101 protein-coding genes and 2 riboswitches are annotated in these 102,106 nt (G+C 45.5%); of the genes, 35 read left to right on the top strand and 66 right to left on the bottom strand.

What is annotated here, in order from left to right:
• Positions 1-129 precede the first annotated feature (129 nt).
• Positions 130-1,308 carry an MFS transporter gene (locus tag FHQ23_RS02290; protein ID WP_139612871.1) on the bottom strand — a complete coding sequence of 393 codons (1,179 nt, stop codon included), beginning with the start codon at positions 1,306-1,308 and terminating at the stop codon, positions 130-132.
• Positions 1,309-1,471: 163 nt separating this feature from the next.
• On the opposite strand from FHQ23_RS02290, the gene FHQ23_RS02285 reads away from it, so the two are divergent.
• Entirely contained in the window at positions 1,472-2,134 is a 663-nt protein-coding gene (locus FHQ23_RS02285; protein ID WP_139612870.1) for a trimeric intracellular cation channel family protein, read from the top strand.
• Positions 2,135-2,171: 37 nt separating this feature from the next.
• Here the strand turns inward: FHQ23_RS02285 and mtnN are convergent, their stop codons facing one another.
• From mtnN to lptD, 5 genes are all read right to left on the bottom strand, one after another.
• Entirely contained in the window at positions 2,172-2,861 is a 690-nt protein-coding gene (gene mtnN, locus FHQ23_RS02280) for a 5'-methylthioadenosine/S-adenosylhomocysteine nucleosidase (protein ID WP_139612869.1), read from the bottom strand.
• 63 nt (positions 2,862-2,924) lie between these two features.
• Positions 2,925-3,734 (bottom strand): thioredoxin domain-containing protein, encoded by an 810-nt coding sequence (locus FHQ23_RS02275; RefSeq protein ID WP_139612868.1) that lies wholly within the window; start codon positions 3,732-3,734, stop codon positions 2,925-2,927.
• Positions 3,735-3,785: 51 nt separating this feature from the next.
• Positions 3,786-5,498: a single-stranded-DNA-specific exonuclease RecJ gene (recJ, locus tag FHQ23_RS02270; RefSeq protein WP_139612867.1), complete on the bottom strand. Its 1,713-nt coding sequence runs from the start codon at positions 5,496-5,498 to the stop codon at positions 3,786-3,788.
• Positions 5,499-5,765: 267 nt separating this feature from the next.
• Positions 5,766-6,452, bottom strand: a complete 687-nt coding sequence (gene dsbC, locus FHQ23_RS02265; RefSeq protein WP_139612866.1) for a bifunctional protein-disulfide isomerase/oxidoreductase DsbC — start codon at positions 6,450-6,452, stop codon at positions 5,766-5,768.
• A 51-nt stretch (positions 6,453-6,503) separates the two neighbouring features.
• Positions 6,504-8,864, bottom strand: a complete 2,361-nt coding sequence (lptD, locus tag FHQ23_RS02260) for an LPS assembly protein LptD (RefSeq protein WP_139612865.1) — start codon at positions 8,862-8,864, stop codon at positions 6,504-6,506.
• Positions 8,865-9,084: 220 nt separating this feature from the next.
• On the opposite strand from lptD, the gene tal reads away from it, so the two are divergent.
• On the top strand, positions 9,085-10,035 hold the full coding sequence (gene tal / locus FHQ23_RS02255; protein WP_139612864.1) for a transaldolase: 951 nt from the start codon (positions 9,085-9,087) through the stop codon (positions 10,033-10,035).
• A 71-nt stretch (positions 10,036-10,106) separates the two neighbouring features.
• On the opposite strand, the gene FHQ23_RS02250 is transcribed toward tal, so the two are convergent.
• The 3 genes from FHQ23_RS02250 to FHQ23_RS02240 form a co-directional block, all read right to left on the bottom strand.
• Entirely contained in the window at positions 10,107-12,149 is a 2,043-nt protein-coding gene (locus FHQ23_RS02250) for a TonB-dependent siderophore receptor (RefSeq protein ID WP_139612863.1), read from the bottom strand.
• 257 nt (positions 12,150-12,406) lie between these two features.
• Positions 12,407-13,696, bottom strand: a complete 1,290-nt coding sequence (locus tag FHQ23_RS02245; RefSeq protein WP_139612862.1) for an HlyC/CorC family transporter — start codon at positions 13,694-13,696, stop codon at positions 12,407-12,409.
• An 87-nt stretch (positions 13,697-13,783) separates the two neighbouring features.
• Positions 13,784-14,593 (bottom strand): cytochrome C assembly family protein, encoded by an 810-nt coding sequence (locus FHQ23_RS02240; RefSeq protein WP_139612861.1) that lies wholly within the window; start codon positions 14,591-14,593, stop codon positions 13,784-13,786.
• A 242-nt stretch (positions 14,594-14,835) separates the two neighbouring features.
• On the opposite strand from FHQ23_RS02240, the gene ffh reads away from it, so the two are divergent.
• Complete coding sequence (gene ffh, locus FHQ23_RS02235) at positions 14,836-16,215, top strand: signal recognition particle protein (protein WP_139612860.1); 1,380 nt, start codon at positions 14,836-14,838, stop codon at positions 16,213-16,215.
• A gap of 139 nt (positions 16,216-16,354) precedes the next feature.
• On the opposite strand, the gene phoR is transcribed toward ffh, so the two are convergent.
• From phoR to FHQ23_RS02215, 4 genes are all read right to left on the bottom strand, one after another.
• Positions 16,355-17,656: a phosphate regulon sensor histidine kinase PhoR gene (gene phoR, locus FHQ23_RS02230; RefSeq protein ID WP_139612859.1), complete on the bottom strand. Its 1,302-nt coding sequence runs from the start codon at positions 17,654-17,656 to the stop codon at positions 16,355-16,357.
• A gap of 11 nt (positions 17,657-17,667) precedes the next feature.
• Positions 17,668-18,360 carry a phosphate regulon transcriptional regulator PhoB gene (gene phoB / locus FHQ23_RS02225; RefSeq protein WP_139612858.1) on the bottom strand — a complete coding sequence of 231 codons (693 nt, stop codon included), beginning with the start codon at positions 18,358-18,360 and terminating at the stop codon, positions 17,668-17,670.
• Positions 18,361-18,526: 166 nt separating this feature from the next.
• On the bottom strand, positions 18,527-18,880 hold the full coding sequence (locus FHQ23_RS02220; protein WP_139612857.1) for a GIY-YIG nuclease family protein: 354 nt from the start codon (positions 18,878-18,880) through the stop codon (positions 18,527-18,529).
• Positions 18,877-19,785, bottom strand: coding sequence for a LysR family transcriptional regulator (locus tag FHQ23_RS02215; protein ID WP_139612856.1), 909 nt, complete (start codon positions 19,783-19,785; stop codon positions 18,877-18,879). Before FHQ23_RS02215 ends, FHQ23_RS02220 begins: the two co-directional genes overlap by 4 nt.
• A 160-nt stretch (positions 19,786-19,945) precedes the next feature.
• On the opposite strand from FHQ23_RS02215, the gene FHQ23_RS02210 reads away from it, so the two are divergent.
• On the top strand, positions 19,946-20,605 hold the full coding sequence (locus tag FHQ23_RS02210) for an NAD(P)-dependent oxidoreductase (RefSeq protein WP_139612855.1): 660 nt from the start codon (positions 19,946-19,948) through the stop codon (positions 20,603-20,605).
• A gap of 76 nt (positions 20,606-20,681) precedes the next feature.
• Here FHQ23_RS02210 and gorA read toward each other — a convergent pair whose 3' ends face one another.
• Positions 20,682-22,037, bottom strand: a complete 1,356-nt coding sequence (gene gorA, locus FHQ23_RS02205; RefSeq protein ID WP_139612854.1) for a glutathione-disulfide reductase — start codon at positions 22,035-22,037, stop codon at positions 20,682-20,684.
• A gap of 152 nt (positions 22,038-22,189) precedes the next feature.
• Positions 22,190-23,032, bottom strand: coding sequence for a 23S rRNA (adenine(2030)-N(6))-methyltransferase RlmJ (locus FHQ23_RS02200; protein WP_139612853.1), 843 nt, complete (start codon positions 23,030-23,032; stop codon positions 22,190-22,192).
• 135 nt (positions 23,033-23,167) lie between these two features.
• Between FHQ23_RS02200 and prlC the strand changes: the two genes are divergently transcribed.
• Positions 23,168-25,207, top strand: coding sequence for an oligopeptidase A (gene prlC, locus FHQ23_RS02195; protein ID WP_139612872.1), 2,040 nt, complete (start codon positions 23,168-23,170; stop codon positions 25,205-25,207).
• 184 nt (positions 25,208-25,391) lie between these two features.
• Here prlC and FHQ23_RS02190 read toward each other — a convergent pair whose 3' ends face one another.
• Positions 25,392-26,087 (bottom strand): 7-cyano-7-deazaguanine/7-aminomethyl-7-deazaguanine transporter, encoded by a 696-nt coding sequence (locus tag FHQ23_RS02190; RefSeq protein WP_139612852.1) that lies wholly within the window; start codon positions 26,085-26,087, stop codon positions 25,392-25,394.
• A gap of 440 nt (positions 26,088-26,527) precedes the next feature.
• Here FHQ23_RS02190 and FHQ23_RS02185 point away from each other — a divergent pair, with 440 nt between their 5' ends.
• The 6 genes from FHQ23_RS02185 to FHQ23_RS02160 all read left to right on the top strand — a co-directional run bounded on the left by FHQ23_RS02185 (position 26,528) and on the right by FHQ23_RS02160 (position 41,493).
• Positions 26,528-34,975 (top strand): Ig-like domain-containing protein, encoded by an 8,448-nt coding sequence (locus FHQ23_RS02185; protein WP_139612851.1) that lies wholly within the window; start codon positions 26,528-26,530, stop codon positions 34,973-34,975.
• A 178-nt stretch (positions 34,976-35,153) separates the two neighbouring features.
• Positions 35,154-36,785: a CTP synthase gene (gene pyrG / locus FHQ23_RS02180; protein WP_139612850.1), complete on the top strand. Its 1,632-nt coding sequence runs from the start codon at positions 35,154-35,156 to the stop codon at positions 36,783-36,785.
• A gap of 141 nt (positions 36,786-36,926) precedes the next feature.
• Positions 36,927-38,228, top strand: coding sequence for a phosphopyruvate hydratase (gene eno, locus FHQ23_RS02175; protein WP_139612849.1), 1,302 nt, complete (start codon positions 36,927-36,929; stop codon positions 38,226-38,228).
• A 90-nt stretch (positions 38,229-38,318) separates the two neighbouring features.
• Entirely contained in the window at positions 38,319-38,726 is a 408-nt protein-coding gene (locus tag FHQ23_RS02170) for a DUF2251 domain-containing protein (protein WP_139612848.1), read from the top strand.
• Between the two features lie 260 nt (positions 38,727-38,986).
• Complete coding sequence (locus FHQ23_RS02165) at positions 38,987-40,450, top strand: catalase (RefSeq protein WP_139612847.1); 1,464 nt, start codon at positions 38,987-38,989, stop codon at positions 40,448-40,450.
• 338 nt (positions 40,451-40,788) lie between these two features.
• Complete coding sequence (locus FHQ23_RS02160; protein WP_139612846.1) at positions 40,789-41,493, top strand: GNAT family N-acetyltransferase; 705 nt, start codon at positions 40,789-40,791, stop codon at positions 41,491-41,493.
• Between the two features lie 163 nt (positions 41,494-41,656).
• Here FHQ23_RS02160 and hemG read toward each other — a convergent pair whose 3' ends face one another.
• From hemG to pepQ, 4 genes are read right to left on the bottom strand one after another with little or no spacing between them, the layout of a single operon-like run.
• Complete coding sequence (hemG, locus tag FHQ23_RS02155; protein WP_139612845.1) at positions 41,657-42,184, bottom strand: menaquinone-dependent protoporphyrinogen IX dehydrogenase; 528 nt, start codon at positions 42,182-42,184, stop codon at positions 41,657-41,659.
• 28 nt (positions 42,185-42,212) lie between these two features.
• The gene (locus FHQ23_RS02150) at positions 42,213-43,676 is read right to left on the bottom strand and encodes a TrkH family potassium uptake protein (protein WP_139612844.1); all 1,464 of its coding nucleotides are present in this window, start codon (positions 43,674-43,676) and stop codon (positions 42,213-42,215) included.
• Positions 43,677-43,694: 18 nt separating this feature from the next.
• Complete coding sequence (locus FHQ23_RS02145) at positions 43,695-44,309, bottom strand: IMPACT family protein (protein ID WP_139612843.1); 615 nt, start codon at positions 44,307-44,309, stop codon at positions 43,695-43,697.
• 30 nt (positions 44,310-44,339) lie between these two features.
• Complete coding sequence (gene pepQ, locus FHQ23_RS02140) at positions 44,340-45,671, bottom strand: Xaa-Pro dipeptidase (RefSeq protein WP_139612842.1); 1,332 nt, start codon at positions 45,669-45,671, stop codon at positions 44,340-44,342.
• Positions 45,672-45,739: 68 nt separating this feature from the next.
• On the opposite strand from pepQ, the gene tusA reads away from it, so the two are divergent.
• Positions 45,740-45,982, top strand: coding sequence for a sulfurtransferase TusA (tusA, locus tag FHQ23_RS02135; RefSeq protein WP_139612841.1), 243 nt, complete (start codon positions 45,740-45,742; stop codon positions 45,980-45,982).
• Here the strand turns inward: tusA and FHQ23_RS02130 are convergent.
• The 7 genes from FHQ23_RS02130 to ribB all read right to left on the bottom strand — a co-directional run bounded on the left by FHQ23_RS02130 (position 45,979) and on the right by ribB (position 50,433).
• Positions 45,979-46,266 carry a helix-turn-helix domain-containing protein gene (locus tag FHQ23_RS02130; RefSeq protein WP_139612840.1) on the bottom strand — a complete coding sequence of 96 codons (288 nt, stop codon included), beginning with the start codon at positions 46,264-46,266 and terminating at the stop codon, positions 45,979-45,981. The two genes, tusA and FHQ23_RS02130, sit on opposite strands and share 4 nt — an antisense overlap.
• Complete coding sequence (locus tag FHQ23_RS02125) at positions 46,256-46,576, bottom strand: type II toxin-antitoxin system RelE/ParE family toxin (protein ID WP_139612839.1); 321 nt, start codon at positions 46,574-46,576, stop codon at positions 46,256-46,258. The genes FHQ23_RS02130 and FHQ23_RS02125 overlap by 11 nt, the downstream gene beginning before the upstream one ends.
• Before the next feature lie 85 nt (positions 46,577-46,661).
• Positions 46,662-47,099: a GNAT family N-acetyltransferase gene (locus FHQ23_RS02120; protein ID WP_139612838.1), complete on the bottom strand. Its 438-nt coding sequence runs from the start codon at positions 47,097-47,099 to the stop codon at positions 46,662-46,664.
• A gap of 62 nt (positions 47,100-47,161) precedes the next feature.
• Positions 47,162-47,800 (bottom strand): glutathione S-transferase family protein, encoded by a 639-nt coding sequence (locus tag FHQ23_RS02115; protein ID WP_139612837.1) that lies wholly within the window; start codon positions 47,798-47,800, stop codon positions 47,162-47,164.
• Positions 47,801-47,883: 83 nt separating this feature from the next.
• On the bottom strand, positions 47,884-48,579 hold the full coding sequence (locus FHQ23_RS02110; RefSeq protein ID WP_139612836.1) for a helix-turn-helix transcriptional regulator: 696 nt from the start codon (positions 48,577-48,579) through the stop codon (positions 47,884-47,886).
• A gap of 78 nt (positions 48,580-48,657) precedes the next feature.
• The gene (locus FHQ23_RS02105) at positions 48,658-49,671 is read right to left on the bottom strand and encodes an extracellular solute-binding protein (protein WP_442805414.1); all 1,014 of its coding nucleotides are present in this window, start codon (positions 49,669-49,671) and stop codon (positions 48,658-48,660) included.
• A 105-nt stretch (positions 49,672-49,776) separates the two neighbouring features.
• Positions 49,777-50,433, bottom strand: coding sequence for a 3,4-dihydroxy-2-butanone-4-phosphate synthase (gene ribB, locus FHQ23_RS02100; RefSeq protein ID WP_139612834.1), 657 nt, complete (start codon positions 50,431-50,433; stop codon positions 49,777-49,779).
• Positions 50,434-50,562: 129 nt separating this feature from the next.
• Positions 50,563-50,725: riboswitch (FMN riboswitch) on the bottom strand.
• A gap of 127 nt (positions 50,726-50,852) precedes the next feature.
• Here ribB and ubiK point away from each other — a divergent pair.
• Genes ubiK through FHQ23_RS02085 form a run of 3 tightly spaced genes read left to right on the top strand, consistent with a single transcriptional unit; the run spans position 50,853 to position 53,126 of the window.
• Positions 50,853-51,143, top strand: coding sequence for a ubiquinone biosynthesis accessory factor UbiK (gene ubiK, locus FHQ23_RS02095; protein WP_139612833.1), 291 nt, complete (start codon positions 50,853-50,855; stop codon positions 51,141-51,143).
• A gap of 25 nt (positions 51,144-51,168) precedes the next feature.
• Positions 51,169-52,437: a multifunctional transcriptional regulator/nicotinamide-nucleotide adenylyltransferase/ribosylnicotinamide kinase NadR gene (gene nadR, locus FHQ23_RS02090; protein WP_132964863.1), complete on the top strand. Its 1,269-nt coding sequence runs from the start codon at positions 51,169-51,171 to the stop codon at positions 52,435-52,437.
• A 2-nt stretch (positions 52,438-52,439) separates the two neighbouring features.
• Positions 52,440-53,126 carry a metallophosphoesterase family protein gene (locus FHQ23_RS02085; protein WP_139612832.1) on the top strand — a complete coding sequence of 229 codons (687 nt, stop codon included), beginning with the start codon at positions 52,440-52,442 and terminating at the stop codon, positions 53,124-53,126.
• A gap of 78 nt (positions 53,127-53,204) precedes the next feature.
• Here the strand turns inward: FHQ23_RS02085 and rplQ are convergent, their stop codons facing one another.
• The 28 genes from rplQ to rpsJ all read right to left on the bottom strand — a co-directional run bounded on the left by rplQ (position 53,205) and on the right by rpsJ (position 66,901).
• Positions 53,205-53,594, bottom strand: a complete 390-nt coding sequence (rplQ, locus tag FHQ23_RS02080; protein WP_139612831.1) for a 50S ribosomal protein L17 — start codon at positions 53,592-53,594, stop codon at positions 53,205-53,207.
• Between the two features lie 40 nt (positions 53,595-53,634).
• On the bottom strand, positions 53,635-54,624 hold the full coding sequence (locus FHQ23_RS02075; protein WP_139612830.1) for a DNA-directed RNA polymerase subunit alpha: 990 nt from the start codon (positions 54,622-54,624) through the stop codon (positions 53,635-53,637).
• Between the two features lie 28 nt (positions 54,625-54,652).
• Entirely contained in the window at positions 54,653-55,273 is a 621-nt protein-coding gene (gene rpsD / locus FHQ23_RS02070) for a 30S ribosomal protein S4 (protein WP_132964871.1), read from the bottom strand.
• A 29-nt stretch (positions 55,274-55,302) separates the two neighbouring features.
• The gene (gene rpsK / locus FHQ23_RS02065; protein WP_005701868.1) at positions 55,303-55,692 is read right to left on the bottom strand and encodes a 30S ribosomal protein S11; all 390 of its coding nucleotides are present in this window, start codon (positions 55,690-55,692) and stop codon (positions 55,303-55,305) included.
• Between the two features lie 15 nt (positions 55,693-55,707).
• Positions 55,708-56,064, bottom strand: a complete 357-nt coding sequence (gene rpsM / locus FHQ23_RS02060) for a 30S ribosomal protein S13 (RefSeq protein WP_132964873.1) — start codon at positions 56,062-56,064, stop codon at positions 55,708-55,710.
• 139 nt (positions 56,065-56,203) lie between these two features.
• Complete coding sequence (gene rpmJ / locus FHQ23_RS02055; RefSeq protein ID WP_132964874.1) at positions 56,204-56,317, bottom strand: 50S ribosomal protein L36; 114 nt, start codon at positions 56,315-56,317, stop codon at positions 56,204-56,206.
• A 29-nt stretch (positions 56,318-56,346) separates the two neighbouring features.
• On the bottom strand, positions 56,347-57,672 hold the full coding sequence (secY, locus tag FHQ23_RS02050; RefSeq protein WP_132964876.1) for a preprotein translocase subunit SecY: 1,326 nt from the start codon (positions 57,670-57,672) through the stop codon (positions 56,347-56,349).
• Positions 57,673-57,679: 7 nt separating this feature from the next.
• On the bottom strand, positions 57,680-58,114 hold the full coding sequence (rplO, locus tag FHQ23_RS02045; RefSeq protein WP_139612829.1) for a 50S ribosomal protein L15: 435 nt from the start codon (positions 58,112-58,114) through the stop codon (positions 57,680-57,682).
• 4 nt (positions 58,115-58,118) lie between these two features.
• Positions 58,119-58,298, bottom strand: coding sequence for a 50S ribosomal protein L30 (gene rpmD, locus FHQ23_RS02040; RefSeq protein ID WP_084257858.1), 180 nt, complete (start codon positions 58,296-58,298; stop codon positions 58,119-58,121).
• Positions 58,299-58,304: 6 nt separating this feature from the next.
• Complete coding sequence (rpsE, locus tag FHQ23_RS02035) at positions 58,305-58,805, bottom strand: 30S ribosomal protein S5 (RefSeq protein ID WP_084257857.1); 501 nt, start codon at positions 58,803-58,805, stop codon at positions 58,305-58,307.
• Positions 58,806-58,820: 15 nt separating this feature from the next.
• Positions 58,821-59,174 carry a 50S ribosomal protein L18 gene (rplR, locus tag FHQ23_RS02030; protein ID WP_034615117.1) on the bottom strand — a complete coding sequence of 118 codons (354 nt, stop codon included), beginning with the start codon at positions 59,172-59,174 and terminating at the stop codon, positions 58,821-58,823.
• A gap of 12 nt (positions 59,175-59,186) precedes the next feature.
• Positions 59,187-59,720, bottom strand: coding sequence for a 50S ribosomal protein L6 (rplF, locus tag FHQ23_RS02025; RefSeq protein ID WP_132964881.1), 534 nt, complete (start codon positions 59,718-59,720; stop codon positions 59,187-59,189).
• 15 nt (positions 59,721-59,735) lie between these two features.
• A complete protein-coding gene (gene rpsH / locus FHQ23_RS02020) occupies positions 59,736-60,128 on the bottom strand; it encodes a 30S ribosomal protein S8 (protein WP_132964883.1) in 393 nt (130 codons plus the stop codon).
• A gap of 38 nt (positions 60,129-60,166) precedes the next feature.
• Positions 60,167-60,472, bottom strand: coding sequence for a 30S ribosomal protein S14 (gene rpsN / locus FHQ23_RS02015; protein WP_132964884.1), 306 nt, complete (start codon positions 60,470-60,472; stop codon positions 60,167-60,169).
• A gap of 12 nt (positions 60,473-60,484) precedes the next feature.
• On the bottom strand, positions 60,485-61,024 hold the full coding sequence (rplE, locus tag FHQ23_RS02010) for a 50S ribosomal protein L5 (protein WP_132964886.1): 540 nt from the start codon (positions 61,022-61,024) through the stop codon (positions 60,485-60,487).
• A 15-nt stretch (positions 61,025-61,039) separates the two neighbouring features.
• Positions 61,040-61,363 carry a 50S ribosomal protein L24 gene (rplX, locus tag FHQ23_RS02005; protein WP_132964888.1) on the bottom strand — a complete coding sequence of 108 codons (324 nt, stop codon included), beginning with the start codon at positions 61,361-61,363 and terminating at the stop codon, positions 61,040-61,042.
• 10 nt (positions 61,364-61,373) lie between these two features.
• Entirely contained in the window at positions 61,374-61,745 is a 372-nt protein-coding gene (gene rplN, locus FHQ23_RS02000) for a 50S ribosomal protein L14 (RefSeq protein ID WP_132964890.1), read from the bottom strand.
• Positions 61,746-61,943: 198 nt separating this feature from the next.
• On the bottom strand, positions 61,944-62,198 hold the full coding sequence (rpsQ, locus tag FHQ23_RS01995) for a 30S ribosomal protein S17 (protein ID WP_132964892.1): 255 nt from the start codon (positions 62,196-62,198) through the stop codon (positions 61,944-61,946).
• On the bottom strand, positions 62,198-62,389 hold the full coding sequence (rpmC, locus tag FHQ23_RS01990; RefSeq protein ID WP_132964894.1) for a 50S ribosomal protein L29: 192 nt from the start codon (positions 62,387-62,389) through the stop codon (positions 62,198-62,200). Before rpmC ends, rpsQ begins: the two co-directional genes overlap by 1 nt.
• Positions 62,389-62,799 carry a 50S ribosomal protein L16 gene (gene rplP / locus FHQ23_RS01985; protein WP_034615144.1) on the bottom strand — a complete coding sequence of 137 codons (411 nt, stop codon included), beginning with the start codon at positions 62,797-62,799 and terminating at the stop codon, positions 62,389-62,391. Before rplP ends, rpmC begins: the two co-directional genes overlap by 1 nt.
• Positions 62,800-62,812: 13 nt before the next feature.
• A complete protein-coding gene (rpsC, locus tag FHQ23_RS01980) occupies positions 62,813-63,514 on the bottom strand; it encodes a 30S ribosomal protein S3 (RefSeq protein WP_034615147.1) in 702 nt (233 codons plus the stop codon).
• A 10-nt stretch (positions 63,515-63,524) separates the two neighbouring features.
• Complete coding sequence (gene rplV / locus FHQ23_RS01975) at positions 63,525-63,857, bottom strand: 50S ribosomal protein L22 (protein ID WP_034615150.1); 333 nt, start codon at positions 63,855-63,857, stop codon at positions 63,525-63,527.
• A 14-nt stretch (positions 63,858-63,871) separates the two neighbouring features.
• Positions 63,872-64,144, bottom strand: coding sequence for a 30S ribosomal protein S19 (gene rpsS / locus FHQ23_RS01970; RefSeq protein WP_132964897.1), 273 nt, complete (start codon positions 64,142-64,144; stop codon positions 63,872-63,874).
• Between the two features lie 25 nt (positions 64,145-64,169).
• A complete protein-coding gene (rplB, locus tag FHQ23_RS01965; protein ID WP_132964900.1) occupies positions 64,170-64,991 on the bottom strand; it encodes a 50S ribosomal protein L2 in 822 nt (273 codons plus the stop codon).
• 18 nt (positions 64,992-65,009) lie between these two features.
• Positions 65,010-65,312, bottom strand: coding sequence for a 50S ribosomal protein L23 (gene rplW, locus FHQ23_RS01960; protein WP_139612828.1), 303 nt, complete (start codon positions 65,310-65,312; stop codon positions 65,010-65,012).
• Positions 65,309-65,914 carry a 50S ribosomal protein L4 gene (rplD, locus tag FHQ23_RS01955; RefSeq protein WP_139612827.1) on the bottom strand — a complete coding sequence of 202 codons (606 nt, stop codon included), beginning with the start codon at positions 65,912-65,914 and terminating at the stop codon, positions 65,309-65,311. Before rplD ends, rplW begins: the two co-directional genes overlap by 4 nt.
• A gap of 15 nt (positions 65,915-65,929) precedes the next feature.
• Positions 65,930-66,562 (bottom strand): 50S ribosomal protein L3, encoded by a 633-nt coding sequence (rplC, locus tag FHQ23_RS01950; protein ID WP_132964906.1) that lies wholly within the window; start codon positions 66,560-66,562, stop codon positions 65,930-65,932.
• 27 nt (positions 66,563-66,589) lie between these two features.
• Positions 66,590-66,901 carry a 30S ribosomal protein S10 gene (gene rpsJ / locus FHQ23_RS01945; protein WP_001181005.1) on the bottom strand — a complete coding sequence of 104 codons (312 nt, stop codon included), beginning with the start codon at positions 66,899-66,901 and terminating at the stop codon, positions 66,590-66,592.
• 455 nt (positions 66,902-67,356) lie between these two features.
• Between rpsJ and speC the strand changes: the two genes are divergently transcribed.
• Positions 67,357-69,504, top strand: a complete 2,148-nt coding sequence (gene speC, locus FHQ23_RS01940; RefSeq protein WP_139612826.1) for an ornithine decarboxylase — start codon at positions 67,357-67,359, stop codon at positions 69,502-69,504.
• A gap of 68 nt (positions 69,505-69,572) precedes the next feature.
• Here speC and FHQ23_RS01935 read toward each other — a convergent pair whose 3' ends face one another.
• On the bottom strand, positions 69,573-71,771 hold the full coding sequence (locus FHQ23_RS01935) for a TonB-dependent siderophore receptor (protein ID WP_139612825.1): 2,199 nt from the start codon (positions 71,769-71,771) through the stop codon (positions 69,573-69,575).
• A 141-nt stretch (positions 71,772-71,912) separates the two neighbouring features.
• Between FHQ23_RS01935 and FHQ23_RS01930 the strand changes: the two genes are divergently transcribed.
• The 3 genes from FHQ23_RS01930 to FHQ23_RS01920 are packed head-to-tail and all read left to right on the top strand — an operon-like array spanning position 71,913 to position 74,972.
• Complete coding sequence (locus FHQ23_RS01930) at positions 71,913-72,788, top strand: helix-turn-helix transcriptional regulator (protein WP_139612824.1); 876 nt, start codon at positions 71,913-71,915, stop codon at positions 72,786-72,788.
• 1 nt (position 72,789) lies between these two features.
• Positions 72,790-73,980, top strand: a complete 1,191-nt coding sequence (locus tag FHQ23_RS01925; protein ID WP_139612823.1) for an MFS transporter — start codon at positions 72,790-72,792, stop codon at positions 73,978-73,980.
• Positions 73,977-74,972 carry a siderophore-interacting protein gene (locus FHQ23_RS01920; RefSeq protein ID WP_139612822.1) on the top strand — a complete coding sequence of 332 codons (996 nt, stop codon included), beginning with the start codon at positions 73,977-73,979 and terminating at the stop codon, positions 74,970-74,972. Before FHQ23_RS01925 ends, FHQ23_RS01920 begins: the two co-directional genes overlap by 4 nt.
• Before the next feature lie 41 nt (positions 74,973-75,013).
• Here FHQ23_RS01920 and grxB read toward each other — a convergent pair whose 3' ends face one another.
• Positions 75,014-75,661, bottom strand: a complete 648-nt coding sequence (grxB, locus tag FHQ23_RS01915; protein WP_139612821.1) for a glutaredoxin 2 — start codon at positions 75,659-75,661, stop codon at positions 75,014-75,016.
• 158 nt (positions 75,662-75,819) lie between these two features.
• On the opposite strand from grxB, the gene lepA reads away from it, so the two are divergent.
• The 16 genes from lepA to FHQ23_RS01835 all read left to right on the top strand — a co-directional run bounded on the left by lepA (position 75,820) and on the right by FHQ23_RS01835 (position 91,731).
• Positions 75,820-77,616, top strand: coding sequence for a translation elongation factor 4 (gene lepA / locus FHQ23_RS01910; protein ID WP_139612820.1), 1,797 nt, complete (start codon positions 75,820-75,822; stop codon positions 77,614-77,616).
• Between the two features lie 9 nt (positions 77,617-77,625).
• Positions 77,626-78,600, top strand: coding sequence for a signal peptidase I (lepB, locus tag FHQ23_RS01905; protein ID WP_139612819.1), 975 nt, complete (start codon positions 77,626-77,628; stop codon positions 78,598-78,600).
• Between the two features lie 8 nt (positions 78,601-78,608).
• Complete coding sequence (gene rnc, locus FHQ23_RS01900; RefSeq protein ID WP_139612818.1) at positions 78,609-79,286, top strand: ribonuclease III; 678 nt, start codon at positions 78,609-78,611, stop codon at positions 79,284-79,286.
• Between the two features lie 8 nt (positions 79,287-79,294).
• The gene (gene era, locus FHQ23_RS01895) at positions 79,295-80,236 is read left to right on the top strand and encodes a GTPase Era (RefSeq protein ID WP_139612817.1); all 942 of its coding nucleotides are present in this window, start codon (positions 79,295-79,297) and stop codon (positions 80,234-80,236) included.
• A 517-nt stretch (positions 80,237-80,753) separates the two neighbouring features.
• Entirely contained in the window at positions 80,754-82,049 is a 1,296-nt protein-coding gene (locus FHQ23_RS01890; protein WP_139612816.1) for a uracil-xanthine permease family protein, read from the top strand.
• A gap of 579 nt (positions 82,050-82,628) precedes the next feature.
• Positions 82,629-82,673: riboswitch (PreQ1 riboswitch) on the top strand.
• 2 nt (positions 82,674-82,675) lie between these two features.
• Complete coding sequence (gene queC / locus FHQ23_RS01885; protein ID WP_139612815.1) at positions 82,676-83,344, top strand: 7-cyano-7-deazaguanine synthase QueC; 669 nt, start codon at positions 82,676-82,678, stop codon at positions 83,342-83,344.
• A complete protein-coding gene (gene queD / locus FHQ23_RS01880; protein ID WP_139610763.1) occupies positions 83,337-83,765 on the top strand; it encodes a 6-carboxytetrahydropterin synthase QueD in 429 nt (142 codons plus the stop codon). The genes queC and queD overlap by 8 nt, the downstream gene beginning before the upstream one ends.
• Positions 83,766-83,775: 10 nt before the next feature.
• A complete protein-coding gene (locus tag FHQ23_RS01875; protein ID WP_139612814.1) occupies positions 83,776-84,408 on the top strand; it encodes a 7-carboxy-7-deazaguanine synthase QueE in 633 nt (210 codons plus the stop codon).
• 101 nt (positions 84,409-84,509) lie between these two features.
• The gene (locus tag FHQ23_RS01870; RefSeq protein WP_139612813.1) at positions 84,510-85,508 is read left to right on the top strand and encodes a Fic family protein; all 999 of its coding nucleotides are present in this window, start codon (positions 84,510-84,512) and stop codon (positions 85,506-85,508) included.
• A gap of 2 nt (positions 85,509-85,510) precedes the next feature.
• Complete coding sequence (locus FHQ23_RS01865) at positions 85,511-86,068, top strand: anthranilate synthase component II (protein WP_139612812.1); 558 nt, start codon at positions 85,511-85,513, stop codon at positions 86,066-86,068.
• 15 nt (positions 86,069-86,083) lie between these two features.
• Positions 86,084-87,052, top strand: coding sequence for a virulence factor BrkB family protein (locus FHQ23_RS01860; RefSeq protein WP_139612811.1), 969 nt, complete (start codon positions 86,084-86,086; stop codon positions 87,050-87,052).
• Positions 87,027-87,461: a D-aminoacyl-tRNA deacylase gene (dtd, locus tag FHQ23_RS01855; RefSeq protein ID WP_139612810.1), complete on the top strand. Its 435-nt coding sequence runs from the start codon at positions 87,027-87,029 to the stop codon at positions 87,459-87,461. The genes FHQ23_RS01860 and dtd overlap by 26 nt, the downstream gene beginning before the upstream one ends.
• 30 nt (positions 87,462-87,491) lie before the next feature.
• Positions 87,492-88,202, top strand: a complete 711-nt coding sequence (locus FHQ23_RS01850; protein WP_139612809.1) for an SIMPL domain-containing protein — start codon at positions 87,492-87,494, stop codon at positions 88,200-88,202.
• Positions 88,203-88,264: 62 nt separating this feature from the next.
• A complete protein-coding gene (gene slyD / locus FHQ23_RS01845; protein ID WP_139612808.1) occupies positions 88,265-88,873 on the top strand; it encodes a peptidylprolyl isomerase in 609 nt (202 codons plus the stop codon).
• A 177-nt stretch (positions 88,874-89,050) separates the two neighbouring features.
• Positions 89,051-90,040 carry an alpha/beta hydrolase gene (locus FHQ23_RS01840; protein ID WP_139612807.1) on the top strand — a complete coding sequence of 330 codons (990 nt, stop codon included), beginning with the start codon at positions 89,051-89,053 and terminating at the stop codon, positions 90,038-90,040.
• Between the two features lie 23 nt (positions 90,041-90,063).
• Positions 90,064-91,731 (top strand): mucoidy inhibitor MuiA family protein, encoded by a 1,668-nt coding sequence (locus tag FHQ23_RS01835; RefSeq protein WP_139612806.1) that lies wholly within the window; start codon positions 90,064-90,066, stop codon positions 91,729-91,731.
• Positions 91,732-91,819: 88 nt separating this feature from the next.
• Here the strand turns inward: FHQ23_RS01835 and FHQ23_RS01830 are convergent, their stop codons facing one another.
• The 9 genes from FHQ23_RS01830 to ltnD all read right to left on the bottom strand — a co-directional run bounded on the left by FHQ23_RS01830 (position 91,820) and on the right by ltnD (position 101,922).
• Positions 91,820-93,631, bottom strand: coding sequence for an alpha/beta hydrolase (locus FHQ23_RS01830; RefSeq protein WP_139612805.1), 1,812 nt, complete (start codon positions 93,629-93,631; stop codon positions 91,820-91,822).
• 30 nt (positions 93,632-93,661) lie between these two features.
• Complete coding sequence (locus tag FHQ23_RS01825) at positions 93,662-94,339, bottom strand: cyclase family protein (RefSeq protein ID WP_139612804.1); 678 nt, start codon at positions 94,337-94,339, stop codon at positions 93,662-93,664.
• Positions 94,340-94,342: 3 nt separating this feature from the next.
• Positions 94,343-95,752 (bottom strand): alpha/beta hydrolase-fold protein, encoded by a 1,410-nt coding sequence (locus FHQ23_RS01820; protein ID WP_139612803.1) that lies wholly within the window; start codon positions 95,750-95,752, stop codon positions 94,343-94,345.
• 83 nt (positions 95,753-95,835) lie between these two features.
• On the bottom strand, positions 95,836-97,308 hold the full coding sequence (locus FHQ23_RS01815) for a GntT/GntP/DsdX family permease (protein ID WP_139612802.1): 1,473 nt from the start codon (positions 97,306-97,308) through the stop codon (positions 95,836-95,838).
• An 11-nt stretch (positions 97,309-97,319) separates the two neighbouring features.
• Positions 97,320-98,267 (bottom strand): D-erythronate dehydrogenase, encoded by a 948-nt coding sequence (gene denD, locus FHQ23_RS01810; RefSeq protein ID WP_139612801.1) that lies wholly within the window; start codon positions 98,265-98,267, stop codon positions 97,320-97,322.
• A gap of 20 nt (positions 98,268-98,287) precedes the next feature.
• Positions 98,288-99,064 (bottom strand): 2-oxo-tetronate isomerase, encoded by a 777-nt coding sequence (otnI, locus tag FHQ23_RS01805; protein WP_139612800.1) that lies wholly within the window; start codon positions 99,062-99,064, stop codon positions 98,288-98,290.
• Between the two features lies 1 nt (position 99,065).
• Positions 99,066-99,698 (bottom strand): 3-oxo-tetronate 4-phosphate decarboxylase, encoded by a 633-nt coding sequence (gene otnC, locus FHQ23_RS01800; RefSeq protein ID WP_139612799.1) that lies wholly within the window; start codon positions 99,696-99,698, stop codon positions 99,066-99,068.
• Positions 99,695-101,020 carry a 3-oxo-tetronate kinase gene (gene otnK, locus FHQ23_RS01795; RefSeq protein WP_139612798.1) on the bottom strand — a complete coding sequence of 442 codons (1,326 nt, stop codon included), beginning with the start codon at positions 101,018-101,020 and terminating at the stop codon, positions 99,695-99,697. The genes otnC and otnK overlap by 4 nt, the downstream gene beginning before the upstream one ends.
• 2 nt (positions 101,021-101,022) lie before the next feature.
• Entirely contained in the window at positions 101,023-101,922 is a 900-nt protein-coding gene (gene ltnD, locus FHQ23_RS01790) for an L-threonate dehydrogenase (RefSeq protein WP_139612797.1), read from the bottom strand.
• Positions 101,923-102,106: the final 184 nt, after the last annotated feature.

Raw genomic sequence — 102,106 nt, 5'->3', positions numbered from 1 at the left:
CTAACATTGAACTATTTTTCAAAAAGATAACTGAGTTTACTGATTATTTAAGGGATTAGCAATCTACTTTAACGATTTCAAAAATCGTTGTCACAAAATAATGACAGTAGAATATGCTTTTATCGAACACTAACGTCGTAGTTGTTTGAAAATGCCGAACAGCAGCCACAATACCAGTAGCAACAGTAACATTGCGGCAAGTGGCACCCAGGTCCACGTGAAATGTTGCCAAACGGTCAACAAATATTCACCGCCAACGCTGGCACCGAGGTAATAACTGGAGAGGTAAAGTGCGGATGCCAACGCACGGGCGTGAGTAGCATTTTTGCCGACCCAAGCGCTGGCAAGGGCATGAGTGAAGAAAAAACCGATGCTGCATAGCAACAATCCTGCTATCAGAATCAGCACAGCATCACTCACCAACAACAACATGCCGAACATGAGGATTAGCCAACCAATCAACATGCCGCGCGGCGCATTAAAACGGCGACTGAAACGTCCTGCCATCGAGGCTGCAAACGTGCCGCTTAAATAGCAGAGAAATAATAGCGAGACCTGAATCGTGCTGAACAGCCAAGGCGCTTGTTGCAAACGTAAGCCGACCACTGAAAACATATTGATAAACATACCGAAACAAATACCGCTGATTAAAAATGTACGCCACAGCAGCGGGTTCTTGATATGCCCGCACAAATTGGTAAGAATGGTGCGAAATGCCAATAGCTGCGGTTTAAAATAGCGTTCACGCGGCAGATAAAAATAGGTCAGTAACGCACCCGCAAACGTCAAAAGTGCGGTAAACAGCATCGGCGCATTCAGCCCGAACCAATCTGCCAATGCGCCACCGAGAATCCGCCCTGAAATACCGCCAATTGAATTTGCCGCAATATAAATCCCCACTGCCGGAATCACGGCGTCGGCTTCAAATTCTTCACTGATATAGGCAATTGCCACCGCTGGCAAGCCTGCCAACGCCATTCCCTGCAAAAAACGCAATCCGATCCAAACCGCAACCGAATCACTGAACACCAAACTGAAAGAAAGCAGTGCCGACAAGCCTAAACTCAACAACATCATCAGGCGGCGACCATAGCGATCGGCAAGCAACGCCCAAGGGATCAAAAATAGACTCATACCTAGCGAGGCGGCAGCAAAAATCCAGTTTGCTGCATTCAGAGAGACGGCATAACGCTCGGCAAACAGTGATAACAGTGGTTGCACGACGTATAAATTACTAAAAACCAAAAAAGACGACAGTGACAGCACCAGAGTCGCCAACAAATAGTCGCGGGTTTTAATTTTTATCATCGTATTTTCATTTTTATAACGGATTGTTTACATTCTAATCTAACCTGTAGCCAGCACAAGATATTGATCACAAAAATGCTGTCTGGCGCAAATTTTTCTTTATCAAAATCCCAAATCCTCTTACTCTATTCCATCTGCTAATTTCTATTCAAACTATTCAACTATGTTACTGACAACACTTTATATTATCGGTATTACCGCCGAAGCGATCACCGGTGCTTTGGCCGCCGGAAGAGAAAAAATGGATCTATTCGGGGTGATTATTATTGGTGCGGTCACTGCCATCGGTGGTGGTTCTATCCGTGATATGCTGCTCGGACACTATCCGCTTGGTTGGGTGGCACATCCCGAATATATTATGATTGTTGCCGGAGCGGCGGTTTCAACGGTGTTTGTCGCACCGCTGATGCGCTATTTTCGCACCGTATTTTTAGTGTTGGATGCCTTGGGGCTGATTGTATTTTCGATTATCGGCGCTCAAGTGGCACTGGATATGGGGCACGGCTTGATCATCGCCTCCGTTGCTGCAGTTGTGACCGGTGCCTTTGGTGGGGTGCTGCGTGATCTGTTGTGCAATCGTATTCCGTTGGTGTTTCAGAAAGAGCTGTATGCCAGTGTCGCCTTGCTGACCACCGCAATTTATCTCGGCTTGCCCCATCTCGGCATTTCGCACAATCTAGTGGTGATTTTAACGCTGATCAGCGGCTTCGGAATCCGCTTGCTGGCGATTTATTTCCATCTCTCGCTGCCGGTATTCGACTATCAGGAGCAGGCGGAACCGCCTAAACCGTTGTTGGCAAAATGGCGTGAGAACCGCAAGAAATAAACCTACAAATTGCAATCGGATAAAACGTGAGGCTCTATTACAACTCTGCCAACATTGCGATAACCATTTCGGAAGATTGTTGTGCCGCTAGCGGTAGAAATTCGTCAAACGAGATATGCGAAACTTGATCCGCAACATCTGACACTGCACGCACCACCACAAACGGCAGATCGAATGAGAAGCAGACCTGCGCAATCGCAGCCGCTTCCATTTCCACCGCAACCGCTTGTGGAAAATCAGCTTTAATCCGTGCGATCTGCTGCTCATCGTTACAGAACATATCGCCGCTGCATACCAAGCCTTTGACCGCACTTTTGCCTTGTCGTTGAATCACTTTTTGCGCCAATTCGATTAGCGCCTGATTCGAAGCAAAGGTGGCCGGACAGCCCGGTAATTGCCCTTTGGCATAACCAAACGCAGTGACATCGGCATCATGATAGGCGGTATTGCTGGAGATAATCACATCACCGATAGCCAAACCGGCAGCAATTCCGCCGGCAGATCCGGTGTTGATGACACAATCCGGCTTAGTCAACAAAATCAGCGCAGTTGTTGCCATGGCTGCCGCCGTTTTGCCGATACCGGACTGAACTAGCGCCACATCAGCGCCATGCAAGCTGCCTTGATACAGGGTGCAGCCGGCGATCTGGTGTGTGGTCACATCACGCATTTTATTGCGTAAAATCTCGACTTCTTGCAGCATAGCGCCAACAATTCCGATTTTCATTTTGCTTCCTTGATTAGGGTCTGTTGATGTTTGTTTATTATTCTTGATAACAACCGCACTTTATTACTGTATTTTATTCGAGTTATTTGATGCATTGGCAAAGGCAGGTGACTGTTGTTGTAAGATCCGCGAAATCAAAAAATCCATCACGGCAAAAGTATAATCGTCGTTATACAACGTGCTGCTGGTTAACACATATTGTCCGTCAACCACCACAAACGGGCTGGTAAATACGCCATATTTCTCGGTGGCTTTCACTGCTTCTTGGGCTTTTTCAGCGACCGCCTGCGATTTGATCTGCATTAAAAACTGATCCAGCACCACATGGTGTTTTATCAGCCAGTGGTAGAGGTTTTCACCCTCAACCAAAGAAGCCTTTCCCTGATGTTCGGTGGCGGTATCAAACAACAGTAGTTCAGCCAGATCTTGTCGATCCAGATTGTTTAAACTGTAATACACATTCGGTCCGAACAACGCATCTTCGGTGGCGATAGGTTGTAAAATCAAGCGGATTTGCTCATCATGCAGCCGTTGATACAAACTTAAATTATCAAACGCCGTCAGACAATAGGCACATTCATAACTAAAAAATAGCCTAACCTCGATTCGCCCATCAATCGGAGTAGATTTGATCGGAATCGTATAAGAAAAATAGTCTTTGCCGTCTTGAAAAACAGATTCGTCAACGCTGGCATTAGTATCAGAAGAAATACCAGACTCTGTTGGCTCGGTAACCGCACTTTCTGCTGCGTCGGCAGCCGATGTAAGATTTTTAGCTGACGTTGTACCATCTAGCGCCTGTGCCCAAGCTGACGGAAAGTATAATGCCAGCACTATCCCACGCCACCACAACCGACTTATTCTGTTTTTCATGACCCTATCTCTTTGGAGCTTATCCCACTTAACCCGTATCCTACGCTGTTTTTAGCCAGGCTGCATATATTCTACCATTAACTGCAACTGTCGGTTACCACGAAACTCATTAATATCCAATTTATAAACAATTTTCATGGTTTTTATCGATAAATCAGGATAGCGTTGTGGATCAATATTAAAGGCAATCGCATCAAACAACTGGGTGCTATTCGGTGGTTGCAGCAACATTTTTAAATGCCGTCCGCCCACCAAACGCTGTTGTAACACACTAAACTCACCATCAAATAGCGGCTCCGGGAAAGCTTGCCCCCAAGGTCCGTTTGCAGCAATCAGCTCTGCGGTTTGTAAATTCATCTCGCTTGGCGACAATTCACCATCGGTCCAGATAGTGCCGGTCAACTGCTCTTGCGCCACACAGTCACACACAATCTCAAGAAAGTGTTGCTGAAACTCTGCAAAACGACTCTCATCAATACTCAAGCCTGCCGCCATTGCATGTCCGCCAAATTTCAAAATCATGCCCGGACAACGCTGATCGATGCGCTCCAACACATCTCGGATGTGCAGCCCTTCAATCGAACGTGCCGAACCTTTTAGCACTCCCGCTTGATCTTGGGTAAACGCCACCACCGGACGATGAAAGCGGTCTTTAATCCGCGATGCCAAAATGCCCAGCACGCCCTGATGCCAATCTGCACGATACAGCGCAATTGCATGAGGCAAACTCTGTTCCAGCTCGTGTAATTGGCTGCAAATCTGCAAAGCTTCGAGCTTCATACCTTGTTCAATTTCTTTACGAGTTTGGTTCAGCGCATCCAAATCATGTGCCAGTTGGCGGGCAAGCTGCATATCATCTGCCAACAACAGCTCAACCCCAACGCTCATATTATCCAAACGCCCAGCGGCATTTAATCTTGGTCCTATAGAGAAGCCCAAATCAGCAGCCACAAAACGACTGAGATCGCGATTGGCAATTTCTGCTAACGCCTGAATGCCGTAGCGACAGCGTTGTGCACGGATTCGCTCTAACCCTTGATGTGCCAAAATACGGTTATTTTGATCTAACGGCACCACATCAGCGATCGTGCCCAATGCCACCAAATCCAAAAGTTCAGCAAAATTTGGCAGTTCCGACGCTGCAATTTCACCTTGATCACGCAGTGCTGCACGCACTGCCAGCATCAAATAAAAAGTGACGCCGACTCCGGCAAGCGATTTAGACGGGAAGTTACAGTCTGCCAGATTAGGATTGATAATCGCATCAGCATTCGGCAATTGCTCCGGTGGCAAATGGTGATCGGTGATGATCACCTTCACACCGCACTTTTTGATGAACTCCACGCCTTCATATGAGGAAACACCGTTATCCACCGTGATCAATAATGCCACGTGCTTTTCCAACGCCATTTTTGCCACATCGACACTTAAACCGTAGCCTTGTTCAAAACGGTTCGGCACCAAGTAATCGACCTGTTGAAAACCGAGCTTACCTAATGCCAATACTGCAAGTGCGGTGCTGGTAGCGCCATCGGCATCAAAATCACCGACAATCACAATTTTTTGCTGTTCACGCCGCGCCGCCAACAGTAATGCCACAGCCGCATCAATACCACTGAGTTGTGGTGGCAACAGAGATTTCAAAGTGCGGTCTAGCTGCTGTTGATCGGCAATGCCCCGTACTGAAAAAATACGGTTAAGTAACGGGCTGTCTCCCAAAGGAAAAATAGTGTCCAGTTGGCGACGGCAGATAATTTTATTCACGCTGAAGATTGAACCTGTAGTTTAAAACTAAAAAGATAAAAATAAACTAAACCCTGATAAATCAGGGCATTAGACTGCTGACAAAGATGAAAACGCACAATATTTATTGTAAAAATAGAGGCGGATTAACTATCCGCCCGAACTGAATATTGATTTTTTCCTTTTCAGATTAAATACTTATTTCGCACTTCGAAAGCGGGCGGATAGTTAATCCGCCCCTACTTTGCCTTATTAAATATCTTTGTCAATAATACGTTCAACAAAAACTTATTGCGCTTCCTGCAAGGCAGCTAATAGTTCTTTTGGCGGCAGATACCCACCGATCATTTCGCCACTGTCAGTGACAATGCTCGGTGTGCCACGCACACCATATTGACGTCCCAAGGCGTAGTGTTGCGCCACCATATCCGGTGTCATCAGGTTTTTTGGCAAATCACCGTTTTCAGCAGCGTCTAATGCTTGATTGCGATCTTTTGCCTGCCAGATTGCTTCCATTTGGCGTGCGGTTTGGTTGTCTAAGCCAGCGCGTGGAAATGCTAAAAAGCGTAGCGTAATTCCCAAATTATTGTACTCGTCTTTTTTGCTGTAGAGTAAATGGCAATAATGGCAGGTGATATCCATAAACACTGTCACTATATATTTTTCATTTTTTGCCGGATAGACAATCATTTGATCGCTCAACGCATTCAACTTACCGAACAATATTTTTTCGCTCAAATTGACCAGCTCACCATTTTTAAATTCAAATAAATCGCCACGTAAAATATAGTTTCCGTCTTCAGAGACATAGAAGATGCCCTGATCTGAAACCACTGATTTGATGCCTTTTATCGGTGCAGGTTGCACTTCAACATTGGTCATGCCCAATGCAGAAAGGTGCTGGTTGATCTCTGCATCGGAACCGAATGCCAGACTACTGAATAACGTTGTGACAAGCAAAATAGATTTTTTCATGGTTTTCCTTGATTAGGGTCTGTTGATGTTTGTTTATATTTTAATAATGCATTATTCCAAGCTGAACGGCTTGACATAAGGCAGCATGCCTTTTTGCAGCATACTGCGCAACCCGCTGGAGTAGTTGCTGCCTAATCCCCTGATTTCAAAATTGATAGCGATTGAATTATCATAAAACACCTGATCGGCGGTATCACTGCGGTTACTGGAGGTGAGGTAGCGGCGAGCGCCGATGCCAACGCTCCAGCAACAGCTATTATATTGAATGCCGCCATATTGTTCGACCGGCTTATTTAAAGCGACATCATGATAATAGCGACCAATAATCGCCCAGTTGTCATCTATATCCCAAGCCACCGTCGCACCAATCTGTTTGATATCTTGATTATAACGGTTAGCGCCACTTTGCAAATTTTGATTGATATAATCCTGGCTGGCATAACGATAGTTCAATTGCACCAAATTATGACCGCTAGGGTTAAATTCGAGCGCCATATTGGCAAGTGCGGTTTTATTCAAGACCGTATCATATTGATAACTGCCACGCCAACTCCAGTCGGAATTGATCTTCCAGTTAGACTGCATCGACCAAGAAGAAGAGTGACGACTGGTGCTGTTGTCTTCTGATTCATCGATACGCGAAGCGGTCAAATAATAAATTTGTCCCAAAGAAAAGTTAAACCGCTCTTCCGAGTGTTGGTCAAAAAAGCGGGTTGTGCCACCAACAGTTACTTGATTGGCTGATGCGATACGATCTAAGCCGCTGTAGCGGCGATCGCGAAACAGCGAGAAATAATCTTGTTGCAACAGGGCGCTGTCATAGCCCAAACCAAGGTAATTCGAATCCACATCTTGTGCGCCGATATTACTTTGGTTTTTATATGGTCGATACAAATACTGTACATGCGGCTCGAGGGTTTGGGTGTATCCCTCAAACACCGATTTGGAATTTAATAAAATAGTCTGTAAATCGGCTTTAAACTGTGGCAGCACCCGATTGACGCTGCTCTGCACCGCTTCTGCATTTTCGCCTTTGCCCGAAGTTTGGCGATAGTGAGTTGCATATAATTTGGTTTGTAAATTCAAGCTACCGTAGTCATTACTCAGGGGTAAATTCAACTCCGGCTGCACATGAAAACGCCAGGCTTTGGGCATATACGAACTGTCGTTATCAAAATGCACAGCTTGCGAAAACAGCGCAAAATCCAACCAGCCATTGGCTAAACCATTTTTATAGTAGTTAAAATCAATCTGTGGCAGCGCACGATACGGTCCGATTTCGGCCTCATCAAAAATCTGGAATTGTCGACCGGAAATCACCAAATTATAGTTCGGCTGGTAATAGCCCAAACTGAATTTCTGAGTGGCATATCCGTCGGTGCTGTTACCGTATTCCGAGCTAAAGTCATTAAAATAACGCTTATCGCTCACTTTGGTATAATCCACATTCAAACGCCAATCACCAAATGTTGCGGCATGTTGCCAGAAAAACAGATGACGTGATTTATTGCTGCCCAGATAGGTTTTTAAACGATCACGATGCAAATATTCCGTCGCCACCGTACCCAAACCAAACTGAGTCAAATAACGAAATTCGGTCAACAACTGCAATCCACGATCCGTCATCATTTTCGGGGTAAAGGTCGCATCATAATTCGGTGCAATGTTCCAATAAATCGGTTGTGCATAACTGAAGCCGTCACGGCTTGACATACTAAATTGTGGCATTAACAACCCGCTGCGGCGACGGTCACCCAACGGCAACTGCCAATAGGGGGAATACAAAATCGGTACGCCCAGCACTTTAAAACGTGCCCCCCACATTTCGGCGACTTCTTCTTGTAAATCTTGGCGAATTTCATTGGCCTCGATCGACCAGGCATTATCATTCGGCAAGCAAGAAGTAAAAGTCGCATTGTGCAAAGTGCGGTAGCGCTCACGCATCTCCGCCTGTTGGGCGGTACCACGTCCTTGGCGACCGACAAATTGGTAATCGGCATTTTGCAAATCACTGTCTTTGCTGTTCAGATTAATTTTGGCATTACGACCTTTCAAATCGATCTGCTCGTCACGGTATTGCAAATCGCCGTCAATATAGGCAAAACGGGTCAACTGCCCGGCATTATCTTGTGTGGTAATTTTCGCATATTGCGACTGCAAACGACGGTTTCCCTGTTGAATATCCACATCGCCCTGATAAGTTGCTTCCGTAGCGTGCGACATCTCACCGCGATTGGCCTCGATGTACACCGGCAAATCATTCGGGTTGCCAGCAACCGGTGTACCGCTAAAGTGCGGTACGCCCAACAGACACTGCTGACGCAGATCTGCTTGCGCCGTACTGCTGTGCACAGTGCCATATAATGCACTCAGAATCAGGGTCGCCAGTAGGCTATAAGTATTTTTTTTCATTCTGTAACCCAAGCTAATAAAAATGGTAATAAAACAGCGAAACTGGGGTGATTGTACTCGAAATTCGCTTATTGATCATGCGAATATTTTACCCTGCTGCACTATCCGACAAAAATTTTCATTGGTCTCAATATTCGCCTCAGAAATGATTGGCACATTTGACCTTAATAAGGGTAGAATGAAGTGATTTTTTATTCAGTTCATTTAATGAGGAAAAACTATGTCGCAATTACAAGAGTTACGTAAAATCACTGTGGTGGTTGCTGATACCGGTGATATCGAAGCCATTAAAACCTATCAGCCGCAAGATGCAACAACCAATCCGTCCCTGATTTTAAGCGCCTCGTCCCTGCCGCAATATGCGCCGTTGATTGATGATGCTATCGCTTATGCTAAACAGCAAAGCAGCGATAAAAAACAGCAATTGATTGATGCCGAAGATAAATTGGCGGTGAATATCGGGTTAGAAATTCTGAAAATCGTACCGGGACGCATCTCGACCGAAGTCGATGCGCGCATGTCTTACGACACCGCAGCCACGATTGAAAAAGCACGTAAATTGATCAAGTTGTATAACCAAGCCGGCATCAGTAATGAACGCATTCTGATCAAAATCGCCTCCACTTGGCAAGGTATCCGTGCCGCAGAAGTGTTGGAAAAAGAAGGCATCAACTGCAACCTGACTCTGCTGTTTTCACAAGCTCAAGCCCGTGCCTGTGCCGAAGCCGGTGTTTATCTGATCTCCCCGTTTGTTGGTCGTATTCTGGATTGGTACAAAGCCAACAGCGATAAAAAAGAGTATGCGCCGCACGAGGATCCGGGTGTGGTGTCAGTGACCGAAATTTATAACTACTACAAAACCTACGACTATAAAACCGTGGTAATGGGTGCCAGCTTCCGTAATATCGGCGAAATCACCGAGTTGGCGGGCTGTGATCGCCTGACCATCGCCCCAGGTTTGTTGAAAGAGTTGCAAGAGAGCAATCAACCACTAGAGCGTAAGTTAGACTTCAAAGGCAACGTAAAAGAGCGCCCAGCGCCGCTGAGCGAAGCACAATTCTATTGGCAGCACAACAGCGATCCGATGGCAGTGGAAAAACTGACCGACGGTATCCGAAAATTTGCCGCCGACCAAGAAAAATTGGAAGCAATGCTGATCACCAAACTGTAAGTTTGCCTGCTGCTTAAAACAAAAACCGCACTTTAACGTGCGGTTTTTTTAGGCTGAGATGCAAGATTTAATTAAAACTGATAGTTAATCCCAACACGAATATCACGCCCTGCACCGGCTAATGTTTCGCCACGTTGGGTATGCGGATAATAAAACTTATTGAACGCATTGTTCACTGCAAAGTTAACATTCATCTTGTCATTGCTGAACGGTTTCCAGTTGATATAGAAATCATGTACGGTATAGCCTTCACGTTTTACCGGCGTGCTGCTTTCACGCACCAAGACTGAACCTTTAGCATCTTCAACCGTACGATTACGCCAGCCCAGCTCAAGATCCGGCTGCATAAAGCGGTAGGCTAAAGAAGCTGTCCAAGTGCGCCCCACTTGCACCGCAAATTCCGGATTGGAACTGAGCAAGTTGTCTTTGTGGGTATCATAGATTCTTGGTTTGCTTTCTGCCACACCAACACGTGCGGTAAAGCCTTCCAACCGATACGCTGCGCTCAGTTCATAGCCGTGATTTTTAATATAACCGGCATTTACCGTCTCTCTGATCGAATTTTCACCCGAACCGTGTCTGTTTTGTGGATTGGCAATCGCATTGCTGATTTTCTGCCAGAAATAGCTACCTGCCAATGAGAAATTGCCGTTATCATAGTTAAAGCCGATTTCAGTATTGCGGGCGCGTTCAGCAACCGTACCGTCAGCAATGCTGATCACACCACGTTTACCGTGCGTCAGCAACGCATCGTATAAACGCGGGCTACGGGAAGCATAGTTATGATCAACACTGAAGCTTAAGCTGTCCAGCGGCTGCCAGATCAAACCAAGGCTTGGATTGAGACGTCCATCAGAGGCTGATTTACCATCGGTGGTTTTCACTTTGAAATAGTCGTAACGCAGACCGGTGGTCAAGGTGAAATCACCTAAGGTGCTGATTGCTTCTAAATAGGTGCCGACATCGGTTTTTTTCGGTTCACCTAATGTGTAGAATCGGTTCAAGAAAGCGTGCGGAGTAATTTTCTGATCACGATAGTTAACACCGTATTTCAACAGCACATTTTCACCAATCGGCGAGTCAAAATTCACGTTGGCACCACGGGTTTCAATTTTGGTTTTGGTCGACCCTGCAATATTGCCACAATAGCCACAACCGGTATCATCGGCTGAATAACGATGGTTTTGCATAACGTAAATATTAGATGTTAATTGGCTGATAAAGCCCAGATTTTTCGCTGTCCACTCAAGGTTAGTATTTTTCAGCGTAGTTTCACGATAAGCCGGCGCTTGACCTACTAAATTCAACCGACCACCCGTAACAGTAAACTCTTCTCGCACGGTACGCACACCACGATGTTGATCTTGCATATGGCTTAACACCAAGCGATGATCACCCAAAGTAGCACCCAGTTTAATCATATAGTTACGTTTATCCAAGCCGCTGTAAGGCACGGTTTCTCCACCGTCAATATTCTTATAGCCTCGACCCGGTTTGTAATTTTCCTCATCAGTGCGGTTAAATGAGAACAATGCATCAAAATTGCCGGATTTACCGAATAGCGCCCCGCCATAAGAGTGCCCCTCATTGCTAGAATAACCGCCGTTCAGTTTGAAACCGTAATCACGATCGCTATTTTTTAACAGATCCAGCGCATCAACTGTTTTGGTGATAATTGCGCCGTTGGTTGCGCCGATCCCGGCACTGGCTGAACCCGCACCTTTTTGTACCGACACACTTTTCAGTAACGACGGATCAACGATAAAGCGGCCTTGATGGTATAACACTTGACTGTCGGAGTAGGCATTGTCAATTTTGATATCGACTGAGTTTTGCCCCATGCCACGAATTGTCAGAAATTGTGATGTGCCGTTGCCGCCACCGAACGCAATCGACGGCTCTTCAGTCAATAGTCCGCGTAAATCAGTTTCAGTGTGCTCATTTTTTTCCTGTTCGGTGACCACATTAGTTTCAATTTTGGTTCCTTGACGGTCTGTGACCACAATCTCGTCTAATACTTGGTTCGATGTGTTGGTATTTGCCAAACTGGATGTTGCTGCCAGTGCGCCTAATACTGCCAGACTGACATAGGTTAGATTAAACTTGTTAGACATGTTGATATTTCCTTAGCGTTATTCATTTTAATCAAGTGTAGAAAATTGCTATTCTGCTAGCAATACTGCTGAAAGAATGCCGAATCTACAAACTTACTGCAAAAATGCCGAAAAATTATAACACCTAGTTTATGAGAAAGTAAATGATATCTGTTCTCAAAATTAACTTATATCTCAACTTTAAAAAATAAAACCGCACTTTAGCGGTTGAATGCAAAGTGCGGTTAGAAATAAAATTATAGATGTAAAACAATCGCTTAAGTTTTAATTTTTTCTGCGCCAGTACCTTTACGTACCACTTTGGCTTGTTTCACCATATTATCGGACACTTCAAGAATCGTAATCAACAAGCCCTCTATTTCACACACCGTTCCTGCTACCGGAATCTCTTCCAGATGCTCTAAAATCAGACCGTTAAAGGTGCGAGGTCCCTCGGTGCTGAGCTCCCAGCCGAACAATTTGTTCAGATCGCGGATATTCGCCTGCCCATCAATCAGCACCGAACCATCAGACTGCTCTCGAACCTCTTCTTCAATCGATGGCGTCATGGAGGTGGTAAATTCACCAACAATCTCTTCTAAAATATCCTCTAGTGTGATCAAGCCTTTCAGATCACCGTATTCATCCACCACCAACCCGATTCGCTCTTTATTGGTTTTAAAATTCAGCAACTGCGTATTCAGTGGTGTGCCTTCCGGAATAAAATAGATTTCATCAACCGCCCGCACTAAAGTCTCTTTGTTGAATTCATTTTTATCCAACATTAAACGATAGGCTTCCCTCACCCGCAACATACCCAGCACATTTTGGTCCATATTACCTTTATACAACACCACTCGGCTGTGTGCGGCATGGTTGAGCTGGCGCATAATCGCTTTCCAATCGTCGTCAAGGTCAATACCGCCGATATCATTACGCGGTACCATGATGTCATCAACCGTCACTTGCTCCAAATCCAGAATCGAAAGCAGCATGTCTTGGTGCGCCGACGGAATAAATTTACCCGATTCATGCACAATGCTGCGCAGCTCTTCCTGGCTGATGCTGTGGTGTGCCTTGTGGTCGGTTTTGATCCCCAACAGTTTAATCAACAGCTTGGTAAAAAAGTTAATGAAATAGACCAGCGGCAGCGAGATTTTCAATAACACTGTCAGCAAGTGACTACTGGTGAAACCCACTTTTTCCGGGTACATCGCCGCCAAGGTTTTTGGCAGAATTTCAGAGAATACCAACATCACAAAGGTCAACGCACCGGTCGCAATCGCCACCCCGGCATCACCGAACAACCGCATTCCGATAATCGTCGAAATAGCAGAGGCGGCAATATTCACCATGTTGTTGAAAATGAGGACTAAACCCAGCAGGGTATCAGTGCGTTTAAGCAAGTTTTCCGCTTTTCTAGCACCAGAGTGCCCTTGGCCGGCAAGGTAACGCATACGATAGCGGTTGAGTGAAAGCAAACCGGTTTCCGAACCGGAGAAGTAGGCAGAACAAATAAGCAGTACGATTAAAGCGATAAACAGCGTACTAAGGGGGATACTGTCCAAAGAGATCATCCTTCCGTTAACAAATCATCCCGAAAAGTGCGGTTCTGACGGTGTCCATTTTGAGTTCAACCGCACTTTCGGACTTTGCTATAGCACCGTCAAAAAAGTCCGGCTGCCAAAATAAGCAATAGTGAGTAGGATCATACCTGAAATTGTATAAATTAGCACCCTCTTTCCACGCCAATGCAGTTTGCGATGTCCAATCAGCAGCAATCCGAACACAATCCAAGCCAAAAACGAAAAAATCGCTTTTTGAATCTGTTCTGGTGCAAAGAAATTATGCAGCGACAATGCACCGCTCAGCAACGCCAAGGTCAGCAACAGCTCACCAATACACAAAATCTTGAAAAACTGGCGTTCGACGCTCATTAATGACGGAATCATCGGTGAAAACACCACTTTCTTGCTTTTCAATTTTTTATCCAGCCAACTCAACTGGAACACATACAATAGCGCAATAAAACAGACCGCATAAGAGAGCAGCGCCAAGGTAATATGGATCAAAAGTGCGGTATTATCCTGCAAATAGGCCACCACATGCCCCGGAATCAACACGCCGACCAGAATACCGATGATCGCAAAGCTGTACACCATCGGCAGCAAAAACCACAGCGTATTCAAATGCGACAGCGCCAGCGTCACCAACAGCACAATCAGCAGCGTCATCAAATTCAGAATATTCAACAGAGTAAAATTCAGCCCCTGGCCGCCAGCCGCAAACAATTGTTGAATAAAAACCCCATGCAGCAGCAGCGCCACCGCCGAGCTGATGATAAAACGGCTGCGTTTGGGAATTGTTGCCTTCTCGGTGCCGCTTTGCGCCTGCAACAACTGCGGCAAGAGAGTGAAAGTACAGATTAAATAAGCGATAATCGCTAATCCGGCAGATAAATACATGGCTGATGTCTCTTTTTGGTAATACTCAGACCGCACTTATTCAAAAATAAGTACGGAAACAACGCTACAACTCACTTTTATTGATAACTATTCCGCTTGAAAGTATCAGTTTTGTCCTCATTTTTCTACTACAAAATGGTTTAAGCGTGAAAATAAAACGAAATCTTGTATAATCGCTACTATCTTTGCGCTATTCACACAGCAATCCAGTCTAAAGTGCGGTATTTACCACAGGAATTATTATGTTTGAAAATTTATCTGATCGTCTTTCCCATACCCTACGCAGTATCCGCGGACGTGCGCGTTTGACCGAAGACAATATCAAAGACACCTTGCGCGAAGTGCGCATGGCATTGCTGGAGGCCGATGTTGCCTTGCCTGTGGTGCGCGAATTTATCAATAAAGTCAAAGAACGTGCCGTCGGGGTTGAAGTCAATAAAAGTCTGACACCGGGGCAAGAGTTCGTCAAAATCGTCCAAAGCGAGCTGGAAGCGGCAATGGGCGAAGCCAACGAAACCTTAAATCTTGCTACCCAACCGCCGGCGGTAATTTTGATGGCAGGTTTGCAAGGAGCGGGGAAAACCACCAGCGTCGGCAAACTGGCAAAATTTTTGCGCGAACGCCACAAGAAAAAGGTGTTGGTGGTATCCGCCGACGTCTACCGCCCGGCGGCGATTAAGCAGTTGGAAACCTTAGCCGAAACAGTAAAAGTGGATTTCTTTCCGTCTGACACCAGCCAAAGTGCGGTACACATTGCCAAAACCGCACTTGCACACGCCAAACTGAAATTCTATGACGTGTTGATCGTCGATACTGCCGGTCGCTTGCACGTTGACAGCGAAATGATGGACGAAATCAAACAAGTCCACGCTGTTTTGAATCCGATCGAAACCTTATTCACTGTGGATGCGATGACCGGGCAAGACGCCGCCAACACCGCCAAAGCCTTTAACGAAGCCTTGCCGCTGACCGGGGTGATCTTAACCAAAGTCGATGGCGACGCACGTGGTGGTGCGGCATTATCGATTCGCCAAATCACCGGCAAGCCGATTAAATTCCTCGGTATGGGCGAAAAAACCGATGCGCTGGAGCCATTCCATCCGGATCGGGTTGCTTCACGTATTCTCGGCATGGGCGATGTGCTGTCGCTGATCGAAGATTTGGAACGCTCGGTGGATAAAGAAAAAGCCGAAAAAATGGCGCAGAAATTCAAAAAAGGCGACGATTTCACCTTAGAAGATTTTCGTGAGCAACTGATCGAGATGAAAAAAATGGGCGGTATGATGACGATGTTAGAAAAACTGCCCGGTGCCAAAAACCTACCGGATCACGTCAAAGGACAGGTGGACGATAAAATGTTCAACAAAATGGAGGCGATGATCAACTCAATGACTTTCAAAGAGCGGCAAAATCCCGACCTTATCAAAGGCTCACGCAAACGCCGGATTGCACTCGGCTCCGGCACACAGGTGCAAGACCTGAATAAAATGTTGAAGCAATTCACCGAAATGCAACGCATGATGAAAAAAATGCGCAAAGGCGGCATGGCAAAAATGATGAAGGGCATGAAAGGCATGATGGGCGGCGGCATGGGCGGCATCGGCAATATGTTCAGACGTTAAATCGGACAAGTGCGGTTGCAAATTTTCCGTGCACGATTTCAGCCTACACGGTTAAGCATAATTGAGGGGCTTTGCCCCTCGTAGACCAATTTGCAACGTACGCTAGATTTTTATACCCCAATCTTAGGCATGCTGGAAATCAGTCGTTATTCCCCATCGTGTATTCCACTACCACAAATTCTTCCGGCACAGTAAACGAAAAAATACTACCCTTGCCCGGCTCGCTGCTGATTTGCAATTGGGTATTCAAATGCGCCAGTGCATATTTGACAATCGCCAAGCCGATTCCACTGCCGCCGCTGTCACGGCTGCGTGAATCTTCAACCCGATAAAAACGCTCAGTCAAGTGCGGTATATGCTCCGGCGCAATACCTTTGCCATTATCTTCCACTGCAAAATGAGCACCCTGTTCCACCCGTTTCCAGCTCACCTTGATCTTATCGCCCTCGGAATGCTTAAGTGCATTATACAGCAGATTAGAAAAGATACTGTTCAGCTCCGATGGATTGCCTTTCAGCCTCAAGTGCGGTTCAAATTCCAGTGCGACTTGATGGTTAATATCAGACAATATTTCGGAATCATTTAATAGTAAAGTTAAAATCGCTGGCACATCAACCACTTCCGATTTCTCATTCGCTGACGACGTTTCGATTTTAATCAACAACGTCAATTGTTGCAGCAAGTTGCTCATGCGCTGCACCTGCTCCTGCATAATCGCCACCGCGCGAGTATGCAACGTTTTCGAGGCTTTGCGATCTTCCAGCATTTCCAGATAGCCTTGCAGCACAGTCAACGGCGTTCTGAGTTCATGATTCAAATTCGACAGAAACACCTGCCGACTTTGCAGCAACTTAATGATTTGGGTGATGTCACGGGCGATCAACATATAATTTTCGTCGTCATAACGGTTGATATTCACTTCGATATATTGATCGTTATTTGGCATCAGCACCAGCGGCGAATTGTGCGGTTGGTTGTCAAAATAGGTTTTAAATTCCGGATAGAAAATCACATTAAACAGATTTTTCTGACTTTTCTTATTCCAAAAAAACGAAAACAGCTCTTGAGCGGCATTGTTGCACCAATAAATCTGCCCGTCTTGTCCGCAGATAATCACCGCATCGGGAAGAAATTGAATATTTTTATTCAGGCGTGACAAGATACGTAACGTCTTAAACCGCTCTTTGTGTGAACGTCGTTTTTGATAAGCCAGCGTTTGCGAAATGCTTTCCCAGATACCGATTTGGTATTTATCGCTGACCCGATTGCGATCCAGCATTTTTAAAAAATGGGTTTCATTGTAGTGGTGCCAAATCAGCAGCAACAGCAGCACAAACACAAACCACAGCAAAAAAGTGCCGCTGAAATAGCTGAAAAAAGCGGCAATGACGGAGGCAACCAACAGTTCGATAATCAAATTAAAACAGGGCATTTTAAACATGCTGAGCGTTCCTATTTTGCTTTTTGTGAAAAACGATAGCCGGCGCCGCGCACGGTTTGAATGTAGTGATCATAGCCGTATTTCTGTAAATTTTTGCGTAAACGGCGGATATACACATCGACAGTACGGTCTTCCACATAGATATCATCGCCCCAGACACGATCCAGCAGTTTTTCTCTGGTATAGACTTTCTCCGGGTGTTTCATAAAGAAATGCAGCAGCTTAAATTCGGTCGAACTCAACGCAATCTCTTTGCCTTTGCAAGTGACTCGATGGCTATTGTTGTCCAACATCAAGCCGTCGATCTCCAACACCGTTTCGCTCTGTTCAAAGCCACTGCGACGCAACACTGCTTTCAAGCGTGCCACCAACTCTTTCGGCGAAAACGGTTTGGTGACATAATCATCAGCACCGGCATTCAGGCAAGCGATACAGTCCGCTTCTTCGCTTTTGGCGGTCAACATCACCACCGGCACCTTGCAACATTCGTCATGCTGTTTCAAATATTGCAAAAACTGCAAACCGGACTTGCCCGGCAACATCCAGTCCAATACCACCAAGTGCGGTATCTGCTGCCCGACTTGGCGAATCGCACTGCGGTAGTCGCCCGCCTCCATCACGTCATAGCCTTGTTGCACCAATACCAATGCCACCATCTCGCGAATGGCGGCTTCATCTTCCACCAATAGAATTTTCGTTGACACTCCGTTTCTCCTTTTCACAACTTTTATCTAGCCACTTCAATTCAGCAGACGGTTATTTTTTAATAATAGTAATACCGCACTTGCCGCAACGCACCCACACTATAGCAAAAAAACCATATTATGCTCAATTCTGCCGCAGCGATGGATTTCAGTGACAAAGTGCGGTTTAGCACGACAGATATTCAGCCAAATGACACCACAAGCTGCGTTTTTGTGCGGCAGTTAATCCTTTAATTTTCGCTTCTAATCGGCTGGCTTCAGCACGGGACAAAGCTTGATAAACCAAACGCATTTCCAGCGGCGGATACATTCGGGTAAATTTAGCGCCTTTGCCTGCCAGATGCGCCTTAAACCGCTCTTCGGGCTGGTTGCTGATGCCACAATAAAATGCCTGATTGCTACAATGCAGCAAATACACACTCCATGGTTTTGTCGGTGCCAAGCCTGTGTTGCTGGGTTCAATATGTTGGGCAACGTGCGGTTCGATAAGCGGCAAACCCAGTTCGGTTAAATGCTTCATACCGCACTTTCACCACGCGGCAAACCATCTGCAAAATAGTGTTGCAGAATCTTTAAGGCCACTTCGGTTTTTGCTGACTGCACGCGATAAGACGTCACCGCATAAATCGTCAACGCCGGCAACTGCCATTGCGGCAACACCACTTGCAACTGCCCTTGTGCCAGTGGTGTCGCCACCTCACCGTTCAGCTGCATCGACAAACCCACGCCCGCTAATGTCAACTGATAAACTGCGGATATTTGATTACAATGCAGACTATCTGCAATCTCCAACACATAGCTTTCACGCTCAAAGCGCATTGGGATCCGCTTGATCGGCAAATAGTGCAACCAATGTTGTGCCAATAGCTGCTCAGGCCGCTGAATCGGCTCCCGTGCCGCCAGATAATCCGGCGCCGCACAAATCAGCCAACGCCATTCCGCCAATGGGCGCGCAATCAGATCCGGTGCTTGCAGCGCATGTTCACCGCCACGCAGCGCAATATCAATATTGCCCTGTTTCAAATCAGCCAAACTGTCGGAAAAATGTAAAACCGGTTGAATTTCAGGGTAATCCTGATGGAGTTTTTTTAATGCCTGTTGAAAAGCCGGTGCCGATGCCATGCCGGACGGCAAAGCGATGTTCAGCTCACCAGCCGCTTCCACTTTCAAATTATCCAACGCTTGCAAGGTATCGCCCAGCGCATATTGCAAACGCAAACAATATTGCTGCAGTTCACGTCCCGCATCAGTCGGGGTCAAACGACGTGTGCTACGATGCAGCAATTTTACTTTATGCCGTTGTTCTAACTTGGCAATATGCTGACTAACCGCCGACGGGGTCATATTCAGCACCTTGGCAGCCTCATTCATGCTGCCATATTGCAGCACAGCAGCCAGCACCAACAGCGGTTTAATCTCTTGCATCGCACATCCTTTATTAAGTTTTACTTAATAATATAAACAGTAAAACTGGGATTATCAAGCCTTCAATATCGATCTACACTAACCGCCATCAATACAAACCAACATACCGAATCAATTTGGTATGGATTAACATTTCACTTACAAACAAAAGGAAAACAGGATGAAAATTGCTGTGATTGGTGCAACCGGCTTAGTCGGTAATGCAACCGTTTTAGAATTAGCCGCCCGTGGACATCAAGTTAGCGCTTTCGCACGCCATAGCGATAAAGTAGCAAAAGCGGATAATATTCAAGCGATTGCCACCGACGTGAATGCTGATGATTTTGCTGAAAAATTGATCGGATTTGATGCCGTGGTCAGTGCATTTAACCCAGGTTGGGACAATCCGAATCTGGCCGCCGATTTCAAAAAAGGCGCTAACAGCATTGTTGAAGCCGCTAAAACTGCAAAAGTGCGGTATTTGTTGGTTATCGGTGGTGCAGGCAGCCTAAATATCGCACCGAATCTGCAATTGGTTGACAGTTCGGACTTTCCAGCAGAGGTCTATCCGGGCGCAAATGCCGCACGTGAATTGCTCAACAATTTAAAAGCACGACGCGATCTTAACTGGGCGTTTCTCTCGCCGGCGGCTATGTTTGCGGTAAATCCGGTTCGCTTTGAACGCACAGGAAAATATCGCGTTGGTAAAGATGATGTGCTGCTTGATGCTCAAGGCGCCCCAGCAGATATCAGCGTGGCAGATCTAGCCTGCGCCATCGCCGATGATGTGGAGCAGCAACGCCATTTACAGCAACGTTTTACCGTGGCGGAGCTGTCATAATAGCAAGTCATCACTAAAAAGGGCAGAATATGATCTGCCCTTTTCGTTCTGCGTTTAATGCTTAATATCTTAAGTCTTAACGCATGGTCACAAACTCTTCCGAGCCGGTCGGATGAATCGCGACGGTGTTATCGAAGTCGGCTTTGGTCGCACCCATTTTTATCGCTACGGCGAAGCCTTGGATCATTTCGTCCACACCAAAACCGATGCCGTGCAAGCCGACGATTTTTTCATCCGGTCCGGCGCAGACCAATTTCATACGGCATGGTTGACGGTGCTGAGTCACGGCGGTATACATCGCAGTAAACGAGGATTTATACACTTTCACGTTGGCTTCACCATATTGTTCGATCGCTTGCGGTTCGGTCAAACCGATTGTGCCGATTGGCGGGTGGCTGAACACCACCGTCGGAATCAAATTATAATTCAAATGTTCATTCGGTTTATGGTTAAACAGACGTTCCGACAAACGACGTCCTGCCGCCACCGCAACCGGTGTCAGTTCCACTGCACCGGTGTTGTCACCAACCGCATAAATACCTTTGACATTGGTATTTTGGAACTTATCCACCGGAATATAGCCTTTGGCATTAGTCTCAACGCCTGCTGCTGCTAAATTCAGGTTGTCAGTTGCCGGTTCGCGACCGATTGCCCACACCAGCGTATCCACGGTTTGTTCACGTCCATCTTCCAGTTTCACCGTTAAACTGCCATCGGCATTTTTCACAATCGCCTGTGGAATCGCATGAGTATGCAAGGTTGGACCTTCGCTGCTTAAGACTTCCAACAAGGTTTCCACAATCAGCGGATCAAAATTACGCAACGGGGCGTGTTGGCGCACAAACAGGTGGGTTTCCACCCCCAAGCTGTGCAACACGCCAGCCAATTCAATCGCAATATAACCGGCACCGACCACGGCGACCCGTTTTGGTAAGGCATTTAAGGCAAATACGCCGTCGGAATTAATGCCGTATTCCGCACCTTTGATGTTCGGCATCGACGGACGCCCGCCGGTGGCGATCACGATATGATCGGCGCTAATCTGCTCGCCGTTCACTTCAACCGTATTGTGATTGACGAATTTGGCAAAACCATGAATGACATCAACTTTATTGTTATTCAATCCCCGCTCATACGACTGGTGAATGCGCTCGATATACGCTTGGCGGTTTGCCACCAAGGTGGAAAAATTAAAGCTGTTCAGCTTCACATCAAAACCGTAATCCGCCGCATACAAATTGATCGCTTCTGCGATCTGAGCACCGTACCACATCACTTTTTTTGGTACACAGCCGACGTTGACGCAGGTTCCACCCAAATATTTTGCTTCGATCAGCGCACACTTTTTGCCATAACTGGCGGCACGATTAATCGAGGCAATGCCGCCGCTGCCACCGCCGATAGCGATATAATCATAATGTTTGCTTGTCATACTCTTGTCCTTAGCTGATTTATTTATAAAATTGTGCTGATTCTGCCGAAAAAAGGAGCAAAAAGCCATTCAATAAAACTGATTATTTTAATTGCTGCCAGCAATCTCCCAGTCGCAACCGCACTTTGGCTCAATATTTGCACATTTACTGCTTATTCTGGCGTGATCCATTCCACTTTCCATGAACCGGTATTTTCCGGTACTAACGTTTTGCTTAAATACGGCAAAATTGCTTTCATTTCGCCTTCCAACGTCCACGGCGGATTAATCACAATCATGCCGCTGGCAGTCATACCACGCTGATCCGAATCGGGACGCAGCGCCAATTCGATCTGTAAGATTTTGCGAATGCCGCTCTGTTCCAAACCACGCACAATCCGTTTAACATGCTGACGCAACACTACCGGATACCAAATCGCATAAGTGCCGGTAGCAAATCGTTTATAACCTTCCTCAATCGCCTGCACCACTAAATCGTAATCCTCTTTTAACTCATAAGGCGGATCGATCAGCACCAAGCCACGTCGCTCTTTTGGTGGTAGCACCGCTTTCAGTTGTTGGTAGCCGTTATCCCTTTTACAAGTGACATTCTCAACGGTCTTAAAATTATTACGCAACAGCGGAAAATCACTCGGATGCAGTTCGGTAAACAGCGCCCGATCTTGCGCTCGCAGCAAGTTAGCAGCGATTAACGGCGAACCGGGATAGTGCTTCAACAGTACACCATAATTCAGTTTTTTCACCTGTGCCAAATAATCGGCAACCTCTGGCGGCAGATCATCACGCTGCCATAAACGGGCAACTCCGTCCTGATATTCCGCCGTTTTTTCTGCTTCGTAAGTGTTCAAGCTATAACGCCCGACCCCGGCGTGGGTATCGAGATAGAAAAAGCCTTTCTCTTTTTGTTGCAATGCACGGATAATCCTCAGTAATACAATGTGTTTCAATACGTCGGCATGATTGCCGGCATGAAAGCTGTGGCGATAGCTCAGCATAGTCCGTCCTTGTTGATCATAAATTGGCAACAGTTTACCGCACTTTGCGCGCTTTTTCTTTATTCTTCGCTTGAATTCAGGTAAAACATACCGCACTTTAGTTTAATGATTATACAAACAACAAAGAGAACAATGATGACCAATCCTTTATTAAACCAAAGCGGTTTACCGCACTTTTCTAAAATTGAGCCACAGCACGTGGTGCCGGCGATTGAACAGTTGATCGAACAAGCCCGCCAAACCGTCGAAAAAGTATTGCAGCAACCGCACTTTAGCTGGGATAACTTAGTACAGCCGCTAAGCGAAGTCGGCGATCGACTGGGACGCACTTGGTCGCCGGTCAGCCATTTGAATTCGGTGAAAAACAGTCCAGAACTGCGCGAAGCCTATCAAGCCTGCTTGCCGTTGCTGTCAGAATACAGCACTTGGCTCGGACAGCATCAAGGGCTATTCGCTGCTTATTCGCAACTGAAAAACAGCAGTGAATTTGCCACCTTATCGATTGCACAACAAAAATCGATTAACGATACTCTGAAAGATTTCGAACTTTCCGGGATTGCGTTAGCGCCGGAACAACAGCAGCGCTACGGCGAAATTGTGGCACGGCTGTCCGAGTTAAGTTCAGAATTCAGCAATAACGTATTGGATGCCACCATGGGCTGGGACAAACTGGTTGCTGATGCAGCTGAACTGCAAGGTTTATCGGAATCCGCATTGCAAGCAGCGCAAGAGTCTGCGCAAAGCAAAGAACTGGACGGCTACCGTTTCACCTTGGAATTTCCAAGTTATTTACCGGTGATGACCTACTGCGAAAACCGCACTTTGCGCGAAGAGATGTATCGAGCCTTTAACACGCGCGCTTCCGACCAAGGACCAAACGCTGGCACTTGGGATAACAGCGCCTTAATCGACGAAATGCTGCAACTCCGTTTTGAATTGGCACAATTGCTCGGCTTTGCCACTTATGCCGACTACTCGCTAGCCACCAAAATGGCGGAAAGCCCGCAGCAAGTATTGGATTTTCTACAAAATCTGGCAACTCGCGCCAAGCCGCAAGGGGAAAAAGAACTAGCCGAACTGAAAGCCTACACCGCCCAAGAGTTCGGCGTCAACGAGCTAGAGCCTTGGGATATCGCCTTCTATAGCGAAAAACAGAAACAGCATCTATTTGCGATCAATGACGAAGAACTACGCCCGTATTTCCCGGAAAATCGCGTGTTGAACGGCTTGTTTGAAGTGGTAAAACGCATTTTCGGGATCACGGTAAAAGAGCGGTTTGATGTGGATGTCTGGAATGACGAAGTGCGGTTTTTTGAGCTGTATGACAGCAGTAACCAACTGCGCGGCAGTTTCTATCTCGATCTATACGCCCGTCCGCACAAACGTGGCGGCGCATGGATGGACGCCTGCATCGGGCGCAAACGCCTTGTTAACGGCGAAATCCAAAAACCGGTTGCCTATCTGGTGTGCAATTTCAACAAACCGATTGGCGACAAACCAGCGCTGTTTACCCACGACGAAGTCACCACACTGTTCCACGAATTCGGACATGGCATTCACCATATGCTGACGCTGATCGATGTTGACGGAGTCTCCGGCATCAACGGCGTGCCGTGGGATGCGGTCGAACTGCCAAGTCAGTTTATGGAAAACTGGTGCTGGGAAAAAGAGGCGTTGGATTTTATTTCCGGCCATTATCAAACCAATGAACCACTGCCAAACGAGAAACTAACTCAGCTACTTGCCGCCAAAAATTACCAAGCCGCGATGTTCGTTTTACGTCAACTGGAATTCAGCCTTTTCGATTTCCGCCTACACTACGAATATGATCCGAAACTCGGCGTACGCGTGCTGGAAACCTTGCTACAAGTGAAGCAACAAGTTTCATTGTTCAAAATTATCGACTGGGTTCGCACCCCACATTCGTTCAACCATATTTTCGGCGGCGGGTATTCCGCTGGTTACTACAGCTATTTATGGGCAGAAGTACTGTCTGCCGATGCGTTTTCGTTATTTGAAGAACAAGGTATTTTCAATCCGCAAACCGGACAAGCCTTTTTGGATCACATCCTCACCCGCGGCGGCTCAGAAGAACCAATGGAACTGTTCAAACGCTTCCGTGGCCGCGAACCGCAACTGGATGCGTTATTAAGACATAAGGGAATTGCCAATTAGACCGCACTTGGGTATTAAATCAACAGATTAGAGGGGCAAAAACCCCTCTATTTTTAACGACAAATCTTGGCGACAACGTTATACAAATCAATACCAAAAGTCGCTATTAAAAAATTCAATAGCGGCATTTGTACAATAAATATTAGGGTCTGTTGATGTTTGTTTATAATTTGAACTATAGACACTAATTAAAGTGTGATTCATGCACATCAGCAAGTTGGCGTAGTTTTTTCAAAATAATATTTAGCGCTACGCCGTAAGCCGGGACGAAGAATAGTAAGCCGACAAACATTTTGAACAGGTAGTCTACCACGCCAAGCGCAAACCAGTTTTCCGCCATAAACGGATCGCTGCTTTGGTAAAATGCAATCGCAAAAAACATTAAGGTATCGCAAGCACTGCCGAAAGTCATCGAGCAACTAGGTGCAATCCACCAGGTTTTTAATTGGCGTAAGCGATTGAAGACTAACACATCTAATAACTGCCCGAACACATAAGCGGCAAAGCTGGCGATCGCAATCCGGAAAACAAACAGATTGAACTCACCAAGTGCGGTCAGCCCTTGAAATTGCTGATCAACAAATAAGGTGGACACCAGATAGCTGATGATCAACGCCGGAATCATCACCACAAAAATAATCTGGCGCGCTTCTTTGGCACCAAATACCCGCACCGTGAGATCGGTCGCCAAGAAAATAAATGGGAAGGTTAACGTGCCCCAAGTGGTATGAAAACTAAAATCACTGAACGGCAACCGCACTTCAAAGGCGTACTGCACCAAATAGTTGCTGGCAGTGATGATCAGAATATGGAAAAAACTCAAGATAATTAACGCATGGCGTTTTTGTTGCGTGTTAAACAACGCAGAAGTGGAAAACATATCACTACCTTTTTGTTTATGTTGGGGGCGAGGGAACCCAAATATTGCGATTAAATCATAAAAGAGCGGTGATGATACGGATTTTTCTTTAAAACGCAAGCAGCAAAATAAATGCGTTTTTTATTTTCAAATAGTAAATTTAGGTTAGTAAAATGTAAAACATATGCAAAGCTGTGATTAATACTTGATAAAGTAAACTTTTACATTAAGATTTGACTCTAAATCAAAATTTACGGTTTAAAATTTAACCATAAACAGCATTTTGTTGATGTAAATCAAATAAAAACGACTAAAAATAAACCACTGTAGATATGAATTGCTGGTTCTTCGGCAATAAACTATCAGTACGCAGCATTAAATAAAAAATTTCTTTCCCCACGTTTACTTACTTTTATTAAATAACCCAAACGAATAACTCTACTCACACAAGGAAATCTGATATGAACTTATCTTTTATCGAAAATAAATTGGCGCAACAAACGACACTGACAACGCATGCGCGTTATAAAACGACAGCCCGTCCGGGGGAGGTTTATAATTTAATTGATCCTGAAACCGGTATGTCACCAAAAGATTTAGAGGTTTCACGACAAGGTGATGATTTAGTTTTAAGAAGCGCTGAAGCAGATATCGAAGTTCATATCGAGGGTTTTTGGCAACATTGTCTACCGGGTGAGCAACAATGTTATGCAGTTTTAGACACTACTGGTGCAAACATTACAGAAATAGGACAAGTGACCATTACTCAAGATGGTCCTGTATTGGAGCATTTATTAGCAGGACAAATTGGTACATTAGAAGCAAGCAAAGCCGGTATATGGTTATGGGTCGGTGCATTTACCGCCGGCTTACTCGGTGCAATTAGCGCAGCCTCTTCCAGTAGCAACGGAAGAAGTGGAAATCATGAAAATAATCAAGACACTATTGCACCAGATCAACCTACTGCTGCCATCAATCAAGCAGGAACACAATTGAACGGTAAAACCGAGGCCAATGCTACCGTAATTGCCATGCTACCCGATGGTAGTACCCCTAGCACTACTGCTGATGCAGAAGGTAACTACATCATTTCATTAAACCCCGCTCTGACTAACGGAGAAACTGTACACGTCGTCGCAAAAGATGCCGCAGGCAATAGTAGCAAACCAAGCGTGGTCAACGCAGCTGATACCACAGCACCAAATAGTCCGACAGCCGAAGTAAGTCAAGATGGAAAAGTTGTAACTGGTAAAGCCGAACCAAATAGCACTGTGACTATTAAAGATCAAGTCGGTAATATTATCGGAATAGCAAAAGCTGATACTAACGGAGAGTATAGTGTCGTATTAACTAATCCACAGACTAATGGACAAACAATTACTGCAACCGCAACTGATGTCGCAGGTAATACTAGTGGTGAAGCCAGTGCCTCAGCACCAGATATCACTGCACCAGCAGCACCTTCAATTATAGTTTCTGATATTAACCCAACAGACAATACTCAAACTATTCGCGGTAAAGCAGAACCAGGTAGCACGATTACCTTAAAAGATAGCGATGGTAAGACCATTGCAACTGTTATTACGAATGCAAACGGAGAATATAGCTATACCACAGATAAGCCATTTAGTAATGGCGAAGAGATCACTGCTACTGCCAGTGATACAAACAATAATAGTAGTTCGCCTGCAGCTGCAAATGCACCAGATACTACCTCTCCAAATAACCCAACTAATGTTATGGTTTCTCCAGAAGATGGTGCAACCGTAACCGGTCAAGCCGAGCCAAATAGTAATATCACCGTCAAAGATGAAAAAGGCAATATTATTGGTACTGGAAAAACTGACGCTGGCGGTAATTTTAGTATTAATCTGACCAACCCACAAACCAATGGGCAAACAGTTAGCGTAACCGCCACTGATACGTCCGGTAACACGAGTCCAAGCAGCAATGCCAAAGCACCTGATTTAACTGCTCCGGATATGCCTACCGGTGAAATTTCTGACGATGGCACGGCTGTTATCGGTAAAGCTGAGCCAGGTAGTACGGTTAAAATTTATGATAAAGACGGCAATGAAATCGGTACTGCTATTGCTGATAACGACGGAAACTATGGTCCGGTTACTCTGAAAAATGGTCCTTATTTATCTGGTGATGATATTTGGGCAAATGCTAGCGATCAAAGTGGCAATAGCAGCAAGAACTCTGCAATCCATACTAAAGATACAACCGCGCCGGCTGCACCGCAGGCTACAATTTCCAATGACGGCACAACTGTGAGTGGAAAAGCAGAGCCAAACAGCACTGTCACGATCAAAGATGCAACCGGTAACGTATTAGGAACCGCTATTGCTGATGTTGACGGTAACTATAACGTCCTATTAACAACACCACAAACTAACGGACAAGTACTAACTGCAACTGCAACTGATGCAGCAGGTAATGCAAGTTTACCGACTGATGTTACTGCACCGGATACCAGCGTACCAACTGCTCCAACGCTTGCAATTAGTAGCGATGGCACAACTGCAAGTGGCACCGCCGAACCAAACAGCAAGGTAATCATTCGTGATGCACAAGGTAATAAAATTGGTGAAGCAACAGCAGATAAGGACGGAAACTATACTGCGCCACTATTCCCTAATCAAACTAACGGTGAAACATTACAAGCCACAGCAACCGATAAAGCAGGCAATATTAGTGAGCCAACCAGTGCAACCGCACTTGATACCACCGCTCCAGCTGCGCCAACGGTAACTGCAATTTCGGCAGATGGTTTAACCGTAACCGGTAAAGCTGAGCCAAACAGCACAGTCACGATTAAAGATGCTACCGGTAATATACTAGGAACAGCCGTTACGGATAAGAATGGCAATTACAGCGTTCCATTGAATGCAGCGCAAACTAACGGACAGCCTTTGACTGCAACATCCACCGACGCTAGCAACAATGTTAGCCCTGAAACCCCTTTCATTGCCAATGACAGCTCTGCACCAGCCACACCGGCAGTCGCGATCAATCAAGACGGCACAACTGCCAGCGGTAGTGCAGAACCGGGTAGTACTGTTAGCATTAAAGATGAAACAGGCAAAGAAATTGGAACTACGATCGCAGACAAAGACGGGAAATATAGTATTCCACTTAACCCTGCCTTAACTAACAGTGAAAAAGTTACTGCAACTGCAACTGATGCATCAGGCAACACCAGTCCGGCTGCTACGACAACCGCTCCCGACAGTACTGCGCCTGAGCAACCAAACGCCTTTATTAGCCAAGACGGCGCAACCGTTAGTGGTACCGCAGAACCAAACAGCACTGTAACCATTAAAGATAAAGATGGTAATGTGTTAGGCACAGCAACTACTAAAGCTGATGGTACTTATAGCATTCCTCTGAGTAAACCACAAACTGATGGGCAAGCTTTAACTGCAACCGCAACAGATAATGCAGGCAACACCAGTAAGCCAGCTGCTGTCAATGCGCCTGATTTAACACCGCCAGCAACCCCAACGTCAGCGGGCACTCTCTTGGATAACGTTGATACCCTAAACGGCACCCCATTAACTGAGGGTAATGAACAGAAAATTACAGCAACGAGCAATAACCACAGTAATGATAGCACCCCTAGTTTGGTTATCCCGAAAGCTATCGCTGACGCAGCAGCCACTGATGGTAACAGCTTAAAATTAGTCGTTGATGGTGTTGCTGTTGATGCTGTCGCAACCCAAGATGCTGAAGGTAATACCGTCTTAACACCAAAAGAGCCGTTAAGCGATGGACAACACAGTGTTAGTTATCTGCTACAAGATAAAGCCGGCAATCAAAGTGATGCTGCACCAGCAACGACTTTCACTGTAGACACCCAAGCGCCGGAAAAACCAGCAGCACCGACGTCTTATAAAGATGATTTAGGCTCTATCAAAAATGATACCAGCACTGCAGCAGCAACAGATGATACTACACCGGGAATTAATATTGGTGAAATTCCAGAAGGAACAACACCAAAATTGTACGTTGATGGCGTCGCAGTAGAAGCTGAGATAACGGTTAATGACGATGGCACAACGACTTTAACACCGAAAACAGCCTTGACTGACGGAGCTCATAATTTAGCTTACAGCCTGACTGATGCAGCAGGCAATGAAAGTGCGGTTAGTGATCCGATTGCAATCACCGTTGACACCGCCGCACCGGCTAAACCTGCTGCACCAACATCTTATCAAGACAATGTCGGTACACAGCAAAGCGAAACCAGCAGTGCAACAACAACCGATGACACCACTCCGGGGATTAATATCGGCAAAAATCTAACCGATACACCAAAATTATACGATGCAGACGGCAAAGAAATTCCGGCAACATATAACCCAGAAACCGGTACATTGACACCAAATTCACCGTTGTCTGAGGGAGAAAATAAATTAAGTTATACCCTAACAGACGCCGCTGGAAATGAAAGTGAGAAGAGTGATCCAATCACGATTAACGTTGACACTACCGCACCGGCTAAACCTGCTACACCATCTTCTTATAAAGATGATGCAGGTTTGGTAAAAAATGATGTCAGTACTGCAGAAAAAACTGATGATAGCACACCAGGTATCAATATCGGCACAGTTCCAGCAGGAACAACACCAACACTATATGTTGATGGTGAAAAAGTGGAAGCAGAAGTAACTGTGAATGCAGACGGCACGACAACCCTAACGCCAAAAACAGCATTGGAAGATGGTGCTCATAATATCACTTACACACTAACAGATACTGTGGGTAACACCAGTGAGCAAAGCGATCCGATTGCCATTACTGTTGATACTGCCGCTCCAGCGAAACCTGGAGCACCAACATCTTATAAAGATGATGTCGGTTCAGTCACCAATAATACTAGCACTGCAGCAACTACCGATGACACCACTCCGGGTATCAATATCGGTATTGTGCCAGAAGGTACTACACCGAAACTCTATAATTCAAACGGTGAAGAAATTCCAGCAACTTATGATGCAACAACCGGTACACTGACACCAAATTCACCATTGCCTGAAGGCGAAAACCACCTGAGCTACAGCTTAACTAATGCTGATGGTGCCGAAAGTGAGAAGAGCGATCCGATTACTATCGCTGTTGATACCACCGCACCAACAACACCAACGACTGCGGCAACAGTAACGGATAATGTTGATGCCAGTGGTGCTCCTTTAGAACCATCGGAAACCGTTATTAATAATGGCACCACTAATGACAGCACACCAAGCATTACAATTCCAAAAGATCAAGCTGATCAAGGAACCCCACAGTTAGTTGTTGATGGTAAAGTAGTACCTAGCACAGTTGTCACTAATGCTGATGGTAGTGTGACCTTAACACCAACCACACCACTAGATGACGGAAGTCATAGCTTAAGCTATAACTTGACTGATGCAGCCGGTAATACCAGCGGTAATGCGCCAGCTGTGACCGCCACAATTGATACTAAACTATCTGCTATCAGCGTAACCTTACCAAGTAATACTAGCAGTGAAATTACGCCAACAGAGTTAGGAACAAACACCACTGTTCCGGTAAAAGTAAACTTTACAACCCCTACTAATGTTGCTGTTGGTGATACTGTAACAGTTACAGATAATGCGGGTAATACACGTACTGTAATTGTAACCCAAGCAGATATTGATGCTAAAGGAGTAACTGTTCAATTACCACTTCCAGCCGAAGACGGTGAATTAGTCGTTAATGCCAGCATCACTGACCCGGCAGGCAACAGTGTAGAGGCAACTGAAGCCAAAGCTGTACTGAACTTGTTACCACCGGGTACACCAATACCACAAATTGATGCTGACACCAATAATGACGGCTACATCAATGCGGCTGAAAGTACAAATATCAATTCCAAAACAACTGTTACAGTGAGCATTCCAACAGAAGATGGAGAAGGCTTCAGTGCAGCTAAAGCAGGCGATATTCTGACCTTGTATGCAGCAGACGGTACAACCGAACTAGCTACTCACACTTTAACAGATGCGGATATTACCAAAGGTAGCCACACCTTTTCCGATCTTGTCCTGCCAAGCAATGGAACATTTGAAATCAAAGCTAAGTTAGCAGATGGCGCATTGGCTGATCCAGGTTGGACTGCGGGTACTCCTGGTAACGATAAAGTCACTATTGATAGCACTTTACCAACAATTGCAATTACTTCTGATATCACAACGGTCAACAGTACCACGACTGCAACCTTAACCTTCACACTCAGTGAAGCCAGCACCGACTTTATTTTAGATGATGTAATTGTTTCTAACGGCGGCAGTTTGTCAAATTTCCAAAAAACAGGGGAATTAACTTATACCGCACTTTTCACTCCGACAGCAAACACAGAAGTCACCGCAACAGTGAGTATCGCCAGCGGTAAATTCAGTGATGTGGCAGGCAACCAAAATGCCGATGGCGAAGAAGCAAATAACAGCGTCAGTATTACGGTTGATACTATTGCACCAATTCAACCAACCATCAAATTAGCCAATGATAGTGGTGAAAATGATAGTGACGGAAAAACTAATGACGGTACATTGACTATTACAGCAGACCCGACAGCAACAACAGTTGTAAAAGCAACAAAAACTAATGGTGATACAGTCGAGATCACACCAAATGGCGACGGTAAATATATTCTTCCGGATGGTGAATATAGTAATATTACTATTACTAGTACAGACGACGCAGGCAATGAAAACAAGGCTAATTTAGACGCCGTAACTGTTAATAGTGCTAAACCAATATTAACCAGCACTGCCTTTGAGTATGATGAAAATCGAGAAACCGATTATGCAATCGGGACAGTTACTGATACAACCGGTAGTACAATTGCTCAATACCGTATTGTTTCAGGAAATGAGAGCGGTTATTTTGAGATCAATCCTCAAACCGGCGCTATCAGCTTAACTGCTGTAGGTGCCTCAGCAACTGCCGCTTCAAATGATTTTGAGACGACACCGAATAGCTTTACACTTGTAGTCAATGCTACGGATGAGATGGGCAATGTATCTGACAACACCAATATAACTATTACCGTCAAAGATGTTGCCGATGAACAAAAACCGACAATTTCATCAGAAACCTTTGAATATATGGAAAATCAAAATCTATCTAGTACAACTGCGAGTCTAAATGGTGTTGTCGGTAAAATTACAACTGCTGCAGATGATGTCGGTGTAGTTAGTTACCAATTTACTGAAACCGGTAACGATACTAGTGCGGATGGCTTCTTTAAAGTAGACAATAACGGTAACGTAACTATCACAGCTGCAGGTATTACTAATGCAGAAACCAACGACTATGAAACCGGTAAAAACAGCTTTATTTACGGAATCCAAGCAAAAGATGCTGCAGGCAATGTCTCTGATTCCGCGGATTTCACTTTTACACTACTCGATAACAATGCACCAGTGTTACCACAAACGCTGATAGTTAATTACTTTGAAAATGCGCTATCAAGTGATTCTTTAGGAACCGTCACTGCAACGGATGCGGACAGTGTTGACGTAAGCGGGTTAAAATACTACTTCGTCAATTCAGACGGTACAACCAGCACCACCAGTGCCGATGGAGCTTATGCCATTGATGGGAGCAATTTCCGCCTAACTGCGCAAGGTGGGGCATTAGAATCTGTGAGCAGTGCAGCAGCAACTACGCCATATAACGATTATGAAGCAGTAGGGCACCCTGATAATGGTTTTACCGGCTATAAAGTGATTGCTATCGATCCACGTGGTGAGAAATCAGCTGAAATGGATGTCACGTTTAAAGTAAATAATGTTATTGGCGTCTTACGTCTAGACCGCTATTTAAGCCCAACACAAGGGGTCAATGATGATGGCACTAACAGCGGTAATAACATGACCTCAGATGAAAACGATAAAATCTATATCGGCTGGACAGAAACCGGAAAATTAAATGTTGATTATCCAGATATTGGCGGTAATCAAAATGATCCGAAACAAGGGCTTTACACTGCGGGTGGTGACGACTTTGTACAGCTTTACGGTAGTGTGGGTAACTCCTCCGGTTATGTCCGAACCGTTGATTTAGGTACAGGAAACGACACCTTCTTAGTCGGCTCGCAAATTCGCCAAGGTGCTATTATTAACACTGGTGACGGTGATGACCGCATTGTTGTCGGCAACAATCTACAAACACAAGGCTGGGCTATCGGCATCCGAGAAGGCGCCAAAGTATCCATGGGGAACGGCGATGATTATTTAGAAGTAACAGGCAATAATGGGCTGCAAGATAATGGCACAACTGTTGATATGGGCGACGGAAATAATATTATGAAAGTCGGCTATGTGAATAATGGCTCAAGTGTTATCTTCGGTTCAGGCAACGACCAATTGACTGTCACTGGTGATATCGGTACCGGAGCGGGAATGGCATCGATTAAAATGGGTGCAGGTGACGATATTGTGACGTTAGGTGGCCGAGATCCTGACGGTATTATCGACGGCGGTGCCGGTTTTGACACCATTGTTCTGACGTCATCTCAAGCCGGAGGCAACTTCTATCACTTGATCTCGACCCAATCCGGAAGTTCACAAGGCGGATTTATCGGCTTTGAGAAAATAGTATTGCAAAATAATGCTACAGTCGATATTCGTTACAATGACTTATTACGCGATACGACCAATGAAGGTCCATTGCATATTCAAGGCGGCACTGCCAATAAAGTAGATTTGGGCGCTAATAACTGGAACAGTGACGGCGCAGATAAAGCTAAACTAGATGATAATGGCAGTTGGAGTAAATCAGGTACACAGCAAGTTGCTGATGGTATCACATACGATGTATGGCATCACAGCAATGCCGGCGCTGAAACCTCAAACGATGTTTGGATTCAAACCGGTGTAATCGTGATTTAATCCGAGCATACTTTTAACCCGTTATTCAAGCCCTGCAAGCCGAGTGCTTTGCAGGGCTTTTTTGCAAATTGCATAATCAATAATTGAGTTCAACCACACTTTAATATAAACTATTCTCCCGTCCTGATAAGATTTTTTATTCTTTCCATCATCATTTCATATACAAACTGGATTTCAAATGGCGACCAATTATATTTTTGTGACGGGCGGTGTGGTATCTTCCCTCGGTAAAGGTATTGCTGCGGCATCACTTGCGGCAATTTTAGAAGCGCGTGGTCTGAACGTGACCATGATGAAGCTGGATCCCTACATCAACGTTGACCCCGGCACCATGAGCCCAATTCAACACGGTGAAGTGTTTGTGACTCAAGACGGCGCCGAAACCGATCTGGATTTAGGGCATTACGAGCGCTTTATCCGCACCAAAATGACCAAACGCAATAACTTCACCACCGGTAAAATTTACTCCGAAGTGTTGCGCAAAGAGCGACGTGGCGACTATTTGGGCGCCACCATTCAAGTGATTCCGCATATTACCAATGAGATTAAAGCGCGCGTGATTGACGGTGCAGCCGATCATGATGTGGCGATTGTCGAAGTCGGCGGCACGGTGGGCGATATAGAGTCGCTACCATTTTTGGAGGCCTTGCGTCAATTGGCAGTACAGGTCGGGCGTGAGCGCACGCTATTTATGCACTTGACGTTGGTTCCGTACATTGCCGCCGCTGGCGAGCTGAAAACCAAACCGACTCAACATTCGGTCAAAGAGCTGCTGTCTATCGGCATTCAACCGGATATTCTGATTTGCCGTTCCGATCGCAGCATTCCGGCAAACGAACGCGCCAAAATCGCATTGTTCTGTAACGTGCCGGAAAAAGCAGTGGTGTCATTAAAAGACGTCAGTTCGATTTACCAGATTCCGGCAATGCTGAAATCACAGGGTTTAGATCAATACATCTGTCAACGCTTCCATTTTGACTGCCCAGAAGCGGATTTAAGCGAATGGGAACAAGTGCTGTATCGTGAAAGCAATCCAAGCAACGGCGATGTCACAATTGGTATGGTCGGTAAATATATCGAACTTCCAGATGCTTACAAATCGGTAAATGAAGCGCTGAAACACGCTGGGCTCAGCAACCGTTTAACAGTTAACATCAAATATATTGATTCGCAAGACGTGGAATCAAAAGGCACCGATCTGCTGAAAGGCTTAGACGGGATCCTAGTGCCGGGTGGCTTCGGTTACCGTGGTGTCGAAGGCAAAATCATGACTGCACAATACGCCCGTGAGAACAACATTCCGTATTTGGGTATTTGCTTGGGAATGCAGGTTGCCTTGATCGAATATGCGCGCAATGTTACCGGCTTAATCGGCGCAAATTCGACTGAATTTGATAAAAATAGCCCATATCCGGTAGTCGGTTTGATTACTGAATGGCAAGATGCCGAAGGCAAACTGGAAACTCGTACCGAAACGTCAGATCTCGGCGGCACCATGCGTCTGGGCGCTCAACAATGCCATTTGATCGACGGCACTCAAGCGCGTGAAATCTACGGCGCAGCAACCATTGAGGAACGCCACCGTCACCGCTATGAAGTAAACAACAATTTATTACCGCAAATCGAAGCCGCCGGTCTGAAAGTCAGCGGTTTGTCGGCGGATAAAAAGCTGGTAGAAATCATCGAAATCCCAACTCACCCTTGGTTTGTCGCGGCACAGTTCCACCCGGAATTCACCTCAACCCCGCGTGACGGACACCCGTTATTTAGCGGATTTGTTAAAGCTGCGAAAGAACATCAGAAAAAGTAATGTATTTGTTAAAATAAAAAAATAATTCAGTGCAGGAAACAACATTCCTGCACTTTTTACAAGACAAATAAATTAAATCGCTTTAGTATATAGCACAGATTTTTAATACTGATTTTAATTTAATCACAAGAGGAAAATACAATGGCAAAAATTGTTAAAGTAATTGGTCGTGAAATTATCGATTCTCGCGGAAACCCAACCGTTGAAGCTGAAGTGCATTTGGAAGGTGGTTTCGTCGGTTTGGCAGCTGCGCCATCTGGTGCTTCTACCGGTTCTCGCGAAGCGTTGGAACTGCGTGACGGCGACAAAACCCGTTTCTTGGGTAAAGGCGTGCTGAAAGCGGTTGAAGCAGTAAACGGACCGATTGCCGCAGCAGTTGTCGGCAAAGATGCCACCAACCAAGCAGAAATCGACCAAATCATGATCGACTTGGACGGCACGGAAAACAAATCTAAATTCGGTGCCAATGCGATTCTGGCGGTTTCTCTGGCGAATGCGAAAGCAGCGGCTGCCTCAAAAGGTCTTCCACTGTACGCTCACATCGCTGAATTAAACGGTACTCCGGGCGTTTACTCTATGCCATTACCAATGATGAACATCATCAACGGTGGTGAGCACGCCGACAACAACGTTGATATCCAAGAGTTCATGATTCAGCCGGTCGGTGCCAAAACCCTGCGTGAAGCATTGCGTATCGGTGCAGAAGTGTTCCACAACTTGGCTAAAGTATTGAAAGGCAAAGGTTTGAACACAGCAGTGGGTGACGAAGGTGGTTTCGCGCCTAACTTAGCGTCTAACGCTGACGCACTGGCTTGTATCAAAGAAGCGGTCGAAAAAGCCGGCTATGTGCTAGGTAAAGATGTGACTCTGGCAATGGACTGCGCCTCTTCCGAGTTCTACAACAAAGAAACCGGCAACTACGAAATGAAAGGCGAAGGCAAAACCTTCACTTCTCAAGAGTTCACTCACTACTTAGAGCAGTTGACTAAAGAGTATCCGATTGTTTCTATCGAAGACGGCCAAGACGAATCTGACTGGGAAGGCTTCGCTTACCAAACTAAAGTATTGGGCGACCGCGTGCAATTAGTCGGTGACGACCTGTTCGTAACCAACACCAAAATTCTGAAAGAAGGGATCGACAAAGGTATCGCGAACTCTATTTTGATCAAATTCAACCAAATCGGTTCTTTGACCGAGACTTTGGCTGCGATCAAAATGGCGAAAGATGCCGGTTACACTGCAGTGATCTCTCACCGTTCAGGCGAAACCGAAGATGCAACTATTGCGGATTTAGCAGTGGGTACGGCAGCAGGTCAAATCAAAACCGGTTCCATGAGCCGTTCTGACCGTGTTGCTAAATACAACCAATTGATCCGTATCGAAGAAGCGTTAGGTGCGAAAGCCCCATTCAACGGTTTGAAAGAAGTGAAAGGTCAAGCATAATTCTTGCCTTAGCTGAATGAAGAAAAGGTTGTTTGAAGCAATTCAGACAACCTTTTTTACGATCAAAACCTGCGATATTTAGGAATACCTATGTTCTATCTAACCCTAGAAGATCAACTGATTATCGGACAAGCGACTCAATTGGGTTCACCCTCGACCCAACATGACTATCTTTCGGTAATGTTTGAAGATGACGGCGAAACCGGTTATTTTTATGCCCTCGACACTCGCCAAACAACCATGCCGATTGTCGATGCGCTGCATATTTATAATACCAGTGCCATCAACGAAAAAGAGATGGCGCGCAAACTGCAAATTTGCTGGTCAGAAGACGGTTGCTTTGCGCTGTTGCTCATCAATGACTATCCGCACGCCGCCTTTGATTTTGTTAAATTAATCGCCTATAACCACAGTAAGTTCCCTGAGCCGGAATTTGGCAGTATGTGGTCACGCAGAGAAATTACTGATGAATTGGTGCAACAATGGCTGAATGCATAACTTTGCGTGAAATGCTATGCAAAGTGCGGTTTAGTTATACCGATTGACCGCACTTTGCGATTTGTTCAAAATTAAAACAGTAATAGCTCTCATTTTTGTTAGGTTTTGCAAATTGATCTAAATCAAACAATAGCTCCGCACTATCAAATCCATATAAGATTATTTTGTTCTTTCTTGCTAATATACTGGGTAATCGTACTGCTAAAGTGCGCTGCTGTACTACTTAATCCTACCAACGTTTACTTAAAAGGATATACACAATGAGTCAAGACGATCAAAAATGCCCTTATGCACACAGCCATCTAACCACTAATGGCGGTGCGCCAGTGGTTGACAACCAAAACAGCATGACAGCCGGTCCACGTGGTCCGTTGTTGGCACAAGATTTGTGGTTAAACGAAAAATTAGCCAATTTTGTACGTGAAGTCATTCCTGAGCGCCGCATGCACGCCAAAGGTTCCGGTGCGTTCGGTACGTTCACCGTTACTCACGACATCACCCAATATACTCGCGCTAAAATTTTTAGCGAAATCGGTAAAAAAACCGAGATGTTTGCTCGTTTCACCACGGTTGCCGGTGAGCGCGGTGCAGCTGATGCTGAGCGTGATATTCGTGGTTTTGCCTTGAAATTCTACACCGAAGAAGGTAACTGGGATTTAGTTGGTAACAACACCCCTGTCTTCTTCTTGCGCGATCCACGCAAATTCCCAGATTTGAACAAAGCGGTTAAACGTGATCCACGCACGAACATGCGTTCTGCCACTTACAACTGGGATTTCTGGACCTTGTTACCAGAAGCATTACACCAAGTCACCATCGTGATGAGTGACCGTGGTATTCCAGCAAGCTACCGTCATATGCACGGTTTTGGTTCGCACACCTACAGCTTCATCAACGCCAATAACGAGCGTCACTGGGTGAAATTCCACTTTAGAACACAACAAGGTATCAAAAACCTGACCGATGCCGAATCTGAAGCGATTATCGGTAAAGATCGTGAAAGCCACCAAAAAGATCTGTATGAAGCGATTGAACGCGGCGATTTCCCGAAATGGACCCTGTTCGTACAAATCATGCCAGAAACCGATGCGGAAAAAGTGTCTTATCATCCGTTCGATTTAACCAAAGTGTGGCCACACAAAGATTATCCGTTAATCGAAGTGGGCGAGTTCGAACTGAACCGCAATCCGGAAAACTTCTTCTTGGATGTGGAACAATCCGCTTTTGCACCAAGCAATTTAGTTCCGGGTATCAGCGTATCACCAGACCGCATGCTGCAAGCACGTCTGTTCAACTATGCTGACGCACAACGTTATCGCTTAGGGGTGAATTTCCACCAAATCCCGGTCAACAAAGCCCGTTGCCCAGTGCACAGTAACCACCGTGACGGCTATGGTCGTGTTGATGGCAACTACGGCAGCTTACCGCACTATGAGCCAAACAGCTTCAGTCAATGGCAAGAACAGCCGCAATATAAAGAACCACCATTGAAAATCACTGGTGATGCGGATTTCTGGGATTATCGTGAAGATGACAGCGATTACTTCAGCCAACCACGTGAACTGTTCCGTTTGATGACACCTGAACAACAACAAGTGTTATTCGACAACACCGCACGTGCCATGGGCGATGCACCTGATTTCATCAAACAGCGCCACATCGACAACTGCACCAAATGCGACCCGGCATACGGCGCAGGCGTGAAAAAAGCATTAGGGTTATAATCAAAAATTGGTTGTAATTCAGTCAAACGGTCCAAGTGCAAATTTGGACCGTTTTTTTATAGCATGTTTAAGCCGCTCTAAAGTGGTTGCCGCTTATTCAAAGTGGATAACAATAGAATCAGCAATACCACCTCTTGCTTATATTCTTTCGCTTGCTGATTTGCCGGAGATTGTGGATCAGCGTATTTGGCACCAGCATTCTGGTCATCGTCGCCTTATTTTATAATAATTGCGGCAAAGACCGGCGTTATCCGTTATATTGATAATCGCAAGGCGAAACGACAAACCGCACTTTGCCTATCTGGCTTCGTTGATGCAGACTTTCAAGAGGAAAAGCTATGCGTTACAACCAATTCCAGCAGCCAATCGGGGCTGCGGTGGAAAATATGACTATCGGCGCAATGCCTGATATCATGCAGTTGCACGGCGAAAGCTGTATGATCGAACGGCTTGATTATGCACGGCATAGCGAGGCGATTTGTGAGTGTTACCTGCAACACACCCAAACAGCGGATTGGACTTATCTGTCACTCGAACCATTTGATGAACCACAGCAAGTGCGGTCTTTGCTGCGCCAATGGGCGGAATCGTCAGATCCTTACTATTTTGTGATTTTAGAATCCCACAGCCGACAAGTGTTAGGCACACTCGCCTTAATGCGGATTGATCGCCACAACCGTAGCATAGAAATGGGCTGGGTGATTTATTCAGATTTATTAAAACGCAGCAAAGCCGCCACCGAAGCGCAATTTTTACTGATGCAGTATGTGTTCGACACCCTGCAATACCGCCGTTACGAATGGAAATGCGATGCGCTAAATCAACGCTCACGCCGTGCGGCAACCCGTTTAGGCTTCCAGTATGAAGGAACGTTCCGCAATGCCGTGGTGTATAAAGGTCGTAGCCGTGATACCGCTTGGTTTTCGATTATCGCTGAAGAATGGCCGCCGCTCAAAACCGCATTCAAGCAGTATTTGGCTGCTGATAATTTTGATCAACAAGGTCAACAACGCCAACGGCTAGCCGCGTTTTTAGCACAATAATTAAATTCAATATTCCCTTCTCCCTTGATGGGAGAAGGTGCCCGAAGGGCGGATGAGGGTGAGATCTCGGTACACTGCACCACACTTTACCCCTCATCCTGATTTTCGCTTCTGAACGAAGCAAAAATCTGTCCTTCTCCCACAAGGGGCGAAGGAATTATTGCTATGATTTAAAACGCTGCGCAAACTCTGCCACTTTTTCCCAATCAGTATATTCCACCTCTTTGCTGGTGTCGGTTTCGCCACCGGTGATTTTCATAATCAAACGGATCATAAAACGATCAAAAAAACCATAACGTGGGTAACGTAATGCCCCGGCGAAAACCGCACTTTGGGTCGGATGCCAGTCGATGCGCTGCAACAATTTACGTGTGTAGGCATTGGTTTCAGGGGTGTTTTTATCCGCTTTGCGCGCCGTGAGATTCACGCTGTAAAATGCGGTTTTTTTACTATTTAACAACGCTGCATGGCGTGCGATATAAGGTTCTAAGGTTTTATTAAAATGCCCGTAACGAATCGAGGCGCCGATGATAATTTGATCGTAGTGCGCCAAATCCTGTTGTTCTGCAACGCTGAGTGCGACTAAATTGACCACCGCACTTTGATCTTGGTTTTGTATTTCAGTCGCTATAACCTGTGCGATTTTTTGGGTTTGTCCGTCAACGGAGGCATAAATAATCAAAGTTTTCATCAATAGTAACCGCTCTTTTTCATTGTTTTTAGCTTTTCCAAAATACCGGTGTGAACAACACCAGCAAGGTAAACACTTCCAACCGTCCGCAGATCATCGCGAAAGTCAGAATCCATTTTGCACTGTCGGGAATGGTAACAAAGTTGCTGCTGATACTGCCCAAACCCGGTCCAAGATTGTTTAAACAGGCAACTACCGCATTAAAGGCATCAAAACTCTCTACCCCGCAGGCAATCACCGCCAGCAAGCACAGAATAAAGATCAGCAAATAGGCGGAAAAAAATGCCCAAATCCCTTGAATAATCCGCTCCGATAGCACCCGATCGCCCAATTTGATCGGCTGTACGATATTCGGATGCACCAAACGGTTCATCTCGCGCTTGCCTTGCACAAACAATAACAGCACCCGAATCACTTTCAAACCGCCGCCGGTCGAACCGGCACAGCCGCCGATAAACGAGGTCATTAATAACAACATCGGCAAAAAAGAGGGCCAGCTGTCAAACGAGGAAGTGGTGAAACCTGCGGTAGTCGAAATCGACACCGATTGCAACAAAGCATGCTCCAGCGCCTCCTTGCTATCGATAAAATGGCTGTAACTGACCAGACTAATCGTACAAATCACCACCAAGCTCAATTGAATAAATAAAAAGGCTTTAAATTCTGGATCAGTGAAATAGAGTTTGAAAATATTGCTTTTGCCCAATTCAAAATAGGCGGAAAAATGCAGTGCGAAGTTACAGCCGGAGATAAACAAAAACACTGCGGCAATCAGGTTAATCGTGGTGCTGTTGAAATAACCGAGACTGGCATCATGAGTGGAAAAACCGCCGATAGAAATCGTGGAAAAACTGTGGCTGATCGCATCAAACAGATTCATTCCAGCCAACCAATACGCCAATGTACACAATAGTGTTAAGGTGGAATAGATCACCCACAACGCTTTGGCAGTTTCGGCGATGCGTGGTCGCATTTTTTGCTCTTTCAGCGGACCGGGCATTTCCGCACGGTACAGCTGCATACCGCCGATGCCCAATAACGGAATAATCGCTACTGCCAATACGATGATCCCCATACCGCCCAGCCACTGCAACATTTGGCGGTAAAACAAAATGGCTTTCGGCAAGCTGTCTAAGCCAACAATCACCGTCGCGCCGGTGGTGGTTAAACCGGAAAAGGATTCGAAAAACGCATTCGCCACATTCAACTGCGGTGAGTCAAACAGCAGAAACGGCAACGCACCGACACTGCCCAGCACCACCCAAAACAGAACCACGATCAAAAAGCCTTCGCGCGAACGCAATTCTTGTTTGTGTGTGTGGGTTGACCACCACAATAGCGCCCCACTTGCCAATGTGATAAAAAACGTTTTGACAAACGCACTGCCACCACCGTCAGCGTAGAGCAACGCAATCAACGCCGGCGCCAGCATGGTGAGCGAAAAGCACATCACTAAAATTCCGACAATGCGAATAATTGACAGTATATGCACGCTGTTTTCTCTTTTACTTTAGGGTCTGTTGATCTTTGTTAATGTTAAGCTGCCGCCACTACGGTTGTAGAGCGCTTGACTGAATTCAGCAAACTGCTCTTCATCGATTGCCAGCCGTAATGCAATCCGCTGTGCGAATTGCTGCTCGATAATCTCGACTTGATACTGTTTCACCAATTGCTGCACCAGCTTGATCTGTTCATAATCACAGCGGAGCGCAAAGGCTTGGCGTTCGATTTTTTCTAGGGTGTTGAGCAATTTCAACGCCTGTTGCACGCCATTGCCGTAGGCGCGCACCAAACCGCCGGTGCCGAGTTGAATGCCACCGTAATAACGCACCACCACCGCACTTATCTCGCCAATGCCACTGCCGAGCAACACATTCAACATCGGCTTGCCTGCGGTGCCGGACGGCTCGCCGTCATCGGAAAAGCCCAACTGCTGCGAATCGTTTGGTCTGCCTGCCACGGCTGCCCAACAGTGATGACGGGCGCTGGGATGCTGCTGTTTAAGCTGCTGCCAAAACGCCTTCGCCTGTTCGATTCCCGACGTTGCTTGCAGATAGGTGATAAAACGGCTTTTTTTAATCTCTTCGCTAAACTCGACCGCACTTTCGGGGATTAAATAACGCATTGTTGCTGTTTCAACTCTGTTTGTAAAGCATTAGCCGCCAAGTGCGGTCAACGCCTGTTGCGTCAGATTTTCTACACCGCTCGCCCTGATCACAATATTATCTTCAGTACGGATGCCGCCATAGGCGCTAAAATACTCAATTTTTTGCCAGTTAAAACGGTTGCCAAGCGGATGATTACGCCACCGCTGTAACAACAGCGGAATAAAATACAGCCCCGGCTCGACCGTCAGCACCATATTTGGCGCTAAAGTGCGGGTACAGCGCAAACTCGGGTAAACCTCCGGTGGCGCTTTGTGGGTACCACGCTGATTCTGCTGAAAGCCCGCCACATCATGCACCTGCAATCCCAAAAAATGTCCCAATCCGTGCGGAAAGAAACTGCGGTTAATCCCTTCTTCAAAAATCTGCTCCGCCGGCAACTGCACCAGCTCAAAATCCTGTAGCATCTGAGCAATCATCTGCTGCATCATGGTATGGTAACTCAGGTAATTATACCCCACTTGTATTTGTTCAATCAGTGCCAGCTTATTGTGTTCTAACACCCGAATCATTTCCGCAAATTCATCATTGGGATTGAAACTGTAGCTGCGGGTGATATCCGAAGCATAACCCAAATGGCTGGCACCGGCATCGAGCAAGAAACTCAAACGCTGCGCTGGATTTTGCTGTTGCAACGCGGTGTAATGCAGCACCGCGCTATGTTGGTTGATCGCCACAATATTGGCATAGGGCACATTCAAGTCCGATTGTTGACTGGCTTGCAGATACGCCAGATTGATCTCAAATTCCGATTTTCCCTCGAAAAAAGCCGTTTGCGCTGCCTGATGTCCTTTTAAGGCGGCAAATTGCGCTTGGTATACACAGGCGATTTCATATTCGGTTTTGCTACTGCGTTGATAATGCAGATAATTTAGTGCTTTTTGCGGATTGATTTGGCGAAAACCCAGCGCCTCTGCCAACCGCACTTCTTCTCCAAAATACAAGCTATGCTGTGGATCGCCAAGATAGGTTTTGATCTCATCGGCATGTTTTAAAATCGTCCATTGAAATTCTTCTGTCCAGAACGCCTGCGGCGCAGGCTGGTGCAAATACCAATAATCGTCGGGCTGATAAAAATACAAGTGCGGTTTGTTGACGCCGTCCAGATATAGCCAACTGCCGCTGGCTTGCGGATGTGGCACAAAATAATTAAACAACGGATTGATTTTAAACGGTTTGGTCTGATCATCCAAAAAATAGCACTGTTCCTGCCCGGCATAAATCCAAATCCCGTCGGCATGGTTGGTTTGCAAAATATCCTGCACCACAGGTTGTAGACTGCGCAAATGTTGTTGAAAAAACGCCTGTTGCGAATTCGACATCAAAAACTCCTAAAATAAGGCTATCTGCGCTATTATATCGCCTAACACAAACAAATAAGTAAAAATTTATGAATCAAATCGAAATTAGTGAAACCTTAGACACCTTGGGATTGCGCTGTCCGGAACCGGTGATGTTGGTACGCAAAGCCATCCGCCATATGCAGGATGGCGAGATACTGTTAGTGATCGCTGACGACCCGGCAACCGCGCGCGATATTCCGAGTTTTTGCCAATTTATGGATCACACCCTGCTACACAACGAAAGTGCGGTTGCGCCTTATCGGTATTGGGTAAGAAAAGGGAGAAATTAGTCAGAAAAACTAAAAAGTAAATTTGCACCGCAAGCCTGAGCATAGCGTTGCAAGCTATTCACACTGGCTCGACTGGCATTACGCTCTAATTTACTGACTGCCGGTTGAGATATTCCCATTCGTTCAGCCACTTGGCGGCTATTCAAGCCCGCTTTGGCACGCATTTGTTGCAGCAATTCTTGCAATTCATCAGCTCGTTTTTCGGTTTGATATAATGCATTCACCTCAGGATCAGCGAGCAAATCTGCTTTAAGTTGTTGATATGTAATCGGCTTAATTTTCATCGGTCATTTCTCCTAAGCGTTTCAATGCAAGTTCAATTTCGAACAGCGGTGTTTTTGCGGTTTTCTTAATAAATGTACGCAAAATATAAATTTTTCGCCCTACCGCAAAAGCAAAAAATGTTCGTGTGATATTTTGTTTTCCCACCCGCAATTCGAATAGCCCATCACCGATAATATCCGTATCCGGATAACGTAACTGATTACCTAGTAACTCTAATTTATCCAGTTTAGCTAAAAGTTTTACTTTCATGATCGGCTCAAGTGCGGTTATTTCGACTACTGCCTCTGGGTGAAACTGTAGTTCAAACATACCAATATCCTATATATTTTTTGATAAGTATAACTTAAAGGTTAATATAACCCAAAGGCTATTTTTAAATATTACAGAGAATACACTAAAGCTGTTTCTCCATCATATAATGCGGCACGCCTTCTTCTTCGTAGCCGTCGCCATAGACCTGATAACCGCACTTTTGATAAAACCCGATTGCCGAATCCTGCGCCCCTAAAATCGCTCGTTGGCTACCATACGCTTTCGCTCGCTTTTCCATCTCTAACATCAAACGCTCACCCAGTTTTTTACCACGCAGCGATGGTAATACCGCAATCCGCTGTAATTTATACACGCCCTCAGCATACGGATAAATCCGCGCGGTTGCCAGTGCTTGGTTGTCAACGCTGTAAAGCGTCAGGTATTCACATTGCGCTTCGAATTCATCAATTTCAATCTCAATGGAGAAACCCTGTTCTTCCACAAAAACGCGTTTGCGAATCTGCAAACCGTCCAAATAAATCGGATCTTGTAATGAGTTTGTCCAACGGGCGTGGATCATCGTGGCTCCTGAAATGACAAAGTGCGGTCAGACCGCACTTTAGATTGAATGAGAATATCAATTTACCCGTTCGCACTGATTTTGGCAAATAGATCATCGTCAATTTTTGTTGCACGGGCATAACTTTCGCGAGCTTGCTGGCGGGCGATGTAGTCGGTGAAAATCGGTTTGGCTTCGATGACTTTAACCACATTGATGCCGAAATCCAGAAACTCCGCCATATACAGATCGGCAGTGCTAAAACGATCACCGCATAAAAAATCTTTCTGCTGCAAGGTTTGCTCAATCGTATTCAAACACTGTGCTAAGTTGCCGTAGCCTAATGCAATACGGTCACTCTCTTTTGGCGTTAGCTGTAATGCGACTTCCATCATTGCGGCTTCTAGCGGACCGGCAAGGAAAAACAACCAGCGGTAATAGACGCCGCGCTGTGGATCATTCAGCGCCGGTGCTAAGCCTTTTTGCGGAAATGCATCGGCAAGATAAACGCAGATCGCTGCACATTCGGTGATCACCGTATCGCCGTGCTTCAACGCCGGCACTTTGCCCATCGGGTTGATCGCCAGATAACCAGCGCCTTTCATGGCGCCAGTGAAATCGGAAAAGACCACGCTTTCATAAGGTACGCCGATCTCTTCCAACATCCAGCGAGCAGTTCGTCCACGCGACATCGGGTGGGTGTATAAGGTTAGTGATGACATTATAATCTCCCTTGATTCAATGATTGTTTGATTGCAAGCTCAATATAAGCGAAGCGCATGACAGTTTTTGTCAGCAGTGTTTATTAGCCACGAGTGCAGTCACCCAAGGTTTTTTGCCAGCGCTGCAACAGCAAAGTGCGGTCCGGTTGGTAGTGTTGGTCACTCAATTCAATCGCAAGAATCCGGTCGGGGCGGAAATGGCGAAACGCTTGGCGCAATTCACACCAAGCGGCGACCAGTTGCGCCTGCTCAAAAAAACCGATGGCGAACGGATAAATGATACGCTGCGAAGACTGTTGTTTTTCATCACGGTAGGTGAGTTTGACTTTCAGTTGTTGCTGAATCGCATGGCGCAGTTTGATAAATACGCCATCCAAAAACGTTGCCGGATTGTTGCTGTTGGCAATAAACAGTGCGCTATTTTGCAACTGTTGTGATAAGTGCGGTGGCAATAAGGCTGAAATTTTACTCAAGCCGTTTTCAGCCGCTTGGCTCAGTTCGCTGTCGGCATAGCGTTTGACCCAACGCATGCCCAGCACCAACGCTTCGATTTCACTTTCTGTCAACATCAGTTTCGACAGTTCAAACTCTTTGCGCAGTAGATACCCGATGCCCGCCTCGCCCTCGATATTGGCGCCTTGTGCACGCAAACTGTCGATATCCCGATACAGCGTGCGCAAACTGATATTCAGCCTTTGCGCCAACAGCGTTCCTTGCAGCGGATATTTATGCCCGAGCAGAATTTGCAGCAAGGTAAATAAGCGCTCACTTTTTGACATCCGATTTCCTTATGCCGACTAACCATCTACCAACTAAAACAAAAGTGCGGTCAGCTTTTGTCTGACCGCACTTGAGATTTACTTCGCTACCTTTAACTGTTGGTAGTAATTTTCATAGATAATCGCCGCATCACCAACATCATCCTGCCAGTAGCTTTTTTGCAGGATTTCCGCCGGTGGATACAGTGAGGTATCGTTGACCATTTCCGCCGGCAGCAGTTTTTGTGCTTCCAGATTCGGGGTTGGGTAGCCGATTTCCAACGCCAACTCTTTTGCCACCTCGGCACTGAGTAAATAGTTGATCAGCTTATGTGCACCATCTGGATTTTGTGAAGTGCTTGGAATGGCTAAGGTATCCACCCATAGCACCGGGCCTTCTTTTGGCCACAGCAGATCGATCGGCGCACCATCTTTGCGGGCAATATAGGCTGAACCATTCCATAGCATACCCAGATCGACTTCACCGGCGACAAACGCATTCGCCGGATTGTCCGAGCTGAACGCCAGCACGTTCGGGCGCAATTTCAGCAGCGCTTCGTAGGCTTGTTTGATCACCGCCGGATCAGTGGTGTTCGGATCCTGTCCCAATTTCAACAACGCGATATTAAAGATCTCGCGCGCATCGTCCAGCAACTGGAGCTGATCTTTATATTCCGGCTTCCACAAATCGCCCCAAGAGCTGATTTTGCTCGAATCTACCGCATCACGATTATAGGCAATGCCCGGTGCGCCCAAAATTTGTGGCAGCGAATATTGGTTATTCGGGTCGTAAGGTTTATTCAGCAAATTCGGATCCAACTCTTTTAATACCGGCAATTTGCTGTGATCCAATGGCATCAACATGCCTTCTTTGCGCATTTTAGAAACGAAATAGTTAGACGGTGCGATCACATCATAACCGCCGTTTTTGCCCAACGTTTTCAAGCGGGCATACATGGTTTCATTCGATTCCAAACTGGAAACAATCACTTTAATTCCGGTTTCTTTGGTGAAATTATCCAACAGCCCACTCGGCACGTATTCGGTCCAAGTGTAGAGATAAACCGTGTCGTTATCTGCTTTTGCCAGACTGTTGATCCCCAACATCATCATTGCTGCCGTGAAAAGTGTTGAGATTTTTTTCATAAATTTGATTCCTTAACTAAACATAATTATATCTAGGGGTCATCGTCCCCCTGCGTATTTTGTTTTTTATACTTAAGCCGATTTGGCTTGTTCATATTGTAAACGGTACTCTACCAAATCTTCAATAGTCACCACCGGATACCCATGCTGCTGCGCAAAATCAATAATCTGCACTGCTCGCGCCATACTGCCATCATCATTAGTGATTTCACAAATCACACCTGCTGGTTGATAGCCCGCCAGTAGTGCCAAATCAACCGATGCTTCGGTGTGTCCACGCCGTGCCAATACGCCACCTGCAGCCGCTTTCAACGGAAATACATGCCCAGGCCGATGTAAATCGCTCGCAACCGCACTTGGGTTGATCGCGGCTTTGATGGTGGTGACACGATCCGCAGCCGAAACGCCGGTGGATACGCCATGTGCCGCTTCAATGGTTACGGTGAATGCGGTTTTGTTGACGCTAGTATTGTCGTTTACCATTGGCGGTAAATCGAGCTTCTTGCAGCGTTCCTCGGTAATACACAAACACACGATACCGCTGCCGTAACGGATTAATTTTGCCATTTGTGCGGTGGTAATGGTTTCGGCAGGGAAAATCAGATCGCCTTCGTTTTCACGGCTTTCATCATCTAGCACTAAAACGCCGTTACCTTGCTTAAACGCTTCAATCGCAGCAAGAACACGTTGTTGGCTGTCGCCAAATTGGGTGAGTAATGACTGACTCATAGTAATTTCCTTTAATAAAAATAAATAAGTTAAATACCAGAATCAGGGCAATGGAAGACTGTTAAAACAGCAATAAAGTGCGGTTTGAATACAGCAAAAAGCTAACGCCGCCGAAACGATTCGCAGCGCTCACATTCTCTACCATCCAGACTGTTACTGTCGGCTTCGGATTCACACCGAATCTGCTAGACCTTGCACACATGGTACAAGCGCTCGTGGGCTTAAGGCAAATTGCAAACGCAACCGCACTTTTACCACCGGTGGGGAATTACGCCCCGCCCTGAGAATTGCGTGCTTATTATAGCGAAAAAAATCCTTCTGCCCAGTCTGTTCATATAAAAAAGTTTCCCTTTAATCAGCCCATTTCGTACAATAGATGCTACATTTATTAATCATTCAATCTGAAGATGGAGCACTGCATGCTAAATCCTAAAAAACTCGAACAATTTGCCCAGCAAATTCATGATGCCTTGCCGCAAGGGGTGAAAAATTTTGGCGGTGACGTGGAAGCTAAAGTAAAACAAGTTATCCAAGCACAATTAGCAAAACTGGATGTGGTCTCTCGTGAAGACTTTGAGGTTCAAACTCAGGTGTTGATTCGTACCCGTGAAAAACTCAGTACATTAGAGCAACGTTTACAAGCGTTAGAAAGCAAATTGGTGAGCGACGAAAGCCAAAGTGCGGTTGAAAGCGCGCAATCTACAGAATGACGATTAACTTTTATCCGGGAGCAAAATCATGACATTTGCCTACTTGCAGCAAAAACGAAAACAGCTGAATTTGAAAGTCACCGAAGTTTGTGAACAGGCAGGTGTTACGCGCGCTTACTTTAATCAATTGGTCAGCGGCAAAATCAAAAATCCCAGCGCAATTAAACTGCAAGCGCTGCATAAAGTGTTGAATATTACTGAACTCGAAGATAAAAAAATCGGCGTAATTTTCGGCAAATTTTATCCGGTGCATACTGGGCATATCAATATGATTTATGAAGCGTTCAGTAAAGTCGATGAAATTCACGTGGTGGTGTGCACCGAAAGTGAGCGTGATCTCAAGCTGTTTTACGACAGCAAAATGAAAAAAATGCCGACCGCACAAGATCGTTTGCGTTGGATGCAGCAGATTTTTAAATATCAGCAAAAACATATTTTTATCCACCATTTGGTTGAAGACGGCCTGCCGAGTTACCCAAACGGTTGGGAAGCATGGGCAGCACGGGTTAAACAACTTTTACAGGATAAAAACGTAACCCCGACCACGGTCTTCAGCAGTGAGCCACAAGACAAAGCACCGTATGAAAAATATTTAGGCTTGCAGGTTAATTTAGTTGATCCGGAACGTAAATTTTTCAACGTATCCGCCACCAAAATTCGTAATCACCCGTTCCATTACTGGAAATTTATCCCGAAAGAGGTGCGCCCGTTTTTTACCAAAACCATCACTATACTAGGCGGTGAAAGCAGTGGCAAAAGTGTATTGGTGAATAAGCTGGCGACGGTATTCAACACCACTTCCGCATGGGAATATGGACGTGAATATGTGTTTGAGCAATTGGGAGGGGACGAACAAGCAATGCAGTTTTCCGATTATCCGTTAATGGCAATCGGGCATTTACGCTATGTCGATTATGCGGTGCGCCACGCCCATAAAATTGCTCTGATTGATACTGATTTTATTACCACACAGGCATTTTGTATTCAATATGAAGGCAAAGCACACCCGTTTTTGGATTCAATGATTAAAGAGTATCCGTTTGACATTACTATTTTATTGTCTAATAACACCAAATGGGTCGATGACGGTTTGCGCAGCCTAGGTGATCATAAATCGCGCCAACGCTTTCAGGAGCTGTTAAAAAAATTATTGGAAAAATACAAAGTGCCGTATATTGAAATTGAATCGCCAAGTTATTTGGAACGTTATAACGCTGCCAAAGAGATTGTCGAGAAAATTTTAAATGAAGAAGATTTGCCGGGTTTGCAACTAGATAGCAACAGGGAGCCCTAGCCATGTTGTTATTTGCCGGCGATCCTCATGGCAGCTATGAACATCTTTTTCCTTTTTTACGACAGCAGGAAGAGCAGATTGCGTTGATTATCTTAGGTGATCTGCAATTAAGCGATTGCAGTATCTTAGAAAAACTGTCGCAATATTGCGAGCTATGGTTTATTCACGGCAATCACGACAGCAAAACCGTTGCGGCTTTTCAAGCCCTGTGGGGAACCGAATGGAAAACCCGCAATTTACACGGGCGGGTTGTGGAGATTCAGGGAGTTAAAATTGCAGGACTAGGTGGTGTGTTTCGCGGACAGATTTGGATGCCACCAAATAAACCGCTGTTTTTTGACCCGATTCATTTTTGTCAATATTGTCCGCAAGATAGAATTTGGCAAGGTGGGCTGCCGCTACGCCACCGCACGTCGATCTTTTTATCTGATATTGAACAACTCGAACAGCAACAAGCGGATATTCTGATTTGCCATGAAGCCCCAAAACCGCATCCGTCCGGTTTTCAAGTGATTAATACGCTCGCTGAAAAAATGGGAATAAAAAAGATTTTCCACGGTCATCATCATGAGAATTTTGACTATAGTCCATTTGCCAACCGCACTTGCTATCAAATTTTTAATATCGGCTTTCGTAGTTTAGCGACTATTGAGGGGCAATATTTGCTGCAGGGTGTTGATGATCGGTAAATTTGTTGTCTATCTTATGAATAGCAAATACAAAAAAGCTCACCGATTGGTGAGCTTTTATATTTGAACCAGTAATGATTATTCCGCAGCTGCCACTTCTTCAGTAACTTCAGGACGATCAACCAACTCAATGTAAGCCATTGGCGCGTTGTCACCTGCACGGAAACCACATTTCAAAATGCGGGTGTAGCCACCGGCACGTTGAGCAAAGCGTGGACCTAATTCATTAAATAATTTCGCAACGATTTCGTTGTCACGAGTACGAGCAAAAGCTAAACGGCGGTTTGCGACGCTGTCTGCCTTAGCTAAAGTAATTAACGGCTCAACTACACGACGTAATTCTTTCGCTTTAGGTAAAGTTGTCTTGATGATCTCATGACGAACTAAAGAACCTGCCATATTGCGGAACATCGCTTGGCGATGACTGCTATTACGGTTTAGTTGACGACCACTCTTACGATGGCGCATGACCTTATCCTTCTCAGAAAAATCTTAATCCATACCGGAATTAGTCTTCGGCAATACTTGCCGGAGGCCAATTCTCAAGGCGCATACCCAGTGATAGCCCGCGTGAAGCCAACACATCTTTAATTTCAGTAAGTGATTTCTTACCAAGATTAGGTGTTTTCAATAACTCCACTTCAGTGCGTTGGACTAAATCACCGATATAGTGAATTGTTTCTGCTTTCAAACAGTTAGCAGAACGAACTGTCAACTCTAAATCATCCACAGGACGCAGAAGAATCGGATCGAACTCCGGTTTTTCTTCTTTGACTTCAGGTTGACGGATATCACGCAAATCAACGAATGCATCAAGTTGCTCTGCTAGAATTGTTGCTGCACGACGAATCGCTTCTTCCGGATCGATAGTGCCGTTGGTTTCCATTTCGATAACCAATTTATCCAAATCGGTACGTTGTTCTACACGGGCAGCTTCCACATTATAAGAAATGCGATCTACCGGGCTGTAACAAGCGTCAACCAACAAGCGACCAATCGGACGATCTTCGTCTTGAACATGTTTACGCGCAGAAGCCGGGACATAACCACGACCACGTTGTACGCGAATTCGCATATTAATAGATGCGTTTGCATCCGTCAAATGACAAATCACATGTTCAGGATTAACAATCTCTACATCCCCATCATGGGTGATATCGCCAGCAACAACAGGTCCGATTCCAGATTTGCTCAGAGTCAGGAACACATCGTCCTTATTCTGTACTTTAACCGCTAGACCTTTTAAGTTTAGAAGCACTTCCAGAATATCTTCTTGAACGCCTTCTTTGCTGCTGTATTCATGTAATACACCATCGATTTCCGCTTCAGTCACACCGCAACCCGGCATGGAAGACAACAGAATACGACGCAAAGCATTACCTAATGTGTGGCCAAAACCACGTTCTAACGGTTCTAAGGTCACTTTAGCATGAGTCGGGCTTACTTGCTCGATATCAACTAAATGTGGCTTTAAAAATTCTGTCACAGAACCCTGCATTTTATCCTCTCTTTGCTTCTAAGCTCTATTATTTAGAATAAAGCTCAACGATCAGATGTTCGTTAATGTCTGCTGATAAATCAGAACGTTCAGGAGTACGTTTGAATACGCCTTCCATTTTAGCAGCATCAACTTCTAACCATGTTGGTTTTTCTCTTTGCTCTGCCAATTCTAATGATGCTTTGATACGTGCTTGTTTTTTCGATTTTTCACGCACGGCAACAACATCTTCAACAGAAACTTGGAACGATGGAATATTAACCACACGACCATTAACAACAATCGCTTTATGGCTCACTAATTGGCGAGCTTCAGCACGAGTTGCTGCAAATCCCATACGGTAAACAACATTATCCAAACGACCTTCTAATAATACCAATAAGTTTTCACCGGTATTACCTTTTAAGCGGTTAGCTTCTTTGTAGTAATTACGGAATTGACGTTCTAAAATACCGTACATACGGCGAACTTTTTGTTTCTCACGTAATTGACTACCGTAATCAGACAAACGCGCCTTACGGGCACCATGTTGACCAGGTGCGGTATCCAATTTACATTTTGATTCAATCGCACGGACACCGGACTTAAGGAATAAGTCAGTACCTTCACGACGGCTTAGCTTGAGTTTAGGACCCAAATATCTTGCCATTTTCTTTCTCCAACTATCCTATTACGCCACTAAACACGGCGTTTTTTCGGTGGACGACAACCGTTATGAGGAATCGGAGTCACATCAGTAATGTTGGTGATACGGAAACCCGCAGCATTCAACGCACGAATTGTTGACTCACGACCAGGACCTGGTCCTTTTACCATAACTTCCAAATTTTTCAAACCGAACTCTTTAACAACTTCGGCACAACGCTCAGCAGCAACCTGTGCAGCAAACGGAGTTGATTTACGCGAACCGCGGAAACCTGAACCACCGGCTGTCGCCCAAGCCAGAGCGTTACCTTGACGGTCTGTAATGGTAACGATTGTGTTATTGAAAGATGCATGGATATGTGCCACGCCATCTACGACTTGTTTTTTTACACGTTTACGTGCACGAACTGGTGTTTTAGCCATTATCATTTACCCCGATTATTTCTTGATCGGCTTACGAGGACCCTTACGGGTACGCGCATTAGTTTTAGTACGTTGACCATGTACTGGCAAACTACGACGATGACGTAAACCACGGTAACATCCTAAGTCCAACAGACGTTTGATGTTTAAGGTTACTTCACGGCGCAAATCACCTTCAACGGTAAATTTACCAACTTCGTCACGCAGAATATCAATCTGCTCTTCAGACAATTCTCTGATCTTTACATCTTCGGCAATACCGGCAGCAGCACAAATCGCTTTTGAACGGGTTTTACCGATTCCATAAATTGCAGTCAATGCAATTACAGTGTGTTTATGATCAGGAATGTTAATGCCTGCAATACGGGCCACTATGCACTCCTATTTACTTAAAGTTAATTGATACACTGATCTTGAAAAGCCCGTTTCAGGATACTCAAACAGTATATCAAGGACGAAATGAGCTGAGCAGTATAACTGCTCAGCTTGTTCATTGCAAGGAAAATTAAGGTTAACCTTGACGTTGCTTATGTCTTGGATCACTGCAAATCACACGGACAATACCTTCACGTTTGATAATTTTGCAGTTACGACACATTTTTTTTACGGAAGCACGAACTTTCATTGCTTTTCCCTTTTATCTCAATGGGCTGATTACTGCCCGAACCCTTTAAGGTTTGCTTTCTTCAGCGCAGATTCATATTGGGTCGACATTAAGTGACTTTGAACCTGTGCGATGAAATCCATAATTACCACGACAACGATAAGAAGTGATGTTCCACCAAAATAGAACTGCACATTCCAAGCCGAAGTCATAATATAAGGCACTAAACAAACAAACGTGATATATAATGCACCGATCAATGTCAAACGAGTCATAATCTTGTCAATATAACGTGATGTTTGTTCACCTGGTCTAATACCCGGAATAAATGCACCGGATCTTTTCAGATTATCCGCAGTATCTCTTGGATTATATTGCATTGCCGTATAGAAGAAACTGAAGAAGATAATTGCTACCGCATAAAGCACCAGATAAATTGGTTGCCCCGGCGCTAACAACAGAGATAAATTCGACAGCCACTCCATATTAGCACCTTGTCCAAACCACTGAGTTAAAGTGGCAGGGAACAAAATGATACTTGAAGCAAAAATAGCCGGGATAACCCCTGCCATATTGACTTTAAGTGGTAGATGCGAACTTTGTGCAGCTAACATATGACGCCCTTGCTGGCGTTTGGCATAGTTAACCACAATTCTTCTTTGTCCTCTTTCTACAAAGATAACAAAATAGGTTACAGCAAAGACAATAACTGCAATCAACAATAATACCAGTACATTCATTTGTCCTTGGCGCGCCTGCTCAATTGTTTGACCAATGGCAGAAGGCAACCCTGCGACAATACCCGCAAAGATAATTAAAGAAATACCATTTCCGATACCACGTTCAGTAATCTGCTCACCTAACCACATCAAGAACATCGTTCCGGTGACAAGGCTAACCACCGCAGTTACATAAAAGCCCAAACCAAGGTTTGGAACTAATCCGGGGATCATATTTGGCAATCCGGTTGAAATACCAATCGCCTGAATCGTAGCTAATACCAACGTTGAATAACGAGTATATTTGCTGATTTTGCGACGACCGGCTTCACCTTCTTTCTTTAATTCTGCTAATGCAGGGTGTACCGCAGTTAATAGCTGGATAATGATCGATGCTGAAATATACGGCATGATCCCCAACGCAAAGACTGAAGCACGACTCAAGGCACCACCGGAAAACATGTTAAACATGTCAATGATGGTTCCTTGTTGTTGATTGATCAACTGAGCTAATACAGCGGCATCAATACCAGGAACCGGAATAAATGAACCTATCCGAAAAACAATTAATGCTCCTAACAGAAACAGTAATCTTCTTTTAAGCTCACCCGTACCACCTTGGGTACTTTTTGCTTGATAACCTGGTTGTTTTGCCATTGATTAATTATTCCTCAACTGAGCCGCCAGCAGCTTCGATTGCTGCTTTGGCACCTTTAGTCACACGCAAACCACGTACCACTACAGGCCCTTTAACTTCACCGGCAAAAATAACTTTAGCAAATTCAATGTTATTCGAGATAACATTTGCAGCTTTCAATGATTCTAACGTCACATCACCGTCAACTTTTGCTAAGTCATTTAAACGAATTTCAGCTGAAACAAGCGCTTTACGGGAAGTAAAACCAAATTTTGGCAAACGACGGTACAACGGCATTTGACCACCTTCGAAGCCACGACGAACACCACCACCGTTATTACGGGATTTCTGTCCTTTATGACCACGACCGCTGGTTTTACCTAAACCTGAACCGATACCACGGCCAAGACGTTTAGCACTTTTTTTAGCTCCTTCTGCCGGAGATAGAGTATTTAAACGCATTCTCTTACTCCTCCACTTTAACCATGTATGAAACTTGGTTGATCATACCACGCACAGCCGGCGTATCGATTAACTCGACTGTGTGGTTGATACGGCGAAGACCAAGGCCACGAAGCGTAGCTTTGTGTTTCGGTAAACGACCGATTGAGCTACGAGTTTGTGTTACTTTGATTGTTTTTGCCATGATCAATTACCCCAAAATTTCATCAACGGTTTTACCGCGTTTAGCAGCAACCATTTCTGGTGATTTCATGTTTGCCAATGCATCAATTGTTGCACGGACAACGTTGATTGGGTTGGTTGAACCGTATGCTTTAGACAATACGTTACGAACGCCTGCAACTTCTAATACTGCACGCATTGCACCACCTGCGATAATACCGGTACCTTCACTGGCTGGTTGCATAAATACGCGAGAACCAGTATGAGTACCTTTAACAGGGTGCTGTAAAGTACCTTCTGTAATCGCTACATTAACCATATTACGACGGGCTTTCTCCATCGCTTTTTGGATCGCTGCCGGAACTTCACGGGCTTTACCGTAACCAAAACCTACGCGACCATTACCATCACCTACCACTGTCAATGCAGCGAAGCTGAAAATACGACCACCTTTTACTGTTTTAGATACACGGTTCACCGCGATTAGCTTCTCTTGCAGTTCACCAGCTTGTTTTTCGATGTTTGCCATCTCAAATTACCTCTATTAGAACTGTAGACCAGCTTCACGAGCAGCGTCAGCCAATGCTTGCACACGGCCATGATATTTAAAACCAGAACGATCAAAGGCAACTTTTTCTACGCCTTTGGCCAATGCTCTTTCTGCAATGGCTTTACCCACTACTGCTGCAGCATCTTTGTTACCGGTATATTTCACTTGCTCACTAATGACTTTTTCAACTGTTGAAGCAGCGGCAAGTACTTCCGAACCGTTAGGTGCAATAACTTGCGCATAAATGTGACGAGGAGTGCGGTGAATAACCAAACGGGTTACTCCTTGCTCTCTCATCGCATGACGTGCGCGAGTTGCACGACGGATACGAGCCAATTTCTTATCCATAGTGTTACCTTATTATTTTTTCTTAGCCTCTTTGGTACGAACGACTTCATCATCATAACGTACCCCTTTGCCTTTGTAAGGCTCAGGACGGCGATAAGCACGAATATCTGCAGCGACTTGACCAATAAGCTGTTTATCTGCACCAGTCAAAACAATTTCAGTTTGTGACGGACATTCAGCCTTGATACCTGCCGGCAATGCGTGCTCAACCGGGTGAGAGAAACCTAAACTTAACGCAATGCTGTTGCCTTTAAGTTGTGCTCTGTAACCTACACCCACCAATCTTAACTTCTTAGTGAAGCCTTCAGTAACACCGATAACCATTGCGTTAACAAGCGCACGAGCCGTACCGGATTGTGCATTCGCACTTTTGCCTTCATTACGAGGAGCAAAAGTCAGTGCACCATCTTCTTGTTTAACTTCAACTTCATTATGAATGGTACGCGATAACTCACCATTCTTACCTTTTACCGTTAATAGCTGGCCGTTAAGTTTAATCTCAACGCCGGCAGGAATATTAACGGGTGCTTTAGCAACTCGAGACATCTTCCTACCCCTCTATTAAGCTACGTAACAGATGATCTCACCGCCCAAACCGGCTTTACGCGCGGCACGGTCGGTCATCACACCTTGTGATGTAGAAACAACAGCGATACCTAAACCACCCATTACACTTGGTAACTCGTCTTTGCGTTTATAAATACGCAGACCAGGACGGCTGATACGTTGAATGCTTTCCACAACAGGTTTACCTTGGAAATATTTCAGTGTAATTTCCAGTTCAGGTTTAACACCTTCGGAAATTTTAACGCTATCAATATAACCTTCTTCCGCAAGCACATTGGCAATAGCCACTTTTAGCTTGGATGAAGGCATGTTGACCGCGATTTTGTTCGCAGATTGACCGTTACGAATACGGGTCAACATATCTGCGATTGGATCTTGCATGCTCATGTGTCTTTACTCCCATGATTCCAAATTAAAGTGGTTGATTACCAGCTTGCTTTCTTAAGACCCGGGATCTCACCGCGCATAGCAGCTTCACGGACCTTAATACGGCTCAAACCGAACTTACGCAATACACCATGCGGACGACCGGTTTGACGGCAACGGTTACGTTGACGAGACGGGCTAGAGTCACGTGGTAAAGTTTGTAGCTTTAACACGGCATTCCAACGGTCTTCATCAGAGGCATTGACATCAGAGATGATTTTTTTCAATTCTACACGTTGAGCGTAAAATTTCTCAGCCAATTTAACGCGTTTTAAATCGCGCATTTTCATTGATACTTTAGCCATTTGTAACCTGCCTTATTTACGGAATGGGAAGTTAAAGGCAGCCAGTAGTGCTTGACCTTCTTCATCTGTTTTCGCAGTCGTTGTGATAGTAATATCTAAACCACGAACACGATCCACTTTATCATAATTGATTTCAGGGAAGATGATTTGTTCACGCACACCCATGCTGTAGTTTCCACGGCCATCAAATGATTTCGCGCTTAAACCACGGAAATCACGGACACGAGGAACCGCAATATGAATCAATCGTTCAAAGAATTCCCACATACGTTCACCACGTAGGGTCACTTTGCAGCCGATTGGATATCCCTGACGAATCTTAAAGCCTGCAACAGATTTGCGTGCTTTAGTGATTAAAGGTTTTTGACCGCTAATTGCTGCCAGATCCGCTACTGCGTTATCCAGCAATTTTTTATCGGTCAGCGCTTCACCCACACCCATATTCAGGGTTATCTTTTCGACTCGTGGGACTTGCATGACAGATTTGTAGCCGAATTTATCTTTCAATTCGTTTACTACTTGATCTCTGTAATAATCATGCAGTTTCGCCATCGCTATACTCCAGTATTATTTAATTGTTTCACCAGTAGATTTGAAGAAACGGACTTTTTTGCCGTCTTCAATCCGGAATCCTACGCGGTCAGCTTTATTTGTTGACGGGTTGTAGATTGCTACGTTAGAAACGTCGATTGCCGCTTCTTGTTTCACAATACCACCAGCTTTACCTAAAGCCGGAACTGGTTTCTCATGTTTAGAAACCATATTTAAACCTTCAACAATCACTTTACCGTTAGGCAGTACTTTTGTTACTTTACCACGCTGTCCTTTGCCCTTTTCAGTGCTACCGGTTAGCATGATTACTTCATCGTTTTGACGGATTTTTGCAGCCATGACACTCTCCTTACACTACTTCCGGGGCCAATGAAATGATCTTCATAAACTTCTCTGAACGAAGTTCACGAGTCACCGGTCCGAAAATACGTGTACCGATTGGTTGCTCGGTATTATTGTTTAAAATAACACAGGCATTACCATCGAAGCGAATGACTGATCCATCTGGGCGACGTACACCCTTCTTGGTGCGCACAACAACCGCCTTTAATACATCACCTTTTTTTACTTTACCGCGAGGAATCGCTTCTTTCACAGTAATTTTAATGATGTCGCCAATACCGGCGTAACGACGGTGTGAACCACCTAGAACCTTGATACACATTACGCTACGGGCGCCTGAATTATCAGCAACGTCCAGCATAGTCTGTTCTTGGATCATATTAGTGCTCCGCTAAAATCAAAAAAACCCTTTCGGGACGAATCTGTTTACCCAATGCAAACAGGGTGCGGATTTTACCAAATGGCTAAAAGGAAAGCAACTGGATTTTATGTTTATTACTGAGATTTGGTGAGGTTGAAAAAACAAAAAACCGCACTTTAATACAAAGTGCGGTTTTTATTAGTTTCAAAACAATAATTAGATTACTGCTTTTTCAACGACACGAACCAAAGTCCATGATTTAGTTTTAGAAATTGGGCGACATTCGCGAATTTCTACCAAATCACCAACATTAACTTCGTTGTTTTCATCATGTACGTGTAACTTAGTTGTACGACGGATAAACTTACCATAAAGTGGGTGTTTAACCATACGTTCGATTGCGATGGTGAAAGATTTATCCATCTTGTCACTCACAACACGACCTTGTACTGTACGAATTTTATCAGTCATTACTCACCCGCCTTTGCGCTTAGAACAGTTTTAAGTTGTGCAATACTACGACGCACTTGTTTCAACTGATGGGTTTGTTGAAGCTGACCGGTGGCTGCTTGCATACGCAATTTGAATTGCTCACCTAACAAGTTAACCAATTCAGCATTCAGCTCTTCAACACTTTTTGTACGTAGTTCTTGAGCTTTCATTACATCACCGTTTTAGTTACGAAGGTTGTCTTGATAGGCAATTTCGCCGCTGCTAATGCAAAGGCTTCTCTTGCGATTTCTTCAGACACACCGTCCATTTCATATAGCACTTTACCCGGTTGGATCAAGGCTACCCAGTACTCAACGTTACCTTTACCTTTACCCATACGGACTTCCAATGGTTTTTCAGTAATTGGTTTATCTGGGAATACACGGATCCAGATTTTACCCTGACGTTTAACAGCACGAGTCATCGCACGGCGAGCCGCTTCGATTTGACGTGCGGTCAAACGACCACGACCAACTGCTTTAAGACCGAATGTACCGAAGCTGACATCGGTACCTGCCGCTAAGCCACGGTTACGTCCTTTGTGAACTTTACGGAATTTTGTACGTTTTGGTTGCAACATTTATTCAATCTCCTTACTTACGACCTTTGCGCGCTTTTTTAGGTTGCGCTTCAGGTTGTTGTTCTGATTGCATAACTGCAGCCATTCCACCAAGAATCTCACCTTTGAAGATCCATACTTTTACGCCGATAACGCCGTATGTAGTATGAGCTTCTGCAGTGTTATAATCGATGTCCGCGCGTAATGTATGCAAAGGCACACGCCCTTCACGATACCATTCTGAACGCGCAATTTCTGCACCACCTAAACGTCCGCTTACTTCGACTTTGATACCTTGCGCACCTAAACGCATTGCGTTTTGTACGGCACGTTTCATCGCACGACGGAACATAACACGACGTTCTAATTGTGAAGCAATGCTTTCAGCAACCAGACGCGCATCTAATTCAGGTTTTTTCACTTCTGTGATATTGATTTGCGCAGGAACGCCGGTAATTTCGGCTAATTTGTTACGCAATTTTTCAACATCTTCGCCTTTTTTACCGATAACGATACCCGGGCGAGCAGTGTGAATAGTTACACGAATACTCTTAGCCGGACGCTCAATATCAATACGAGCAACAGAAGCATTGGCTAACTCTTTGTTTAAGAACTTACGTACTTTGAAATCGCCTTCTAAGTTGTCAGCGAAATCTTGTGTATTCGCAAACCAAGTTGAACTCCAAGGTTTAACAATACCGAGGCGAATACCATTAGGATGTACTTTTTGACCCATTGCTATTCTCCTACTTGTCAGACACAACCACAGTGATGTGGCTTGTACGTTTTAAAATACGATCCGCACGACCTTTAGCACGTGGCATAACACGTTTCATGCTAGGACCTTCGTCAACGAAGATTTTAGCAACTTTAAGATCATCGATATCTGCACCGTCATTATGCTCTGCATTCGCAATCGCAGACTCTAAAACTTTTTTCACCAAAGCCGCAGCTTTTTTGTTGGTGAACGTCAAGATTTCCAGAGCTTGAGCAACATTTTTACCGCGAATTAAATCAGCAACTAAGCGAGCTTTTTGAGCTGAAGTGCGAGCGAAACGATGTTTTGCAATAGTTTCCATCTTTACTTCCTTCCTTACTTAGCTTTCTTATCAGCGGCATGACCGCGGTAAGTACGAGTCGGTGCAAATTCACCTAATTTATGACCGATCATTTCGTCGGAGATAAATACAGGAACGTGCTGGCGACCATTATGGACGGCGATGGTCAATCCGATCATTGTTGGAATGATCATTGAACGACGGGACCAAGTTTTAATTGGTTTTTTATCCCCGCTTTCCACCGCTTTCTCTACCTTCTTCAGCAAGTGTAGGTCAATAAAAGGACCCTTCTTGAGAGAACGTGGCATGGCTTATCCTCTTTTTATATTAAAATTATTTACCACGGCGACGTACGATGAATTTATCAGTACGTTTATTGTGGCGAGTTTTCTTACCTTTAGTTTGAACGCCCCATGGAGTCACAGGATGTTTACCAAAGTTACGACCTTCACCACCACCATGAGGGTGATCTACCGGGTTCATCGCCGTACCGCGAACGGTAGGACGAACGCCACGCCAACGGCTTGCACCGGCTTTACCCAGTACGCGCAGCATGTGCTCAGAATTTCCAACTTCACCGATAGTTGCCTGACATTCGGATAACACTTTACGCATTTCGCCGGAACGAAGACGCAATGTTACATAGTTACCCTCACGAGCAATAATTTGTACATACGCACCGGCTGAACGAGCAATTTGACCGCCTTTGCCTGGTTTTAATTCTACGTTATGTACAGTTGTACCAACCGGGATATTACGCATTGGTAATGAATTACCCACCTTAATAGGTGCTTGCGTACCCGCTTGGATTTGATCGCCTGCTGCCAAACCTTTAGGTGCTAAGATATAACGACGCTCACCGTCTTTATATAGCACTAAAGCGATATTCGCAGAACGATTTGGATCATATTCCAGACGCTCAACAACCGCCGGAACGTCTAACTTATTACGTTTAAAGTCAACGATACGGTAATGTTGTTTATGACCACCACCGATATGGCGGGTAGTGATACGTCCTAGATTGTTACGACCACCGGTTTTAGATTTAGTATCTAAAAGCGGAGCATAAGGTTTACCCTTGTGTAAATCAGGGTTAACGATTTTAACTACATGGCGACGACCAGCGGAGGTCGGCTTACATTTTACGATAGCCATTATTTTCTACTCCTCTGATTACTCTGCACTGTCAAGGAAGTCCAAATTTTGGCCTTCTTGCAAGGTGACATACGCTTTTTTCCAGTCGCTACGACGACCCGTTCTCGCACCATGACGTTTGGTTTTACCTTTAACAACGATAGTACGCACTGAATCAACTTTCACTTCAAACAGTTTTTCAACAGCAGCAGCGATTTCAATTTTGTTGGCTTCTTTAGCTACTTTGAAAACAATCGTATTTGACTGTTCGGCATTATTAGTCGCTTTCTCAGAGACATGTGGTGCTTTCAGCACTTTTAGCAAACGTTCTTCCAGAATCATGCCAACATCTCCTCAATTTGCTTCACAGCGTCAGCCGTAATAACTACTTTTTCAAAAGCAATTAAGCTAACCGGATCAATCGCCTGAACGTCACGCACATCCACTTTGTAAAGGTTGCGTGCAGCCAAGAATAGATTTTCATCTAAATCCGCTGTGATGATCAGCACATCTTCCAGTGCCATTTCTTTTAATTTTTGAACTAAAACTTTTGTTTTCGGGGTGGCAACTTCGAATTTCTCAACCACAACCAAACGGTCTTGGCGAAGTAATTCAGAAAGAATGCTCTTAATAGCACCACGATACATTTTTTTGTTCACTTTTTGGCTGTGATCTTGTGGCTTAGCCGCAAATGTCACACCACCTGAACGCCAAATTGGGCTTTTCACGTTACCGGAACGCGCACGGCCAGTACCTTTTTGACGCCATGGTTTTTTGCCTGAACCTGCTACTTCAGCACGAGTTTTTTGTGCACGAGTACCTTGGCGAGCACCTGCTGCATAAGCAACAACAACTTGGTGTACCAACGCTTCGTTAAACTCACGTCCGAAGGTAGTTTCAGAAACAGTCAATGCACTTTGTGCATCTTTAGTTACTAATTCCATTCCTATCTCCTAGACTTATGCTTTAGCTTTAACAGCTGGTTTAACAATTAAATCACTACCAGTTGCGCCAGGAACGGCACCTTTGACCAATAATAATTTACGTTCAGCATCAACGCGAACCACTTCCAGTGATTGAACAGTTACACGCTCAGCACCTAAGTGACCTGCCATTTTTTTACCTTTGAATACACGACCCGGAGTTTGGTTTTGACCAATAGATCCAGGAACACGGTGAGACAAAGAGTTACCGTGAGTAGCATCTTGAGTACGGAAGTTCCAGCGTTTTACTGTACCGGCAAAACCTTTACCTTTCGATGTACCTGTTACGTCAACTTTTTTAACGTCTGCGAAGACATCAACATTAATTTCCTGACCCAAAGTGAACTCTTCACCTTCGGTACGGAATTCCCATAAACCGCGACCAGCTTCAACACCTGCTTTAACGAAATGACCTGCTTCTGGCTTAGTTACACGACTTGCTTTTTTAGAGCCAGTAGTAACCTGAACTGCAGAATAGCCATCTGTTTCAAGGGTTTTCACTTGAGTCACACGGTTGGCTTCGATTTCGATTACGGTAACTGGGATAGACACACCGGCTTCTGTGAAGACGCGAGTCATACCAACTTTACGACCGATTAAACCAATCATTGTATTAACCTCTTACCTATTCCCTGATTAACCTAGGCTGATCTGCACGTCAACGCCGGCAGCCAGATCTAAACGCATAAGCGCGTCAACAGTTTTCTCTGTTGGTTCAACAATATCGACCAAACGCTTGTGAGTACGGATTTCGTACTGATCACGCGCGTCTTTATTAACGTGTGGAGAAATCAACACGGTAAAACGTTCTTTACGGGTCGGTAATGGAATTGGACCACGAACTTGAGCACCTGTGCGCTTAGCTGTTTCTACGATTTCCGCAGTGGATTGATCGATCAAACGATGATCAAACGCTTTCAAACGGATACGGATTCTTTGGTTCTGCATGAGACCAGAGCTCCATTATTAAAAATGAGATAACAAAAAACCGACACCTCGATTTTCATACTACTAATATTTGAAAATGAAGTGCGATTAAGCCTATTTTAGCTCCCCAATCGGGAACATTGTCAGCAACGACCTATTGCTGTCGCCCGTTTGATAAATGATTACATCAAACGACTTCCATCAAGAAAGTCCGCAAAGTCTATAGAAACATCGCACAGTTTGCAAGCACTTTTATCCGATTTTTTGCAAAAAGTGCGGTTCGCTTTGATAGAAAAAGCTATCTGTGATTCTTGAGAGAGATCCCTCTGTCTTCACTTTCCTTCAGCGATTAAATTTGTTATCGTTTGCGCAACTTCAAACCGCACTTTTGCCTTGCGATTGCAAGCCAATAAACCCAAGCTGAAAAGCGTTGTGCTTTTCATTGATATGACTCGTCTGCCGATAGGAAAACGCCGATGAAAATTGCTGCCAGCCAAGGCACAGAATTTGCCTTTTTGTCTGACTATAAAATCATGGACATTGATATGACCGACTTCACCAATGTCTGTGCTGTAGTCACCACGATTAAAGACCTGCCCGAAGTATGGGAAGAATTGGAACGGTTGGGCTTCCCGATTCCGATTTTCGCTGCGATTGAATACGGCGAAACCGTCCCCGACGAATGGTTAACCGAGCTTTACGGGGTCATCGAGTTGGCGGAAGATCAAAAATATTATAACGGCCAATTGATCAACGCCGCCGCCGCCGACTATATCGATACCCTCGATCCACCGTTTTTCCAAGCCTTGAAAGAATACACCGACTACGGCAACGCCGCATTCGACTGCCCTGGACACCAAGGCGGTCAATTTTTCCGCAAACACCCTTCCGGTCGCCGTTTTTACCTCTATTTTGGCGAAACCTTGTTCCGTGCCGATTCCTGCAACGCCGACGTGCGCTTAGGCGATCTCCTCATTCACGAAGGCCCGGCATTTCAGGCTCAAGCCCATGCTGCACGCGTGTTTAACGCCGATAAAACCTATTTTGTGCTCAACGGCACTTCGTCCGCCAACAAAGTGGCGATCGGTGCGTTGGTCAGCAAAGGCGACTTGGTGCTGTTTGACCGCAACAACCATAAATCGGTGCATCAAGGGGCGCTGACGTTGTGCGGTGCCATGCCGGTATATATGGAAACCACTCGCAATGCCTACGGTTTTATCGGTGGTATCCCGTCGCACTGCTTTGAAGAAGCGGATATCCGCACCCAAATTGCCAAGGTTGCACCGGAACGTGCCAACGATAAACGCCCATTCCGTTTGGCGGTGATTCAATTGGGCACCTATGACGGCACGATTTACAACGCACGCCAAGTGGTCGATCGCATCGGACATCTGTGCGACTACATTCTGTTTGACTCGGCGTGGGTCGGTTATGAACAGTTTATTCCGATGATGCGTGATTGCTCGCCACTATTATTGGAGCTGAATGAAAACGATCCCGGCATTTTGGTGACCCAATCGGTGCACAAACAGCAGGCAGGTTTGTCGCAAGCGTCGCAAATTCACAAAAAAGATAACCATATCAATGATCAAGAGCGGTATTGCAACCATAAACGTTTCAACAACGCCTTTATGATGCACGCCTCGACCAGCCCGTTTTATCCGCTGTTTGCCTCATTGGACGTCAACGCTAAAATGCACGCCGGCAAAGCCGGTAAACGGATGTGGCAGGAGTGTGTGCTCAGCAGCGTGGAAGTGCGTAAAATGCTGCTAAAAACCTGCAAACTGATTCGCCCGTTCGTGCCGCCGATGGTGGACGGCAAATCCTGGGAAAACCACAAATCGGAAGACATCGCCAACAATATCCGCTTTTTCCAATTTGCCAAAGACGCGCGCTGGCATGATTTCGACGGCTACGCCGAAGAACAGTATTTTATCGATCCGTGCAAGCTGTTGCTGACCACCCCAGGCATCAATATGGAAACCGGCGAATATGAAGAATCGGGTATTCCGGCGGCGATTTTGGCGCACTACCTGCGTGAACGTTCGGTAATTCCGGAAAAAGCCGATTTAAACTCGATTCTGTTTTTACTCACTCCAGCAGAAACCATGGCGAAATTCCAGCATTTGGTAGCGAACATCGCCCGCTTTGAAGAGCATATCCAAGATAACACCCCTGTGGTCGAAATGCTGCCGACGCTTGCCAAAACGTATCCACAATATAGCAAAATGCGGATTGGTGAACTGTGTCAGAAACTGCACAACTTCTACGCCAAACACCGCCTAAACGACTTACAACAACAGATGTTCCTGCGTGACGCCTGGCCGAAGATGCACATCACGCCGGAAGCCTGCCACAATGCGTTTATCCGCAACGAAGTGGAGTTGGTTTCGCTGGCTGAAATTGAAGGCAGAACCGCTGCCGAAGGTGCATTGCCTTATCCGCCGGGCGTGCTGTGTATCGTTCCCGGCGAAGTTTGGGGGGGCGCCGTATTGGAATATTTCCGAGCTCTGGAACAAGGCATCAACGAACTGCCGGGCTTCGAACCGGAAATCCAAGGGGTGTATCTGGAAGCCGACGACGCCGGCTACCGCCGCGCCTGGGCGTATGTGTTAAAACAATAACACGCTCAGTAAAAGGCGAAGTGCGGTTTGCCCGACCGCACTTTGCCTATATTGATCAACTTATTTAGCTAAAATTTAAAGCCCAATGTCATATTAATATTTCTTGGTGAACCGTAGCTGTGGGAATTAACACTAGTACGATAAGTTTTATCGAATAAGTTCTCTACATTTAGTGTTAAGGTCGCATTTTTGCTCAAATTATAGCGCAACATCAAATCCACTAATGCGTAGGATTTTTGAGTCGAAACTGCTTTTGCCTTCGCCGCTAACGCTGCACTGGCGCCATAATTTAATCCCCAAGGGGTTCCTTCATAAATTGTACTTTGCCAGCGTACTCCTGCGCCGACTGTCATACTACGCCATGCATAGCTGGTAAAAAGTTTAAATTGCTGAATCGGAATTTCAGGTGTCAAGCGTTGATTATTTGAGCCTTTTCCCTTGCTACGACTAAAACCAGCTGAAATTGCCCAATTATCTCTTATTTCTCCATTCACTTCGATTTCAAAGCCTTTTGTTTTTCCACTCGGATCAAAAGCGTAATAATCACAAGTCAACCCTCCGGGACTATATTGTTCACAGAAGCCGACATTCCGTTTTCGGGTTTCAAATAGTGCCAAAGAGCCGTTTAACCGCCCATCAAAGAACTCTGCTTTTAACCCGACCTCAATATTGCTGCCTTTTTCCGGATTCAAATATTGGTTATTTTTATCCCGTTTGGTTTGTGGTTTAAAAATTTGTGCATAGCTGGAATAAATTGAAAAGTTATCATTTAAATCATATACCAGCCCAATATAGGGAGTAACACTACTTTTAGTATTTTTCCCATTTTGGATATATTGAGTATCTTCTGTAATATTAAATCGAGTATAGCGTCCACCTAAGATCAACGCTAATTGCTCGGTTAAGTAAAGACGAGTTGCCGTATAAGCGCCGACTTGGCGAATTCTGTTAATGTCCTGCCCATCTGCCGTCCAAAGCGGCAACGGCAAAACCCCATTAAACTGCCCTAAATTATCTATCACACTCGGATCAAAAATACGATTGAGCCGCCGCCCATACCGTGGCTGATCATTATTTAAAATATAACCACTCACACCAACCATCACATCATGTTTTCTATTCCATAACGTATATTTTCCGTTTAATGACGCCATAAAATTATGTTGCCGAGGGCGTTCATCACTCTTTACTGTTGCGCCGGCTGCCATCGGTATGGCTCGATTGACAAAAGCCGACGCAGCAATGCCCGCGACTTGATCACGATGTCCTTTGGCATAACCATATTCTATTTTAAGCAACCAATCCTGATTAAAACGGTGCCGCAATTCGGTAAACAGATTTAAATTGCTATAATTAACATAAGAGCCATTAATCGTTGCATTGGAACGAGGTAAAGCCGGAATGGCATTACCGTCCGTATCATATAAAACCAGCCCGAACATCGATGTATTACGATCACGCATGGATTGGTAGGTTCCGCCAATACTAAGTGTGGTATCCGAGCTAATATCCCATTCCGTGATGCCATAGATCATTCCATTACGATTTTGTGCGCGCTCACGAAAGGTGTCCGATCCCAGGTAAGACATCACCAAACGCCCACGCAAACTGCTATCGGCATTCAAACTGCCGGAAAGATCTGTTTCTACTCCGTGTAAATTAAAATCGCCTACCTTAAAATCTAAAGTTCCCTGAAAATGACGAGTTGGACGTTTGCGATGTAAACTAATCGTTGCACTCGGCTGTCCTGAACCGTCCATTAGCGCTGTTGCGCCGCGTAACACTTCAATTTGATCGTATTGCGCACTATTTAATATACTCCAGGCATTCGGTTCATCACCCGGACCTTTTCCACCAAAGGCAATATTATTTACCGGCATACCGTCTAATTGAAAATTTTGCACTCGATTACCGCGCGCATATAGCACCGTATAGCCGGTTTCTGTTGAGCCTTTTACATCTGCATACAATCCAACAGCTTGTTGAACCACTTTACTTAAAGAGGATAAATTTTGATCTTTAATCTGCTCCGCCGACACAATACTCACATTCTGAGGTGTTTGCCGCAGTGTCATGGCTAAACCTGTTGCCGTGCTGCTTCCATACGCACCATAACCTTGGTTATAGCTACTTTCTGTTATGATTGATGTATCGGTAACCGTAATCGTCTCTAGCTCTTGTTTGTTTTCAGCTTGAGCGATACAAGACAGCAGGCTTAATGCAACCGCACTTCGTTTAAAATAGCGTTGGCGTTTCAAAAATTTCATTAGATAACCTCAGATAAGAATCATTTATTTTTTGAAAAAGAGAACTATTCGTATAAAATCAAAAATATTCTAAGCTAAGTTCTTACTGGATAACACACCAAATAGGTAACTTTATCCCCCTTACCAGCAAATAAAACCATTATGAAAGCAAAATTTTACCAGCATATCGATCCCTCGCCAGAATTATTGGGTATTATGAATTATCGAGAATTTGATAATGGTCTCGCATGGAAACTTGCTCAGCTGCAATGTCAACCAAAACGATTCAGTGAACAGATTTTGTTTCACCCCAGTTTACGCTTGATTTTTACCCTTGAAGGACAAACACATCTCAATTATGCGGATCGAACAATTACCCTTAACCGCGGAGAGGGAGTGATATTGCCTAATTTAGGCTGTGAAATACAAGGTAATAAATCATTCTACGCCGGCTATCGACAAAAAGAGCTTGTCCTGTTTTTTGAACCAGAATGGATTGACAATATCGGTATTGATGAATCCCTATTTTTCCACTTAGAACAACGGGCAGCACCACATCAATTCAAAATAACCAGCAGTATAGAATTACTGATTCGTCAACTAATGCACAGTGAAGATCACCCGACACAGTGGCAAACACCGATTCAAAATAATTTATGTACGACTTTGCTGTTGGAAGTGATGCAGACACTTTTTCCGCCGCAAATAAACGGTCAACAGCAGAAAAAAATAGCCTCCAAACGCTTGGAGCGCTTACTCAGTTTATTACACAACGAACAAACAATAGATTGGAATATGAAACAAATCGCCCAACACTGTTGTAGCAACACTACAACCTTGCAACGTGAATTTAAAGCGCATTACAACACCACGATTATGAACTATCTACGCCAAATTAAAATGCAACGCGCCAAACACGCTCTTTTAGGCGGAGCATTAGTCAGTGAAGCGGCACAACTGGCAGGCTATCGAAAAATTGAATGTTTTAGCCGACAATTTTATAACCAATTCGGGATTTACCCGAGCAAAATTAAATAATATGCAGAAATCTCTATTTGTTTGGCTACTTTTCGGCACAACCTATATCAGCCAACACATCGGCTTCAGTTTTATGTCGGTGACCTTGATTGTTTTATTACGCCAACATGGTGCCTCTCTTGATGCCTTAAGTTTAATGCCACTTATCGTATTACCTTTTTCACTGCGTTTTTTATGGTCACCCGTTGTTGAACGTTTTGGACGCTCGGCACGTGGGCATTTTAAAAATTGGTTAATCCCGGTTCAATGCCTAATGATATTTTGCCTACTGACAATAACCATCATTAATCCCATTACCCAAATTTATACCTTATTCTTGGTATTATTGATTTTTGCTGCAATTATAGGTTTTCAAGACTTGGCACTTGACGGTTTGGTCTGTTCAGCCTTTTCACAAACTGAGCGCACCACCATCAATAGCATTCAAATCGGTAGCGGTATGTTAGGCAATCTCGTTGGCGGTGGATTGGTCATACTGTATCCACACTTAGAATGGCAAGGTTCAATCCTTATTTTATCCCTTATCTCCTGTATCCCATTATTTTTTCTCATTCGCTTCCAAGAACCGACTAAAACAAAAATTCAAACCTTACCGTTGAGGCAAGGCTGGTTTGAGCTTTTTCGATTTTGGCACGGAAAACTCACTTGGCTTGGAATGCTGTTTATTTACGCCATTGCCTTTTCCGGCGGATTCAGCATATTATCCCCCACCTTGGTCGACGGCGGTTGGTCAATGACAGAGATAGGTATGATGATGAATTACGGTGTTCTCATCGGTTTAGTTGCTGTCATCAGTGTTGTACCACTCAGCAAAAAATTCTGCCGTAAAAAGACTGTCCGTATCTTTACCGCACTTCAGCTTATCAGCCTTATCGCATTGTTACCTCTCTCTTTCGGAAAGACCGATACACTTTGGGCTTATCTCGCGGTTACTGCCTGCTATCTCAGTTTTGCCCCGATGTTCACCCTAAATAGCGCAATAATGATGGATTTGGCAGCTAAAAGTACAACCCCAACAATTGCTTACACCGTGCAAATTGCTGTCGCGATGCTGTTCTCTATTTTAGCATCAACACTTAGCCTTGCTACTGCTGACTATTTTGGATACTCAGCAACTGTTTTACTTTCAATCGGCGCCGCATTAATCACCTTGATGACTATGCCGTTAATTATTACAAGGATTACCGCATGAAAAGAACCCCTTTAGCTGACCAAATTCAAAAAATTGATATCATCGAACACGTCACCGAAGATCACTATCGAGAACTGCTTGCTATCAGCCGGGTATATTTAAATTCTGAAACTGAGACTGTTAATTTTATTGATCTTTTTGAAGAGGGAATGTTATTAACGATTCAATACGGTGATCAACAGAAAACGGATCTTATTCCGTTTTTAGCTACCGGTGAAATTCACCATAAAGTCCGACATCTCGCTATGACAGCAATCGAACGCTCTTCTGACAGCCAATCACAAGCTAAACACCAGTTTTTTGACGTGCTGCACAACCAAATGATAACCAAAAATATATGTCGGCTTACCCTAAAAAGCTCTCAACCTCTCCCTATTGATAAACCCGGTTACGCTTGGAACTTTAGCTTAACCACATTTGACCATATACCGGATATGGCAGAATTAAAAATAAATGAACAACGGCGTTATTACACCCTACGCCAAGCCAAAAAAAGCAGTGCAACAGTAGCCTTCAATGACATTGCGTTTGTCGATGTTTTTTTACACGGCAATACGCCCGGCAGCGTTTGGTCACGGAACTTACAACAAGGTGATATTATTCACAGCGCGGGAGACTACAACGAAAAAACAGATCATTTAGAACAGGGTAACACCGTGTTAATTGCCGATGAAACCTCACTGCCAACCGTAGCTTGGTTACTCGAAAATTGGAAAAATCCGCTACCGCCAACAGTAATTAGCATTACCCATCAAATCGAAGACCAAGACTACCTAAATAATAGTCAGCTCCCCGAAAATAGCCAAATTCATCATCTTCATTACTCAAACTGTGCCGATAACCTGCTCCAAATTTTAGAAACTATTCCACAAATTGATTCGGTTTGGGGAGCATTTGAGCACCACGCCGCTAAAATCATTCGCCAATATCTGCGTACACAACGCAAACTTGATGCCCGCCAAAATCGGGTAAAAGGCTATTGGATTGAATAGCGAGGTTTAGATATTTTCAAACCGCACTTTGAGTTGCCAAACTAAATTGCTATCGCATAAAGCAATTCAACCTTGCTCCGCTGCGCCATCGCTTCAACATAAGCCCGCACTTTTTCCGGCAACACCAAATCCTTAACAATGGTTAATGAACGCAAGGTTGGGAACAGGTGAATATCATCTTCCGACAGCGTGCCGTTGACCGCACTTTCGCTTTGAATCAGGGTTGCCAGTTGTGCCAAGTGCGGTTGCAGTTGCTGTAAATACAACGGTGTGTCGACAAGCAATTGATCAAGATCACCAACCCAATTGGTCATACGCTGGATATAGCGTTCTCTCGCCGATTCCGTTGCAATTTCAGCAAACGGGGCTTGGGTGAAACGCGGGATAATCAACGCTGAGACCAAATTTTTCACTGTATCTAACCACTCGGCAATCGCTGGATTGCTGGCACTGCTCAAGTGCGGTTTACCGTCCAGTTGATCGATATAGCGCACAATATCCATGCTTTCCGGCATAAAACTGCCGTCGGCTTTTTGCAAAATCGGCACCACTTTGCGCCCGACCATCTGCGTTGGCGTTGCAATATCGTCTTCCAGCAGTACCACTTTTTCCACCGCGATGTTTTTCAAACCGAAAATCATCGCCGCTTTGACACAAAACGGACAGTGTTGATAAATAAATAATTTCACTTTTGCTCTCCTTATTTCTAAATCGTGTATACCGCGAATAATCCGACTTACATAATAGCACTGCTATAGCATCAACGCCTATAGCACCCAAGCCAATATTCAGGTACAATCCGTCAATTAATTTGTGAATAAAAATTGGCATAGAGAACCCTTTTTAGATGAAAAATATTCGTAACTTTTCCATTATCGCCCATATCGACCACGGCAAATCCACGCTGTCCGACCGCTTGATTCAAACCTGCGGCGGCTTAAGTGATCGTGAAATGGCGGAACAGGTTCTGGATTCAATGGATCTGGAACGTGAACGTGGGATCACGATTAAAGCGCAAAGTGTCACCCTGAATTATCAAGCCAAAGACGGTGAAACCTATCAACTGAACTTTATCGACACTCCGGGACATGTGGACTTTTCCTATGAAGTGTCACGCTCGCTAGCAGCTTGCGAAGGGGCGTTATTGGTGGTCGATGCCGGGCAAGGCGTGGAAGCGCAAACCCTGGCAAACTGCTATACCGCACTGGATATGGATCTTAATGTGGTGCCGATTCTGAATAAAATCGACCTGCCGGCGGCCGATCCGGAACGAGTCGCGGAAGAGATTGAAGACATCGTCGGCATCGAAGCCGCCGATGCGGTGCGCTGCTCGGCAAAAACCGGTGAAGGTATTGAAGATGTGCTGGAAGTGATCGTCAAACAGATTCCGCCGCCAGAAGGGGATCCGCAAGCGCCGCTGCAAGCCCTGATTATCGATTCGTGGTTCGACAACTATTTGGGCGTGGTATCACTGGTGCGAATCAAAAACGGGATGCTGAAGAAAAACGATAAAATCAAAGTGATGAGCACCGGCATCTCTTATGGCGTCGATCGTTTGGGGATTTTCACCCCGAAACAGGTCGATACCAGCGAGTTAAAGTGCGGTGAGGTAGGTTGGATCGTGTGCGGCATCAAAGATATTTTGGGCGCGCCGGTCGGCGATACGCTAACCTTACAACATAAATCAGCGGACAAACCGCTGCCCGGTTTCAAAAAAGTCAAACCGCAAGTGTACGCTGGTTTATTCCCGATCAGTTCCGACGATTACGAAGCGTTCCGTGACGCTTTGGGCAAACTGAGCCTGAATGACGCCTCATTGTTCTACGAGCCGGAAAACTCAACCGCACTTGGCTTCGGCTTCCGCTGCGGCTTCTTGGGCTTGTTGCATATGGAGATTATCCAAGAGCGGTTGGAACGGGAATATGATCTGGATTTGATCACCACCGCACCGACAGTAGTGTATGAAGTCGAATTGAATGATGGCACAGTTGAACATATCGACAGCCCGGCAAAATTGCCGCCGCTGAACAATATCGCCGAAATCCGCGAGCCGATTGCCGAATGTAATATGCTGTTGCCACAACAATATCTGGGCAACGTGATTACACTGTGTATCGAAAAACGCGGCGTGCAAACCAATATGGTCTATCACGGCAACCAAGTGGCGCTGACCTATGAAATTCCGCTGGGCGAAGTGGTACTGGATTTCTTCGATCGCCTGAAATCAACCTCGCGCGGTTACGCCTCGTTGGATTACAGTTTCAAACGTTTCCAAGCGGCAAACATGGTGCGAGTGGATATTATGATCAACAGCGAGCGGGTCGATGCGTTGGCACTGATCGTACACAAAGATAACGCACCGTATCGCGGGCGTGAATTGGTGGAAAAAATGAAAGAATTGATTCCACGCCAGCAATTCGATATTGCGATTCAAGCCGCTATCGGTAACCATATCATTGCCCGTTCCACGGTGAAACAGTTGCGTAAAAACGTGTTGGCAAAATGCTACGGCGGCGATGTCAGCCGTAAGAAAAAGCTGTTGCAGAAACAAAAAGAGGGTAAAAAACGCATGAAGTCATTGGGTAACGTCGAAGTGCCGCAAGAGGCGTTTTTAGCGATTTTACATGTTGGCAAAGACAAATAAGGAAAGCGAATGTCAAAATTTTTTCTGCCGATTCTGTTAGTCAGCGGTTATATTTTATGGAAAGTATTGGACAATTTAGCACTGCCAAATACCTTTTCAATTCTATTGATTATCTTCACTCTGATCGCCGGGGCAACGTGGTGCTATAACCGTTTTTCTGCCGAACCGAAACGCCAACGCCAAATCGCACGGCTGGAGCAACGCAGCGGCAAAAGCTTAAGCGAAGAAGAACGGGCGCAAGTCGAGCCGATTTCGGAAGGCAGCGAATTTATCGCCTCCTTATTTCCGGTGCTGGCGATTGTGTTGTTGGTGCGCTCTTTTCTGTTTGAACCGTTCCAAATTCCGTCTGGCTCGATGGAACCGAGTTTGCGCATCGGTGATTTCGTGATTGTGGAAAAATACGCTTACGGTATAAAAGATCCGATTTTCCAAAACACCTTGATTCCCGTCGGTGAACCGAAACGGGGCGATGTCGTGGTGTTTAAAGCCCCGCCGCAACCAACCGTTGATTACATCAAACGTGTCGTCGGGCTGCCCGGCGATCATATCAAATATGATCAAGCCAACGGTACGCTGACCGTGACTCCGGCAAAGTGCGGTTCTGCCGTTTGTGCGCCGGAAACTTACCAATACAGCGATGCCAAAGCCAATCCAGACTTTTTCTATCACGGCAATGCACAAATCGAGATGAGCGAAAAAGGGGCGGTAACGCACCAAATTCTACTCAATCCTGTACGTTTCTATTATGATGCCGCTTATTACAAACAACAAGGCAATCCGCCTGGCGAATGGACGGTGCCGGAAGGCGAATATTTTATGATGGGCGACAATCGTGACAACAGTGATGATAGCCGTTTCTGGGGCTTTGTGCCGGAAAAAGCACTCGTCGGCAAAGCCAGTTGGATCTGGTTGAGCCTCGATAAAAAAGCCAATGAGTGGCCAACAGGCATCCGCACCGAACGCCTGTTCAGCCAGATTCCTTAGGGAAAACTATGCAAGATCTCGATAGATTACAACGTAAAATCGGTTATCAATTTCAAAAAATCGATTTATTGAAACAGGCGCTGACCCATCGCAGCGCCGACAGTCGTCACAATGAACGGTTAGAATTTTTGGGCGATTCAATTCTGAATTTTATTATCGGCGAAGCGCTGTTTAAACAGTTTGAAAAAGTCGATGAAGGTGATCTCAGCCGGATGCGCGCCACGCTGGTGCGCGAAAAAACACTGGCGATTTTGGCTCGGGAATTCGAGCTGGGCGATTACCTGCGCTTAGGGCAAGGCGAATTAAAGAGCGGTGGCTACCGCCGTGATTCGATTTTGTCCGATGGCGTGGAAGCGATTATCGGCGCGATGTATCTGGATCGCGGCTTAGAAAACATTATGCCGGTGGTGCGTGACTGGTATAAAACGTTCTTGAAAGAGATCAAACCCGGCGACAATCAAAAAGACCCAAAAACCCGGTTGCAGGAGTATCTGCAAGGCAACCGTCAACCGCTGCCGGAATATGAAGTGATTGATATTCAAGGCGAAGCACACAAACAACTGTTTAAAGTCGAATGTCGGGTCAGCAGCCTCGATAAAGTCGTGGTCGGACAGGGTCAAAGTCGCCGCAAGGCTGAACAATCTGCCGCCGAAGCGATTCTGAAACAACTTAATTTAACCCAATAGGCAACTTTATGAGCGAGCTAACCACAGAGACAACCACAGAAACAACCGATGAAAACCAGCAAACCTATTGCGGCTTTATTGCAATTGTCGGTCGCCCAAATGTCGGCAAATCGACCCTGTTGAATAAATTATTAGGACAAAAAATCTCGATCACCTCACGCAAAGCGCAAACCACCCGTCACCGCATTGTCGGCATTGATACCGAAGGCGCTTATCAAGCTATTTATGTCGATACTCCGGGGCTGCACATTGAGGAAAAACGTGCCATCAACCGTTTGATGAACAAAGCTGCCAGCAGTACGATCGGTGATGTCGATCTGATTTTCTTTGTGGTAGACGGTACCCACTGGACCGACGACGATGAGATGGTGCTGACCAAGTTACGAGCCGCCAAAGCGCCGGTAATTCTGGTGATCAATAAAATTGATAATGTAAAAAATAAAGACGAAATGCTGCCGTTTATTACTCAGTTAAACCAACGCTTTCATTTTAAGGCGACAGTACCTATTTCAGCACAACGTGGCAACAATGTGCACCAGCTGAAAAAAATTGTACAGCAATCACTACGTCCAGGACTTCATCACTTTCCAGAAGATCACATTACCGATCGTTCTGAGCGGTTTATGGCATCTGAAATTATTCGTGAGAAATTGATGCGCTTTATGGGCGAAGAGTTGCCATATTCGGTGACGGTGGAAATCGAACAGTTTAAAACTAACGAGCGTGGCACTTATGAGATCAATGGTTTGATTTTGGTGGAGCGTGAAGGGCAGAAGAAAATGGTCATCGGCCATCAGGGGCAGAAGATCAAAACGATTGGTATCGAAGCCCGTGCCGATATGGAAAAGCTATTTGATAATAAAGTCCATTTGGAGCTGTGGGTGAAAGTCAAATCCGGCTGGGCAGATGACGAACGTGCGCTGCGTAGTTTGGGCTATATCGACGAATAATCAGACCGCACATTGAATACCAATTGTTTTTACAGTTGGTATTTTTTTATCTATTTTCGCCGATAGTGATCTTGCTTGGTCTTTTATCGATTATTTGACGTTTAACTATCGCTGTTTCGCCCAATGACACCCAACTTTCTTTGCTTGTGCAAAGAAAGTTGGCAAAAGACAAACGATTGCGTTTGCATGTTGCCTTTGGCAACAGCCCGAAGGGTGAGCGAAGCGAATAAACACACCCTATTGAACTGCTGTTCTTCGCTCAGTATGAATTTGCTTGACGGAAAATTTTTAATTCGCCCGCATTGCGGGCAGACTCGCTACGCTCAAACAAAAAAATTTCCCTACAAATTTCATACCCACTCAGGCAGTTCATAAGGGAACCGGCAACACGCCGTAGCGTACAAGGTTTTAAACCGCACTTTAATTAATAACAGCACGATATAGTTAATGCTCTAAACTACTAGATGAAATAACAAACGCAGAAAATTTTTTATTAACAACCTAAGGTAATCTGTAAATGAACAAACTACTCTACTCCGTTGAAGACAAACCGCCCTTTCTGTTAAGCCTATTGCTGGGAGCACAACATTTGCTGGCGGCGCTGGGCGGAATTATCGCCGTGCCGTTGGTGATCGGCAATGTGCTGCAACTGCCGAGCAGTGATACCATTATTCTGGTCAATGCGGCACTGCTGATTTCCGGTGTGGTCACCATGATTCAATGCCAAGGTATCGGACCTATCGGTATCCGTCTGCCTAGCGTGATGGGCACCAGTTTTACCTTTGTTGCCGCCGCCTTGGCAATTGGTTTTAGCCAAGATGGGGTTGCTGGGATTTTAGGGGCGTCGCTGGTCGGCTCGTTGGTGATGATTATTGGCAGCTTCTTTATGCCGACCATCCGTAAGCTATTTCCACCTGTCGTCACCGGTACAGTAGTGATGATGATTGGCTTGAGTTTGATTCCGGTGGCAGTCGATTGGTTTGCCGGTGGGCAACGTGGCGATGAGCAATACGCTTCACCGCAAAACCTGGCGATGGCATTTTTTGTGTTAACCATCGTGGTGATTCTGGTGCAATGGGGCAAGGGCATTTTCTCGGCGGCGGCGATTGTGATCGGTATGTTTACCGGGTATCTGACCGCACTTTTACTCGGTTGGATCGATTTCAGCGGTGTGCAGCAAGCGGAGGCATTTGCACTGCCGCAACCGTTGCATTTCGGTTTGGCGTTCCCGATTTCAGGCATCATCGGCATGAGCATTGCCTATTTAGTGACCATCGTCGAATCCAGCGGTAACTTTTTGGCGCTCGGCAATGCGACCAAAACCGAGATTAGCGGCAAACACCTGCGTGGCGGGGTGCTGTGCGACGGTTTGGGTTCGGCGCTGGCTGCGGTGATGTCCACCACACCATTTTCGTCTTTTTCGCAAAACATCGGCGTGATTTCTCTGACCGGGGTTGCCAGTCGTTATGTGGTGACCATTACGGGAGCGTTATTGATGCTCGCAGGGCTATTCCCAATTTTCGGCGCGCTGATTGTCTCAATTCCGCTGCCGGTATTAGGCGGCGCCGGCTTGATGATGTTTGCCATGATCATCGCCGCTGGCATCCAGATGTTGGATAAGGTGGAGCGCAACAAACGCAACGGTTTGATTATCGCCATCTCCATCGGCTGTGGTCTAGCCGTCACCACCCGCCCGGAAATTTTGGACAAACTGCCATCGTTCGTAAAAGAGATTTTCGGCTCCGGCATCACCGTCGGTTCATTGTTAGCTCTCACGCTCAATTTGGTTTTACCACACGAGAAAGCCGAATAACGCCACCGGATTTCGCCGATGACGATTTGCTTTTTTTATCACTATCGCTTTTTCGCCTCGACGGCGACCATACTTTTCTTTGCTTGTGCAAAGAAAAGTAGGCAAAGACAAACGCTTGCGTTTGAATGTTGCCTTTGGCAACAGCCCGAAGGGTGAGCGAAGCGAATAAAGCACACCCTACTGAACTGCTGATCTTCGCTTAGTGTGAATTTGCTTAACGGAAAATTTTTAAGACTCGTCGCTTCGCTCCTCAAACAAAAGAAAAATGAAAGTGCGGTGCGGTTGGTTTTCAATTCCCCATCTGGAGTGCCTGAGCGTTTGCGTGAAGATTTCAAGGTCAATTTGTCGTGTCCGAAGTCTGCGCAGCAGGCAAGTTTACAAATTGACCGTAGAAATTAGCAAAGGCGAAGATCAGCACTACAATTGGGGGCGCCTTTCTTTTGCTTATCTTTTCTTTGGCGAAGCAAAGAAAAGTAAGTCGCCATCGGCGAAATCCGATAGTTAAATTTAAAATAAAAGATATAAAACCAAAGTGCAGTATGCTTCCCGCATAAAATCCTGTAAAATGCCCAGCCTTTAACCACCGTGGTTCGTAACCCTCCCACGCAAAAAAACTAGGACAAATTATGCAAAATAACACCAAAAAAGCGCTGGTAATCTTCTCCGGCGGACAAGATTCCACCACCTGCCTGCTACAGGCAATTCACGAGTACGGCAAAGAAAATGTCGAAGCCGTGACCTTTCAATACGGACAACGCCACGCAATTGAACTGGAAAAAGCGCAATGGATCGCACGCGATCTCGGCGTAAAACAAACCTTGATCGACACTAGCGTAATCAAAGCCATCACGACTAACGCCCTGATGGATCAAAGTGCGGTCATAGAAGAGAACGATGATATGCCGAATACCTTTGTCGACGGACGCAATGCACTATTTCTGCTCTATGCCGCGATTTATGCCAAAGGACAAGGCATTCACGACATCATCACCGGTGTGTGCGAAACCGATTTCAGCGGTTATCCCGACTGTCGCGATGTATTTGTCAAATCGATGAACGTCACCCTCAATCTGGCAATGGATTACAACTTCAATATTAAAACACCATTGATGTATCTGGACAAAAAACAGACCTGGGCGCTTGCCGATCAATTAGATGGCTTAGATTATGTACGGCAGCACACCCACACCTGCTATCTCGGCGTCGAGGGCGGTTGCCACGAATGCCCGAGTTGCAAATTACGCGAAAAAGGCTTGAATGAATACTTGACAGAAAAAGAGGCGCACCATGTTTAAAATCAGCAAAGAATTTAGTTTTGATATGGCGCATATGCTCGATGGACATGACGGTAAATGCAAAAACCTGCACGGACACACCTATAAACTGCAAATTGAACTCTGTGCACCGCTACTGACCGATCCGGCAAAGTGCGGTATGGTGATGGACTACAGTGATCTGAAAAATACGGTAAATGAGCTGATCATCAAACCGATGGATCATGCATTTATCTTCGATGAAAATAGCGAAAAAGAAAGCAAAGTTGCCCGCTTATTGCAAGAATTGGATTCCAAAGTGTTTGCCCTACCCTACCGCACCACCGCCGAATTAATGTCGCAATTTATTTTCCAACGGCTGCAACAAGCGGGTTTGCCAATTTCTGCTGTGCGTTTGTGGGAAACGCCGACTTCATTTTGTGAATACTCTTGTAACCAATAACGGACACCAAATGAGCAGCGAAATTCACTACAATATTGTTGAAATCTTTGAAAGTCTGCAAGGGGAAGGCTTCAACACCGGCATGCCAAGCATTTTTATCCGCTTCGGCAAATGCAACCTCGCCTGCCCGTGGTGTGACACCGACTACAATCGCTTTACACGGTGGACGTTGAACCAGATTATACAAAAAGTGCGGTCATACACAGCGAAAAACATCATCATCACCGGCGGTGAACCGACAATTCAACCAAAATTGACGGTGTTGCTCGACGAACTCAAAGCCGACGGCTATTTTTTGGCAATCGAGACCAACGGCTTAAAACCGACTCCGCCACAAATCGACTACATCGCCACCAGCCCGAAACGACTGTATCAACACAAATATCAGCAGCGTGGTATCCCGTTTGCACACGAAATACGGATCGTCAACGACGGCGACATTCTGCCGTTCTGCCAGCAGCTTGAACAACAGATGCAAGCTGATCACTATTACCTCTCGCCTTGCGAACAACAGGGCGAAATGAATTTACTGGATACAATTCGCAAACTGGGCGAACTCAACCAACGCCCCGAAGCGTTATCCGGCAAGCGCCCTAAATGGCAACTGAGTTTGCAAACCCATAAGCTAGTTGGGATTGAGTAAACACAACGTGCGGTTGGCAGTTATTTAAATTTATGGATAAAATGGTGCTGCCAAAACACAAATCGAAGATAAAATTAAACAACAGACCCTAAGGATATCGGATGCCCTACTCTCCGCCATTTCAGTTAACCCACAAAATGATAAGCCTAGTGGCATCTATTTCTGAATTACTGGGACGCTGGTCAGCGGGCAATCCTAACGGCTTAGTACCGATACTACGCCGAGAAAATCGCATCAGAACGATACAAGCTTCCCTGGCCGTTGAGCATAACACGCTAACCTTAGAACAAGTAACTGCGGTAATCGAAGGGAAAACTGTGCTAGGCACTGCAAAAGAAATTCAGGAAGTACACAATGCTTTCGCGGCTTATGAAGCCATACCACACTGGCAACCCTATCGTGCAGAGGATTTATTAGAAGCGCACCGTATGTTAATGTATGGACTGATTACTGATGCCGGCCAATGGCGTAACCAGGGTGTCGGTATTTATCGTGGTGAAAAATTGGTACATATGGCGCCACCGGTGACTCAAGTCCCTCGCTTAATGGCGCAGCTCTTAGCGTGGCTTGCCAATACCGATGCCCACCCGCTCATTGCATCCACTGCCTTCCATTATGAATTGGAGTTTATCCATCCGTTTAGCGATGGCAACGGACGCATCGGGCGTTTATGGCAAACCCTTATTTTAAGCCGTTGGCATCCATTATTGGCTTATTTACCGGTTGAAACTATGATTAAGCATCATCAACCAGAATATTATCGCCTTCTCAATCAAGCGGATCTTACAGCGGATTGTTCGACATTTATTGAATTTTTACTGGATACATTGCAATCTGCACTACAACAAGCGATTCTCACCGAAGCAATACCGATGAAAACGCAGGAAAAAACGCCGGTAGAAACGCAGGTAAAAACGCCTGAAAAAATTCTTCTATTATTGCAACAGAATCCCAACCTAACCCTATCCGAAGTCGCCAAGCAGATTAACCGCTCATCAAGTGCGGTCGAACGTGCGGTAGCCAAACTAAAACAGCAAGGCAAACTCACCTTTCACGGTGCCAAAAAAAACGGGGCTTGGGAAGTGAAAACAAAAGGATAAGCATGCTACTGATCATCAACAACCATGACTCTTTCACCTATAATCTGGTCGATTTGCTGCGGCGGATTGAGGGACTGGAGATGCAGGTGTGTGATACCGAAAACGTGGATTTAGACGCAGTGGTGGCATTTAGCCATCTGTTGATTTCGCCTGGGCCGGATGTGCCGTCGGCATATCCGCAATTATTTGAAGTTTTACACCGCTATCATCAGCAAAAATCGATACTTGGGGTGTGCTTGGGACATCAGACCCTATGTCAGTTTTTTGGTGGCGAGTTGTACAATTTGGCGCAGATTCGGCATGGGCGAAGTGCGGTATTGCGGCAAACTGACGACAGCTTACTGTTTAAAAACCTGCCACAATCCTTTAAGATAGGGCTTTACCATTCGTGGGCAATTAAAAATTTGCCGCCATGCCTGCAAGCAACGGCTGTCGATCAAGACGGCACGTTGCTGGCGATGCAGCACCGCACTTTGCCGATTTTTGGGGTGCAATTTCACCCTGAATCCTTTATCACTGAACACGGGGAGCAGATGTTGCGCAACTGGCTGGCAAGCTGACACAAGGATCAAATAATGATACGTTTTTTTTCACAACTATTGATTTTTCTCAAACTATTTTGGCACCGTTTTAATGAAAACAAACTGAATATGGCGGCGGGCTATTTGACCTACAGCACCATGCTGGCGCTAGTGCCGTTGATGATGGTGGTGTTGGCGATTTTTGCTGCCTTTCCGGTGTTTAACGAAGTCAGCGGGCAAATACAAAGTCTGATTTTTGACAATTTTGCACCGGAAACCGGTGGCGTGCTGCAACAATATTTAAACGAATTTGTCGCCAACTCGAAAAAAATGAGCGGTATCGGCGTGATCGGTTTGATCGTGGTAGCGTTGATGTTGATCTCTTCCATCGACCGCACGTTGAATGATATTTGGCCGAACACCAATTCGCGCACGCCGTTGTTTTCTTTTGCAATATATTGGATGATTTTAACCCTTGGCCCGCTGTTCCTCGCGGTCAGTCTGATTGTCAGTTCTTACATTTTTTCTATTCAATTTTTTAGCCATCAAACGGTGATGTCTTTCGGCACCAAATTGCTCAGTCTGGTACCGTTTATCTTGACTTGGCTCGCCTTTACCCTGATTTATACCGTGGTACCGAACACCAAAGTTAATCTGCGTTATGCGATGATCGGTGCGTTGGTTGCCGCCATCTTTTTTACTCTTGGCAAAAAAGGATTCACTTGGTACATGACTGCCTTTCCGTCTTACCAACTGATTTATGGCGCCTTAGCGACGCTGCCGATTCTGCTGCTGTGGATTCAATTGAGTTGGACTTTTGTGTTACTGGGGGCGCAATTGACAGCAGTGCTGGAAGATTTCCATTTGGTCCACACCGGGCAATTGGACTTGCATAAAGAGTCGCAAAATAAACAACAAAAACTATCCGAAGAGTTGCAACGTTTAACACAAAAAATTGCTACGCAAACTGCACCTGATAACGGAGAACAACAAAAAAATGATCGCATTGATTCAAAGAGTTAAACAAGCTTCAGTCAGCATTGAAGGACAAACCGTTGGTGAGATAAAGTGCGGTTTGCTGGTGCTGCTCGGCGTGGAAAAAGACGACAATAGCGAAAAAGCCAAACGCTTATTGGATAAAGTATTGGCTTATCGAGTGTTTGCCGATCAAGACGGCAAAATGAATTTAAATGTCAAGCAAGCGAACGGAAGCGTGTTAGTGGTGTCTCAGTTTACATTGGCAGCGGATACCAACAAAGGCTTGCGCCCCAGTTTTTCCAACGATGCATCGCCACAGCTGGCGGAACAGCTGTATGATTATTTCAGTCAACAGTGTAGCCAGCAGATCAACACCGCATGCGGAAGATTTGCTGCAGAGATGCAAGTCAGCTTAATCAATGACGGTCCGGTGACGTTTTGGCTGCAGGTTTAACAATATGCTATTTTTATTAAGGAAATCAATATGAAAAGAGTTAAAGGGTTTATCACTTCCGGCATTTTATTGCTGGTCAGCGCGCTGCCGGCACAAGCTGCTGAATCGACCAAGCCAGAACAACAGGTCAGTTTTTCAGTGCAAGTGTCACGCCAAGTAGAACGCGATATGATGCAAGTGGTGCTTTATGCCCAGCAATCCGGTAAAACCTTAAAAGAGGTCAGTCCGATTGTCACTCAAAAACTCAATCTCGCAGTTGAAGAAGCCAAAAAACGCCAAATTCAAACAGGCATGACCAACCGTCGTACCAATATCAGTTATGATAAACAAGGTAAAGCGAGCGGTTGGATTGATTACGGCGAAATTACCTTAGAGAGCCAAGACTTTACCGCACTTTCCGATCTGATTGCCAGCGTCAGCGAGCAATTGGCGGTACAAAATATCCGCTTTACGCTTTCAGACCAGAAAAAACAGAGCTTGGAAAAACAGATGACTGAAGAGGCATTGCAGGCATTTAAACAAAAAGCCGAACTGATCAGCCAAAATCTACAAACAAAGGGTTACCAAATTGCTAATCTGGATCTAGGCAGTCCGAGCGATCTAGGGGTAGACAGCCAACCGGTTTATTATGAACGCAAAGCGGTTTTCTCTTCCTCCGAAGCACCGAGCATGCAGGTGGAAAGCGGTTTAGCCGACTTGAAAATTCAGCTGAATGCCACCATTTATCTGAAAAATGACTAATTCATAGCAGGATTTGTTATAATCCTGCTTTCTATCCATAAAAAATTAAGGCGGAGTTGCCGATGAAAGTAGCAAAAAATGTAGTGGTCAGTATCGCATATCAAGTTCGTACTGAAGATGGTGTGTTAGTAGACGAAGCCCCGGTCAACCAACCGTTGGAATATTTGCAAGGGTACAATAATCTGGTTATCGGCTTGGAAAATGCCATCGAAGGGCGTGAAGTCGGCGAAAAATTTGAGGTGCGGGTCAAACCGGAAGAGGGCTACGGCGAGTATAACGACAACATGGTGCAACGTGTACCGAAAGACGTCTTTGTCGGCGTAGATGATTTGGAAGTCGGCATGCGCTTTATCGCCGACACAGACATCGGTCCGTTGCCGGTGGTGATCACTGAAGTGGGCGACGAGCATGTGGTGGTGGACGGCAATCATATGTTAGCCGGACAAGAGCTGCTGTTTAACGTAGAAATCGTGGCGACCCGTGAAGCAACACTGGAAGAGATTTCCCACGGTCATATCCACGCTGAAGGCGGCGGTTGCTGCGGTGGTCACGACAGTGATGAACAAGGGCACGGCTGCGGCTGCGGACACAACCATGGCCACGATCATCACGGACACGATCACCACCACCACGGTCACGAAGGGTGCTGTGGCGGTAAACACAAGCACTAATCTGCTTGCTGTATCTCATCGTAAACAGAAAGATAGCTACGGCTATCTTTTTGCATGTTGGGCACGCTAATATGCCAATGAAGCACGTATCTCTGTTCGCTACCGCACTTTATGTTAAAAGTGCGGTCAAAGTAATGATAAATTATATAATTCAAGTTTTAAGCAGGAGAATTTTTTATGCAACGACATCGACCACAGTGGGCAAAATGGCTTAGCATCACATTATTAACGCTACCATTTGCGCTGGCTGCCAACCTCACGCCGCCCCTGCCACAAAGCACCCTGATTGAAATCGCAGCAGAAAAACCGTTGGTCAATCAATGGCAGGACATCACCTATGCGCAACCGAAAGCCATGGGATACCCGCTGAATCTTAAAATGGACATTTTGCAACCACAAAGTGATACCAAACTGCCTGCCGTGCTGTTCGTCACCGGTGGCGGTTTTCTGATGTCGCCGAAAGCTAATTACATTCAACAGCGCTTGGCGATTGCTGAAGCCGGTTATGTGGTCGCCAGCATTGAATATCGCCATATTCCGCAAGGTAAATTCCCAGAACCCTTGCTGGACGTGAAATCGGCAGTGCGCTATTTGCGCGCCCATGCCGATGAATTTGGTATTGATAAAGATAAGATTGCGATTATGGGTGAGTCCGCCGGGGGATATTTTGCCGCATTAGCCGCCGCCACCAATGGTGATCGCCAATTTGATGTGGGCGAAAATCTGGATCAAAGCAGCACTGTGCAAGCTGCGATTGATCTGTACGGCTTATCTGATCTAAGCCAAATCGGCGCCGATTATTCGCCGGAAATACAAGCTATGCATGCTGGCGATAATGTCTCAGAGGCCTTGATGTTAAACGGAATACCGCCGTTTGCCAGTGGTGGTGCCGTCAGCGCCAACCCAGAGCTGGCAGCACAAGCCAACCCGATTAGCCATATTTCTTCCAATACGCCACCGTTTTTATTAATGCATGGCGATGCTGATATGCTGGTCTCACCCAGCCAAACTGAAATATTGTTTAACGCCTTAACAGAAAAAGGGATTTCAGCACAACGTTATGTGATTAAAAATGCAGATCATGCCGGTGTTTACTGGGCGCAGCCGCAAGTGATCAAGTTGATCATTGATTTTTTGAATCAACAATTTAAAAATACAGCCAAATAATCTTAGGGCACAGCGAGGCGGATATGAACATAAAAAACTTAAGTGGTTTGCAAAAAACCGCACTTGGTATCTCAACATTTTGCTTTTCAAGCATTTTCTTTTCAACCATGGGATTCTCTGTATCAGCCAAAGCAGAAATTAAACAGATTGAATCACAAATTAACCAAGTGACGTTATACCAACAACAAGCCAAAATCGAACGCCACGCTGAAATTGAATTAAGTAAGGGACAGCATGAACTGGTGTTTTCCGCCTTACCACTGCAATTGGACGAAGCGTCATTACAATTTAATGCCAGCGGCAGCAGCCCCTTAACCGTGCTTTCGATCGACAGCGAACGACACCCTGCCGAGCAGCACAGCGGCAGTGTATTACGCGATTTACAGCAACAAATCACTGCCCAGCAAGCCACCGTGCAACAACATCAAGATAAATTAGCAGAGTTGGACAACCAGTTTAATTTGCTACAATTGTTGCAGCAATCTCGCCTAAACAGTGACACTCAACAGAGCTTTGAAGATTTCGCTCGCCTACAGCAATTTTCTCGAACCAGCTACACCCAATTGAGTGCCGAAAAACGCGCCACCCAAACGGAGCTGGAAGCGCAACAACAAAAACTGGCGCAGTTGGAGCAGAACTACCAGCGTTTAGGCGGCGAGCAACAAAATATGCAGCGCTTGGTTCGTGTACAAATTCAGGCAGCAGCCGACGGCAAACAACAACTGAGTTTAGCCTATAATATTTTTAATGCCAGTTGGCAACCGCAATATCAGTTAAATTATAACAGCAAAAACAACCAATTAGATTTACAATATGGCGCAAAAATTCAACAAAATAGCGGAGAGGATTGGTCAAATGTCAAACTGATCCTGTCAAGCGCACACCAGATTGAAGTCGGCAACGTACCTGAAATTTCACCTTGGCTAATCGACTTCTACCAACCGCAACCGCTTGCCATCCCTCAAGCTGCCAAAGATAAGAAATTGAGCCTGCAAGGATTAGATCAGGCAGAAACGGCTATACAAGCAGAGCTGACTATGGCTGCTGCCCCGCAAACCGCTAAAGTGGAAAGCGGGATTGTTGCTTCCAGTTTCACCCTTCCCAGTGCGGTCAGTATTGCCAGCCAGCAAGGTAACCAAAGTGTGATCATTGCCAGTACAAGTCAAGAAGCGAAAGCGGAATATGCGTTTTATCCAGAATTTCAGGATAACATTCTCATCACCGTCAGTGGGCAAAACCAACAGGATTACCCGTTATTAGGCGGCGCATTACGTACCTCTTATAACGGCAGAATCGTCGGCTCCGGTTACCTGCCAACCCTATTGCCCGGCGAAGCGTTTAAGCAGTTAATCGGCGAAGATCAAACCATCAGCGTCAAAGCAGAACCAGTAAAACGCACCCAAGAAAGTGGCGGCTTGATCAACAAAACCAACAAAATACGCCTTGAAACGGGCTACACCCTGCAAAACAACCGCGCTGAAAGCGTTGATGTAGTGGTTTATGACCGCCTACCACAAGCTGTCAACCAAGCGATTAAAGTGAATATCTTAGCGCCAGACAGCAAAACCGCCACCATCGACGACAATGGCCGCTATCAACAAAAAATCACCCTCGCCCCAAACAGCAAGCAAACCATCAACAAGATCTTCACGCTGGAATATCCACAAGATCAAATACTGAGTGGGTTGTGAAATTATAAAAGTGCGGTCAGTTAATACAAAATAGCAGGTTGGCAAATGGTAACTAAATCAAACCTATTGCCAACCTTGGTTATGCTGATTAAGCCAAAAACCGTCCGATTACCTGCCCACCAACCAGAATCCAAGTCATCAGTAACGAGGTGAAAAATACCCCGAAATACAGATAGCCGGTTTTGAGGTAGCACCAATTATTGATCAACAATAATACAATGAATTGCGGAATAATTACCGCTAACATCATCATCCAACGTCCGCCAAATTGCGGTAGCCCGATGAGATCAAAACCGGGACCGATTTGCATAAAATTCGGTATAAAATGGAATAGCCACAAGATACATAAGCCACCAACAGCGGCGAAGACCACTTTTAATGTCCAGATTACCAGGGTAGATACCGCACTTTTCGCAAGCGGTTGTTTCATCTGTACGGTTAAAATCAAGCCGTTATAGATAAAAAAGAAGGCGAGAATCGGCAACCAATACACCAGAAACAGATTAAATCGCTCTGGGGTCAACGGTTTTAAAAACGGCCATAAAAACCGAAGTTCAGTCCCCCAATACCAATGGGCAAAACCGGCAAGTATATACAGCCAGCCGATTAAAACAACACTCAACGCTAAAAATCGCAGGATAATATTAGCAGTGGATAACTTATGCTGCTGACTGAAAATTCCGAATTCTACCAAGGAGATCTGCGGTGCGGTTTTTTTCCAAACAAGGAAAAAAATCAGATTTAGCACTGCACTGACCGCCAGCCAAGTAATAATACCGTTGCCCATTTCCAGCGGCATAAAAGCAAGATGAGCGGCAATCGGTTCATTGGCGCCACCCCATTGGGTCAACAGCGGATAAAGCACAAGCGTGGTCACGATATTAAGAATCGCAAAGCGCCACCATGTTTTGGTGCTGATTGCCGTTTTGGTGGTAACCGGCTGCGTAGCTGCACTAAAATACGGCGTTTGAAGCAAAGCATTAGCAACAAACAGGCTGGAGATCATTGCAAAGAAAAGTGCAAACAATCCGGCAACCTCCTTATACCAGTAAGTTTGCTGCGTTGGATCGATCCAGTGGCTTTTATCGCCGTTTTGCAATGCCGTATTGAACCATTCTATCGCCCGCTGATTGCTCTCTTTGGCGATCATCACGCCCAAATGTGTGCCTTCAACCAGATCTGCTCGTCTTGCCGAACCGTCAGCAAAATTGCCGTAGGTATAGCCCCACTTCAACGTTTCGCTTTCAGGCAAAGAGAATGCCAATAATCGAGTTGAATTATGGACTAACTCTTTCACCGGAAAACTTCTTTCGCGATAACCACCAATCTCCTCATATAATCCCTGCGTCAACAGATAGTTATGAATTTCCGGATCACCGCCATTGCTGCTTAAACCGTTGACCGCTTTATGATCGGGATTGAGTTTGGCGACCCGAATCGCATTCAGCGCGCCGGTTGAATGACCAAAAATGCCCAGCCTGTGTTGATCAACAAACGGCAGGGATTTTAAATATTGGTAGCCGTTGTTCGAGCCGCTCATATTTTTATTGCTGGTAGGTAACGTGGTTGAATAACCGTGCCCAAATTGATCGATCGCCAACACAACAAAACCCCGTTTTGCCAACTCCAACGCCCCAAAGGTGCTGGTTGCTTCTTTATCACTTTGATAGCCATGCAATGCCAAAAGACCCGGTGCCGGATTTTCAGCGGTTGCCGTAAGAGGACGATAAAGCTTTGCCGTCATTGGCTGCATCTCTTCGGTCATAATCTGAATTTGTCGCACATCGATACGACCGAAATCCCGCTCGATCAATGACGCCAAATAGGCAAAAACCAGCGTCAATATCGCAAACAGGATTGCGCCTAAAAACGAAGGACGGCTGGCATATCTATTTTTCATACGTTTCTCCTTACTAATTTAAGGTATAAGCTAAGTTGTAGTTTCAGCCAGCACCGTAACTTGCGCGCTATCTATCCCTTTTACCAGTAACGGCAGTGCAAAAATGCGCTGCAACTGCGGTGCATCAAGTTCAGCCAATTTCATATCTTCGATAATGCAAATGAAGTTTTCACTGAACATACCGAGCATAATCTGGTGTGCTTTCACACCATGCTCTGGATTCGCCGGAGAGGCGAGCGAGATAAAATCAAAACCGATCGCTTTCAGATTCGGGGCGTAGTCAATCAAATATTGTGCGGCATTAATACTGACTGCGCAGCCTTGCGCAGCATATTGCTGCGGTTGTTCAGACCGCACTTTTTCCAAGCCGGTACGAATTAGCAAACAGTCTGCTTGTTGAATTTGCAATAGAAAAGAGGCGAGATCCTCAACTTCAATGAGGCTGGCTTTTGCTTTTGGAATATCAAGCAGCAGCGGTTTCTGATAAATAAACTGTGCTAACGGCAGCTCCGAAATGGTTTTTCCGTTCGGATTGAAGTGATTGGGCGCATCAAAATGGGTGCCGAAATGGTTGAACAGATGGATTTTTGCACTGTTATACACCGCACCTTGCTGTGTGTCACTACACTTTTCGATACTCAGGGTTGGCTCACCGGGAAAGCCGGGATCATTGATATCCAGCGGATAAGAAAGCAGTTGATATGGCATAAATTACTCCTTTGTTTGCTTGAGAGTGCGTGTTTGTTGCAGTAACCAACGCTGTGCAGCCGGGCTATTGAATACGGCATCCCAGGTGTTGTGTGGATTATTATTGACAATGCCGTTATCTCCCGCCTGATCAAAACTGAATTCAGTGTATTTTACGGTAGGATTTTTCAGTTGCTGGCTGAGGATTTGGTAATTAATTCGCGAGCCGGCAACCGGCGAAACTTTGTCTTCTTTGCTGTGGAAAAACCAGATCGGCATATCGGCAAGCGCTGCAAGATTGTTGGCGCTGGCATTACCGTCAAGCCACTCTATGCTGTAGGCTTCACGCCCACTCATCAGTAATGCCGCGGCGAAAAAGTGCGGTCTGTCCAACAACAAATAAAGCGCACCTTCGGCACCACGCGATAAACCGACCAGATAAATCCGTGCCGGATCAATCTGTGGATGTTGTTGCAGCGTTTTATCAATCATCGTCAGCAACAACGCTCGACGATTTTCCGTCTGCCAATGAATACCGCCGCTCTGCCCTTGCTTCACATCATCAAAGGGATCAAACACGCTGCTATATTGTGGCGCAAGCACAAAGCCTTCTTCATATTGCAAAGTCGAAATAGCCCCTTGGCTGGAGAGTAATTGTGCGACATTGTCCTGCCCCAACTGCCCGGAACCATGCAGGAAAATGGTCAGTGGATACTGCTGCGCCACCGCACTTTGATGCTTGGCGTTATCAGGGGAAAAGTGCGGTTTATACAATTGATAATGCAATGTGTTTTTGGGATCGTTTAGAGAAACGTGATCCGCTGTAAACTGATCAAACCACAGATTATGCCTATTCTTCGCCTCCGCCGTTATGCTAATATTTTGTGGCGCAACGGTTTTGCCGTCGCTTAATTTAAGCAGCCCTTGCTGGGAGATATGGTATTGCAAGCGCTGTTGATAAAATTCAGGCACGCGGTTGCTTTGCACGATGTCTCGCTGAATAATTTCACCTTGTTCATTTTTGGCACGAAACGAGATCGGCTCACTATTTTCGGTTCTCAATGAATATAAATCAGCATTGTCATCTTCTTTATTCAGCTCCAAAATCAGGTAGTGACCTGATTTGGCTTGTGGAGATAAAGTCGGTTTATCCATGCCGTAGCTTCGAAGAATTTGGCGCTCGCCTTGTGCTTTTCCGTCCAACACCACTTCAATTTGATAACGCTTTTCCAACCCTTCGCCATTGAATAACTCATCTTCATATTCCAAGGCAAGCGCCGAGACTTTTTGCCCTTTGGCGGTTAATTCGGTGATCAGTTTGGCACTGATAATTTTTGATGGCTGCGGTTCGTCGGGAATCGTGGTGGCATCATTAGCCAATAACTGTGGTGACAATGTCAGGGAAAACAAAATGGCAAAATAGGATTTAAACATAATCGTGTCCTTTTGTTTGCGATCTTTTGCAGAAATTTTTATTGAAGAAGGGCAATAAAGTTTCATTGCCCTGTAGGAGAAAATTACAGCTTTTTATTTTGCAATTGAACGTAAACCAAAATAGCAGCCAGCACGCCCAACGGGAACACGAGGTCAAATACCGAGCCGTCTTGTCCCCAAACTAAGTTGGATAAAATCACGGCAGTTCCGCCAATAGCCCAAGCAATAGTGGTAGGAATCGACCAGACAATCATCTGTTTTTTCACATCGTTGATGCCCATCATACGATTAACCACCCAGAACAGGCTGTCATTGAAGTAACCGAAAAACAACGACCCCATGGTGGCGGCTTGCGCGGCAAGCAACATATTGACTCCTGGTATTTCAGCTAAAATTGGCGCTGAAATGGAGGCTGCGGTAATCATGGCGACCGTACCCGAACCTTGAATAAAACGGACTAAGGTTGAAACAATAAACGGAATCAGAATCGGCGAAATCGGTAAATTAGCCACTTGTTCCGCTAATTGTTGACCTGCGCCACTATCCCTTAATACTGCACCCAATGCGCCACCAGCACCGGTAACCAGCAAAATAATCCCTGCGGTTTTCACCCCTTCTTCCAAGTGAAGTGCGGTGCTATGTTTATCTGCATTGGGTAATAACGCATAGATTGAGACCAATACGCTCAGGGCTAAGGCGATAATCGGACTGCCGACAAAGGCGATGATTTGGTAAATGGTCGAATCTAAAATCCAAGCAAATTGATCCTGTTTTGCGATTAAATCGACTATCGCTTTGATAAAAATCAATGCAATAGGCAACACAATCGGCAACATGGAAATACCCAAGCCCGGCAGATTTTTCTTCTCTCTGCTTTCAATATAGCTGTCGTATTTTTCTTTTAATTCTTCATCGGTAAAAACTTGTTGATTAAAATCAGGATATTTTTTATCTAACCATTTAGCATAAAGCACAATACCGATGACCGCAGGAACTGCAAATACCATACCCACCAATAACATTGCACCAATATCAACGCCAAACAATCCGGCAACCCCTAACGGCCCCGGCGTTGGCGGTACAGTATGGTGGGTGACTACTAAACCACCTGCCAAGGCAACCCCAAGCGTCAACAGTGAACGTTTACCGTTTTTTGCCAAGGCTTTGGCGACCGGGTATAAAATAACAAAAGCAGAATCGACAAAAATCGGAATACTGACCACATAACCTGTGATTGCCAGCGCCCATTCTTCTTTTTTCTTGCCTAAAAATTTGATAAAGCTGTATGCCATTTTTTCAGCAGCGCCGGACACTTCTAAAATGCTACCCATCATCACGCCGAGACCAATTACGATCCCGATACTGCCGAGCGTGCCGCCAAACCCTTTGGAAATGACCGCCAGCGTTTCGGTAGCATTTAATCCGCCGACAATCCCGGCAATAGCCGATGCGATCAGCATCGCGATAAAAGCATGAACACGAGTTTTTAACACTAAATAAACCAGTACAGCAACGGCAACAATTAAGCCGATAATCGGAATCGGTAATCCAAACATAGGGCTATCTCCTATAAGTCATGCTGAATAAATTGATGGATAACATCGCTAAAGTTGTTATCGACATAAAAGCCTAGTTTTGCCGCTTGACTGCAATCAATACGCGCAGGCCAACTGGCGACAATATCATTAATTTTTTTATCAAATTGGAACTCAATTTTTTCTAAAACAGCCTCTCCTTTGATCGTGGCAAGATCGTGCAACATAGATTCAACACTGACGGTAAAACCCGGTAGATTAATGACATGCCAATCTCGTGAGGTCAATGACGGTAGTATCAGGGCATGAATAAAATTGCGGATTACGGTGTTCGGGCTTGAGATCCATAACAGTAATTCCTTTGCTACCGGACAAACGGACTGTTCACCATTCAGCGGTTCGCGGATAATGCCGCTAACAAAAGAAGAAGCCGCTTTATTTGGTTTTCCTGGACGAATACAGATCGTCGGCAAACGTACTGCAATTCCGTCAACAAAACCTTTACGGCTGTAATCGTTAATTAACAGTTCACACATGGATTTCTGCGTGCCGTAAGTGGATTGTGGGGTTACCGCTGTGCTATTGCTGATCACCTCAGGTAAATTACCGCCGTAAACCGCTAAGGAGCTGGAGAAGATAAAGCGGATTTTTGGATTGGCTCTACGGCAGGCTTCCAACAGATTTTTGGTCGCTAAGAAATTGATTTCATAGCCTAAATCCGGATCTTCTTCAGCATGGCTGCTAACGATCGCTGCCAAGTGAAAAACCGCACTTGTGTCTGGGCTAATCACCTCGTTTAAGCCGTCAGGATGGCGCAGATCCATTTTAATACTACGAACACGACTGTCATTATTCGGAATAACAGGTTCATTCACATCCACCAAGATCAATTCTTGAATATCAATATCACGTTGTTGTAATAGCGTTTTGGCAAGGCGCTGCCCTAAAAAACCTTGGCCACCGGTAATAACTATTTTCATGCTGCTATCCTCGTTTTGAATTATTTATATTGCTCAAACCATTTCAAGCCATCTTCGGTGTTGCCTCTCGGGTTATATTCACAACCAACCCAGCCGTCGTAGCCGATTTCGTCTAGTTTGGCGAAGATATGTTGGTAGTTGATTTCGCCTTCGTCAGGTTCGTGGCGCTCAGGCACAGAAGCGATTTGCACATGGGCAAATTTGCCGTTTAGGGTATCGGTCAGGCGGGATAAATTACCATCGACATTTTGGGCGTGGAAATAGTCGAGCTGTACGAACACATTGTCGCGATCAATCAAATCCACCAGTTCTAACGTTTGAAATTGGCTGGCGGTGAGGTAGTTCGGTTTGACTTGTGGGCTGAGCGCTTCCAACAAGATTTTAATACCGTGCGGTTTAAATTTATCGGCGGCATAGCGTACGTTGTCGATAAAAGTTTGTTTATATTTAGCATAATTTTCCCCCGGCGGCACGACACCGGACATAATATGCACATTCGGACAATTAAGCGCCAGCGCATACTCCAATGCCAGATCAATATCACGGTGGCTGTCGGCTTCGCGTCCCGGAATCGCAGACACCCCCCATTCACCGGCTTGCACATTGCCCGGCGCTGTATTGAACAGCACTTGTTGCAAGCCATTTTGTTGCAGTTTGGCTTTTAACTGCTCTTTTGGATAGTCATAGGGAAAAAGATATTCCACATACTTGAAGCCGGCTTTTGCCGCCGCTTCGAAACGATCGAGAAACGGTAGTTCGGTAAACATCATGGATAAATTTGCAGCAAACTTAGGCATCTTATTTTCCTCTATTTTTCAAATCATTGACTTCATCATCGGTGAGATAACGTACGTTTTGTCCTTTTAGCAGGAACAGCAATTTGGCGGTTTCCTCTAATTCTTCGGTGTTGTCCACTGCATCGAATAAATCTTCGCCACACACCACCACGCCATGATTAGCAAGCAGGAATGCCTTGCCGTCCAACGCCCGTTCACTCAGTTCACGGGCAATATCTGGCGAGCCGGGGCGGTAATAAGGAATCACTGGTAGTTTGCCGACCCTCATCACATAGTAGGGCGTGAACGCCTTGATGGCATTGCTTGGATCCAGATTGTCCAAACAGGAAAGTGCGGTCAGATAGGTGGAATGCAGATGCACAATCGCGTTGCATTGCGGGTTGCGTTGATACATTGCCAAGTGGAACACCGACTCTTTTGACGGTTTTTTGCCTTCCAGCAACTTGCCGTCACTATCCAACACCGACAAATCTTCCGCCTTCAAGCGCCCTAACGACGAACCGGTCGGGGTAACCAAAAAGCGGTTGCCGCTCAGACGCAGCGAAATATTGCCGGCACCGCCAACGCTGTAACCCCGTTCAAACAATGAACGGGCTAAGTTGACCAGATCGATTTTTTGTTGCTGTTCACTCATACAAACATCTCCTGTGCATCGCTAAAGAACAACTCTTTGCCGAAGTTGCCGGATTTGAGCGCTAGAAAAGTCGCTTCATCGAGGGCTTTCAGCCACGGCACGCCCGGCGCAATTTGCTTGCCGATTTGGAAGCCGTCAAAGCCTAATTTCTGCACCACAATACTGGAAGTTTCTCCCCCAGCAGTGATGAAGTTTTTCACACCGTACTGCTTTAATTTTTGGGCTAATTCGGCGAAAGTTTGCTCAATCGCATGACTGGCAGTCTCACCACCGAATTTGGCTTGGATCGCTTTCAACTGTTCTGGCGCAACCGTGGCGTATACCATCGGTGCAAATTCACCGTTCAGATTTTCAATCACCCATTGATACAGCTCTTCGGCATAATTTGGGTTATTCAGGCTCTGTTCGACGTCCAATAATTTATGCGCGGCTTTGGTTTTATAGGCTTCCACTTGCTTGTTGGTCATCACCGAGCAAGAACCGGAGAGAATCACACTTTTGGCTTTGTTGGGTAAAAGTGCGGTTTTTTCAGCCTGTGCCGTGTTGTTTTTATTTTTGTACGCCGCCATATACGCCGCTAGACCAGAACCACCGGTCACCAGTTTGAAATCGTCAATGGCTTCAGCTAAGACCGCTAATTGTGAATTATCCACAGCGTCAACCACCGCATAGCGGTAGCCCTGTTGTTTTAATTGCTCAAAACAGCCTTTGACATGATCGGCGCCTTGAATCACATCAGAATATGCCACCAAACCGGTTTTACCACACGCTTGCGCATCCATCAGACGCATCAGATTGGCGTCTTTCATCGGCGTAATCGGGTGGTTTTGCATCCCTGATTCGTTGAGTAACGTTTGACCGACAAACAGATAGCCGTTGAAAATGGTTCTGCCGTTAATCGGCAATGCTGGGGTGATCACGGTGAAATCATCGTTGAGTTGATCCAACAGCGCATCGGTCACCGGACCGATATTGCCGTTGGTAGTGCTGTCGAAAGTGGAACAATATTTAAAATAGAACTGGCTGCAACCGCTCTTTTGTAACCATGCTAAAGCTTGCAGCGACTGCTGTACCGCTTCCTCAACCGGATTGGAACGGGATTTGAGGCTGATCACCACCGCATCGACCGCACTTTGCAACGTAGTACTTTGCGACGTAGTACTTTGCGACGTAGTACTTTGCGACGTAGTACTTTGCGACGTAGTACTTTGTAATGCACGATTCGGCACGCCATTCATTTGCACCGTACGCAAGCCGTTTTCGACCAAGAAACTGGCGATGTCGCTTGCCCCGGTAAAATCATCTGCAATTACGCCCAACATTATTATTTCTCCTCTTTTTGTGGCAAGGTAATGCCGCTAAAAATTTTGATCACCGCACTGTCGTCCTCTTTGCCGTAGCCTGCGTTGCTGGCAGAGGTGAACATATTAAAAGCGGTGCTGGCAAGCGGTAGCGGAAAGTGCAGCGATTTGGCAGTGTCCGTTACCAAGCCCAAATCTTTGACGAAGATATCGACCTGAGACAGCGGGGTGTAGTCGCCGTCCACCACGTGTTTCATACGGTTTTCAAACATCCACGAATTGCCGGCGGCATTGGTCACCACGTCATACATCAAATTCAGCGGAATGCCGGCGCGAGCCGCCAGCGCCATCGCTTCCGCACCGGCGGCAATGTGCACCCCTGCCAGCAATTGATGAATAATTTTCACCGTTGCGCCCAAGCCGATTTCTTCACCGATGTTATATACTTTACCTGCAACCGCACTTAGCACCGGTTGCAGCTTTTCAAAGGCTTCGCTCGAACCGGCAGCCATCACCGTCATGTCGCCTTGTGCCGCTTTTGCTGCGCCACCGGAGACCGGCGCATCAAGCATTATTAAGCCTAATGCTGTTAATTTTTGTGAAATTTCTTTGGCATCTTGTGCGGAAATGGTGGATGACACCATCACTGCGGTGCCGGGTTTTAATTTTGCCGCCAACCCATTTTCACCGAATAAAATCCCTTTCACCTGATTAGCATTAACCACCAACAGCAATACGGCGTCCAGTTTCTCAGCAAAACCATCGGCATTCGGCGCGACATCTTTTGCCCCGTATTGTTTCAGCTTATCTAATAAAACGGGATTTAAATCAATTCCATAAGTGTCAAGCTTAGCCTTAATACAAGAAAGTGCTGCGCCCATTCCCATTGCGCCGAGACCGACGACTGCGACTGAATAACTCATAAAAAAATCTCCATTTAGATTGAAAATCAACTCAGATAACTCTGCATTTTGTCAGTGCATAATGCCTGAATTGAAAAGATAAAACTGCGAGTTTGATCACAAATATTCACAATATATGTTATTTATTGTTAAATTTAGCGCTGTTTAAAATCAATATTTGAGTTATTTACATATAAAGTGTTAT

Origin of the sequence: Testudinibacter crocodili (assembly GCF_006228025.1) — a bacterium.
Classification (GTDB): domain Bacteria; phylum Pseudomonadota; class Gammaproteobacteria; order Enterobacterales; family Pasteurellaceae; genus Chelonobacter.
The sequence above is the reverse complement of the archived record's forward strand: the minus strand, read 5'-3'. Positions and strand labels throughout refer to the sequence as shown.

Coding starts and splice junctions, on each gene's coding strand:
- rplO (WP_139612829.1), bottom strand. CDS start 58,114: ATGCGTTTAAATACTCTATCTCCGGCAGAAGGAGCTAAAAAAAGTGCT.
- FHQ23_RS02125 (WP_139612839.1), bottom strand. CDS start 46,576: ATGTTTGAACTACAGTTTCACCCAGAGGCAGTAGTCGAAATAACCGCA.
- otnI (WP_139612800.1), bottom strand. CDS start 99,064: ATGCCTAAGTTTGCTGCAAATTTATCCATGATGTTTACCGAACTACCG.
- FHQ23_RS02075 (WP_139612830.1), bottom strand. CDS start 54,624: ATGCAGGGTTCTGTGACAGAATTTTTAAAGCCACATTTAGTTGATATC.
- rpsJ (WP_001181005.1), bottom strand. CDS start 66,901: ATGCAGAACCAAAGAATCCGTATCCGTTTGAAAGCGTTTGATCATCGT.
- slyD (WP_139612808.1), top strand. CDS start 88,265: ATGAAAGTAGCAAAAAATGTAGTGGTCAGTATCGCATATCAAGTTCGT.
- rplN (WP_132964890.1), bottom strand. CDS start 61,745: ATGATCCAAGAACAGACTATGCTGGACGTTGCTGATAATTCAGGCGCC.
- FHQ23_RS02290 (WP_139612871.1), bottom strand. CDS start 1,308: ATGATAAAAATTAAAACCCGCGACTATTTGTTGGCGACTCTGGTGCTG.
- rpmD (WP_084257858.1), bottom strand. CDS start 58,298: ATGGCAAAAACAATCAAAGTAACACAAACTCGTAGCTCAATCGGTCGT.
- era (WP_139612817.1), top strand. CDS start 79,295: ATGAGCGAGCTAACCACAGAGACAACCACAGAAACAACCGATGAAAAC.
- FHQ23_RS01925 (WP_139612823.1), top strand. CDS start 72,790: ATGCAGAAATCTCTATTTGTTTGGCTACTTTTCGGCACAACCTATATC.
- denD (WP_139612801.1), bottom strand. CDS start 98,267: ATGAAAATAGTTATTACCGGTGGCCAAGGTTTTTTAGGGCAGCGCCTT.
- dsbC (WP_139612866.1), bottom strand. CDS start 6,452: ATGAAAAAATCTATTTTGCTTGTCACAACGTTATTCAGTAGTCTGGCA.
- FHQ23_RS02250 (WP_139612863.1), bottom strand. CDS start 12,149: ATGTCTAACAAGTTTAATCTAACCTATGTCAGTCTGGCAGTATTAGGC.
- FHQ23_RS01920 (WP_139612822.1), top strand. CDS start 73,977: ATGAAAAGAACCCCTTTAGCTGACCAAATTCAAAAAATTGATATCATC.
- FHQ23_RS02275 (WP_139612868.1), bottom strand. CDS start 3,734: ATGAAAAACAGAATAAGTCGGTTGTGGTGGCGTGGGATAGTGCTGGCA.
- rplB (WP_132964900.1), bottom strand. CDS start 64,991: ATGGCTATCGTAAAATGTAAGCCGACCTCCGCTGGTCGTCGCCATGTA.
- rpsH (WP_132964883.1), bottom strand. CDS start 60,128: ATGAGCATGCAAGATCCAATCGCAGATATGTTGACCCGTATTCGTAAC.
- FHQ23_RS01860 (WP_139612811.1), top strand. CDS start 86,084: ATGATACGTTTTTTTTCACAACTATTGATTTTTCTCAAACTATTTTGG.
- FHQ23_RS01875 (WP_139612814.1), top strand. CDS start 83,776: ATGAGCAGCGAAATTCACTACAATATTGTTGAAATCTTTGAAAGTCTG.
- rnc (WP_139612818.1), top strand. CDS start 78,609: ATGCAAGATCTCGATAGATTACAACGTAAAATCGGTTATCAATTTCAA.
- tusA (WP_139612841.1), top strand. CDS start 45,740: ATGAATCAAATCGAAATTAGTGAAACCTTAGACACCTTGGGATTGCGC.
- rplQ (WP_139612831.1), bottom strand. CDS start 53,594: ATGCGCCATCGTAAGAGTGGTCGTCAACTAAACCGTAATAGCAGTCAT.
- rplF (WP_132964881.1), bottom strand. CDS start 59,720: ATGTCTCGAGTTGCTAAAGCACCCGTTAATATTCCTGCCGGCGTTGAG.
- rpsN (WP_132964884.1), bottom strand. CDS start 60,472: ATGGCTAAAGTATCAATGAAAATGCGCGATTTAAAACGCGTTAAATTG.
- FHQ23_RS01815 (WP_139612802.1), bottom strand. CDS start 97,308: ATGTTTGGATTACCGATTCCGATTATCGGCTTAATTGTTGCCGTTGCT.
- speC (WP_139612826.1), top strand. CDS start 67,357: ATGAAAATTGCTGCCAGCCAAGGCACAGAATTTGCCTTTTTGTCTGAC.
- lepB (WP_139612819.1), top strand. CDS start 77,626: ATGTCAAAATTTTTTCTGCCGATTCTGTTAGTCAGCGGTTATATTTTA.
- eno (WP_139612849.1), top strand. CDS start 36,927: ATGGCAAAAATTGTTAAAGTAATTGGTCGTGAAATTATCGATTCTCGC.
- ribB (WP_139612834.1), bottom strand. CDS start 50,433: ATGAGTCAGTCATTACTCACCCAATTTGGCGACAGCCAACAACGTGTT.
- FHQ23_RS02165 (WP_139612847.1), top strand. CDS start 38,987: ATGAGTCAAGACGATCAAAAATGCCCTTATGCACACAGCCATCTAACC.
- secY (WP_132964876.1), bottom strand. CDS start 57,672: ATGGCAAAACAACCAGGTTATCAAGCAAAAAGTACCCAAGGTGGTACG.
- FHQ23_RS01870 (WP_139612813.1), top strand. CDS start 84,510: ATGCCCTACTCTCCGCCATTTCAGTTAACCCACAAAATGATAAGCCTA.
- rplP (WP_034615144.1), bottom strand. CDS start 62,799: ATGTTGCAACCAAAACGTACAAAATTCCGTAAAGTTCACAAAGGACGT.
- FHQ23_RS02115 (WP_139612837.1), bottom strand. CDS start 47,800: ATGTCATCACTAACCTTATACACCCACCCGATGTCGCGTGGACGAACT.
- lptD (WP_139612865.1), bottom strand. CDS start 8,864: ATGAAAAAAAATACTTATAGCCTACTGGCGACCCTGATTCTGAGTGCA.
- rpsQ (WP_132964892.1), bottom strand. CDS start 62,198: ATGACTGATAAAATTCGTACAGTACAAGGTCGTGTTGTGAGTGACAAG.
- rpsC (WP_034615147.1), bottom strand. CDS start 63,514: ATGGGTCAAAAAGTACATCCTAATGGTATTCGCCTCGGTATTGTTAAA.
- FHQ23_RS02190 (WP_139612852.1), bottom strand. CDS start 26,087: ATGTTTTCCACTTCTGCGTTGTTTAACACGCAACAAAAACGCCATGCG.
- FHQ23_RS01935 (WP_139612825.1), bottom strand. CDS start 71,771: ATGAAATTTTTGAAACGCCAACGCTATTTTAAACGAAGTGCGGTTGCA.
- rpmC (WP_132964894.1), bottom strand. CDS start 62,389: ATGAAAGCTCAAGAACTACGTACAAAAAGTGTTGAAGAGCTGAATGCT.
- phoR (WP_139612859.1), bottom strand. CDS start 17,656: ATGTTTAAAATGCCCTGTTTTAATTTGATTATCGAACTGTTGGTTGCC.
- otnK (WP_139612798.1), bottom strand. CDS start 101,020: ATGTTGGGCGTAATTGCAGATGATTTTACCGGGGCAAGCGACATCGCC.
- pepQ (WP_139612842.1), bottom strand. CDS start 45,671: ATGTCGAATTCGCAACAGGCGTTTTTTCAACAACATTTGCGCAGTCTA.
- rplD (WP_139612827.1), bottom strand. CDS start 65,914: ATGGAATTAGTAACTAAAGATGCACAAAGTGCATTGACTGTTTCTGAA.
- rpsS (WP_132964897.1), bottom strand. CDS start 64,144: ATGCCACGTTCTCTCAAGAAGGGTCCTTTTATTGACCTACACTTGCTG.
- FHQ23_RS01825 (WP_139612804.1), bottom strand. CDS start 94,339: ATGCCATATCAACTGCTTTCTTATCCGCTGGATATCAATGATCCCGGC.
- FHQ23_RS01850 (WP_139612809.1), top strand. CDS start 87,492: ATGAAAAGAGTTAAAGGGTTTATCACTTCCGGCATTTTATTGCTGGTC.
- rplR (WP_034615117.1), bottom strand. CDS start 59,174: ATGGATAAGAAATTGGCTCGTATCCGTCGTGCAACTCGCGCACGTCAT.
- FHQ23_RS01820 (WP_139612803.1), bottom strand. CDS start 95,752: ATGTTTAAATCCTATTTTGCCATTTTGTTTTCCCTGACATTGTCACCA.
- ltnD (WP_139612797.1), bottom strand. CDS start 101,922: ATGAGTTATTCAGTCGCAGTCGTCGGTCTCGGCGCAATGGGAATGGGC.
- FHQ23_RS02160 (WP_139612846.1), top strand. CDS start 40,789: ATGCGTTACAACCAATTCCAGCAGCCAATCGGGGCTGCGGTGGAAAAT.
- rplX (WP_132964888.1), bottom strand. CDS start 61,363: ATGGCTGCAAAAATCCGTCAAAACGATGAAGTAATCATGCTAACCGGT.
- FHQ23_RS02285 (WP_139612870.1), top strand. CDS start 1,472: ATGTTACTGACAACACTTTATATTATCGGTATTACCGCCGAAGCGATC.
- rpsD (WP_132964871.1), bottom strand. CDS start 55,273: ATGGCAAGATATTTGGGTCCTAAACTCAAGCTAAGCCGTCGTGAAGGT.
- pyrG (WP_139612850.1), top strand. CDS start 35,154: ATGGCGACCAATTATATTTTTGTGACGGGCGGTGTGGTATCTTCCCTC.
- queD (WP_139610763.1), top strand. CDS start 83,337: ATGTTTAAAATCAGCAAAGAATTTAGTTTTGATATGGCGCATATGCTC.
- FHQ23_RS01890 (WP_139612816.1), top strand. CDS start 80,754: ATGAACAAACTACTCTACTCCGTTGAAGACAAACCGCCCTTTCTGTTA.
- tal (WP_139612864.1), top strand. CDS start 9,085: ATGTCGCAATTACAAGAGTTACGTAAAATCACTGTGGTGGTTGCTGAT.
- FHQ23_RS01835 (WP_139612806.1), top strand. CDS start 90,064: ATGAACATAAAAAACTTAAGTGGTTTGCAAAAAACCGCACTTGGTATC.
- hemG (WP_139612845.1), bottom strand. CDS start 42,184: ATGAAAACTTTGATTATTTATGCCTCCGTTGACGGACAAACCCAAAAA.
- ubiK (WP_139612833.1), top strand. CDS start 50,853: ATGCTAAATCCTAAAAAACTCGAACAATTTGCCCAGCAAATTCATGAT.
- FHQ23_RS02240 (WP_139612861.1), bottom strand. CDS start 14,593: ATGTATTTATCTGCCGGATTAGCGATTATCGCTTATTTAATCTGTACT.
- rplC (WP_132964906.1), bottom strand. CDS start 66,562: ATGATTGGTTTAATCGGTCGTAAAGTTGGTATGACTCGCGTCTTCACA.
- FHQ23_RS02220 (WP_139612857.1), bottom strand. CDS start 18,880: ATGAAGCATTTAACCGAACTGGGTTTGCCGCTTATCGAACCGCACGTT.
- mtnN (WP_139612869.1), bottom strand. CDS start 2,861: ATGAAAATCGGAATTGTTGGCGCTATGCTGCAAGAAGTCGAGATTTTA.
- queC (WP_139612815.1), top strand. CDS start 82,676: ATGCAAAATAACACCAAAAAAGCGCTGGTAATCTTCTCCGGCGGACAA.
- rplV (WP_034615150.1), bottom strand. CDS start 63,857: ATGGAAACTATTGCAAAACATCGTTTCGCTCGCACTTCAGCTCAAAAA.
- FHQ23_RS01865 (WP_139612812.1), top strand. CDS start 85,511: ATGCTACTGATCATCAACAACCATGACTCTTTCACCTATAATCTGGTC.
- FHQ23_RS02185 (WP_139612851.1), top strand. CDS start 26,528: ATGAACTTATCTTTTATCGAAAATAAATTGGCGCAACAAACGACACTG.
- FHQ23_RS02145 (WP_139612843.1), bottom strand. CDS start 44,309: ATGCGTTATTTAATCCCCGAAAGTGCGGTCGAGTTTAGCGAAGAGATT.
- FHQ23_RS02105 (WP_442805414.1), bottom strand. CDS start 49,671: ATGATGATGTTGGGGATCAACAGTCTGGCAAAAGCAGATAACGACACG.
- rpmJ (WP_132964874.1), bottom strand. CDS start 56,317: ATGAAAGTTCGTGCTTCCGTAAAAAAAATGTGTCGTAACTGCAAAATT.
- rpsE (WP_084257857.1), bottom strand. CDS start 58,805: ATGGCAAACATCGAAAAACAAGCTGGTGAACTGCAAGAGAAGCTAATC.
- FHQ23_RS01930 (WP_139612824.1), top strand. CDS start 71,913: ATGAAAGCAAAATTTTACCAGCATATCGATCCCTCGCCAGAATTATTG.
- rpsK (WP_005701868.1), bottom strand. CDS start 55,692: ATGGCTAAAACACCAGTTCGTGCACGTAAACGTGTAAAAAAACAAGTC.
- FHQ23_RS02085 (WP_139612832.1), top strand. CDS start 52,440: ATGTTGTTATTTGCCGGCGATCCTCATGGCAGCTATGAACATCTTTTT.
- otnC (WP_139612799.1), bottom strand. CDS start 99,698: ATGAGTGAACAGCAACAAAAAATCGATCTGGTCAACTTAGCCCGTTCA.
- FHQ23_RS02210 (WP_139612855.1), top strand. CDS start 19,946: ATGAAAATTGCTGTGATTGGTGCAACCGGCTTAGTCGGTAATGCAACC.
- lepA (WP_139612820.1), top strand. CDS start 75,820: ATGAAAAATATTCGTAACTTTTCCATTATCGCCCATATCGACCACGGC.
- FHQ23_RS01840 (WP_139612807.1), top strand. CDS start 89,051: ATGCAACGACATCGACCACAGTGGGCAAAATGGCTTAGCATCACATTA.
- prlC (WP_139612872.1), top strand. CDS start 23,168: ATGACCAATCCTTTATTAAACCAAAGCGGTTTACCGCACTTTTCTAAA.
- rplE (WP_132964886.1), bottom strand. CDS start 61,024: ATGGCGAAACTGCATGATTATTACAGAGATCAAGTAGTAAACGAATTG.
- FHQ23_RS02130 (WP_139612840.1), bottom strand. CDS start 46,266: ATGAAAATTAAGCCGATTACATATCAACAACTTAAAGCAGATTTGCTC.
- dtd (WP_139612810.1), top strand. CDS start 87,027: ATGATCGCATTGATTCAAAGAGTTAAACAAGCTTCAGTCAGCATTGAA.
- FHQ23_RS02215 (WP_139612856.1), bottom strand. CDS start 19,785: ATGCAAGAGATTAAACCGCTGTTGGTGCTGGCTGCTGTGCTGCAATAT.
- FHQ23_RS02200 (WP_139612853.1), bottom strand. CDS start 23,032: ATGCTGAGCTATCGCCACAGCTTTCATGCCGGCAATCATGCCGACGTA.
- FHQ23_RS02170 (WP_139612848.1), top strand. CDS start 38,319: ATGTTCTATCTAACCCTAGAAGATCAACTGATTATCGGACAAGCGACT.
- FHQ23_RS01830 (WP_139612805.1), bottom strand. CDS start 93,631: ATGAAAAATAGATATGCCAGCCGTCCTTCGTTTTTAGGCGCAATCCTG.
- rplW (WP_139612828.1), bottom strand. CDS start 65,312: ATGATTCTGGAAGAACGTTTGCTAAAAGTGCTGAAAGCACCACATGTC.
- gorA (WP_139612854.1), bottom strand. CDS start 22,037: ATGACAAGCAAACATTATGATTATATCGCTATCGGCGGTGGCAGCGGC.
- FHQ23_RS02120 (WP_139612838.1), bottom strand. CDS start 47,099: ATGATCCACGCCCGTTGGACAAACTCATTACAAGATCCGATTTATTTG.
- ffh (WP_139612860.1), top strand. CDS start 14,836: ATGTTTGAAAATTTATCTGATCGTCTTTCCCATACCCTACGCAGTATC.
- FHQ23_RS02110 (WP_139612836.1), bottom strand. CDS start 48,579: ATGTCAAAAAGTGAGCGCTTATTTACCTTGCTGCAAATTCTGCTCGGG.